Genomic DNA, 115,343 nt, shown 5'->3' with positions numbered 1-115,343 from the left:
GGCCCGGATTTCGTCGCCGGCGGCCCGGCCGGTCGCCCCGGCCTCCTTCCCCGACCGGGCGCGCCCGGAGGCCCCGCGCGGGGACGGCGCCGTCCGGGCCCGGGGCGACCTGACCGAGGGCACCCCCCACGACGGCCCCGACCCCCTGGACGTACCCCGGGAGGACGGCACACCGGCCGCTCACCCGGGCGGGGCGCGCCCGACGCACGCACCGGCACGGCAAACGGCCCGCGATCCCGCGTCCGGACACGACGGCACCACCCGGCCCGACGGGAGCACACCGGCCGGATGACCATCTCCACACCCAGCACCCCCGCACCCAGCACTCCCACCCCCACCGCTCCCGCGGACCTTCGTACCTCAAGGAGTCGATCCCCCATGGCGAGCGATGCGCCGACCGGCCACGTGTCCGACCTCGACTGGCTGATGAGCGGCCTTGTCCAGCGCGTACCCCACACCACGAGCGCGGTCCTGCTCTCCAGCGACGGGCTCGTGAAGTCGGTGCACGGCCTCGACCCGGACAGCGCCGACCACATGGCGGCGCTCGCCTGCGGCCTCTACGCCCTCGGACGCAGCGCGGGCGTGCGCTTCGGGGACGGCGGAGAGGTGCGCCAGGTCGTGGTCGAACTCGACTCGACCCTGCTGTTCGTCTCCACCGCCGGCTCCGGCACCTGTCTCGCCGTGCTCGCGGGCCGGGAGGCCGACGCGGCCGTCCTCGGCTACGAGATGGCGATGCTGGTCAAGAGCGTCCGCCCCTACCTGGTCACCGCGCCCCGGCAGCACGCCGTCGAACCGTCGGCGATGAGGTCTTGAGCGCGGCCGCGGCCGGTGACGGGCCCTGGCTCGACGACGCGGCGGGGCGCCTCGTGCGCCCCTACACCGTCAGCAACGGCCGGACCCGGCCGAGCACCGCGCTCGACCTCCTCTCCCAGGTCATGGCCACCGGAGCCACCCCTCTCGGCCACCTCGGCCCCGAGCACGCCCAGGCGCTCGAACGCTGCCGGGCGCCCGTCTCGGTCGCCGAGGTCGCCGCCCATCTGAAGCTGCCGGCGGCGGTCACCAAAGTGCTGCTGTCGGACCTCGTCGACTGCGGGGCGCTCACCACCAAGCCCCCTCGGTTCCACCACAACCCCACTGACCGGTCCCTTCTGGAGGCAGTGCTCGATGGACTACGACGACAGCTCTGACCTGTTCCCCACCGCGCTGAAGATCCTGGTGGCGGGAGGGTTCGGGGTCGGCAAGACGACGTTCGTCGGAGCGGTGAGCGAGATCGCGCCGCTCAGCACGGAGGAGCTGCTGACCACGGTCAGCGCCTCGACCGACCGGCTCGACGGGATCGAGAACAAGGTCGAGACGACCGTCGCGATGGACTTCGGCCGCATAACCCTGGATCCGGAACACGTGCTCTATCTGTTCGGCACCCCCGGACAGGAGCGGTTCTGGTTCATGTGGGACGAGCTCTCCGACGGCGCGCTCGGCGCGGTCGTCCTCGCCGACACCCGGCGTCTGGAGGACTGCTTCGCCGCCGTCGACTTCTTCGAACAGCGCGGTCTCGCGTTCATCGTCGCGGTCAACGAGTTCGACGGCTCGTACCGCTACGACCCGGCCGAGGTGCGCGCGGCCATCGACCTCGACCCCGCGATCCCCGTCGTGTGCTGCGACGCCCGGATCTCCAGCTCGGGGGTGCAGACCCTGCTCACACTGGTCCGGCACCTCCTCGCCCACGCGCCCGCCCCCGCCCCGAGCCATGGAGCCCGTACATGACGTACGACCCGCCGCGGACGGCCGGTCGTCTGCTGCTGACACCGCAGGACAAGGACGCTCCCGCCCGGGTGCGGAGACTGCGCCGGCTGGGCCTCGGGGAACGCTCCGAGCCCGCCCTCGACGCCTTCGCGGACCGCCTCGCGCAGGTCGCGGCGGCGCCGTACTCGATGGTCAACTTCATCGACGAGCAGCAGCAGTTCTTCGCGGGTCTGCACACCCCGGACGGCGGGGCCCGGGGCGGCAGGCTCCCGGCCACCCTGGACGGCGGCGAGCTCGAACTGGGCCGCTACATGGCCCGGGACCACGGCTTCTGCCCGCATGTCGTCGTGCGCCGCAAGGCACTCGTCCTGGAGGACGTCTGCGACTACCCGCGCTTCGCCGGAAACCCGGTCGTCGACGAGTTCGGCGTGCGCTCCTACCTCGGTGCCCCGCTGCTCGACCGCAGCGGCATCGCCCTCGGCACGATCTGCGTCGTGGACGTCGAGCCGCGGCCCTGGGGGCGGGCGGGCCTGGAGACCATCAAGGCGATGGCGGCCGAGCTGACCGGGCAGCTCGAACGGCGGGAAGAGGTTCACGGGATCTGACGACGCGCCGGGGCGCGGGTCCGGCCCTGTCGGCCGCCCGGGACCCATCCTGTGACGTATGCCGGGACCCACCCCCGATGTCCGTGACGAGCCCCCGTGGAACGGGGGTGCCGCATGCCCACGTAGCCGTGCCTGACGTCACCGTCCCCCACGTCGCCTCCGCGCCTCCGTGCCTCCGTGCCGCTCCGGCGGCCCGCCGACCGGCCCCGGGACGGGCCGGGAGATCGCGGGCGTGAAGGAAAGCTGGGGCCGCGCTTAAGAAATCCTCGATGGACCCGGGGCGCCGACGTACGGCAGATTCCTGGGTGAACACACCCCTCTCCCCGGTACGGGCCGCTTCGTCGTGCCCCTTCCCGGGACCTCACGCACAGGAGCCGTACGAGTGAAGGCGCTGGTCAAGGAGAAGGCGGAGCCCGGACTCTGGCTCACGGACGTCCCGGAGCCGCAGGCCGGCCCCGGGGACGTACTGATCAAGGTTCTCAGGACCGGGATCTGCGGCACCGACCTGCACATCCGCAACTGGGACGGCTGGGCGCAGCAGACCATCACCACGCCCCTCGTGCTCGGCCACGAGTTCGTCGGCGAGGTCGTCGAGACCGGCCGCGACGTCACCGACATCAACATCGGCGACCGCGTCAGCGGCGAGGGCCACCTGGTCTGCGGCAAGTGCCGCAACTGTCTCGCCGGACGCCGCCACCTCTGCCGTGCCACCGTCGGCCTAGGCGTCGGCCGTGACGGCGCGTTCGCCGAGTACGTCGTGCTGCCCGCCACCAACGTGTGGGTGCACCGCGTCCCCGTCGACCTGGACGTCGCCGCGATCTTCGACCCGTTCGGCAACGCCGTGCACACCGCGCTGTCCTTCCCGCTGGTCGGCGAGGACGTCCTGATCACCGGCGCCGGACCGATCGGCCTGATGGCCGCCGCCGTGGCCCGCCACGCCGGCGCCCGCAACGTCGTCATCACCGACGTCAGCGAGGAGCGCCTGGAACTGGCCCGCAAGATCGGCGTCAGCCTCGCCCTCAACGTCTCCGGCTCGACGATCGCCGACGGCCAGCGCACCCTCGGCCTGCGCGAGGGCTTCGACATCGGCCTGGAGATGTCCGGCCGCCCCGAGGCGATGCGCGACATGATCGCCAACATGACCCACGGCGGACGGATCGCCATGCTGGGCCTGCCGTCGGCGGAGTTCCCGGTCGACTGGGCCCGGATCGTCACCTCCATGATCACGATCAAGGGCATCTACGGCCGCGAGATGTTCGAGACCTGGTACGCGATGTCGGTGCTCCTGGAGAGCGGCCTCGACCTCATGCCCGTGATCACCGGCCGCTACGGGTTCCGGGACTTCGAGGCGGCGTTCGACGACGCGGCCGGCGGCCGCGGCGGCAAGGTCATTCTCGACTGGACCCTCTGAGGACTCTAAGGAACTGATGATGTTCGACTCCGTCCGTGACGACCTGCGCACCACCCTCGACGAGATCCGCGCCGCCGGGCTGCACAAGCCCGAGCGGGTCATCGGCACCCCGCAGTCCGCGACCGTGAACGTCACCGCGGGCGGCCGCCCCGGTGAGGTCCTCAACTTCTGCGCGAACAACTACCTCGGTCTCGCCGACCACCCCGAGGTCGTCGCCGCCGCCCACGCGGCGCTCGACCGCTGGGGCTACGGCATGGCCTCCGTGCGCTTCATCTGCGGTACGCAGGAGGTGCACAAGGAGCTGGAGGCGCGGCTGTCCGCGTTCCTCGGCCAGGAGGACACGATCCTCTACTCCTCCTGCTTCGACGCCAACGGAGGTGTCTTCGAGACCCTCCTCGGCGCCGAGGACGCGGTCATCTCCGACGCCCTCAACCACGCCTCGATCATCGACGGCATCCGGCTGTCCAAGGCGCGCCGCTTCCGGTACGCCAACCGCGACATGGCCGACCTGGAGGCGCAGCTCAAGGAGGCCTCCGGCGCGCGCCGCCGTCTGATCGTCACCGACGGCGTCTTCTCGATGGACGGCTACGTCGCCCCGCTCGACGAGATCTGCGACCTCGCCGAGCGTTACGACGCGATGGTCATGGTCGACGACTCGCACGCCGTCGGCTTCGTCGGCCCCGGCGGCCGCGGCACCCCCGAGCTGCACGGGGTCATGGACCGCGTCGACATCATCACCGGCACCCTCGGCAAGGCCCTCGGCGGCGCCTCCGGCGGTTACGTCGCCGCCCGCGCCGAGATCGTCGCCCTGCTGCGCCAGCGGTCCCGCCCGTACCTCTTCTCGAACACGCTCGCCCCGGTGATCGCCGCGGCCTCCCTGAAGGTCCTCGACCTGCTGGAGTCCGCCGACGACCTGCGCGTCCGGCTCGCGGAGAACACCGCGCTGTTCCGCTCCCGGATGACCGAGGAGGGCTTCGACATCCTCCCCGGCGACCACGCGATCGCCCCCGTCATGATCGGTGACGCGTCCGTCGCCGGCCGCATGGCGGAGCTGCTCCTGGAGCGTGGCGTGTACGTGATCGGGTTCTCCTACCCGGTCGTCCCGCAGGGCGCGGCCCGTATCCGGGTCCAGCTCTCGGCGGGTCACTCCACCGAGGACGTGAACCGGGCCGTCGACGCCTTCGTGGCGGCGCGGGCGGAACTCGACGCCTGACGGTGGGCACGCGCCCCCCACGCCGGGGGCGCACACCGGCCGATGGCCGGAAATCACGTGTGACCTGAGAGAATCGGTCGCATGATCGAAGCGCGGCGGCTCCACATCCTCCGTGCGGTGGCCGACCACCGCACGGTCACGGCGGCGGCCGCCGCGCTGTATCTCACGCCCTCGGCGGTCTCGCAGCAGCTCACCGCCCTGGAGCAGGAGACGGGCCACCGGCTCGTCGAGCGCGGCGCCAAGGGGGTACGGCTCACACCCGCCGGCGAGATCCTGCTGAGCCACACCAACGCCGTGCTGGCCCAACTGGAGCGCGCGGAGGCCGAGTTGGCCGCTTACAGCGCAGGCTCGGCCGGTACGGTCACCGTGGCCTCCTTCGCGACCGGCATCGGTCTGGTCGTGGCCCCCGCCCTGGCCCGCCTCGCCGTCACCTCGCCCGGCATCCTCGTCCGCGTCCAGGACGCCGAGGGCGACGCCAGCCTGCCGATGGTGCTGGACCGGCAGGTCGACATCGCGGTGGCCGTCGAGTACCGCGGCGCACCGGACGCGGACGACCCGCGCCTGACGCACGTCCCGCTGTACGCCGAGCCCTTCGACGCGGTCGTCCCCGTCTCCCACCGGCTGGCCGACGTCGAGGAGGTGCCCCTCGCCGAGCTGGCCAAGGACCCCTGGATCGGCCCGTACCCGGGCAACCCCTGCCATGACGTGGTCGTCCTGGCCTGCGAGAACGCCGGATTCCAGCCGCGCCTCGAACACTCCTCGGACGACTTCCGTGCCGTCGTCGCCCTCGCCTCCGCCGACGCGGGCGTCGCCCTGGTGCCGCGCTCGGCGCTGCGGGGCATGGACCTCGCGGGCGTGGTCGTGCGTCCCGTGGACGGCGTGGCCCCCACCCGCCGCGTCTTCGCCGCCGTGCGCCGCGGCGCCGAGGACCATCCGCTGATCCGGCCCGTCCTGGAGGCGCTGACGCAGGCGGCCACGGTCGACTGAGCCCGCCTGGCCCGTAGACTGCTCCCGGATATGGGATAGCATCCCGAATATGGGAAGCGACGATGATGCCGAGGTCGATGTCCGGCTCGGGGCGCGGCTGGCCGAACTGAGGGCCGAACGGGGCTGGACCCTGGGCGAGTTGGCGGAGCGCAGCGGGATCAGCAGATCGACCCTGTCCCGTGCGGAGCGTGCCGAGATCAGCCCCACGGCCTCCCTCCTCAACCGCCTCTGCCACGTGTACGGGCGGACGATGTCGCAGCTGCTCAGCGAGGTCGAACGGGAGTCCGCGCTCCTGGTCCGCGCCGCCGAGCAGACGGTGTGGACGGACCAGGCCTCCGGGTTCGTCCGGCGATCGGTGTCGCCGCCGCACGCGGGACTGCGCGGCGAACTGGTGGAGGGCCGGCTCACGGCCGGCGCGGACATCGCGTACGACCGGCCTCCCGTGCCCGGCCTCGAACAGCACATCTGGGTGCTCGACGGCAGCCTCGACGTGACCGCGCAGGACGCCGAGCACCGTCTCGACGCCGGTGACTGTCTCCGGCTGCGGGTGTGGGGGCCGACGCGCTTTCGCTGTCCCGGCCCCGCGGACGTGCGGTACGCGCTGGCGGTGGTGCTGCCGTGATCACCGTCAAGCGCCTCGGCGCGGCCGAACTCCACGCCGGAGCCGACGAATTGGCGGGCCTGCTCACCGACACCGTGGACGGCGGCGCCTCGATCGGATTCCTCGCCCCGCTCGGCCACGCGGCGGCCCTCGCCTGGTGGCGCGAGCGCGCGGACGAGGTCGCGGCCGGTCGTCACGCGGTCTGGACGGCCCATGTGGACGGCCGGCTGCTCGGCACCGTCGCCCTCGCCTTCCCGGACAAGCCCAACAGCCGACACCGCGCCGAACTCGTCAAGCTGATGGTCCACCGCGACGGCCGCGGACAGGGCGTGGGCCGTACGCTCCTCGCGGCCGCCGAGACGGCGGCGGCCGCCGCCGGGATCACCCTCCTGCATCTGGACACCGAGACCGGCAGTCCCGCCGAGTCGCTGTACCTCTCGGCGGGCTGGACCCGGATCGGAGCCATACCGGACTACGCGGCGGCACCGTCGGGCGAGCTGCGCCCGACGACGATCTTCTACAAGCGGCTCGGAGCGCTCGCCGACGGCTCCTGAGGTCGGGCTTCGCCGCGTCGATGCCCGACGGCTCCTGACGTCGTGCTTCGCCGCGTCGATGTCAGTGGCGTTGGCTACCGTGCGTCTCATGCCGGATGCCGAAGACGTACGCCGTATCGCCCTCTCCCTGCCGGACACGACGGAGAAGATCGCCTGGAGCATGCCCACCTTCCGGGTCGCGGGAAAGATGTTCGCCACCCTGCCCGAGGCGGAGACCTCCATCGCCGTGCGCTGTCCGAAGGAGGAGCGCGACGAACTGGTCCTGGCCGAGCCGGAGAAGTTCTGGATCGCCGACCACGAGGCCGGCTTCGCCTGGGTCCGCGCCCGGCTCTCCGCCCTGGAGGACGACGACGAACTCCGCGCCATCCTCGCCGACTCCTGGCGCCAGGCGGCCCCGCCCCGGCTCGCCGACGCCCACCCCGAGCTCGGCCTGCCGTCCGCCGACTGAAACGGCCCCTGCGCCGGCGGTGCCCCGTGGCATGATCCGCGTCGGGAGTGATCCGGAGCCGTACTCGATCCGGAGCACGGGGACGCGGCGTGGCGCGTACGGCTTCGTGGGGGAGCCGTCGGGGCAGGGGGAGGGGCACGAGAGGCATGTCCAGGACGTCATCCGGCGAGGAGCCGCCGGACGGAGTGCCGTGCGACGACACGGTGACGAGCCACCCGGCGGACGGTGGCCGGGATGGGGAAAGCGACGTCGGCGGGGACGGCGCGGACGCACGCGGTCCTGAGGCTTCCGGGAGGCAGGGCCCGGGCCGGGCCCGGGGCGGTCCGCTCGACGGACGGCGGAGCCGGCCCGTCTGGTCGCGGGACTTCGCCCTGTTCTTCGTCGCGCGGGCCCTCGCCCGGCTCGGCGAGACCATGCTGCCGGTGGCGCTCGCCGCGGGACTGCTGCGGTACGGATACGGAGTCGGAGCCGTCGGCCTCGCCATGGCCGCCTCGGCCGCCCCCTTCGCCGCGCTGGTCGTCTTCGGCGGAGTGATCGCCGACCGCTTCAGCACCCGCAAGCTGATGATCGGCGCAGACCTCGTACGGCTCGTGGCCCAGGCGATCGCCGCGGCCCTCTTCTTCGCCGGTCACGTGGTCCTCTGGCAGGTCTGTGTGATCGGCGCGGTCAACGGCGTGGCCGGTGCCGTCTTCCAGCCCGGCGTCGCCAGCACCGTCCCGCGCCTGGCCGCCGACATCCAGGGCGCCAACGGGGCCATCCGGATCGCCGAGTCCGCCGCCCAGCTCGCCGGTCCCGCCCTCGCGGGCATGCTGGTCGCGTTCGCCTCCGCCGGAGGGGTCTTCGTCGCCCACGCCGGCACCTACGCGCTGAGCGCCCTGTGCCTCGTCCTGCTCCGGCTGCCCCCGGCACCGCCCGGAAGCCGGCCCCACAGCGCCGGCTTCCGGGCCGATCTCGCCGAAGGCTGGCGGGAGTTCAGATCCCGAACGTGGCTGTGGGGCGTCATCGTGATCTGGTGCGTCTACATGATCTCCGTCTGGGGTCCGACCGTCCCCCTGGTGGCGACCGAGGTGGTGCGGGCGCACGGCCCGCGCGCCTACGGCCTGATCAACTCCGCCCTCGGCGCGGGCACCGTCGTCGGCGGGCTCCTCGCCCTGCGGCTGCGTCCGCGCCGCATGCTGCGCGCCGGGTCCTTCGCCCTCCTGGCCTTCGCCTGCTTTCCCGCCTCCGTGGGGGCCGGGTTCGGTGTGGCGGCCGTGTCGGGGTGCGCGGTGATCGCCGGAGCGGGGACCTCGCTCTGGGGCGTGATGTGGGCGACGAGTGTGCAGACGCAGGTCGCCCCCGACGTCCTCAACCGCATCCACGCCTACGACGTCGCGGGCTCCCTGGCGATGCTGCCCGTCGGCCAGGCGCTCGCGGGGCCCGCCGCCGCGGCCCTCGGCGCCGACAACGTCCTGCTCGTGGCCGGCGTCATGTCCCTCGTCGTCTGCCTGGCCCTGCTCTCCGTGCCCGCGATCCGGGACCTGGTGCGGGTCGACGGCCCCGCGTCCCGGTCGCCGGGCACCGCCGCCGTACCGCTCGAACACGCTGTCCGGCCACCCGGCCCGCGCAAAACGGGTGCGCGACCACCGGTGTGAGTGCGGTATTGTTTCCGTGCGCGTCCAGCCAGGGGAAACCCCAGGTCAGACGGGCATCGGGACGTGGCGCAGCTTGGTAGCGCACTTGACTGGGGGTCAAGGGGTCGCAGGTTCAAATCCTGTCGTCCCGACTGGAGTCTTCTCCGTAGTCGCAGGTCCGAGGCCGTCCTCTCATCCACGAGAGGGCGGCCTTCGGCGTCTCCCGGGTGTCCCCGCGACCCGCGCCCGCACGTCCTACGGTGTCCCCGCTCCGACCGGTGCCTGCTCCTGCGGCATCGAGGCCGGAGGAGACGGTACGAGTTCCTGTTCGGCCCAGATCGCCTTGCCCCGGCTCACGCCCCGGACACCCCAGCGGCGGGTGAGCTGCGCGGTGATGAACAGCCCGCGCCCGTTCTCGTCCGTGTCCAGCGCCCGGCGCAGGTGCGGGGCGGTGCTGCTGTCGTCGGCGACCTCGCAGGTGAGGGTGTCACCGAGGATCAGGCGCAGCCGGATCGGGCCCTTGGCGTACCGGACGGCGTTGGTCACCAGCTCGCTGACGATGAGCGCGGTGTTGTCGACGAGGTCGGGGCCGACCTCCCAGTCGGCGAGCTGGGCGCTGATGGTCTTGCGTGCCAGGGAGACGATCGCCGGGTTGTTGGGGAAGGTCCAGACTCTGGTCTGGTCGGGGCCGAGCGCGCGGGTGCGGGCCAGGAGCAGGAAGGCGTCGTGCTCGAGCCGGTCGGCGACCAGGTCGAGGGCGAGGGAGTCGCACAGCCCCTGCAGGGAGGGGCCGGGCGCGGCGTCGGCGATCCTGCTCGGCAGCGACCGCTCCATGGCCGGCGGATCGGCCAGCAGGGCGGTGTTGTAGAGCATCAGGGTGCTGCCCGCGGGCAGGGCCCGTTCGGTCGCGCGGTAGTCGGCGATGCCCTGGCCCAGCGGGGGGCCGGGGGCGACGTCGAGGGTCTCGACCTGTCCGCCCGGGTGGAGCAGGAGGGGCGCCGGGTGTCCCGCGCTCGCCGCCGTGCACAGGCGGGTGGCCGGGTCGTAGACGACGTAGAGACAGCTCGCCGGAGCGCTGTCGGAGGCGGGGAGGCCCGGCATGCCGGCCGGGACCGGCTGGGGGCGGCTGGCGAGGTCGTGCAGGCGTTCCAGGATCTCGTCGGGTGGCAGGTCGAGGTCGGACAGCGCCTCGATCGCGGCCCGCAGTTCGCCCATGGCCGCGGGATCGGCGGCGTCCGCCTCCGCGGACGTGTCCCCGGCGACGAGCGCGATCCTGGCGCCGGACAGGGGGATGACGTCGAACCAGGCGCCGCCCGTCCCGGCGGGCAGGTAGGTGTGGGCGAGGTCGACGGCGGCGGCCCTGGGCGTCTCGGGAGAGGTGAGCCGTCCCGTGAGGATGCGGGCCGTGGAGCGTTCGCGTCCGTACTGGCGGGCGTTGTCCAGGCAGAGAGCGGCGTGGGTGGTGAGCTGTTCCGCGAGGGCCAGGTCCTTGTCGTCGAACGGGGCGGGATTGCGCCACCGGTAGAAGCAGGCGAGTCCGAGCACCAGGCCCCGGGCCCGGATGGGGACGAGCAGCATGGAGTGCACGCCCACGGCCAGGATCCGGGCGTCGCGCCGCCGGTCCGCGTCCAGCCAGGAGGCGTCCGGGTTCAGCCGGCTGATCAGCCGGGGCGCCAGGGTGTCCAGGGCGGCCCGGTAGGGCGTGGCCGGCGGATAGGTGGTGATCTCGCCCATCTTGGGCACGCCCTGGTACTCGGGACCGGCCGCGGAGCGGAACCCGGCGCGCCGCAGCGCCGCCCCCTGGTCGCGGGACTCCGGAGTGGGCGCGTGGCCGCGTACGACGGTGTCGTAGACGTCGACGGTCACGGTGTCGGCCAGACGGGGGACGGCGAGGTCGCTGAACTCCGCGGCGGTGCGGAACACGTCCAGCGTCGTACCGACCCGGGTGGCCGCCTCGTTCAGCAGACGCAGATCCGCCTCGGCCCGGGCGCGGGCGGTGACGTCGGTCAGCGCGGCGGCGACCCCGAGCACGGTTCCGTCGGCGCGCTGGAGCCGGAGAACCGTGGCCGAGACGACCGCGTCGACCGTGGGCTCACGCCGGCTGCGCAGCCGGAACGCCAGGTCGAACACGGGACTGCCGGACTCCAGCACCCGCCGGGCCGTCCGCTCGATGACACCCCGGTCGGAGACGTCGAAGGCCAGGAGTATCTCGGACAGGGAGCACCCGATCATGCGGTCGATCGGGAAGTCGCGCATCATGCGCGCGGCGGTGTTCACCCGTACGAGCCGCAGGTGCCGGTCGTAGATGTGCAGACCGGCCGGAGACCGGGAGAACAGCGCGTCCAGGAGCGCGTCACCCAGCTCCTCGCCCGCCGAGTCGGCTTTCGAACCGTATCCATCCGTCACGACGGAACACCTCGATGAGTCGGCAACGATCGCTCAGACCGATCCAACCCCCGCCGACGGGCTCCTGCCACCGGAGCAAGGCCGCCGGGAGGCGTGAGGAGGCCGCCGCGCGCGGCGCCGCGGGAGGGCCGGCGCCGCGTCGCGATCCCGGCCAGGGCCGCCGGTGGCCGAGAAAAACGCTTGGACCGCGTGGCCGCCGCCGCGGGATTATGCAACCTCTTGCCTTCCCATGTCCGGACATCGACGCCCGGGGAACCGAGGCGGCGCGGGGCCCGGACGGTGCGGCGGGCAGCCGTACGACGACACAGGGTTGTGATGGCATCTCCTGAATCGCGCAAGGCCTTACCGGGCAAGGGCCCGGTCCTCCTCGCACTTCGCTACTACGGAAGGGAGCTGCGCAGGCTCCGCCGGCTGACCGTGCCGGGCATGCTGCTGCCCGCGCTGGGCAACATCGGCATCAGCTACGTCGCACCGCTCGTCGTCGCCAAGCTCGTCGGCCGTATCGCGGCCGACGGCAGCGGCGTCTCCGCCGGTGAGGCCCTGCCGTACGTCCTCGCCTTCGGCGGTGTCCTGCTCCTCGCGGAGGCGTTCTGGCGCCTCGGCCTGCACTGCCTGAACCGTCTGGACGCCCTCGGCATCGAGCGGCTGTACGTGATCGGCATGGACGAGCTGTTCGCCAAGGACGCCTCGTTCTTCCACGACAACTTCGCCGGATCGCTGACCAAGCGGGTGCTGAGCTTCGCCTCCCGCTACGAGGAATTCGTCGACACCATGACGTTCCAGGTCGTGGGCAGCCTCGTACCGCTGATCTTCGGGTCGGTGGTGCTGTGGCGCTACGAACCGCTGCTCGTCGTCGGGCTCCTGGTGATGATCGCCGTGACCGCGGTGTGCGTGGTGCCGCTCATCCGCCGCCGTCAGGCACTGGTCGACGAGCGCGAGGAGGCGATCGCCCGGGTCTCGGGCCATGTCGCCGACAGCCTGATGAACATGGACACCGTGCGGGCCTTCGCCGCCGAGGACCGCGAGGCGGCCGAGCACCGCTCGCGGGTCGCGGTGTCACGCCGGCTCACCCTCCAGTCCTGGGACTACGGCAACCTGCGCATCGACACCTTCGTCGCGCCGATGTCCGTCCTGACCAACGCGCTCGGCCTGCTGCTCGCGATCACGCTCGGCGGCGGCGAGCACGGCGTGGAGGCGGTGGTGGTCGCCTTCACGTACTACGCCAACGCGACCCGGATCATGTTCGAGTTCAACCAGATCTACCGGCGTCTGGAGAGCTCGCTGACGGAGGCCGCCCAGTTCACCGAGCTGTTGATGGCACCGCCGACCGTGCTCGACCCGGCCGCTCCCGAGCCGCTGCGGGCCGGTGGCGCCGACGTCCGCTTCGAGCAGGTGACCTTCACCCACGGCGGGGCCGAGCCGCTCTTCACCGGACTCGAACTGGCCGTGCCGAGCGGATCGAAGGTCGGTCTGGTCGGCCGGTCGGGCGGCGGCAAGACCACCCTCACCCGGCTGCTGCTGCGGATGACCGACATCGAGGGCGGCCGCATCCTGATCGGCGGCCAGGACATCAGCAAGATGCGTCAGGCCGACCTGCGCAGCCTCATCGCGTACGTTCCGCAGGACCCGGCGATGTTCCACCGCTCGCTGCGGGACAACATCGCCTTCGCCCGTCCGGACGCGACCGAGGAGGAGATCCGCCGCGCGGCCGAGGCGGCCCACGTCACCGAGTTCGCCGACGCGCTGCCGGACGGTTTCGCGACCATGGTCGGAGAGCGCGGCATCAAGCTGTCCGGAGGCCAGCGCCAGCGGGTCGCCCTCGCCCGCGCGATCCTGCGCGACGCGCCGATCCTGCTGCTCGACGAGGCGACCAGCGCCCTGGACTCCGAGAGCGAGATCCTCGTCCAGTCCGCGCTGTGGCGGCTCATGGAGAGGCGCACGGCGCTCGTGGTGGCGCACCGGCTGAGCACGGTCGCCACCATGGACCGGCTCGTGGTCCTCGACCACGGAAAGATCGTCGAGCAGGGCACGCACCAGGAACTGCTCGCCTCGGACGGCGCCTACGCGAAGCTGTGGCACCACCAGTCCGGCGGCTTCATCGACGACAGCCCCGCCCCGGCCGACCGGCGCTGAACACGGGCGGCCCGGGACGACGGGGGTCAGGCGGGTTCGTCGTCCCGGTGCAGCGGCACCGTCCACTCCAGGACGGTGCCGCTCGGCTCGTTGGCCGTCAGCGTGAAGGTGCCGCCGAGGTGTTCGGCGCGGGTGCCGATGTTGCCGAGACCGCTGCGCCGCGTCACGTCGGGGCCGATGCCGCGGCCGTTGTCCGCCACCCGCAGCCGCAGCGCGGTGGCGGTGGCCTCCGCGGTCACCTCCACGGCGGTGGCCCCGGCGTGCCGGGCCGCGTTGGACAGTGCCTCACGCAGCACCGCGAGCACGTGTTCCCGCTGCTCGTCGGGCACGTCGGTGTCCAGCAGGCCGCTCATGCGAAGGGAGGGGGCGAAGCCGAGCGTCTCGACCGCGCGGCCGACCTCGGTGACGAGCCGGGTCCGCAGACCGGCGGTGGCGTCGGACCGGTCGCTCTCCCGCAGGGCGTAGATCGTGGAGCGTACGACCTTGATCGTGTCGTCGAGGTCGTCCACCACCCGCTGGACGCGTTCGGCGACGTCGGGCCGGTCGGCCAGCCGGTTGAGCACCGACTGCAGGCTGAGCCCGCCGGCGAAGAGCCGCTGGATGGCCAGGTCGTGCAGGTCGCGCGCGATGCGGTCGCGGTCGTTGAGGACGAGGAGCTGTTCCGCGTCGCGGCGGTGCTCGGCGATCTCCAGGGCCAGCGCGGCGTGGCCGGCGAACCCCTCGATCATGTCGATCGTGGCGTCGGGGAACACGGTGCCGCCCTGCCGGTTCGCGACCTGGAGGACACCCCGCACCCGCTCCTGGGTGCCGAGCGGGATCACGAACGCCGGGCCGAGGTCGAGGACGGACGCGCTGCCCGTCCCGGTGCGCGGGTCCTGGCTGAGCGAGGTGCTGACGATGCGCTCGCCCGAGGCGTACACCTTGGCCGCGAGGCTCGTCCCGTCGGGCAGGGTCAGCCCCCGTACCTGGTCGGCGTCGGGCCCCTCGGCGGACTCGATGACGAGGTCCGTGGTCCCGGTCAGCGGCAGCGCCAGCGTGACCAGGTCCGCGTCGGACAGCTCCCGGACGGTCGCCGTGAACGCGTGCAGCACGTCGACCGGGTCGGCTCCGGACAGCAGGGTGCGGGTCAGCTCGCTGCTCGCGGCCAGCCAGCGCTCGCGGCGCCGTGCGTCGTCGTAGAGCCTCGCGTTGTCGATGGCGACGCCGGCCGCCGCGCCGAGCGTGCGCAGTACCGCCTCGTCCTCGGCGTCGAACTCGGATCCGCCGTGCTTCTCCGTGAGGTACAGGTTGCCGAAGATCTTGTCGCGGACCTGCACGGGAGTGCCGAGGAACGTGGTCATCGGAGGGTGACCGGGCGGGAAGCCCACGGAGTCCGGGTGGTCGCTCAGCACGGGCAGCCGCAGTGCGTGCGGCTCGCGGATGAGCAGGCCGAGGATGCCCTCCCCGCGGGGGTAGTGGCCGATCCGGGCGATGGTCTCGTCGTCGATGCCCACGGTGATGAACTGCTTGATGCCGCCCTCGTCGCCGAGGACGCCGAGCGCGCCGTAGCGGCAGTCGACGAGCTGCACCGCGGATTCCACGATCTGCCGCAGGACCACGTCGAGGTCCAGGTCGCTGCCGATCGCGAGGACCGCTTCGAGGAGGGTGTGCACCCGGTTCTGGGTGCCGCGCACACGCTGTACCTGCTCCTGGAGGTCGTCCAGCAGGGCGTCCAGCCGGAACTGCGGGGCCGAAGGCTCCTCCGGAAGGTGTGCGCTCTGGTCCATTCGAGATCCCCTCACTCCCCGCCCGTCGAAGCCATGATGCCCGACCGCCCGCGCCCGTGTTCGGGCACCTGTGCGGATCGCGGCGACGGCTTCCGGAGCGGAAGGGGGCAACACGCGCGAATGGTTCAGGAGGCGGCGCGGAGGGCCCGCCGCGGCCGGGGGACGGCCGGATCACCCTTGATCCGGACCCTTGATCCGGCCTGATCCGACTCGATCCGGACGGACAGGGACCGACACGCACGGACAGCGGAGGGAGAGGGGGAGCGGAGGGGAAGTGGAGGGAGAGAGGCGGGGCAGGGGGCCGGACGGGGGGCGCGGACCTCGCAGTGCCCGTTGTCAGAGCGCCGACGCCGGCTCGGCGGGGCGGGTGTCGTCGACGCGGAAGCTCAGGCTGTTCATGACACCGACGACACCGTCGACCCGCCACGTCAGCCGGATGGCCTCCGGGATGTCGCCGCGCCGCTCCAGCCGTCCTTCGAGCGTCACCACTCCGTCGCCGACCGAGACGGTCACGGCCTGCGGGGGCAGTGACAGCGCGCGCCCGAACACGTCGTCGGCGACCTCCCGGCGGATCTCCTCGTCCGCCCGCAGGAAGACCCGTAGCAGGTCACGGCGGGTGGCGATCCCGATCAGCCGGTCCTCCTCGTCCACCACCGGAAGCCGTTCGACGCGATGGCGCTCCATGACCCGGGCGGCATCCGCCACACGCTGCTCCGGATGCACGGTGATCGCGGGCGTCGACATCAGCTGTTCCACGGTGGTGGCCCGGACACCCCCGGCCGCGGCGGTCGTCACGCCGCCCGCCGTCCGCTCCGGCCGGCGCGGCCACGGCAGCGCGCGGCGCAGCGACGGCAGCAGCCGGTGCCGGAGGCGTCCGCCACGGGACCGGTTCGCCTGCAGGCGCAGCAGATCGGTCTCCGAGATCACGCCCACGACCTTGTCGTCGTCGTCCACGACGGGCAGCCCGCTGATCCGGTAGCGGTCCAGCAGTCGGGCCACGTCCTTGAAGGACATCTCCCGGTGCGCCTCGACGACCTCGCTGGTCATCACCTGTCCGACGATGAGGGTCATCTCGCCATCTCGCTTCCTGCTCGGACGGCTTTCCAGCGTGCCGCCCGGGCGCCCGCGGGAGCAGGGGCCGACGGTCCTCGGCCGGGGGCCGGACCGCCCCGGCCGGCAGGTCCAAGGACCCGGGCCGCCCGCTCCGGGCCCGGAACCGCCCGGCGCGACAGGCCCTACCGCTTCAGGCCGACCCCGCAGTACAGGGACACCGGCTCGTCGCCGATCGGGGTCTCGCCCTCGGCGAGTCCGGGACGCCAGTCCTTCACCGAGACGACACCGGGCTCGATCAGGTCCAGCCCCTCGAAGAAGCGGCCGACCTCGGCGTGCGAGCGGCCCACCAGGGTGACTCCGCCGCGCGCGTACGCCTCGATGCCCCTGCGGACCTCCTCGGGCTCGAAGTCGGCGGTCATCGCGGACAGCGACAGGAAGCTGCCCGGCGCCAGCGCGTCGACCAGGGTGGCGACCAGTTCGTACGCGCCGCTGTCGTCGGCGACGAAATGCATCAGCGCGATCAGCGACAAGGCGACGGGCCGGTCGAGGTCGAGCACGCGCGCGGCCTCGTCGAGGATCTTCCGGGGCTCGCGCACGTCCGCGTGGATGTACTCCGTGACGCCCTCGTCGGTGCCGCGCAGCAGCGCCTCGGCGTGGGCGAGGACGATCGGGTCGTTGTCGACGTAGACCACCCGCGCGTCCGGAGCGGTGCTCTGCGCGATCTGGTGGAGGTTGGGCTCGGTGGGGATGCCGGTGCCGATGTCCAGGAACTGGCGGATTCCCGCCGTACGGACGAGGTGCCGGGTGGCCCGCTGCATGAACCAGCGGTTGCTGCGCGCGGCCCGTTTGGCCCCGGGATCACGGGCCGTGATCTGCTGTCCGAGCCGTTCGTCGACCGGGTAGTTGTCCTTGCCGCCCAGATACCAGTCGTACACCCGTGCAGGGTGCGGCCTGGTGGTGTCGATCCCGTCCGCGGCGGACTCCGTCCCCGTCATACGACAACTCCCCGTTCCGTCGGCCCTGTTGCCCCGACGGCCTGGGTTCGGCGGGGGCGCGCTAGCAGTCTGCCATCCGGGCCGGGGCCGCAACGGGCGGCCGTCGATCCTCGGCCACCGCCCGGTCGTCACGTCCACGGGACGATCCCGTACGGGGCGGGTTTTCGGGGCGGAGAGGCGTATACCGGCGGTAGGGGGTCATCCCGGCGGCAGGAGGTCATCCCGGTGGCGGGGGCATCCGTCCGACGGCGGGACATCCGCCTCGGCGGCGGGGGCGTCCAGCCCGGCGGCAGGGGGATCTTCCCAAGGGTCCGATGCGGGGCTATAGTCCAAAACTAGCAGTGCTAATTAAGGTATGTGTCCATCAATGTCCGGTGTCCCCTCGCCGGCGTCCCCCAGGAGTCCTGTCGTGCGTCCCGTCCACTTCGCGGCCGCCCGCCGCACGCCCATCGGCAAGCTGCGCGGTGCCCTGTCCTCCGTGCGGCCCGACGACCTCGCCGCGGGCGTCGTCCGCGCCCTGGTCGCCGAGGTGCCCACCCTGGATCCGGCCCGTGTCGACGACGTCTACTGGGGCGCCGCCAACCAGGCCGGCGAGGACAACCGCAATGTCGCCCGCATGGCCGCACTGCTCGCCGGACTGCCCGACAGCGTGCCCGGCGCCACCGTCAACCGGCTCTGCGCCTCCGGCCTCGAAGCCATCACGACGGCCGCCCGTGCCATCGCCTCGGGTGAGGCCGAGATCGTCCTCGCCGGAGGATCCGAGTCGATGAGCCGGGCCCCCTTCGTGCTGCCCCGCCCGGACGAGGCGCTGCCGCACCGCATCGAGACCGTCGACACCCGGCTCGGCTGGCGGCTGGTCAACCCGGCGATGAAGGACCTGCACGGCGTCCTGTCGATGGGGGAGACCGCGGAGGAGGTCGCCGGGCGGTACGGCGTCTCGCGCGAGCGGCAGGACGCGTTCGCCCTCCGCAGTCACCAGCGTGCGGCGGACGCCCGCAAGAACGGGTACTTCGACGCCGAACTGCTGCCCGTCGAGCGCCCCGACGGTGTCGTCGTCGACAGCGACGAGTGCGTGCGCGAGGACACCTCGCTCGACAAGCTGGCCCGCCTCAGGCCGGTGTTCCGCGCCGACGGCACGGTCACCGCGGGCAACGCCTCGCCGATGAACGACGGTGCCGCCGGGGTGCTGCTCGTCAGCGAGGAGGCCCTGAACGATCTGGGGCTGGAATCGCTGGGACGCTACGTCGCCGGGGCCTCGGCCGGCGTCGATCCCGATGTCATGGGCATCGGCCCGGTGCCCGCGACCCGGAAGGCGCTCGCCCGCGTCGGCTGGACCGTCGCCGACGTCCAGGAGGCCGAGTTCAACGAGGCGTTCGCCGCCCAGGCCCTCGCCTGCGTGGACCAGCTCGGCATCGACCCCGACCTCGTCAACCCGACCGGCGGCGCCATCGCGCTCGGTCACCCGCTCGGCGCCTCGGGGGCCCGCATCCTCACCACCCTGCTGCACCGCATGCGCCGCACCGGCGCCGAGCGCGGCCTGGCCACGATGTGCGTCGGCGTGGGCCAGGGCAGCGCGGTCCTGGTGGAGCGCCACTGACACCGAGCCGACCCGAACACCCCCTCCGGCACAGGAGGAGCCCCCCGGCGCACCGGGAACCCCCGCTGAACCGGGGGTTCCCGGCCTGCTGACCACCCCTGGCGCACCGGGGGTTCCCGGCGTACCGGCCGCCCCTGGCGCACCGGATGCTCCCGGCGTCCTGACCGACCCCGGTGCACCGCCCCGCCCCGGCATGCCGGCCGACCCCGGAGCACCGACTGCCCTCGGTGTGCTGGCCGCTCCTGGTGTACTCGTTGCCCCTGTCGTGCCGTCCGACCCCGGTGCACCGAGTGCCTGCCCTCGGTGTACTCGCCCCCCCTGGCGCACCCCTGCCCCTGCCGCACGGCTGCTCTCGGGGTACCGGACGCTCTGGGCGTACTGGCCGCCTCCGGCGCGGCGTTGACCTGGGAAACCCCCGGCGGGACCCTCGTCGCCCGGCCGGGAAGCGTGGGCATAGCATCGACCTCCGCATGAACATGATGACGCTCTGGCACATATCCCCGGGGGAGTTCGCCGCTCTCGCCGCCGCGGCTCTGCTCGTCGGCTTCTCCAAGACCGCCGTCAGCGGCGCCAACACGGTCAGTCTCGCGGTCTTCGCCGCCGTACTGCCCGCCCGCGCCTCGACCGGCGTCCTGCTGCCCCTCCTGATCGTCGGCGACGTACTCGCCGTCGCCACCTACCGGCGGCACGCCCACTGGCCCACGCTGTGGCGGCTGTTCCCGGCGGTCGCCGCCGGCGTCGTCCTCGGCACGCTGTTCCTGGTGTGGGCCGACGACGGAGTCGTACGGGCCTCGATCGGCGCGACCCTGCTGATGATGACCGGCATCACGCTGTGGCGCCGCCGGGCCGCCGCCCGGGACGAGGAACCCGACGCGGTGGTGACCCGCGCGGGCCGGGCCAAGGCACGGTCCTACGGTGTCCTCGGCGGCTTCACCACCATGGTCGCGAACGCGGGCGGCCCGGTCATGTCGATGTATCTCCTCTCGGCGGGCTTCCGCAAGCTCGGCTTCCTCGGCACCTCCGCCTTCTTCTTCCTGATCGTCAACGTCTCCAAGCTGCCGTTCAGCGCGGGCCTCGGCCTGATCGACGGCCGTTCGCTGCTGCTGGACGCGGCCCTGGCCCTGTTCGTCGTGCCGGGCGCGTTCATCGGGAAGTGGGCCGTGAAGCGCATCAACCAGCTTCTCTTCGAACGCCTCGTGATCGTGGCGACGGTGGTGGGCGGCGTACAGCTCCTGCTCCACTGAGCCGGCGCGGTCAGCCCGACGCGGCCGCGGACAGCTCGGGCGGCCGGCCCGGCAGCCCCTCCGTCAGGTCCTCGACCAGCAGACGCTTGGCGATGGTGTCGACGGCGGCACGCAGCTCCGCACCGGACGGACGGCCGATGTCCTGCTCCACACGCCCGGCGAGCCAACGGCCCCAGGCCTCGCTGATCACCCGGGCCTCGCGCTCGCCCGCCGGGGTGTGCGAGAACAGCAGGCCGTGCCGCGTCAGATAGCCCTCCTCGATCATGCGGTCGAAGACCGGGACGAGCACCTCGGGAGGCAGACGGCGCCGGGCCGCGATCAGCGAGAGGTTGGCGTGCCCGACCATGCGGGTGAACAGCTCCACCTGCATGACGGCCCAGGCGCCCGCCACGTCCAGCCGGGTGTCGGACTCGGCGACGATCCGGCGCGCGGTGTCCATCTCCGTGGTGCCGAGGATCTTCGCGACGGAGAACTCCAGCAGCCGCTGCGAGTCCGCGGTGGACGGGGACGCGAATCCCTCGCCCATGTCCGTCGAGCCCAGGCGCGCGCTGTCGCGCAGCTCCACCTGCTTGAGGAAGAGCGCCACGACGAAACCGAGGAGCGCGACCGGGACCGTCCACAGGAACACCGTGTGGATGGTGTCGGCGTAGGCGTCGATGATGGGCGCGGCCGCCCGCGGCGGCAGATCGTGGAGCCCCTCCGGACTCTGCGCGGCCCTGGCGATGACGGCCGGCGGGGCGGCGCCCGTCTCGGCGGCCGCCCTGACCCCGTCGGCCAGGTTGGGCTTGAGCGCGTTGGTGTAGATCGTGCCGAAGACGGCCGTGCCGAACGAACTGCCCAGCGTACGGAAGAAGGTGACCCCGGACGTCGCGGTGCCCAGGTCGGTGTACTCGACGGTGTTCTGCACGGCGATCGTCAGCACCTGCATGCACAGCCCGATCCCGGTGCCGAGCACGAACATGTACAGGGACTCCAGCCAGGCCCCGGTGCCGGGTCCCGCGCGTGACATCAGGTACAGCCCGAGCGCCATCACCAGGGAGCCGACGATGGGGAAGAGGCGGTACTGGCCGGTCTTGCTCACCACGTTGCCGCTGAAGACGGACGCGATGAGCAGCCCGAGGACCAGGGGCAGCGTGCGCACACCCGAGATCGTGGCCGAGTCCCCGTCGACGTACTGCAGATACGTCGGGAGGTAGGTCATCGCCCCGAGCATCGCGAAGCCCACGATGAAGCTCAGGATCGAGCACACGGTGAAGACCGGGTTGCCGAACAGCCGCATCGGCAGCATCGGTTCGGCCGCCCGGGTCTCCACCCAGCAGAACAGCGCGAGCGCGATCAGACCGCCGGCGAACAGGCCGATGATGGTCGCCGAGCCCCAGGCGTACTCGTTGCCGCCCCAACTCGTCGCCAGGATCAGCGCGCTGGCCCCGACCGCGACCAGCGCGATGCCCAGGTAGTCGATGACCGGCCGGGTCGCCGACTTCACCACGGGGATGGTGCGGGCCGCCGCGATCACGACGACGATCGCGAGCGGCACGTTGATGTAGAACGCCCACCGCCACGACAGATGGTCCGTGAACAGGCCGCCGAGCAGCGGCCCGATGACCGTGGCCACACCGAAGACGGCCCCGATCGCGCCCTGGTACTTGCCCCGTTCGCGCAGCGGGATGACGTCCGCGATCAGCGCCATGGAGGTCACCATCAGACCGCCCGCTCCGACGCCCTGCACCGCGCGCCAGGAGATCAGCAGCGTCATGTTGGTGGCGAGCCCGCACAGGAAGGAACCCGTGATGAAGATGACCGCCGACGCCTGGAAGACCAGCTTGCGGCCGAACAGGTCGCCGAACTTGCCGACGAGCACGGTCGCCACGGTCTCCGCCAGCAGATAGGCGGTCACCACCCACGACATGTGCGCCGCGCCGCCGAGGTCCGACACGATCGTCGGCAGCGCGGTGCCCACGATCGTCTGGTCGAGTGCGGCGAGCAGCATGCCCAGCACGATCGTCGCGAAGACGATGTTGCGGCGGCGGTTGTCCAGCACCGGTGGTCCGGGCGCCCCCGCCGGGGCCGGCGCGGTGTCCTCGGCGATCGTCACAATCGCCACCCTCACACCGGTGGGCTCCCCGTGCATGCGGGGCGACCCGCCCGGCGTACGGGCCCGGCCGAACCCTTTTACTCTCCGGGATTCCTGCGCAGCAGATAGGTGTCCATGATCCATCCCTTGCGCTCCCGGGCCTCGGCGCGCAACCGTTCGATGCGGGGGGCCGCCTCGGCGATCGGACCGGAGGCGAGGATCTCGTCGGGCGTGCCGATGTAGGCGCCCCAGTAGATCTCGATGTCCTCGTCCGCGTACCGCCGGAACGTCTGATGGGCGTCGAGCATCACGACCACGTCGTCCACCCCCTCGGGGAAGCCCTCGGCGAGGCGCCGCCCGGTGGTGATCTGCACGGGCCGGGCCACCCGGTTCAGCCCCGTGCGGTGCCGGGCGACGAGCGCCGAGACGCTGCTGATCCCGGGCACCACGTCGTACGAGAACGCCACCGCGCCCCGGTCCAGGATCTCCTCGAGGATGCCGAGCGTGCTGTCGTACAGGGCGGGGTCGCCCCACACCAGGAACGCGCCGCTCTCGTCCTCGCCCAGTTCCTCGGCGATCAGCCGTTCGTAGATGGCCGCGCGGGCGCTGCGCCAGTCCCCGACGGCCGGTGAGTACGCCGAGCCGCCCGCGGTCCGGTCCCGGTCGGGGTCGCGGGCCTCGACCAGGCGGTACGTCCCCTCGGGTATGTGCGCGTCCAGGATGTCGCGGCGCAGTTGGACGAGGTCCGACTTCACCTCGCCCTTGTCCAGGATGAAGAACACGTCGGTGCTCCTCAACGCCTTGACCGCCTGCAGCGTGAGCTGATCGGGGTCGCCCGCTCCGATGCCGATGACATGAATCTTTCGCACACCGAGAGTCTGCCGCACGCCACTGACGGTGGACGCACCGGACTGACGGCGGACGCACCGGCCGGCCCCCGGACCCGCGTGACGCACGCCGCCCGGCCTCCCGGTCCGCGCAGGGAGCGCGCGCCCGCGTCCGCCGCGGCCCGCGCGGGAGGGCGCTCGGGTCAGCCGGCCCGGCCGTGCAGCCGCGGCGATTCCCTCGCCGCGTCCGCCGGTCCGCCGTCACGTTCGACGACGTCCGCCAACTCCCGCGCCCAGCCGGTGATCCCCGCGAGGTCCAGGTCGTAGGGCCGTGGCCGTCCGGTCGCCGCCGTCCACTCCTCGACGGCCCCGGCCCCGCGCCGCAGCAGCCGCGCACCGCCCGTCACGTTCCCCCGGGCCGCGTGGGTGAGCCCCACGGCGAGCTGGGCCAGCCCCCGCCAGAGACCGCGCTCGTCGCCGGGGCCCGACTTCCAGGCGTCCTCGAAGACCTCGTGCGCGTGGAACGGCCGGCCCGCGTCCAGCAGCGCCTGCGCCTCGGCGACCGTCTCCTCGGGACGGCGTACGACGCCCTCCGGCGCCCGCTCCACCCCGGCCGTGCCGTAGGGCAGGGGGCGCCCCAGTCCGTCGCGGGGCCGGGCGTTGCGGGCCCGTCCCTCGGCGTCCCGGTCGCGTCCCGCGGACCGCCGCGTCTCAGATGTCCCGGTCATACGCCGATTGTCGCGCGCCCCGTCCCCCTGCGGAGCAGCCCCCGGCGTGGGGTAAAGTTCTGTTCGCACGATCACGCGGGTCACCGCGGGTGAAGGCACCGGGACGTGGCGCAGCTTGGTAGCGCACTTGACTGGGGGTCAAGGGGTCGCAGGTTCAAATCCTGTCGTCCCGACTTGCTGCAACGCAGGTCGCAGGCCGTTTCCGCCGACGCGGGAGCGGCCTTTTCCGTTGTCCGGATGGTTTCACCGCCGCCGCGGCGATGTGACGCGGGTCACTCTCCCGGCGCTTCGGATCGGGTGTGCGCGATCATGACGCGATGGACGCTCGTTTCCTCGGCATCGCCGAGCTGACCGGAACCCCCTCCGTGGCGGTCGTGGTCGACGTCATGCGGGCCTTCACGGTGGCCGCCTGGGCCTTCGGCCGGGGAGCGGAGAAGATCGTTCTCGCGGAGTCGCTGGACGGGGCCCTGGCGCTCAAGGCCCGTCACCCGGACTGGGTGGCACTCAAGGACGGTCCGCCCGCCCCCGGATTCGACCTCGTCAACTCGCCGGGCCTGATGAGGTCCGCCGACCTCGGCGGACGGACCGTCGTGCAGAAGACCACGGCGGGGACGGTCGGAGCCCTGGCGGTCAGGGACGCGTCGCTCGTGCTGTGCGCCGGCTTCGTGGTCGCGGAGGCGACGGCCCGGCTCCTGCGGTCCCGCCGGTGCGCCGACGTCACGTTCGTGGTCACCGGCGAGGACGGCCGCGCCGAGGAAGACCTGGCGTGCGCCCAGTACATGGCGGGGCGGGCCACCGGGGCTCAGACGGACGCGGCCGGATACCTCCGCCGGGCCGGAGCGTCCCGTGCCGCCACCGAACTGGCGACCGGGGTGCGGCAGGGAGTCCATCCCGATGACGTGGCACTCTGCCTCGAACTCGACCGCTTCCCCTTCGCCATGGTGGCGACCCCTGAGGACGCGCTCATGGTCCTGCGCCCGCACGCCGTCGACGCCGGCCGCGTCGGGACCGCCGGCCCCCCGGATCAGGCGATACGTCCGACGTAGGCCAGCGCCTGGCGCAGCAGAACGCCGTGGCCGCCCGGCATGTCGTCCGTGACCACGGGTGACGCGGCCTCCTCCGGGCTGAACCAGACCAGGTCCAGGGCGTCCTGCCGGGGGCGGCAGTCGCCGGTGACCGGCACGATGTACGCCAGGGAGACGGCGTGCTGGCGCGGGTCGTGGAACGGCGTGACCCCCAGCGTCGGGAAGTACTCCGCGACGGTGAAGGGCTGCAGGGAGGCCGGGATGCGGGGGAGGGCCACCGGGCCGAGGTCCTTCTCCAGGTGGCGCAGCAGGGCGTCCCGGACCCGCTCGTGGTGCAGCACCCGGCCGGAGACGAGGGAGCGGGTGACCGTCCCGTCCGGACCGATGCCGAGCAGGAGCCCGATGTGGGTGACTTCGCCGTTGTCGTCGACGCGCACGGGTACGGCCTCGACGTACAGGATCGGCATGCGGGCGCGGGCCGATTCCAGGTCGTCGCGGGACAGCCAGCCGGGCGTGGTTTCGGTCAAGTCAGACATTGCTTGATCATACTTTCCGTGCGTCCGGTGCGGGCGTGATGTTCCAGGTCAACGATGCCTCACGGAAAGGGTCATTGTGTGTCCTTCGGCGTCGGTGACACTGTTTCGGGCCGGTCGACCGGGCGCGGCGCACGGGTACCCCGGTCCGTGCGCGGTGCGGAGGCCGGGCCGGTCCGGGCGCGGCCGGGTCCGGCGGGACCCGGCGCCGCGCGGAGGTTCGCCGCCGCGGGGCGGTGCGCGCGGTCCGGTCTCGTAGCCTGGGCACGCTCGGCAGGACGACCGGCTGGACCACGGGAGCGGCATGGCCAGGGAATTCACCACGGAGATCACCGACGCCGTCGTCGGCAGCTTCTCGGGCACGGCCGATCCGAGGCTGCGTGAGCTGCTCGGCGCGCTGACCCGTCATCTGCACGCCTTCGTCCGCGAGACCCGGCCGACGACCACGGAGTGGGAGCGCGCCATCGGCTTCCTCACGGCGACCGGACGGATGTGCACGGACACCCGGCAGGAGTTCATCCTCCTGTCGGACGTGCTCGGCGTCTCCATGCTGGTGGAGGTCCTGAACGGCCACGGCGACCCGGGTGCCACGGAGTCGACCGTCCTCGGACCGTTCCATCTGACGCGGTCGCCGGTACGGGAACTCGGCGCGACCATCGACCTGGTGGGCACCGGCGAGCAGTGCGTCGTCAGCGGCCGGGTGCTGTCCCGCGACGGCACTCCGCTGCCGGGCGCCGTCCTCGACGTGTGGCAGGCGGACGACCGGGGCTTCTACGACGTCCAGCAACCGGGCGTCCAGCCGCCCGGCAACGGCCGCGGGCTCTTCACCGCGGACGCCGAGGGCCGCTTCCGGTTCCGTACCTGCGTACCGAGCCCGTACCCGGTCCCCACCGACGGACCCGTCGGCGCCCTGCTGGGGACCACCGGACGCCACCCCTGGCGCCCCGCCCACATCCACTTCATCGCCTCGGCCGAGGGCCACGCCCCCGTCACCACGCACATCTTCGTGGCGGACAGCCCCTATCTGGACTCCGACGTCGTCTTCGCCGTCAAGCAGAGCCTCGTCCAGGACTTCGCCGAGACCGACGACCCCTCGCTGGCAGAGGAGTTCGGCGTCGCGAACCCCTTCCGCCACGCCCGCTTCGACCTCGTCCTGGAGCAGGCATGACCACCCCGCCGGGCGCCCCGCTCGACTTCACCTACGAGACCCGGCCCGCCCGGGTCGTCTTCCGGCCCGGCGCCTCCGTGACTGCGACACCGGGGGAGGCCGCGCGGCTCGGGCTGCACCGGGCCCTCGTGGTGTGCGGCGGCCGGGGCGTGGAAGCCGCGCAGGCGGTGGCGGACGCGCTCGGCGACAGCTGCGTGGGAATCCACTCCGGTGCCCGGATGCATGTCCCCGTGGAGGTCGCCGACCGGGCCGTGGAGGTGGCGCGGGCGGCGGGCGCCGACGGGTGCGTCGCCGTCGGTGGCGGCTCCGCGATCGGCCTCGGCAAGGCGATCGCGCTGCGCACCGGCCTGCCGCTGATCGCCGTGCCCTCCACCTACTCGGGCTCCGAGATGACCTCCGTGTGGGGCCTGACCGAACAGGGGGTCAAGCGCACCGGACGCGACTCCTCCGTACAGCCGCGCTGTGTCGTCTACGACCCCGACCTCACCCTCGGTCTCCCGGTCCCGCTCTCGGTGACCAGCGGTGTCAACGCCCTCGCGCACGCCGTCGAGGCGCTGTACGCCCCCGACGCCTCCCCGCTCGTCTCCCTGATGGCGGAGGAGGGCGTGCGGGCGATGGCCGGCGCCCTTCCCGGCGTGGCCGCGGACCCCGCCGATCCGCAGGCCCGCGCCCGCGCCCTGTACGGCGCCTGGCTCTGCGGTTCCTGCCTCGGCGCGACGACCATGGGCCTGCACCACAAGCTGTGCCACGTCCTCGGCGGCACCTTCGGTCTGCCCCACGCCGAGACCCACACCGTGGTCCTCCCGTACGCCCTCGCGTACAACGCGGCCGCCGCGCCGCGGGCGGTCGCCGTCCTGGCGCGGGCCCTGGACACCGACGACGTCCCCCGTGCCCTCCGGGACCTCGCGGGAGGGCTCGGTGCTCCCCGTACGCTGGCCGAACTCGGCCTGGAAGAGGCCGACTTGGTCCGCGCGGCGACCATGGTGGCCGCCGAGTCCTACCCCAACCCCCGTGAGGTGACGGCGAACGGCGTGCTCGGACTGCTGACGGCCGCGTACGAGGGCTGGGAGCCGCGGAGCGCGGTCCCCTAGCCGCGGCGGGGTGATTCCGTCGATGCGGCGGGGGCGGGCGGCGGGCCGGGCCGGTCGCACCGCCCCCTGCGGCAACTGCTGACGCTGCGTCATGTTCGTTGCGGGGAAGGTTGGTTGAGCCTTCCACGACTTCTCGGGTCGCTCCGGGGAGACGTGGCGCACATCACCTCGGCGTGCGTCGAAACGCGAGGCGGGGCCTCACGGATTCATGACACCCTCACCTCTGGTTACCCGTCGGTAATCCCGAGTCACCCCCCACCCCCCTCAAGGACTGAACTTGCGTATCCGCAAGCGGGCCTCGCGGGCCGCCGTGCCCGCGCTCGCCGTATCCACCCTCCTCCTCGCCGCAGGCTGCTCCGCGAGTCCTGCGGAGCCCTCCTCCCGGGCCGACCGCGCACGTCCCGCCGCGGCCTCGGCCTCCGCCGCCCAGGACGCCGGGCGGCCGCTCGCCGTCGCCGCGGCCCCCGAGGCGGCGGCCACCTCGACCGCCGTCGCCCGTCCGGGCGTGCCGGGCGGCCGGGCGCACCGGGCCGCCCTCAAGGTGGCGTCGTACGACAGCAAGACCCGAAGAGCCGTCATATCCCCTGTGGGCAAGGGCGGTTCGGGCGGAAAGGGGACGCAGTCGCCGTCCCCGTCGGCCGGGAGTTCGGCCGAGCCGCACGGCGTGGCCGTCGGCGACGTCGTCGCCAGCGCCCCGGCGCCGGGCGCCCCGGACGGCCTCCTCGCCAAGGTGACCGACGTGATCGGCGAGAGCGGCGACGGTACCGAGGTGCAGACCCAGCCGACGACCCTGGACGCGCTCCTCGGTGACGACGACGCCAAGGGCTCCGTCCCCGTCGACCCGGCCTCCTTCGACATCGAGAAGCTCCTGCCGGACGTGCGGGTCTCCTGGGCGAAGGCCGGAGACGTCCACGTCGGCCCCGAGGGGGCGAAGGTTCCGCTCGGCAGCCTGCGGATCGATGTCGGTACGAAGGTGGCCACGGCGCCCGGGGCGCAGACGTCGGCGTCGGCGTCCGTGTCCGGGTTCGTGCAGGTCGCGCCGGATGTCGACTTCTCCTACGGCGGTGACGGGGCCGGCTCCGGGCCCGGCTCCGCCTACCTCGGTGTCTCCGGCGACTGGGACGCGCAGTGGACGGTGAAGGGGCGCGCCGCCGCCTCCGCGCAGCCCCGGCGGGTGCCGTTCGCGAAGCTGCACGCCGACCCCGTCCTCCAGGTCGGCCCGATTCCCGTCGTGGTGAACCTCGATCTGACCTGCTACTTCCAGATCGACGCCGACGGAGTCGTCACGCTCGACGTGGAACAGCATCTCAAGGGTGACTTCAAGGCCGGAGGCGCCTTCGGCCCCGCCCGGGGGTGGACGCCGGTCGACGAGTCGCACATGACGAGCAGTCCGGTGCGTACCTCCGTCAGCGCGGCGGGACGGGTGAAGGCGGCCCTCGGCGCGGAGGCCAGTGTCGGCCTCTACGGCGCCGTCGGTGTCACCGCCGACCTGGCCCCGTATCTGCGGGGCGAGGCCTCGGGATCGGCCGTCACCACGACCACGGCGGGATCCGCGGGGAAGACGGACGCCGCCGCCACGGGCGCCTGGTCGCTCTACGGCGGTGTCGACCTGTCCGGCACCCTGCGGATGCACCTGTCCGTCTTCGGCACGCCCGTGTTCCAACGTGCCATTCCGCTGGGTGCGTTGAACCGTGAGTGGAAGCTCGCGGACGGCCACGTGTAGATCCGGCGCCTCTCGTACCCGTCGGCGTCTCGGGGCGGTCACCTCCCTTGCCCTCCCGGCAACTCGGCCGGCGGGCACGGGAGGTGACCCCTGGGGAGGCCGGATTGTCTCAACTTGCCTTTCTTCTCTCGCTGTTGGCGGATCCTTCATCGCTCCGAGACTCGCAACCTCTGGTGTTTTCCGAGCGGTGCCGCAAGGCTGACCCGGGCATGCCAAGACGACCGCCCTGGCCTGCCCGGCCCCCACGCCGCGGTCGACATGGAGGAAGCAGTGACAAGAAGCTCGCGGATCCGCACGGTCTCGCTCGTCCTCGGCAGCGCCGTCGTGCTGGTCGTCGCCTTCCCGGGCAGCGCGCTCGCCGACCCGCCCACGGCCTTGCCCGGGAACGCGGACGCGCTGGAGACGACGTACCAGCCGGCCTTCGACTACGACACCGACGGCTGTTACCCGACCCCCGCCATCGGCCCCGACGGGACCGTCAACCCCGGCCTCAAGCCCTCCGGAGCCCTGAACGGCCACTGCCGCGACTCCTGGGACCTGGACAACACCAACGGGTACTCCCGCGAGAAGTGCAACAACGGCTGGTGCGCCATCATCTACGGCCTCTACATGGAGAAGGACCAGGCCGTAGTCGGCAGCGGCCTCGGCGGGCACCGCAACGACTGGGAGCACGTCGTGGTGTGGGTCCAGGACAACGCGGCCAAGTACGTCTCCACGTCCGCCCACGGCAACTTCAACATCTACAACCGGGACCAGATCCGCTGGGACGGAACGCACCCGAAGATCGTCTACCACAAGGACGGCATCGGCACGCACTGCTTCAGGCCCGCCAACACCAACGACGAGCCGCCGGAGAACCATCACCACACCTGGCAGTTCCCGACCCTGGTCGGCTGGAACGGCTACCCCGCCGGACTGCGCGACAAGCTCACCTCGTACGACTTCGGCAGCGCTCACTTCGGCCTCAGGGACGACAGCTTCAGCGGTCACCTGGCGAAGGCCAAGCCCGCCGGCATCGCGTTCGACCCCAACGCCTGACCCGGCCCCGGGGCGGCGACCCCCAGCCGTCCGCGGACGGCCACCCCCGCTGCGCTGCGACGATGACCGTGTGTGCGCGGCCCTCCACCGGAGTGGGGTAAGGTTCGGGGTGCGCGAACACGTGGGCCACCACGTGCGAGACGCATCGGGACGTGGCGCAGCTTGGTAGCGCACTTGACTGGGGGTCAAGGGGTCGCAGGTTCAAATCCTGTCGTCCCGACCGGAGTTCTCGCTCCGAAGTCGCAGGCCGGAGGCCGTATCGGAATTCCGATACGGCCTCCGGCTGTTCTTGCGTACACCCGGAAAGGTCAGGCCTGGTCCAGGAGCGTGACCAGGGCCTTGCGCAGGGCCGTGCGGGGGTCCTTGGACGGGCCCTCGGAGCGCCAGGCGACGAAGCCGTCGGGGCGGACCAGCACCGCGCCGTCCTCGCCCACTCCGTGCACCTGCGCCCAGTCCGTGTCGCCCGCGGGGACCAGGTCCGCCTCGGGGCCGCCGCCGACCCGGTACGAGTCGAGCGGGACGGACAGCTGCCGGGCCGTGTCCTTCGCCGCCGCGTGCCAGGCCCCGGCGCCGTCCGCCGAGCTCAGCAACACCATGGAGCGCTCGTACAGATCGAGGGTGGAGATCCGGTTGCCGGCGTGGGTCAGCCACATGTGCGGCGCCCGGCTTCCGGGCTCGCCCGTCAGCCGTACGCCCTCGGGCACGACCGGAGCGGCCTGATCCGCGCCGATGACCGCGCCCCGCGGGTAGCGGTAGGCGAGCGCCACGTTGAGGATGCCGCCCTTCTTCCCGCCGGGGCCGCCGGGACCGACCGCCGCGGGCTCGGGGGTGTATCCGGGGTGGCTGTGCTCCACCGAACGCGACGAGGCCCGCGCGCTCGTCGCCTCCGCGACCGGCCGGCGCTCGGCGTCGTAGGACTTCAGCAGCCCCGGACCCGCCCAGCCGCCCAGCACCGCGGACAGCTTCCAGGCGAGGTTGTGGGCGTCCTGGATACCGGTGTTGGAGCCGAACGCCCCGGTCGGGGACATCTCGTGGGCCGAGTCGCCCGCAAGGAACACCCGTCCCTGCCCGTACCGTTCGGCGACCCGCTCGGCGGCGTGCCAGGCCGCCCGGCCGGTGATCTCCACGTCGAGGTCCGGCACGCCGACGGCCCGCCGGATGTGCTCCACGCAGCGCTCGTCGGTGAACTCCTCGATCGTTTCCCCGTGTTCGGGGTGCCAGGGCGCGTGGAAGACCCAGTGCTCCTTGTTGTCGACGGGCAGCAGAGCACCGTCGGCCGCCGGGTCGGTCAGATAGCAGACGATGAACCGGCGGTCGCCGACCACCTCCGCGAGGCCGCGCGAGGTGAACGTGAGGCTCACGTTGTGGAACAGGTCGCCCGGCCCCGTCCGGCCGATGCGGAGCGCGTCGCGCACGGGACTGCGCGGCCCGTCCGCCGCGACGAGATAGTCGGCGCGGATCGTCGTGTGCTCGCCGGTCTCCCGGCTCTTGACCTTCGCCGTCACGCCTTCGGAGTCCTGCTCGAACGACATCAGCTCCGTCGAGTAGCGCAGGTCGCCGCCCAGCTCCCGGGCGCTCTTCAGCAGCACCGGTTCGAGGTCGTTCTGGCTGCACAGGCACCACGCGCCCGGGCTGAAGCGGGCCAGTCCGCCGCCGGGGTCGATCTCCTTGAACAGCCACTCCCCGGCGTCGCCCACCAGGGTCGGCGTCTGCAGGATGCCGTGGTTGTCGGCGAGGACCGAGGCGGCCTCCTCGATGCGCCGCTGCACCCCGGCCACCCGGAAGATCTCCATGGTGCGCACGTTGTTGCCGCGCCCCCGCGGGTGCATCGACGTACCCGCGTGACGCTCCACCAGGATGTGCGGCACCCCGAGGCGCCCCAGGAACAGCGAGGTCGAGAGGCCCACCAGTGAGCCGCCGACGATGAGGACGGGCGTGCGGAGACCGTTCTCGCCGGCCCCTTCGAATCGGTTCATCGATTGCCTCCAGCGTCGCCTGGGACGCGAGTCAGGGATGGGGATGCAGATTCCATGCCCGGTGCGGGCCGGTTCGCGCGCCAGGGGCACCCGGATGGCGCGCGGTTCACTCGCCTGACCCGTGGGGCTCGCGGAGTCCCGGACACGCCGTAACGATCAGCTCATGGCGGCCCCGGCGTTTCGGATACCGCGGTCGTTCCTGACTTCCGTGACGAAAAGGAGAGGTGTGCCGCAATGTCCAACTCGGGACGTATCGCTCAGTCGGCCTTCGACGGCTCCAAGCTTCGGGTGATCCTGCTGCTCGACCTGTACGAAGGCGCTCAGCAGCAGTTCCTCGACGCCTACGAACTCATGCGCAACCAGGTCGCCTCGGTCCCCGGCCACATCAGCGACCAGCTGTGCCAGTCGATCGAGAACCCCTCGCAGTGGCTCATCACCAGTGAGTGGGAGAGTGCCCCGCCCTTCCTCGCCTGGGTGAACAGCGAGGAGCACGTCGAGACCGTCCGGCCCATGCACAGCTGCGTCCGCGACACCCGGTCGATGCGCTACAGCATCCTGCGCGAGACCAGCCCCGCCGAGCCGCTCACCCCGGAGTCGGCCAGGTCGGCCCTGCAGGTCGAGGCCCGCGAGGGCAGCGGGGTCGCGCGCCACGCCCTGACCTTCACCGTCAAGCCCGGGTCCGAGTCGAAGGTCGCCGAGATCCTCGCCGGGTACCAGTCGCCCCAGGCGCAGGTCGACGACAACACCCGGCTGCGCCGCACCTCGCTCTTCATGCACGGCAACCGCGTCGTACGGGCCGTCGAGGTCGAGGGCGACCTGCTCGCGGCACTGCGCCACGTGGCACGCCAGCCCGAGGTGCGCGCGGTCGAGGAGGCCATCAACCCCTACCTGGAGCAGGACCGGGACCTGAGCGACCCGGACTCGGCGCGGGTCTTCTTCACCCGGGCGGCCCTCCCGGCCGTGCACCACGTGGTCTCCGGCCGCAAGGAACCCGCGAAGCTGCGCCGGCACGCGCTGTACTACCCGGCCAGGGCCGGCCACGGGATGGAACTGGCCCGGCTGCTCGCCCACCAGGACGAGGCCGCGGCCGACGACAAGAACAGCCCGGTGTACAGCAGCACCGTCTTCCAGCGCGACGACATCGTGGTGCGGCTGATCGACATCACCGGCGACCTCGACGTCGACCCCGTCGCCTCCCTCGGCCTGAAGGGCGCCAAGAAGGCCGCCGAGCTGGAGCGTCTCCTCGACGGCGCCGCGATCGGCGTCGAGGGCTCCCTGGAGACGGAGCGCAACATCAACCGCCTCCTGTCGCACGCCGACATGCTGCCCATCACCGACCGGAGCTCGGCGGGTTCCTGACGGACCGCCGCCGCCCGCGTCCCCGGACGCCGTATCCGACGTCCTGCCACACCCGGAGGTATCAAGCATGACCAAGCAGCATCCACAGATCGTGAACCTGAGCGAGACGGAGCCGAACCGCAGGCGCGGGGGCGACATCCGGGCCATGCTCACGCCCGCCACGGTCGGCTCCACCAGCGGCTTCATGGGCCTCGCCATCATCCAGCCCGGCGAGCGCATCGGCGAGCACTACCACCCGTACTCCGAGGAGTTCGTGTACGTGGTCGGCGGCGCCCTCGAAGTCGACCTGGACGGAGAGGCTTTGGCGCTCCAGCCCGAGCAGGGTCTGCTGATCCCGATCGGCGTGCGGCACCGCTTCCGCAACGTCGGCCGCAAGGAGGCACGCATGGTCTTCCACCTGGGCCCGCTCGCCCCGCACCCGAGCCTCGGCCACGTCGACACGGAGGAGGCCGCCGACGCCTCCGAACCCGCCCCCGCGTTCATGACCAGCGGAGCCACGCCCGGCCACAACGGACAGCCGTCCGAGCGAAGCGGGGCCATAAAGTGACCCGCCGGGTGGCCGTCACCGGGATCGGTGTGGTCGCTCCGGGAGGCACCGGGACGAAGGCGTTCTGGGACCTCCTCGAAGGCGGCCGCACCGCGACCCGGGGGATCACGCTCTTCGATCCGGTGGGCCTGCGCTCGCGCATAGCCGCCGAATGCGACTTCGACCCGCTCGCGCACGGCCTGGACCCGGAGCTGGTCGAACACGTCGACCGGTACATCCAGTTCGCCGTGGTCGCGGCCGCGGAAGCCGTCCAGGACTCCGGCCTCGACACCGGCCGCGAAGACCCCTGGCGCGTCGGAGTCTCCCTGGGCAGCGCCGTCGGCGGCACCACCCGCCTGGAACACGACTACGTCCAGGTCAGCGAGCGGGGCCGGCGCTGGGACGTGGACCACCGCGCGGCCGACGCCAAACTGCACCTCGCGTTCGCGCCCAGCACGCTCGCCTCGGTCGTCGCCGAACAGTTCGGGGCGCAGGGGCCGGTGCAGACCGTCTCCACCGGATGCACCTCCGGACTCGACGCGGTCGGATACGCCTTCCACACCATCGAGGAAGGCCGCGCCGACGTCTGCATAGCCGGGGCGTCCGACTCGCCGATCTCCCCGATCACGATGGCCTGCTTCGACGCCATCAAGGCGACGTCGCCCGACAACGACGACGCCGAACACGCCTCCCGGCCCTTCGACGCCAACCGCAACGGCTTCGTCATGGGCGAGGGAGCGGCCGTACTCGTCCTGGAGGAGTACGAGCACGCACGGGCCCGCGGGGCGCACATCTACTGCGAGATCGGCGGCTACGCCACCTACGGCAACGCCTACCACATGACCGGCCTGACCAGCGAGGGCCTGGAGATGTCCCGGGCCATCGACAGCACGCTCGACCAGGCCCGGCTCGACCCGACGCGCATCGACTACGTCAACGCGCACGGCTCCGGCACCCGGCAGAACGACCGGCACGAGACCGCCGCCGTCAAACGGTCCCTGGGCGACCACGCCCACCGGACACCGATGAGCTCCATCAAATCCATGGTGGGCCACTCACTGGGCGCGATCGGCGCGATCGAGGTCGTCGCCTGCGTCCTCGCCCTGAAGCACCAGGTGGTGCCGCCCACGGCGAACTACGAAACCCCCGACCCCGAGTGCGACCTGGACTACGTGCCGCGCACCGCCCGCCCCCGGAAGCTCAGCAACGTGCTCTCCGTCGGCAGCGGGTTCGGCGGATTCCAGTCCGCGGTGCTCCTGACCGGGCCGGCTGGGAGGACACGATGAGCACTCAGCGCCCCCGGAACGCGGCCATCACCGGAATCGGTGTCATCGCCCCCAACGGACTGCGCACCGACGCCTACTGGAAGTCGGTCAGGGAAGGCCTCACCGTCCTGGACCGGATCACCCGCGAGGGCTGCGGACATCTGCCGCTGCGCGTCGCGGGAGAGGTCCGGGCCTTCGACGCCGCGGACCTCATCGAGGAACGCTTCCTCGTCCAGACCGACCGCTTCAGCCACTTCGCGATGGCCGCGACCGTCCTCGCCCTCGACGACGCGGGCCTCGGAGCGGTCGGCCCCGAGGACGCGTACGACGTCGGCGTGGTCACCGCGGCCGGATCCGGCGGCGGCGAGTTCGGCCAGCGCGAACTGCAGAAACTGTGGGGCCAGGGCTCCAAGTTCGTCGGCCCCTACCAGTCCATCGCCTGGTTCTACGCCGCCAGCACCGGCCAGATCTCCATCCGCGGCGGCTTCAAGGGGCCCTGCGGAGTCGTCGCGAGCGACGAGGCCGGGGGACTGGACGCCGTCGCGCACGCCGCCCGCGGCGTACGGCGCGGCACCGGCGCGATGCTCGTCGGCGCCGCCGAGGCGCCGCTCGCCCCGTACTCGATGGTCTGCCAGCTCGGCTACCCCGAACTCAGCACCGTCGAGGACCCCGCGCGCGCCTACCGCCCCTTCACCGAGGGAGCCTGCGGCTTCGTGCCCGCGGAAGGCGGCGCCATGCTCGTCGTCGAGGACGAGCGGCGCGCCCGCGAGCGGGGAGCGGAGGTCCGGGCCCTCGTGGCCGGACACGCCGCCACGTTCACCGGGGCCTCGCAGTGGGAGAGGTCCCGCGAAGGGCTCGCCCACGCCATCAGGGGCGCCCTCGCCGAGGCGCGCTGCGCCCCGGAGGAGATCGACGTCGTCTTCGCCGACGCCCTGGGCGTCCCGGCCGCCGACCGCGCCGAGGCCCTGGCCATCGCCGACGCCCTGGGGGCGCACGGCACCCGGGTCCCGGTCACGGCGCCCAAGACGGGCATCGGACGGGCCTACTGCGGGGCACCCCTGCTGGACACCGCGGCCGCCGTCCTCGCGATGGAGCACGGCCAGATCCCTCCCACCCCCAACGTGTTCGACGTCTGCCACGACCTCGACCTGGTGACGTCGAACGCCCGACCCGCCGAACTGCGCACGGCCCTGGTCCTCAGCAGGGGCCTCATGGGGTCGAACGCGGCCCTGGTCGTACGACGCGGCGGGGACCACGCCCGGTAGTCCGGGCCGCACGTGAGGAGAACCACCGCATGATCACCACCGAAGTGACCGTAGACGAACTGGCCGCGCTCATGAAGAAGGCGGCCGGGATCACCGTCGACCCCCACGAACTCGCGCAGACCCTCGACGCGCCGTTCGGCACCCTCGGACTCGACTCGCTCGGTCTGCTCGGCATCGTCGGTGAACTGGAGAACCGGTACAGCCGGCCCCTGCCGACCGACGCGGAGCGCTGCAAGACCCCGCGGGAGTTCCTCGACCTCGTCAACGACAACCTCAAGGCTGGAGCCTGAAGTGGCAGGACACACCGACAACAGCGTCGTCATCGACGCCCCGTTCGACCTCGTCTGGGACATCACGAACGACATCGAGAACTGGCCGCGGCTCTTCAGCGAGTACGCGTCCCTCGAGATCCTGACCCGGGACGGCGACACGACCACCTTCCGCCTCACCATGCACCCGGACGACAACGGCAAGGTGTGGAGCTGGGTCTCGCAGCGCACCGTCGACCGTGCCGGGCGGACCGTCCGGGCGCGCCGCGTGGAGACGGGACCGTTCGCGCACATGAACATCCGGTGGGAGTACGAGGAGACCCCGGCCGGCACGCACATGCGCTGGGTGCAGGACTTCGCGATGAAGCCCGACGCGCCCGTCGACGACGCCTGGATGACGGACAACATCAACCGCAACTCCGTCACGCAGATGGCCCTCATCCGGGACCGGATCGAGCAGGCTGCCCGTGAGCGCCGCAGCCCCGCGGCCATGCCCCGCTGACCGCCGGACCCGGCACAGGAAGGACACCCGATGCACCACGCCCTGATCGTCGCCCGCATGGCGCCCGACTCGGCTCCGGCGATCTCCGACGTGTTCGCCGCCTCCGACCGGGGGGAGCTCCCCCACCTCATCGGGGTCAGCCGGCGCAGCCTCTTCCAGTTCGGTGATGTGTACCTGCACCTCATCGAGTCCGAACGGGACCCGGGCCCCGCCATCGCGAAGGTGGCCGGGCACCCCGAGTTCCGCAGTGTCAGCGAGGAACTGTCGGCGTACGTCAGCGCGTACGACCCGCAGACGTGGCGCAGCCCCAAGGACGCCATGGCGCACTGCTTCTACCGCTGGGAGCGCGACTCCGCCTCCTGAACGGCACCATGACACAACCCGAGGCCGCCGGCTCCGCGATCTAGCGGAACCGGCGGCCTCGGGTTTTCCCTGTTCTTCAGGGGGTTCGGCCGGATCAGCCGGGGACGGTGCACTCGAAGGCGTGCAGATAGGGGTTCACCGGGCGGATCTCGCCGATGACCAGGCCCGCCGCCGTGAGCCGGTCGACCATGCTCTGCCGGGTGTGCTTGGCACCGCCCACGTTCAGGAGCAGCAGCAGGTCCATCGCCGTGGTGAACCTCATCGACGGGGTGTCGTCCACGAGGTTCTCGATGACCACGACACGGGCGCCGGGCCGGGCGGCGGCGCGGACGTTCGCGAGCGCCCTGCGGGTGCTCTCGTCGTCCCACTCCAGGATGTTCTTGATGATGTACACGTCCGCCTGGACGGGAATGCCCTCACGGCAGTCCCCGGCGACGATCCGCACCCGGTCGGCCAGCGCCCCGCCGTCGCGCAGACGCGGATCGGCGTTCTCCACCACACCCGGCAGGTCGAGGAGGGTGCCGTGCAGGCCGGGGTGCTTCTCCAGCAGGCTGGCCACGACGTGACCCTGGCCGCCGCCGATGTCGGCGACCGACTTCACGCCCCGCAGGTCCAGGAGCTTCGCCACGTCCTGGGCCGACTGTGAACTGGACGTCGTCATGGCCCGGTTGAAGACGTGCGCGGATTCCGGGGCGTCCTCGTTGAGGTACGGGAAGAACTCCTTGTCGTACACGTCCTCGAAGACGTTCCGGCCGGAGCGGACCGCCTCGTCGAGCTTGGGCCAGACGTTCCACGTCCACGGCTCGGTGCACCACAGGGCGATGTAGCGCAGGCTGTTCGGGTCGTCCTCGCGCAGCAGCCGGGACATCTCGGTGTGCGCGAACGTGCCGTCGGGCCGCTCCGCGAAGACGCCCTGGCAGGACAGGGCGCGCAGCAGTCGGCGCAGCGTTCCCGGCTGGGTCTTCACCGCGGCGGCCAGGTCCTCGGCGCTCATGGGCGTGTCGTCGAGGGCGTCCGCCACACCGAGCCGGGCGGCGGCGCGCACGGCGGCGGCGCGGGCCGCCCCGAAGACGAGTTCCCGCAACTGCATGGACGGCGGGGGACTCTGATCGACAGTGGTCATTCAATGCCTCGTTTCTGGTGTCGTGCGGTACTCAGCACATGCCGGCGGGCTCGGAGACCTTGCAGGTGTTGCCGCGGAACGTGTTGCCCTTGCCGGTGGTGTCGCGGTTGGCGAGATCGGACGGGCCGTTGCGCAGGACCGTGTTGTCGCGCACCTCGTTGCGCTCGCTGAGGGCGCCCACGAAGCTCTTGAACAGGACGATGCCGCCCGAGAGCGGGGAGGTGCCCACGTTGTCCTCGACCCGGTTGTGCGTCACGCGGGTGTCCTCCGCGCCGGTGAGGACGATGCCCGAGCCCTGGAGGGCGGGCAGCCGGGGGGTCTTGGGGCAGGACTTGTTGTTGGCGTGGATGTAGTTCCTGGTCACGGTCAGGTCGCCGACGCGCGGCTTGTTCTCGTCGCCCACGACGAACACCGCGGTGCAGTTGCCGGTGGCCTCGTTGCGGGCGACGGTCAGGTTCCGCACCCGGCGGACCGTGAGGCCGATCCGGTTGCCGCTCATCAGGTTGTGGGCGACCACCGTTCCCTTGGTGTCGCGGGCGCCCTCCTCGGTGGTGACCGTGTTGGAGACGAAGAGACCGGCGTCGCCGTTGTCCCTCGCGATGTTGCGGACGAACCTGGTCCGCACGGACCGCTCCTCGGCGATGCCCCACTGGCCGTTCTTCTCGGAGGTCACCCGGCGCACCGTCAGCCCGTCGGTCCCCGTCGCCCACAGACCCTGCTTCGCGAAGCCCCTGATGGTCAGTGAGGCGACGGTGACGCCGCGGAGGCGCTTGCTGTCGGTCCCGGTCACGCAGATGCCGTTGCCGGCCTTGGCGCAGGCGTCGGTGGCGGCGGTGTTCGGCGTGATGACGGTGGACCGGGCGCTCGCGCCGCGCAGGGTCACGTCCCGCGTGGTGATGGTGACGCTCTCGCGGTAGGTGCCGGGGGCGACGACGACGGTGTCGCCCGCCCGCGCCGCGTTCACGGCCTTCTGGATGGATTCACCCGGGCGTACCAGGTGCACTGACGGGTGGTCGGCGGGCAGGGCTGCGCCCACTCCCGATGCCACGACCACAGCCGTGCACGCGAGGTAGGCCATCTGTTGTCTGGTCATAGGCCGAAGCTATGAACGGGTGTTGCGGCCCGCCACCGCTGATCGCCCAGGTGGGCCGCAGCCGTCACCGTGACGCGCCGGGAGAGCCCATGACGAAGCCGCCCCGGCCGGAGGATCCGGCCGGGGCGGCGGGTGCGGGCCGTGCCCGCGGGGTGGTGCGTGTGACGCGGTGGATCAGGCGAGGGTCGCCAGCGTCTCGTTCCAGGTGGCGGACGGGCGCATGACCTTCGCGGCCTTGGCCGGGTCGGGCTGGTAGTAGCCGCCGATGTCGGCCGGGTTGCCCTGCACCGCGTTCAGCTCGCCGACGATCGTCGACTCCTGCGCGGTCAGCGTCTCGGCGAGCTGCGCGAACGCCTTGGCGAGGTCGGCGTCGTCGGTCTGCCGCGCCAGCTCCTGCGCCCAGAACAGGGACAGGTAGAAGTGGCTGCCGCGGTTGTCGATGCCGCCGACGCGACGGGTCGGGGACTTGTCCTCGTTGAGGAAGGTCGCCGTCGCGCGGTCCAGGGTGTCGGCGAGCACCTGGGCACGCGCGTTGCCGGTGGTCTTCGCGAACTGCTCCAGCGAGGGCACGAGCGCGAAGAACTCGCCGAGCGAGTCCCAGCGCAGGTAGTTCTCCTTGACGAGCTGCTGGACGTGCTTCGGCGCGGAGCCGCCGGCGCCCGTCTCGAACAGGCCGCCGCCCGCCATCAGCGGGACGACCGACAGCATCTTGGCGCTGGTGCCCAGCTCCAGGATCGGGAACAGGTCGGTCAGGTAGTCGCGCAGCACGTTGCCGGTCACCGAGATGGTGTCCTCGCCGCGGCGGATGCGCTCGACCGAGAGCTTGGTGGCCTCGACGGGGGCGAGGACGCGGATGTCCAGGCCCTCCGTGTCGTGCTCCGGCAGGTACTGGTTGACCTTGGCGATCAGGTTGGCGTCGTGGGCGCGGGTCTCGTCCAGCCAGAACACGGCCGGGTCGCCGGTGGCGCGGGCGCGGGTGACGGCCAGCTTCACCCAGTCCTTGATCGGCGCGTCCTTGGTCTGGCAGGCGCGGAAGATGTCGCCGGCGGAGACCGTCTGCTCCAGCACCGCGTTCCCGGCCTCGTCGACCAGGCGGACCGTGCCGGTGACCGGGACCTCGAAGGTCTTGTCGTGGCTGCCGTACTCCTCGGCCTTCTGCGCCATGAGGCCGACGTTCGGGACGGAGCCCATGGTCGACGGGTCGTAGGCGCCGTTGGCGCGGCAGTCCTCGATCACGGCCTGGTAGACGCCGGAGTAGGAGGAGTCGGGCAGCACCGCGAGGGTGTCGGCCTCCTCGCCGTCCGGGCCCCACATGTGGCCGGAGGTGCGGATCATGGCCGGCATCGAGGCGTCGACGATGACGTCGGACGGCACGTGCAGGTTGGTGATGCCCTTGTCGGAGTCGACCATCGCGAGGGCCGGGCCCTCGGCGAGCTCGGCGTCGAAGGACGCCTTGATCTCGGCACCCTCCGGAAGCGCCTCGAGGCCCTTGAAGATGCCGCCGAGACCGTCGTTCGGGGTCAGACCGGCGGCGGCGAGCGTCTCGCCGTGCGCCGCGAAGGTCTTCGGGAAGAAGGCGCGCACGACGTGACCGAAGACGATCGGGTCGGAGACCTTCATCATCGTGGCCTTGAGGTGCACCGAGAACAGGACGCCCTCGGCCTTGGCGCGGGCGATCTGCTCGGTGAGGAACTCACGCAGCGGCGCGACGTGCATGACGGACGCGTCCACGACCTCGCCGGCCTGCACGGGTACCGACTCGCGCAGCACGGTGGTGGAGCCGTCGTCACCGACGAGCTCGATGCGCAGCTTGCCCGCCTCGGAGATCACGACGGACTTCTCGGTGGAGCGGAAGTCGTCGACGCCCATGGTGGCGACGTTCGTCTTCGACCCGGGCGTCCAGGCACCCATGCGGTGCGGGTGGGTCTTGGCGTAGTTCTTGACCGACGCGGGGGCGCGGCGGTCGGAGTTGCCCTCGCGCAGGACCGGGTTCACGGCGCTGCCCTTGACCTTGTCGTAACGGGCGCGGATGTCGCGCTCCTCGTCCGACTTCGGGTCGTCCGGGTAGTCCGGAAGCGCGTAGCCCTGCGCCTGAAGCTCGGCGACGGCGGCCTTGAGCTGGGGGATCGACGCCGAGATGTTCGGCAGCTTGATGATGTTCGCGCCGGGGGTCTTGGCCAGCTCACCGAGCTCGGACAGGGCGTCCGCGATGCGCTGGTCCTCCTGGAGGAACTCCGGGAAGAGGGCGATGATGCGCCCGGCCAGCGAGATGTCACGGGTCTCCACAGTGACACCCGCCTGAGAGGCGTACGCCTGGACCACCGGCAGGAACGAATACGTCGCCAGGGCCGGGGCCTCGTCAGTGTGCGTGTAAATGATGGTCGAGTCAGTCACCGGGTGCTCCGCTCCACGTCTGCAACATTGCTCGACATCAAGATATCTCGTGAGCGCCCCCGTCTCGACAGGGGTCCGCTCCGCGTCGGACGGGAAGGGGCGGGAAACGGCCGTAGGCGCCCAAGCGGGTCCGTCGGAGCGAAACGCCCTGATCGGACACCTCCGGCAACCGCCCGACCCGCGGAAGTGAACGCGCGGCCCGGAGTGAAAACCGGGGCTGCCCGCCGGAGGCAACCTGGCGGCCCGCTCAGCCGTACATGAAAGTGACCGCGCATCCGATCTTGCGGCGGACCTCCAGGCGCTCCGCCTCCCGAACGAAAGCGAAACATGAGATATCGCACCAGAGTGACGGCCCCCGCGGCCGCGCTGCTCGGCACGGCGGCCGCGCTCGCCGTCGCCCCCACCGCCTCGGCGCGCCCCCTGGCCTTAAGGCCGGACCAGGGCACCCCGGGTGCCGAGACCCTCGGTGACTCCGTCTACCCGTCCCTCGGGAACGACGGCTACCGCGTCGAGGCGTACCACCTCGACTTCGCCTACGACGCCACGACCCGCCTGGTCGACGCCAAGGCGACCCTGCGGATCAAGGCGACCCAGGACCTCTCGCGCTTCTCGCTCGACGCGCTCGGCCTGGACGTGCGCGCGGTGAAGGTGGGCGGTGTGGCCGCCACCTTCGAGCAGGTGGACGAGAAGCTGCGGATCACTCCGGTACGGACCCTGCCCAGGCACTGTGCCGCGCAGGTCTGCGTCGAGTACGGCGCCGACCCGGCCAAGGCGCTGGCGTACACCGCCTGGGTTCCCACGCCCGACGGCTTCGCCATCTGTCCCCAGCCCAACGCGGCGCACACGGTCTTCCCGTGCAACGACCACCCGACGGACAAGGCGGACTTCAGCTTCCGCGTCACCGTGCCGAACACCCTGCGCGGTGTCGCGAACGGCTCGCTGACCGGCACGGAGCGGCTCGACGGCGACCGGACGGCGTACTCGTACCGTTCGGCCGACCCGATAGCCACCGAGCTGGTGCAGATCACCGTCGGCGACTACGTGGTCAAGGAGCGGCAGGGCCCGCACGGGCTGGGGCTGCGGGACGTCGTCCCGACGGCGCGCGCCGCCGCGCTGGAGCCGGCGCTCGCGCTCACCCCGGGCCTCGTGGAATGGCTGGAACAGCGCCTCGGCGCCTACCCGTTCGAGACGTACGGGCTGCTGCCCTGCAACAACGACGCCGCGAACGCCTTCGACTTCACCGGTCTGGAGACCCAGACGCTCACGCTCTACAAGCCGAACTTCCTGCTCCAGGAGGAGAAGAAGATCGGCTCGCACATGATGCACGAGCTGGTGCACTCCTACTTCGGCAACAGCGTCAGCCCCGCCAACTGGGCCGACCTGTGGCTGAACGAGGGCCACGCGGACTTCTACGGGCTGCTCTACCGCTACGAGCGCGGCTGGGCCGACTCGCTCGGTCTGACCACCATGGAAGCCCGGATGAAGGACACCTACGCCAAGGGCGACCAGTGGCGCGCGTCCTCCGGCCCCGTCGCCGCCCCGAACGCCGCCAACCTGTTCGACAGCCAGCGCTACCTGGGCGGAGTCCTCGTCCTCTACGCGCTGCGCGAGCTCGTCGGCGAGGACGTCTTCAACCGCATCGAGCGCACCTTCCTGGAGCGCCACCGCAACTCCGCGGCGACCACCGCGAACTACATCGCGGTCGCCTCCGAGATCTCCGGATCGGACCAGTCGGGCTTCCTGAACGACTGGCTGTACGGGACGAAGACCCCGCGCATGCCGAACCACCCGGACTGGACGGTCACCCCGGTCGTGTCGAGCCTGGTCGCGCCGCGCCACCGCGCGCCCGGCCACTACCCGGACTCGACCGCCACGCTCTGACCGCGCGGGCAAACGGAAAAGGGGGCCGGGCGGAGTGTTCCGCCCGGCCCCCGGCCCGTTCTCAGGGACGCTTGGCGGCCTCGCGCTGATGCGGGATGGCGGTCTCCAGGAGAGCCGTCCCGCCGGACTGGAGCGCGACCGTACGGGCGGGCGACGGAATCCGGATGCCCTCGTCCCGGTAGCGCTTGTGCAGGGCCTTGATGAACTCGTGCTTGATCCGGTACTGGTCGCTGAACTCGCCCACGCCCAGGATCACGGTGAGACCGATGCGCGAGTCGCCGAAGGTGTGGAAACGCACGGCGGGTTCGTGCTCCGGGACGGCACCGTCGATCCCGGTCATCACCTGGGCGACGACCTCGTTCGTGACCCGCTCGACGTGGTCGAGGTCGCTGTCGTAGCCGACACCGACCTGCACCAGGAGCGTCATCTGCTGCTCGGGACGGGTGAAGTTGGTCATGTTGGTGCCCGAGAGCTGGGCGTTGGGGATGATGACCAGGTTGTTGGAGAGCTGACGGACCGTGGTGTTGCGCCAGTTGATGTCGACGACGTAGCCCTCCTCCCCGCTGCTCAGCCTGATGTAGTCACCGGGCTGGATCGTCTTCGAGGCGAGGATGTGCACGCCCGCGAAGAGGTTGGCGAGGGTGTCCTGGAGCGCGAGGGCGACGGCCAGACCGCCGACACCCAGGGCCGTGAGCAGGGGTGCGATCGAGATCCCCAGGGTCTGCAGGACGACCAGGAAGCCGATCGCCAGCACCACGACGCGGGTGATGTTGACGAAGATGGTGGCCGAACCGGCGACGCCCGAGCGGGACTGCGTCACCGACCGGACCAGACCGGTGATCAGCCGGGCCGCGGTGACCGTCGCGACCACGATCAGCAGGACGGTCAGCGACCGGTTGACGGTCTTGCCGACCGGCGCGGTCAGCGGAAGCACCGCGGCCGCAGCGGCGACGCCTCCGGCCACCGCCGACCAGGGCACGACGGTCCGCAGGGCGTCCACCATGACGTCGTCGCCGCTCCACCGGGTGCGCTCGGCGTGCTTGCCGAGCCAGCGCAGCAGCATCCGCAGCAGGAACGCCGCCAGCAGCCCGGCCGCCACGGCTATTCCGGCGATCATCAGGTCGTCCAGGGTGACGGAGCGCTTCATCGGTGACCTCCTCGGAGAGCGGGACCAAGATGGGGGCCCGCGGGCCGAATGTGCTGTGTCGTCACTTGCCACCTGCTCGAAATCCGGGAACGCGATCATGCCCGGACGGGCCGTTCGCCGTCGTCCGGGGAGACGTCTCATCCTGCCGCATCCCCCTGCCCCTCCGTCACCAGCCCTACGGGGGACAGCCCTTGACGCCGCGGATGCAGCCACCCACACCCGAACCCCAACCTCACGCCCCCACACCCGAACCCGCCCCGCACCCAAAACCCGCTGCCGGAACCGGCCCCCGCCCCCCCCAAACCTTCCTTCGCCCCCTCCGCCCCTACCCGTCCTGTACCCGGGGCTCCGCCCCGGACCCCGCTCCTCAATCGCCGGAGGGGCTGAATTGTTGCCCCGTACCCGAGAAGTGGCCCCCTGGGGCTGAAACTCTCGCCAGCCACGCACCACCCGCACCCGGCATCCGGCGTGAGGGGACGTGCCGGTACATCAATGGCCGTCGCCACTAACGGTCACGTCTCTGCCCGGCGGCGACGGGCTGATGCACCGGCACGGCCCCGACCCACCCACCGGACCGAACCCGCGACCCCGCGGAACCGAGACCCCGCCGCACACCCCCGCCGTCGTCACACCTCGCCGAAGGCGCCGTGACGTCCCGCGCCGGAGGCGAAGCGGGCCGCGCCCCGCACGCCCTCCTCCAGGACGTCCATCCCGTACCGGAGTTCGGTCCGCATGGCCTCCTTCTCGACCAGACCCTCCTGGTCGAGGACCGAGGCCCGGTCGCTGCGCAGACAGGCCTGCGGGAACCCGGCGATCTCGGCGGCCAGCCGCTCGGCCTCGGCGCGGGCCCGGCCGGCCGGCACGACACGGTTCGCGAGCCCCATCTCGTACGCTTCCCGGGCACCGACGGGACGGCCGGTGAGGATCATGTCCATCGCCCGGCTCGTACCGATGAGCCGCGGCAGCCGGACCGTGCCCCCGTCGATCAGCGGAACCCCCCAGCGGCGGCAGAACACCCCGAAGACGGCGTCCTCCTCGGCGACCCGCAGATCGCACCAGAGCGCCAGCTCCAGACCGCCGGCCACGGCGTGCCCCGCGACCGCCGCGATCACCGGCTTGGTCAGCCGCAGCCGGGTGGGGCCCATCGGCCCGTCACCCTCCTCGGCGACCTCGTTCCCCCGCTCCGTACCGATGGCCTTGAGGTCCGCGCCCGCGCAGAAGGTGCCGCCCTCGCCCCAGAGCACGGCGACACGCGCCGTCTCGTCCGCCTCGAACTTCTTGAAGGCGTCAGCGAGTTCGGCGGCCGTCGGCCCGTCCACCGCGTTCCGGGCCGCGGGCCGGGAGAGGACGACGGTGGTGACGTGACCCTGACGTTCGATACGGACCGGCATCGCGCTGTCCTTCCGGCGACCGGCGCGCCACACCGCACGCCGTGGTCACCCCTCGGTATCACAGCACGTGCCGCACCGCACGGCCCTGGGACGGACGCGAAGGTGTCCCCGCGCTTCGGACCAGACTGGACGGACCCGCACCCCCTACGCCCCCGACCGGGTCAGATCACCTTCCAGCGGACCAGCGCCCCGAGCGTCAGCGCCCCCGGCAGCAGCGGCACCCACACCGTGATGATCCGGTACGCCAGCACCACCGCGGTCGCCACGGCCACCGGGCCGCCCGCCGCGACCAGGGCCACGATCAGCGCGGCCTCCACCGAACCGATCCCGCCGGGCGTCGGCACCAGCGCGACCGCGATCGTCGCCGCCAGGTAGGCGATCATCATGTGCGTGGGCGACACCGGGAGGCCCAGCGCCCGTCCCACCGAGGCCAGCCCGGCCGCCTGGAGCAGCGGGAAGGCGAGCGAGCCGCCCCACAGGGCGAGGGCACGCGACGGTCGCGTGTGCACCGACCGGGCCTCTCCGAAGGCGGTGCGCAGGAAGGAGAGCAGAGCCGTGCGCAGCCGCCGCAGGAGGGCGAGCGCCGCCAGCGCGGCGCACAGGGCCACGCAGATGCCCAGCAGCAGCGGTCCCACCGCGCCCTCGGGTATCAGACCGTCGACCCGCAGCGCGTCCGGGAACGCGATCAGCAGCCCGACGAGCAGGGCCAGCCGGGCGACCCCCTCGGCCAGCAGGTACAGCGCGAGCGCCGCCGAGGAGCGGGCCAGCGGAACCCCGCACACCGTCATGAACCGCAGGTTCACCGCACCGGCGCCGAGCCCGGTCGGCAGCAGATGGTTCGCGGCGCCCGCGGCGAACTGCGTGGCCAGCAGCCGGACGGCCGGCAGCCGTTCCACGACCGCGCCCTGGCGGGTCACGGCCGCGGCCACCCAGGTCAGACAGGTCGCGGCGGCCGCGGCGACGAGCCAGGGCCACTCGGCCGACCGCAGCTGGCCGAAGCCCTCGGAAAGCACGGACCGGTGGCGTGCGGCAACCACGAGGACCAGCGCCAGCGGCAGCAGGCACAGGACCGGCCGGACGGCGGGCCGCAGGGTGAGGCGGCGGGGGAGCCGGGGCAGCGCCCGGGGCAGTCGTACGGCTGTCACATCCCGAGAGGTTTTCCACGCCGCACCAACGTGAGGTTGCGGGCGCGGGGACGGCGTCTGACACCCCGGGCAAGCCGTGGGAGGCGTGCCCCGCGGGCGCCCGGTGCCGACCCGGGCGTTCACGCCGACGCCGCTTCCGGCACCCCGCCCGGCATCCACCCGGGTCCCGAGCCGGGGGGCACCCCCGCCCCCGGACTCCGGGGAGACCCACCCGCGTGGGTGCTCCCGCCCCGTTCGCTTGACCTCAACAAAGCTTGAGGTCCTACTGTCACTCACATGAGCATGGAGACCACAGCCTGGACACAGTTGCACAGTGTCATGAACGCCCAACAGGAGCGTCGTCCCTTCGACCGCGCGACGCTGCGCCGCATCGCCGCCTTCGCCCGCCCGCACCGCCGCCGTATCGCGCAGTTCGTCCTCCTCAGTGTGGTGACGGCGCTGCTGGCCGTCGCGACGCCGGTGCTCGCGGGGCACGTCGTGGACACCATCGTGGCCCACGGCGATGAGAGCACCGTCGTGCGTCTTTCCGTGCTCATCGCCGTCATCGCGCTCGCCGAGGCGGCGTTCGGGATTCTCGGCCGCTGGCTCTCGTCGACGCTCGGCGAGGGACTGATCCTCGATCTGCGGACGGCTGTCTTCGATCATGTGCAGCGCATGCCGGTCGCGTTCTTCACACGTACACGTACGGGAGCGCTCGTCAGTCGACTCAACAACGACGTGATCGGCGCCCAGCGCGCGTTCAGCAACACCCTGTCCGGCGTCGTCGGCAACGTCGTGACCCTGCTGCTCACGCTGGTCGTGATGCTCACCCTGTCCTGGCAGATCACCCTGCTCGCGCTGGTCCTGCTGCCGGTGTTCGTGCTCCCCGCCCGGCGGATGGGCAGCCGCATGGCCCGCCTCCAGCGGGAGGCCGCCGACCTCAACGCCGCCATGGGCACCCGCATGACCGAGCGCTTCTCCGCTCCCGGCGCGACCCTCGTCAAGCTCTTCGGGCGGCCCGGGGAGGAGTCCGCCGAGTTCGCGGCGCGCGCCCGGCGGGTCCGGGACATCGGTGTCCGTACGGCGATGGCGCAGTCCGCGTTCATCACCGCCCTGACCCTCGTCTCGGCCCTGGCGCTCGCCCTCGTCTACGGGCTCGGCGGCTGGTTCGCCCTGCGGGGCACCCTGGAGCCGGGCGCCGTCGTCTCCCTGGCGCTGCTGCTCACCCGCCTGTACGCGCCGCTCACCTCGCTGGCCGGGGCGCGCGTGGAGGTCATGAGCGCCCTGGTCAGCTTCGAGCGCGTCTTCGAGGTGCTCGACCTGAAGCCGCTCATCGAGGAGAAGCCGGACGCCCGCGCGCTCCCGGACGGTCCCGCCTCGGTCGAGTTCGACGACGTCCGCTTCGCCTACCCCTCCGCCGACAAGGTCTCCCTCGCCTCCCTGGAGGAGGTCGCCGCCCTCGACACCCGCGGCGGCGACGAGGTCCTGCACGGCATCTCCTTCCGCGCCGAGCCCGGCCAGACCGTCGCCCTCGTCGGCTCCTCCGGCGCCGGCAAGTCGACCATCGCGCAACTGCTGCCGCGGCTGTACGACACCGACGCCGGTGCCGTGCGCATCGGCGGCGTCGACGTCCGCGAGCTCAGCGCCGTGTCGATGCGCGCGACCCTCGGCATGGTGACCCAGGACGGGCACCTCTTCCACGACTCGGTCCGCGAGAACCTGCTCCTCGCCCGGCCCGGGGCGAGCGAGGACGAGCTGTGGGACGTCCTGCGCCGGGCCCGCCTCGATGACCTCGTACGGTCCCTGCCCGACGGCCTCGACACCGTGGTCGGCGAGCGCGGATACCGGCTCTCCGGCGGCGAGCGCCAGCGCATGACCATCGCCCGGCTGCTGCTCGCCCGCCAGCGTGTCGTCATCCTGGACGAGGCCACCGCCCATCTCGACAACACCTCGGAGGCGGCCGTCCAGGAGGCGCTCACCGAGGCGTTGGAGGGCCGCACCGCCGTCGTGATCGCGCACCGGCTCTCGACGGTACGGGCCGCCGATCTGATCCTGGTCGTCGAGGCGGGCCGGATCGTCGAGCGGGGCACCCACGAGGAACTGCTCGCGGCGGACGGGCGCTACGCGGAGCTGTACCGCACGCAGTTCAGGACCGGCCGCGAGCACGAGGGGGAGATCCCGGTCACGGCGGACGCGACGCCGTAGCGGCGTCTTGTCCACCGTGACCACCTGGCCGCCTGACCACCTGGCCGCCTGACCACCTGGCCGCCTGACCACCTTGCCCGGCCCGGTCCGTCCTGCCCCTCGGCTCCTCGGCTCCTCGGCTCCTCCGGCGGTTCCCCGGTCAGGTGGTGAACCGGTGACTGCCCGAGCCGACGCGGTACACCGCGCAGCCGTCCTCCGTACGCAGGAGGGCGGCGCCGGTGTGCGCGACCGCGTCCGGGCCTGCCGCCGGGATCCACACCTCGGCCGTGGTGTTGGCGGGCACGGCGCAGCTGAGGTCGAAGCCGTCGGAGCGCTGCCGCCACCGGGTGGAGACCGGGCCGTAGAGGGACGTGAACGTGGCCCGCGCCGAGGTGACACCGCCGCCCGGCCGGGGGCGGACGACGATCTCCCGGTAGCCGGGCCCGCCCGGCGAGATACCGGCGACGGTCGCGTACATCCACTCGCCCACCGAGCCGTACGCGTAGTGGTTGAAGGAGTTCATGTCCGGGGTCTGGAAACCGCCGTCGGGCCGGATGGAGTCCCAGCGTTCCCACATCGTGGTGGAGCCCCTGTCGATCTGGTAGCCCCAGCTCGGGAAGGAGCGCTGCAGGAGCAGCCGGTAGGCGACGTCTGTGTGCCCGGTGTCCGTGAGGACCGGGAGCAGCCGGGGCGTCCCGAGGAAGCCCGTCGACAGATGCCAGTCCCTCGCGCGGATCAGATCGACGAGGCGCCCGGCCGCCGCCGTGCGCAGCGCGTCCGGAACCAGGTCCATCGACAGGGCGAGCACGTACGCCGTCTGCGTGTCGCCCCGTACCTTCCCGTCGGCGCCGACATAGGCGTCGCGGAACGCCTCCCGGACACGGTCGAACAGGCCGGTCCAGGGCGCCGGATCCTCGCCGAGCGCCGTGGCCATCCGGGCCGCGAGGTCGGCACTGTGGGCGAAGTACGCGGTGGCGATGACGTCCTTGGGTGTCTCGTCCGAGACGTTCAGCCAGTCGCCGTAGCCGTCCGCGGGCCGCAGCAGACCCTTGCTGTGGTGCTCCAGATAACCCAGCCACGCCCGGACGGACGGCCAGGCGTCGGCGAGGACCTGCCGGTCCCCGTAGGCCTGGTACAGCGACCAGGGGACGGTGACCCCCGCGTCGCCCCAGCCCGCGACCCCGTTGCCGACCGTTCCGACCATGGGCGCCACGTCCGTGAACGCGCCCTCGGCGGTCTGGCCGTCGCGCAGGTCCACGAGCCACTTGGCGAGGAAGCGCGCCGACTCCATGGTGTACGCGGCCGTCGGGGCGAAGACGTTGATGTCCCCGGTCCAGCCGAGCCGTTCGTCGCGCGCGGGCGTGTCCGTGGGGACGGAGAGGAAGTTGCCCCGCTGACCCCAAGTGATGTTGCTGTGCAGCTGGTTGAGCAGGGGTACGTCGGTCTCGAAGTCGAGGGTGAAGGGCGCCGAGGTGTGCATGACCCGGCCGGTCACGGCCCCCGCGGTGGGGGTCCCGGGGTACCCGGTGACCTCGACGTAGCGGAACCCGTGGAAGGTGAAGCGCGGCTCGTAGGTCTCCTCGCCGCCGCCCTTGAGGACGTACGTGTCGGTCGCCGCCGCCGAGCGCAGGTTGGCGGTGTAGAGGGTGCCGTCAGGGTTGAGGACCTCGGCGTGACGCAGCCGCACCGTCGTCCCGGCCTCGCCCGAGACGCGCAGCCGGACCGAGCCGACCATGTTCTGGCCCAGGTCGAACACGTGGACGCCCGGGGCGGGTTCGGTCACCTTCTCGGCCGGCCGTTCCGCCGCCACGCGCACCGGGCCGTCGGGCTGCGCCACGATCCGGCCGGGCGCCGCGTCCCCCGCGGCGCGGACGGCGAGCCAGGTCCGGTCGTCGAAACCGGGGGAGGTCCACCCGTCGGTCTCCGCGCGCGCGTCGTACGTCTCGCCGTTCAGCAGGTCGGCCGCGACGATCGGACCGGCCGTGGCCCGCCAGTCGGTGCCCGACGTGACGCGCTCACGCGTCCCGTCGGCGTACTCGACCTCCAACTGCGCCAGCAGTGCGGGGCGTTCACCGTACTGGTGGGGGCCGAACATGCCGACGTTGCCGGCGTACCAGCCGGGCGCCACCCAGGCGCCGACGGCGTTGGCCCCGGGCCGCACGAGGGAGGTGACGTCGTACGTCTGGTACTGGACGCGCTCGCGGTAGTCGGTCCAGCCGGGGGCGAGCTGGTCGCGGCCCACCCGGTGGCCGTTGAGGTGGATCTCGTACAGGCCGAGGGCCGTCGCGTACAGGCGCGCGCGGGCCACCGTCCTGCCGGGCAGCGTGAACGCGTGGCGGAGCTGGTTGGCCGCGAACGACGCCGGGACGACCCTGCCCCAGGGGCCCGCACCCCAGGCGGCGGCCACCCTGGCCGCCGGCCAGCCGCTGTCGTCGAAGCCGTCCCCGCGCCAGTCGCCGGCGGGCTTCGCGTCCGTGGCCCGCCAGGACGCGTCGGTGACGACCCGCCGCTCACCGGAGGCGTCGGTCAGCGTGAGGACGCCGACGAGACCGGCGGGCCCCACCGTCGCGTTGGCCGCCTCCACCGCGAGCACGTTCCGTCCGGGGCGCAGCCGTCCGAGGACGTCGACGACGGCCGGACGGCGCCAGTCCTCGTGCTCGGTCGCCAGGTCGGTGCGGGCCACCTCGACGCCGTTGACGGAGAGTGAGAAGACGTTGTCGGCACTGAAGGCGATCTTCGCCGCCGTGACACCCTCGGGAACCTCGACGACCCGCCGGAACCACCGCGTGGCCGCCGGAGCGCTGCTCGCCGGATCACCCTCGGGGAACCAGATCCAGGCGCTGCCCTCCAGGGAGGGCGCGTCCGTGAGGGCGGGGGGAGCCGAGACCCACTCCGCCGACCACGGCGTGTCCATCAGGCCGGTCTCCCACCAGGACGGCGCGCTCCAGGCGGAGGCCGCGCCCTCGGTGTCCCAGACCCGCACGGACCAGAAGTAGCGCGTGCGCGCCGCGAGCCGGGGACCGGCGTACGGGACGAGGACGGACTGGCCGGACGTCACCTTCCCGCTGTCCCACACGTCGGGCCGGGACAGCCCGGACGCGCTGGTGGCGACGCGGATCCGGTACGCGCTCTGCCGCGTCCCCGGCTCGTCCGAGACCATCGGCCAGCTCAGCCGGGGGTGCGGTGCGTCGAGCCCGAGGGGGTGCCGGACGTACTCGACCGTCGGAGCGGTGACGCGCGGAGCCGTGCGCCGTGCGCGCGGGCCGGCCGCCACGGGTGCCGACCCGTGTGCCGCCGTGGCCGGTCCCGCTCCGGCGGCGGTCGCCGCGACGACCCCCGCCGCACCCGCCGCGCCCGCGAGGATGTTCCTCCTGCTGATCAACTGGGGCCCCTCACCTAAGAGTTGTGAATCGTTTCACGGCGGTGAAGGTAGGGGTGGGGGAGGTTCCGGTCAACAAGTGCGGCGGTATTTTCCGGAAATCGGCCATGCTTATCCGTGTCATCAAGTGAATCGGCCGGTTCGCGTGCTCGAACATTGAACGGTTTCAATCACGGGGAGGATGGTTGCGGGCCGCGCGCGGCGGCTGCGGGCGCAGCGACAGCGGTGCTTGGCCGACGGTGACGGTCGGGGCGGGGGCCGCTCTGTCCGTATCTGCCGGTGCCGCCCGCACGGTCACTCGATGTTCCATGTGACGTGCCGCGCCGGGCTGTGGCAGAGTGCGTCGGCGCGGTCCGGGTCAGGGCTGCCCGGCGGCAGACGGTCCGGCCTGGGTGGCGATGGTCACGGACGGCGTCGGAGCCCCGGCTCCGCTGTTATAGTCATTTTCGATCGATCTCGATCGCAGGATTGTTACTCCCTACGGACGCCACCGGCGTACGGCAGAGGGAGGCAAGGCCTGGGCAGCGCTCCACGCGCTTCCCGGGCCTTTTTTGTTGTCCCGGTCCGTGCGTGAGAGATCGCGGACCGGTGCAAGATCGCACGAGTCAGGGATGCAAGGACGCGTCATGAACACATCCACGCCTGAGGCGCTGGCGGAGAAGATCCTCCGCGGCGTCGGCGGACCCGAGAACATCGAGAGCCTCACGCACTGCGCGACGCGGCTGCGTTTCCAGCTCCACGACGGGGAGAAGGCCGACCAGGCCGCCCTCGACGCCCTCGACGGCGTCATGGGCACCGTGCCGCAGTCCGGCGACCGCTTCCAGATCGTGATCGGCGGAGCCGTCGCCGGTGTCTACTCGGACATCATGAACTCGCCGTCGATGAGCGGCGCCGGCACGCCCCGCCCGCAGTCGGACGCCGAGGTCAAGGCCGAGATCCGCGCCAAGGGCCGCGGCCGGTTCGCCTGGCTCGACAACTTCTTCGAGTACCTCTCGGACTCGTTCCGCCCGCTCCTGGGCGTGCTGCTCGGCGCCTCGCTGATCATCGCGATCGCCTCCATGCTCGACGCCTTCGGCCTCGTCGACTTCCGGTCCGCGGACAAGTCCGCCACCTGGGTCTTCGTCGACTCGATGTGGCGCTCGGTGCTGTACTTCCTGCCGATCATGGTCGCCTACAACGCGGCCAAGAAGCTGAAGATCGACCCCTGGGTCGGCGCCACCGTGATGGCCGCGGTGATGACCCCGAACTTCACGGGCATGATCGGGTCCAAGACCCCCGGCGTGACCACCACCACCAACACGACGCTGGGCACCTCGGAGTCCGTGGCGCACGTCTTCGGGCTGCCGATGCAGCTCAACGACTACGGCGGCCAGGTGTTCGTGCCGCTGCTGATGGTCGCCCTGCTCGCCCTGGTCTACAAGGGCCTGAAGCGGATCTTCCCCGAGAACGTGCAGATGGTCTTCGTGCCGTTCTTCAGCATGCTGATCATGATCCCGCTGACCGCGTTCCTCATCGGTCCCATGGGAGTCTGGGCCGGCAACGGCCTCGGCACGGGTCTGTCCTGGCTGAACGGTCACGCCCCGATCGTCTTCGCGATCGTCATCCCGATGCTGTACCCCTTCCTGGTGCCGCTCGGTCTGCACTGGCCGCTGAACGCGCTCATGCTCGTGAACATCAACACCCTCGGGTACGACTTCATCCAGGGCCCCATGGGCACGTGGAACTTCGCCTGCTTCGGCGCGACCGCCGGTGTCCTGCTGCTGTCGATCCGCCACCGTGAGAAGGACATGCGCCAGACCGCCACCGGCGCCCTGGCCGCGGGTCTGCTCGGCGGTATCTCCGAGCCTTCGCTGTACGGCATCCACCTGCGCTTCAAGCGGATCTACCCGCGCATGCTCGTCGGCTGCCTCGTGGGCGGTGTGATCATCGGTCTCCTGGGCGGCGTGAACACCAAGGCCTTCGCCTTCACGTCCCTGCTGACCATCCCGGTCTTCGACCCGATGATCAAGTACATCATCTCGATTTCGGCGGCCTTCTTCACGTCGATGGCGCTCGTCTACTTCGCGGACTACCGCACCAAGGAGGAGCGCGCCCAGGTCAACGCCGAGCGCGACACGGCCGAGGCCGCCGCGGGCGGCAAGGCCGTCGTCCCCGCCCAGGCCGTGGCGGCCGACGACCGCGAGCTCGTCGCCGTCGGTGCCGCAGCCACCGGTGCCGCCGGCTCCGCCGCTGGTACCGCCACCGGTGCGGAGGCTCCCTCTGGCGGGACGCCTGCCACCAGTACTCCCGCCACCGGTACTCCCGCCACCGCCGGGAAGGGCCTTGAGCTGACGGCGCCGGTAGCGGGTCGTGTGGTCGGCCTCGGTGAGGTCGAGGACCCGGTCTTCGCCTCCCGCGCGCTCGGCGAGGGCGTGGGCATCGAGCCGGCCGACGGCCACGTCGTCGCCCCGGTGGACGGTGAGCTGATCACCGTCGCCGACACGGGCCACGCCTTCGGCATCCGCACCGCGAACGGCGTCGAGGTCCTCATCCACGTCGGCATCGACACTGTGAAGATGCAGGGGAAGGGCTTCGACGTGCGCGTCGCGGCCGGGCAGAAGATCTCCGCCGGCGACCTCCTCGCCGAGGTCGACCTCGCCGCCGTACGCGCCGCGGGACACCCGGCCGTCACCCTGATGACCGTCCTCAACACCGCGGACATGACCTCGGTCGAGCCGCACGTGGGACAGGACGTCACCGCCGGTACCCCCGTGGTGACCGTGCGACGGTGATCAGCCGCCCCTGACACATCCGAACACATCCGATCCGGCGCGTGCACGCCTCCCGCGAGGGACGCGTGCACGCGCCGCGTCGGCGTTCGGGAGACCATGGAGATCGACGGAAAGGAGGGCCGGCGGTGAAGGCTGTGCGTGTCCTGAACAACAACGTGGTCCTCGCGAGCGACGAGAAGGACCAGCCGGTCATCCTGACCGGGCGCGGCATCGGCTTCAGCTCCCACCAGGGCAAGCCCGTCGACCCCACGCTGATCGAGCGTGTCTTCGTCCCGGCCGACGGCCGCGACCCCACCGCCGGCTCCGGACCCGACGCGGACCCCGACCGGCTGGCCGAGGCCATGGCGCTCATCAGCGGCGAGATCCTGGAAGCCGTCGTGACCGCCCTCGAGGACGTCGGTATCGAGGGGCGCGAGTCCACCCGCCCCACCCTCGCCATCGCGGTCGCCGACCACGTCGCCGGAGCACTGGACCGGGCCGCGCGGGGCATCGTCATCGAGTACCCGCTGCGCGCCGAGGTGCAGACCCTGTACGCCACCGAGTACGCCCAGGCGCAGCTCCTGCTCCAGGCCATCAACGAGCACGTGACCCCGCAACTGGAGGCCTCCGAGGCGACCCCGCTCGCCCTGCACCTGGTCAACGCGGGCTTCGTCTCGGGTGATCTGTCCTTCACCTACACGATGACCGGGGTCATCCAGCAGATGCTCGCCGTCATCAGGGAGCGGTACGGGCTGGACGTCTCCCACGAGTCCATGAACGTGGCGCGGTTCATCACGCACGTGCGCTATCTCTTCGTACGGATCCAGCAGCGCCGGCAGCTCAAGGGCCACGAGTCCACGATCGGCAAGGGCATCCGCCAGTACTACCCCGAGGCGACCCGCACCGCCCAGCAGCTCGCGACGATCGTCGAACTGCGCCTGGGCAAACAACTCAGCGAGGACGAGGTCTCGTACCTGGCGCTCCATGTGGCCCGCATGACGATGGAGGCAGACGACACGGCGGTGTGAACCCACGTGACGCCCGACTGCGGCTGCTCGCAGGGGTGTTGGGCTCTGGGCATCCGGGCTCGTCAGGTCGTCGGAGCGCCTACGGGCCCAATGTTCCTTCAACGAACCGGAGTTGAAGCTCACGAGTCCGCGAGAACCGACGGCTGGCCGGGGGTCCGCCGATGCACCCTGGCATCCGCGACGCGGGCGGGATTCTCGACGCGCTGGTGCAGCCGCCGCGCGGTAGCCTGGAGTTGTGCAGGGGGGCCGTGAAGGTCGGCTGTGAGTTCCGATGCTGCTACAGCTCCCGCTTTCAAGAGTTTCTCTTGCACCTCTTATGGCCAGGAGCACCGGGTCGGCAGATCTGCGGGTAGGTCTCGTGGACGGTCCGGTCGTGGTGAGCCATCAAGGATTTGACGGCGCAAGGATCGAACGGCTTCGCCCGCACGATGTGGCGGGGCCCGATGCGGACGACGTCGCCGCCGTGCACGCCACGTCCGTCGCGGGTGTCCTGGTCGCGGACCGCGAATCGGGGGCACCGGGCATCAGTTCGGGCGTCACACTCGTCACTCGTTCCATCTTCCCCCGTTCGGGGGTTGGTTCCGCTGGCACAGCCACGTGGAGGGAGTTGTCCGACGCGCTGGTGGAGCTCACGGACGCCGGCGTACGCGTCGTGAACATGAGCCTTTCGCTGCCAACGGGTGCGTCCGAGCAGCACCGTTGGGTTCAGGACGCCCTCGATCACGCGGCTGCCCGAGGCGTGATCGTGGTGGCCGCAGCCGGCAACGACGGCTCGGTCGACGGCACGGTCGTCACCCGTCACCGCGCGGTCGTGCCGGTCGTGTCCTACGACCGGCAAGGGCTGCCGGGACGGACGACCAACATCGGCCGGTCCATCGGCCAGCGGGGCGTCGGTGTCGTGACGGACGGGCTGTTGAGCCTCGGTCCCCACGGAAGCGTCCGACCGTTCGGCGGGACCAGCGCCGCGGCGGCTGTCGTCACCGGTGCCGTGGCCCTCCTCTGGTCCGAGCTTCCGCACACCGCTCCGGAGGAACTGATCTCCGCACTGAAGGGGCATCCATCGCGTCGGACCACGGTCGTGCCACCCCTGATGAACGCTTGGCGCGCATTCGAGTCATTGCATGGGCAACGAAGCCGGCAGCCACCCGGGTTGCGGCACCGTCCAAGGGAAGTGAGGCGCTGAGGCCATGGACGAGTCCACGGAAGCCGCTGTGCAGTCCCCGCGTGCCCTGCCCGGCTCGACGGCCGAGCGCGAGACGCCCGAAGCTCCGGTCGAGGGCTCGGCTTCCGGCGTACGCCTCGCGTCGCCGCCCGTCGCCGGAACCCCTCAGCCGCAGGGCGGGTCGCCCGGTGGATGTGCCGGCTGCGGCTGCGCGGCCGCCGCGGCCGGCGGCGTTGACCGTGCGCCCGAGTCGTACCCGCCGTTCGTCTACGCAGTCGGCCAACTGGAGCCCCGCATGCCCAGCCTCGGCATAGAGAAGGAGTTCGCCCAGGCGACCGGCCGCGCGGAGACCGCCAACCTGACCGACAGACAGGCCCTCCACGCCGTTCTGTCGGATCCCCGGAGCCGCTACCTCGCCAAGCACCTGTGTTACGTGCTGGTGATCCAGGGCATCGACACGTACGTACTGCGTCCACGCGAGCAGGCGGACTACGACCTGCTGGTGGACGCGGTCGGCGCGTCGCCACGGGCGGACGACCGCCATGTGCTGATCGGTCTGCGAGGTCCCGTAGCCCCTCCCGAGCTGTGCAACGGCCTCATGCTTCCTCTGGTGCCGTTCGATCAGGTCTACGCGTTCGACACCGACTCCCTCGTCGCGAGACTGCCCAAACCGGACGACATCGACGAAGAGTCGTTCCGGTCGGCCTCTCGGGAACTCTTCGACCGGGTCATCCAGATCGTCGACAACGCCGGCTCCTCCGACGAGCACCGAGCGGTCAACTACTGCGCGGTGCGGTACGCGCAGATCTACGCTCATACCGCCCGCGCCTTCGCGGCGGGGCTGTCCCTCACCTCGATCGAGACCCGGCCCTCACGGCTCGGCGGCAGCCGGAAGATCGAAGACGTGATCTTCTCCTTCACCGACCGGACGACCGACGTGAGCGAGAAGTACTTCGTCCGCATCGACGTGACGGAAGTCTTCCCCTTCCTGGTGACCAAGCTGTCTCCGTACTACGACCGATGACGGAAGGAGGAGGTCGGTCGACATGCCCGTTCCGACGGCCACGGCGCAGGCCTCTCTGTACCGTACGAGCGGCGTGTACCGGTCGGTCCCCGGCCGGTCGGCATCCGGCCGCGACATCGAGCCGGCCGGCAGTTGCTTTGACGACTGCGTAGCGGACTGCCCCGACGAGCTGACCAGCCGCGAATGCGAACAGGCCTGCGAGCATTTCTGCAGCAGCCCTCCGCCGTGTGTGGGAAATCTCTGCATCTATCCGGGCCCCAACGGAATGCGGCGCTGTTGCCCGTACGGCAGCACCTGCTGCTACGGCTACGAATATCCGTCGGGGCGCGAGGTCATAGGCTGTTGTGCCTCCGGAAAAACCTGCTGCAACGGCCTGTGCCTCCCGGCGGGGGAGGAGTGCTGCGGCAATCAGAGTTGGCCACCGCCCAAACCGTGCGAGTCCGGCCAGCAATGCTGTCAGGGATTCTGTATGACACCGGGGCCGGGGATCTCCTGCCTGGAGGACGGCCCTTGTCCGAACGACAAGATCTGTGTCGGGAAATGCTGCCCGCCGGATCAGGAATGCATCGGCGGCAGGTGCTGCAAGCCGGGTCCCCCGTCCGCCTGCGGACGCTGCTGTGAGGGCGAGCAGTGCACGCCGACCGGTTGCTGCCCCTCGGAGCGGTACACCGCGACCATGGGCTGCTGCCCCCAGGGGCAGGAGGGATGCAAGGTGAAGGTGTGGCCCCCGGCCGGTGTGGAGGGAGACCCCCCGCCCCACATCGAGGAGCAATGCTGCCCGCCCGGCCATATCTGCCTGGAAGAGGCGTGCTGCAGACTCGGCGATTGCTGCAGGCAAAACACCGACTGTCCCCCGGGAAAGCACTGTGATCAGGGTAAATGCTGCGCCCAGGGACAGAGAGCAGAATTCGACGACACCGCAGGAGTGATGCGCTGTGTCTGAACTCCCAAGGAAAGAGAAAGGGAAGAGCGATGGCCACTCTCACGCTCAATAAAATATTCTGCTACAACACCACCTCGGGTCCCGGTGACGACGATGTCTACATCAAGGTGGACGGTGTCAGGGTCTGGGGTGAAGTGGAGATGGGAGACGCCGACGGGGAGGACATAGGCGAGTCGAAGGACTTTCGGAACAAGGTGAAGGTGACCGTGTACGAAGGGGACGACGCGCCGAGCCCTGACGACTTCCTCGGTGGGTTCTGGGCTCACCAGAGCCAGGCGGGAAGCGGAGAGCAGGCCGAAACCCTGAACGGGGACGGATCGCACTACGACATCTTCTACGAGGTCACCTCGTGACCCGTTTCCATCACGGAGATCTCGCATCCGCCACCTCCCCTGGAGGTGGCGGAGATGGCTGATGGCGGAACCGGCCGCCGCGACGCTGCGCTGCCGCTGCGTGTTCGTCTTCCCGGCTTCGTCGACGAGGAGATCGGTATGGGGGACGTGGTGAAGAAGGTCACCTATCGCGCTGGGCTGAGCCCCTGCCGGGGCTGCGAACAGCGCGCCACAGCGATGAACCGCTGGCTGGTGTTCTCCGGACGACGAGCCCGTTGACGGCTTTACGGCCCTCAGGGCACGCGACAACCGCCTGAGAAACACACAGTCACCGAATGCGGCGGGGCCACTACTGGCCCCGCCGCCTCATGTCGCCGGACAGACGGCTGACCTGCCGCCGCGGGCCTGATCGACGGTAAGGATCGGCAACCCCGTAAGAGTCCCGTCAAGGCCGTGAGTGCTGCCGTAAGGGAGGCGTCAACGGGGGCGGAATCCGGTCAGGGAGGGGGTTTCCTCTAACCGTCCGATGCACAACGAACCTCTCCTAGGAGCTCGCGATGGCCGATCTGGCCTTCGTCGTCACCGTGATCGCGCTGTTCGCGCTGGTGGCCCTCGTCGCCAAGGGGGTGACGAAGCTGTGACCGCCGAGAACATCGTCGGCCTGATCGTGGCCGTCGCCCTGCTGGGATATCTCGTCCTGGCCCTCGTCTTCCCGGAGAGGTTCTGAGCACCGATATGAGCCCCGTCCTCGCCGGCGTCCTCCAACTGCTCGCCCTCATGGGCGCGCTGGCGCTCGTCTACATCCCCTTCGGCACCTATATGGCCCGGGTCTACTCCTCCGAGAAGCACCTGCGGGTGGAGAAGTGGGTCTACAAGGGCATCGGCGCCAACCCGGACGCCGAGATGACCTGGCCCGCGTACCTCCGCGCGGTCCTCGCGTTCTCCGCGGTCAGCGTCCTGTTCCTCTACCTGCTCCAGCGGCTCCAGGGCCTCCTGCCGGGTTCGCTGCACTTCGACTCGGTCAACCCGGCCCAGTCGTTCAACACCGCCGTGTCGTTCGTGACGAACACCAACTGGCAGTCGTACTACGGCGAGCAGACCATGGGTCACGTCGTGCAGACCGCCGGTCTCGCCGTGCAGAACTTCGTGTCCGCGGCGGTCGGCATGGCGGTCGCGGTCGCGCTGGTACGGGGCTTCGCCCGGTCGCGCACCGGTGAACTCGGCAACTTCTGGGCGGACCTGGTGCGCGGCACCCTGCGCATCCTGGTGCCGATCGCCGCGGTCGCCGCGGTGATCCTGGTGGCCTGCGGCGCGATCCAGAACTTCTCCGGCATCCACGAGGTCGGCCAGTTCATGGGCGGCTCGCAGCAGTGGAACGGCGGCGCGGTCGCCTCGCAGGAGGCCATCAAGGAACTCGGCACCAACGGCGGCGGCTACTTCAACGCCAACTCCGCCCACCCCTTCGAGAACCCGACCCCGTTCACGAACCTCTTCGAGATCTTCCTGATCCTGGTGATCCCGTTCGCGCTGACCCGCACCTTCGGCGTGATGGTCGGCTCGGTGAAGCAGGGGTACGCGATCCTCGCCACGATGGCCACCATCTGGATCGGCTTCACGGCCCTGATGATGGCGACCGAGTTCCACCACCACGGCGCGGCCTTCGACCTCGCGGGCGGGGCGACGGAAGGCAAGGAGACCCGCTTCGGCGTCGGCGGCTCGTCGATCTTCGCGGTCGCCACGACGCTGACCTCTACGGGCGCGGTGGACTCCTTCCACTCCTCGTTCACCGGACTCGGCGGCGGCATCACCCTGCTGGGCATGCAGCTCGGCGAGATCGCGCCCGGCGGCACCGGCTCCGGCCTCTACGGCATGCTGATCATGGCGGTCATCGCGGTGTTCATCGCCGGCCTGATGGTCGGCCGCACCCCCGAGTACCTCGGCAAGAAGATCGGCGGCCGGGAGATGAAGCTCGCCGCCTGCTACATCCTCATCACCCCGGCGCTCGTCCTGGTCTTCACCGCGGCCTCCATGGCGCTGCCGACACCGCCGGACTCGATGCTCAACTCCGGCGCGCACGGGTTCTCCGAAGTCCTCTACGCCTTCACCTCGGCGGCCAACAACAACGGCTCGGCGTTCGCCGGCCTCAACGCGAACACCGACTGGTACAACACCATGACCGGACTCGCGATGCTGCTCGGCCGCTTCCTGCCGATGGTGTTCGTGCTGGCCCTGGCCGGCTCGCTCGCGGGCCAGAAGCCCGTCCCGGTCACGGCGGGCACCCTGCGCACCGAGAAGCCGCTGTTCACCGGCCTGCTCGTCGGCGCGGTCCTCATCATCACCGGTCTCACGTACTTCCCGGCCCTGGCCCTCGGCCCGCTCGCCGAAGGACTCGCGTGATGACCACCCGTACACAGAAGGCAGAGGACTCGATGTCCACAGCCACACCCACGCCCACCAGGGCGCCGCACAGCGACGTCCCCACCGCCCACAAGCCCGCCGAGGGCCGTGTCGGCGCGGGCCTCTTCGACCCCAGGCAGCTCATCACGTCCGTACCGGAGGCGTTCCGCAAGCTCGACCCCCGGGTGATGGTCAAGTCGCCCGTGATGTTCGTGGTGTGGGTCGGCTCGATCCTGACCACCGCCTTCTCCCTGAAGGATCCGGGCGACTGGTTCGGCTGGACGATCAGCGCCTGGCTGTGGCTCACCGTCCTGTTCGCCAACCTCGCCGAGGCGGTGGCCGAGGGACGCGGCAAGGCGCAGGCCGACACCCTGCGCAAGGCCAAGACCGACACCGTCGCCCGCCGGCTGCTGAAGGACGGCTCCGAGGAGCAGGTGCCCGGCACCGCGCTGACCATCGGCGACCTGGTCGTCTGCGAGGCCGGCGACATCATCCCCGGCGACGGTGACGTCGTCGAGGGGGTCGCGTCCGTCGACGAATCGGCCATCACCGGCGAATCCGCCCCGGTCATCCGGGAGTCCGGCGGCGACCGGTCGGCCGTCACCGGCGGCACCAAGGTCCTCTCCGACCGGATCGTCGTCAAGATCACGGCGAAGCCCGGCGAGACCTTCATCGACCGGATGATCGCCCTGGTCGAGGGCGCGGCCCGGCAGAAGACGCCCAACGAGATCGCGCTGAACATCCTGCTGGCCTCGCTGACGATCGTCTTCCTGCTGGCCTGTGCCACGCTGCCGCCGCTCGCGGACTACGCGGGCACCCACCTGTCGATGGTCGTGCTGGTGGCCCTGCTGGTCTGTCTGATCCCGACCACCATCGGCGCGCTGCTCTCCGCGATCGGCATCGCCGGCATGGACCGGCTCGTGCAGCGCAACGTGCTCGCCATGTCAGGACGCGCGGTCGAGGCCGCCGGCGACGTCTCGACGCTGCTGCTGGACAAGACCGGCACCATCACGCTCGGCAACCGGCAGGCGTCGGAATTCGTCCCGGTGACGGGGACGACCGAGGCCGAGGTCGCCGACGCCGCCCAGCTCTCCTCCCTCGCGGACGAGACCCCCGAGGGCCGCTCCATCGTCGTCCTGGCGAAGGAGAAGTACGGGCTGCGCGAGCGCCACCAGGGCGAGCTCGCCGGCGCCGAGTGGATCGCCTTCACCGCCCAGACGCGCATGTCCGGCGTCGACGTCGACGGACGCAAGATCCGCAAGGGCGCGGCCGGTTCGGTCATCGCCTGGGTCACCGAGCAGGGCGGCACGGTCTCCCCGGACGCCGGCACCCTCGCGGACCGGATCTCCGAGGCGGGCGGCACCCCGCTGCTCGTGGCCGTCGAGGACGTGCACGGCGCACGGGTCCTCGGCGTCATCCACCTCAAGGACGTCGTCAAGGACGGCATGCGCGAACGGTTCGAGGAACTGCGCCGCATGGGCATCAAGACCGTCATGATCACGGGCGACAACCCGCTGACCGCCAGGGCGATCGCCGAGGAGGCGGGCGTCGACGACTTCCTCGCGGAGGCCACTCCCGAGGACAAGATGGCGCTCATCAAGCGGGAGCAGGCCGGCGGCAAGCTCGTCGCGATGACCGGTGACGGCACCAACGACGCCCCCGCGCTCGCCCAGGCCGACGTCGGCGTGGCCATGAACACCGGAACCTCGGCCGCCAAGGAGGCCGGGAACATGGTGGACCTGGACTCCAACCCGACCAAGCTCATCGAGATCGTCGAGATCGGCAAGCAACTGCTGATCACCCGGGGCGCGTTGACGACGTTCTCCATCGCCAACGACGTCGCGAAGTACTTCGCGATCATCCCGGCGCTGTTCGCCGCGGTCTACCCGGGCCTCGGGCAGCTCAACATCATGCACCTGTCCTCGCCCGACTCCGCGATCCTCTCCGCGGTCGTCTTCAACGCGCTGGTCATCATCGCGCTGGTCCCGCTGTCTCTGAAGGGCGTCCGGTACCGGCCCGTCAGCGCCGACAAGCTGCTCCGCCGCAACCTCGGCGTCTACGGACTCGGCGGCCTCGTCGCCCCGTTCGTCGGCATCAAGCTCATCGACCTGCTCGTCTCCCTCATCCCCGGAATCGGCTGAAGGCCATGAACAACTCCTTTGTGAACACCGCCCGGTTGCTGGGCGCGGGTCTGCGGGCCCTGCTCGTCCTGACCCTGGTGACGGGCGTTGTCTACCCCCTCGTCGTCACCGGCGTCGTCCAGGGCCTGTTCAACGGCAAGGCGAACGGCTCCGAGATCAAGGCGGACGGCAAGGTCGTCGGCTCCTCCCTCATCGGCCAGGCCTACAACCTGCCGCTGAAGAAGGGCCAGGAGACCCCGGAACCCGACCTCAAGTGGTTCCAGGGCCGCCCCGCCAACGGACTCGGCTCCAACAGCATCAACACGCGGTACACGCTGATCCTTTCGGGCGCCACGAACCTGGCCGGCGACAGCGGTGCGGTCAAGGGCACGTGCCCCGCCAAGCCCGAGGACGGCACGCTCTGCGCCCAGGTGCTCGCCGCCAAGGACGCCGTCGTCAAGGACAACTCGGTCCCCGGCTACACGGTCGACCCGTCCGACGTCCCCGCCGACGCCGTCACCTCCTCCGGCTCCGGCCTGGACCCGGACATCTCCCCGGCGTACGCCGAACTCCAGGTCCACCGGATCGCCGAGAAGAACGGCCTGTCCGTCGCGCGGGTCGAGAAGCTGGTCGAGGACCACACGCAGGGCCGCACCCTCGGCTTCATCGGTGAGCCCCGGGTGAACGTCCTGGAGCTCAACATCGCGCTCAAGGACCTCGCGGCGCAGCGGTGACGGTCTTACGCGACCCCATGGGGAGCCGGCGGCCCGGGACTGTTCCCGGACCGCCGGCTCCCGCCGCCGTGAAACGGGCTGCCCGCCCCGGCTCTCCGCGCCAACGGCCCGACGTACGACAGGAGATGCACACCCCCATGACCCGGGTGCTCGTGGTGGAGGACGACCCGCAGCTCGTACGGGCCCTCGTCATCACCTTGCAGGCACGTCACTACGGTGTGGACGCCGCCCCCGACGGAGCCACGGCTCTCCGGCTCGCCGCCGCCCGCCGGCCCGACGTGGTGCTGCTCGACCTCGGCCTGCCCGACCTCGACGGCATCGACGTCATCAGGGGCATACGGGGCTGGAGCCGCGTGCCGATCCTGGTGCTGTCCGCCCGGCGGGCGTCCGAGGAGAAGGTCGCCGCCCTCGACGCCGGAGCGGACGACTACATCACCAAGCCCTTCGGCATGGACGAACTCCTCGCCCGGCTGCGGGCCGCCGTCCGCCGTACCGAGGACGTGGCGGCGGCCCCCGGGACGACGCTGATCAAGACGGAGCACTTCACCCTCGACCTGCTCGCCAAGAAGGCCGTACGGGACGGGCGCGACGTGCGGCTGACGCCGACCGAGTGGCATCTGCTGGAGATCCTGGTGACCAACCCGGGCCGGCTGATCACACAGCGGCAACTGCTCCAGGAGGTCTGGGGCGTCCAGCAGAGCAACAAGACCAACTATCTACGGGTCTACATGGCGCAGTTGCGCAGGAAGCTGGAGCCGGACCCCTCCCGGCCCCGCCATCTGATCACCAAGCCGGGGATGGGTTATCGCTTCGACGGATGACCGCGCGGGGTGGGCTTCGCGGTCGGCGCCGGGTGGGTTCCGTGGTCGGCTCCGGGCGGGCTCCGTCGTTTGCGCCGGGCGGGCTCCGGGACCGTCCGTGCCGGAGCCCGCCCAGGGGTCTACCTCGGGTTCCTGCTCTCCCGCTCCAGGTCGCCGGTGTCCAGGCGCAGCCGCAGCGTGTTGCGGCGGTGCGCGGTCGTCAGCGCCGCCTCGAGCGGGGAGGGCGGGACCGCGAGAACGGGGCAGACGGCGTGGGCGAGGCAGTGGCGGCCGACCGACGGCCACAGCGCGCGGCGCAGCGGGCCCCGCCCGCCGGCCCCGATGACCAGAAGGTCGCCTTCCCGGTCGGCCGTGCGGACCAGCGCCGGTCCGGGGGCGCCCCGGACGACGAGCGCCCGCCCGGGCAGCCCGGTGCCGGTGTCGCCGAACGCGTCCCGCAGCGCTTCCACGAGCCGTTCCTCGGCGAGCCGCTCCCACTCGGGGACCAGAGCGCTCGCCGCGGGGAACCTGCGGGCGGCGAACTCACCCTCCGGAGGCTCCCAGGCGGCCACCGGCCAGAGTTCCGCGCCGCGGAGCCGGGCCTCGTCGGCGGCCCGGCCCAGGACGGCGACACAGCCCGGCGCGTCGCCCACTCCGACGACGACGCGAGCGGCTGGGGGCGTGGGGGACTCGGACATCGCCTTCACCTTCTGCATGTGCCGGGCCAGGAGCTCCCGGCGGGCCATCCTTCGTTCGAACCGCGTCCATCTCACCTCCGGGTGCGTGCTTCCGGCAGCCCGTACGCCCGTTCCTGACGCCCTTCTGACAGCCCTCCGGACTCCCTCCCACCAGCGGTGTCAGCGGCTCGTCAAAGTCGTCCGTCTCCCCGTCAGCGTCCCGTCAGGACCGCTCCTGCGGCGGGGAGGTCCGGGCATAACGTCGACGACGAACCCCGGTACGCCTCCCCGCGTCCGGGGTCCCACCGATCCGATCCACGCTCCCTGCCCTTCGGGAGGCACCCCATGTCAGAACTCCTCCACGGTGAGGACCCCGAACCCGCCGATCGATTCCCGGCCGGACCCCTGTACGTACCGGTCCGGCCGGGTCCCTCCGGGTGTGCGGCCCGGCTCTTCCGCACCCCGCTCGGCCGGCGGACGGCCGTCGGTTTCACCTCCGAGCACCGGCTGACCGCCACCCTCGGCTCCGGCCAGGCGTGGATCCGGCTCGCCGAGCCCGCGCTGCGCGCGCTGGCCGAGCCGCTCGGCGTCACCACCGTGACGGTCGATCCGCAGTTCACCGCGCCGGCGCCCGCACGGGCCGTGCCGGGCGTTTCGGTCGCGCGGCCCGCCCCGGCGGCCGCCGTCCCGCCTGCCGCCGTACCGCCGGCCGGGCCGGTCACGCACGAGATGTCCGCGCTGCGGATCGCCTGAGAGGAGCCACGATGACCACGGTTCACGAACCCGCCCCCGCGGTCGCAGCCCCTGCGACCGCAGCCCCTGCGACGGGCGCCGGTGCGGCTGCCGCCACCGAGCCCGGCCCGGCTGCGGCCTCCGTCACGGCGACCTGCACCCCCGCGACCACCGGCACAGCGGTCGGCGTTCCCGGGACCGAGACCGGCCCAACGCGCGCCGCCGCGAACGGAATCGCCGCGGCCGACCTGTCGGTGTGGCCCGCCTCCACCACCGAAGCCCCGCACGGCGACCTCGCCGTGGGCGGCGTACCGCTCGCCGGGATCGCCGACAGCTTCGGCACCCCCGTCTACGTCCTGGACGAGGCAGAGGTCCGCGACCGCTGCCGTACCTACCGGGACGCGTTCCCCGACGCGGAAGTCCTCTACGCGGCCAAGGCGTTCCTGTGCCGCGCGATGGTCCACTGGATGGACGAGGAGGGCTTCGGCCTCGACGTCTGCTCCGCCGGCGAACTCGAACTCGCCGTCACCACCGGCTTCCCGCCCGAGCGGATCGTGCTGCACGGCAACGCCAAGTCCCCCCACGACCTCGACCTCGCCCTGCGGCTGGGCGTCGGCCGCATCGTCATCGACAGCCCCTCCGAGATCGCCCGGCTGGCCGCCGCCGTAGGCCCCGACGGGCACCAGAAGGTGATGGTCCGGGTGGTGCCCGGCATCAGCGCGGGCGGCCACGAGAAGATCCGCACCGGGCACCGGCGACCAGAAGTTCGGCCTGTCGATCGCCGACGGCTACGCGGCCCACGCCATCGCCCGGATCCTCGACCAGCCGCAGCTCGAACTCACCGCCCTGCACTGCCACTTGGGCTCCCAGATCACCAGTGTCACCCCGTACCGGATCGCGGTGCGCCGCCTGGTCGGCCTCATGAGCCGGCTGCACGAGCAGCACGGCCTGATCCTGCCCGAACTCGACCTCGGCGGCGGCCACGGCATCGCCTACCGCCCCGGCGAACCGGCCCTGGACCTCACCACCCTGGCCCGCAAGGTACGCGCCGAACTGGCCGACGCCTGCGCCACGGCCGGCATCCCCGTCCCCCGCCTGGTCATCGAACCGGGACGGGCCGTCGCCGGACCGGCGGGCATCGCCGTCTACCGCGTCCTGTCCGTCAAGCACACCGGCGAGCGCGTGTTCGTGGCCGTGGACGGCGGCATGAGCGACAACCCGCGCCCGGCCCTGTACGACGTCCGCTACGCCCCGCGCCTGATCGGCCGGCACGGCACCGCGGCCCCGGCCAGGGCGACCGTGGTGGGCCGCCACTGCGAAGCCGGCGACATCCTCGCCGCCGACGCGGACCTCGCCGCCGACGTACGTCCCGGCGACCTGCTCGCCGTCCCCGTGGCCGGGGCTTACCACCTGTCGATGGCCTCCGGCTACAACCTGGTCGGCCGCCCGCCCGTGGTCGCCGTACGCGACGGACGGGCCCGCCTCCTCGTCCGCCGGGAATCCCTGGACGACATCCGCCGCCGGGACGTGGGCCTGTAGGCCGGCCGCCGAGCTCCCGGGCGGGCCGGTCACACCTCCCTCGCCGACCGGCCCGCCCGGGCCCGAACCCGCAAGCTCCACAAGGGGTGTTCCCCCTCCCGGTCCGCCGAGGTCAGTCCGCGGTGAGTTCCGAGAGCTGTCCGGCGGCGGTGGTGCTGCCCCGCGCCGCCAGGCGTCGCAGCTCGTCCAGGTCCTCCCGCTCGGTGGCGAGCTGGATCAGTTCGTCGGTGGCCGTGGCGTCGCCGCCGTCGGACAGGCGGCGGAGTTCCTCCATGTCGCCCCGCTCCGAGGCGAGTTGGACCAGCTCGTCGGCCGCGTCGGAGCGGCCCGCCTCCGCGAGGCGCCGGAGCTCGGTCACGTCGCCGAGTTCGGCGGCGAGCTGGACGAGTTCGTCGGCGGCGTCGGTGTCCCCGCCGTCGGCGCGCTTCCGCAGGGCGGACAGGTCGGATTCGGACAAGGTCGCTCATCTCTCCACGAGGTCGGCCCCGGGCCGTGCTTCCCCGGGGCTCGGTGCGGCTGTTCGTCGGGACGGGGCATCTTGAACCGGCGGAGGCTCCGCCGGGTGGTCACGAAAGGCCCGAGGCCTTGAGCACTGCCCGTACGGTCTCCTCGTCGATGCTCTGGCCGAGCCGGTCCATGAGGTCCGCGCCCTGCAGCAGTGTGCCGCGTTCGACGGAGCGGCGGGCGCCGGTGTCGAGTTCGTGCCAGATCAGCGGGTTGGCCGCGAGGACGCGCGGGTCCAGTTCCAGACGGTTCCCGTACGCGTCGCGCAGGACGAGGTGGGCCGAGACGTCGCCGTAGCGCCGTACGGCCGTCAGCGCGTCCGTGCGCACCATCCGCCTGCGCCACGGGCCGCGCACCGCCAGCCAGCCGGCGCCCGCGGTCACCCGGGCCGGGAACAGGACGGTGAAGAGGGCGGCCGTCATGCCGAGCCACAGCAGGGCCCGCAGGGGCGACAGGCTGTCCGCGTCCCAGTCGACCAGCAGGGCCGTGGCGCCGAACAGCGCGGCGCAGCCGGTCGCGAGCCGGACGCCACCACGCCAGTGGCGGTCACCGGTCGGGGCCCACCGGTCGTCGGGACGTCGCATGCCGCCGACGCTAGCTCGCCGTGCGGGCCCCGGCGCCCGTCACTGACGGGGTCCTGACGTCGTGCGGGTGAGTCCTGACGGGGTTCTGACGAGCGTGCCCAGCGGGTGCGGACGCGGGGACGATGTCCGAGGCGCGCCGGCGCGTTCGGCAGCGTCGCGGCCTGCCGGGCCGCACTCCTTTTGACGGGACTCCGATGCCTCGGTCGCCCAGGTGGACCGCGCACCCGTCAAGGTCCCGTCAAAGTCGCCGGATCCGGCGCGAGGAAGCCGCCAAGAGCGGCCGGCCGCGGCCGGAAACGGACACACCCTGAGTGCACCGCGCACATCAGCCCTCGTGCGCGGCCCTGGAAGAAGGAGCACGCAACGATGTCCGTCCTCACCATCGAGCCGGGCGCGAACCCCGCCGACGAAGAACCGCCGGATACCGGCGAGCGGCATCGCCTCACCGCCGTGACGGGGCTCGCGGCCCTGTCGCTGGACGCGATGGCGTCGGTGGCCTACGGGCCCGAGGCGATCGTCCTCGTGCTGGCCGCGGCCGGGGCGCACGGGCTCGGCTTCACCCTGCCCGTGACCCTGGCCATCGCCGGGCTGCTGGCGGTGCTCGTCGCCTCGTACCGGCAGGTGATCGCCGCCTTCCCGGACGGCGGTGGCTCGTACGCCGTCGCCAGGACGCATCTGGGCGCACGCACGAGCCTGGTCGCGGCCGCCTCGCTTGTCCTCGACTACGTCCTCAACGTGGCCGTGGCCGTCACGGCCGGCGTGGCCGCGCTGACCTCCGCCTTCCCGGCCCTCTACGACGACCGGCTGTGGCTGTGCCTGGGCGTGCTCGTGCTGGTCACCGCCGTGAATCTGCGCGGCATCGTCGAGTCGGCCAGGGTCTTCATCGTGCCGACCGTCGTCTTCGTCGGATCGGTCTTCGTGCTCATGGTCTTCGGTCTCCTGCGGTCCGGGCCGGCGAGCACCGCGAGCGCGGACGGCCACGCCTCCGTTCTGGCGGACGACGCCACCACCGTCGGCGCCCTGCTGCTGCTCAAGGCCTTCGCCTCCGGCTGCGCCGCGCTGACCGGCGTCGAGGCCATCGCGAACGCCGTCCCGTCCTTCCGTGTCCCGCGGGCCCGGCGCGCCCAGCGGGCCGAGGTCGCCCTCGGAGCGGTCCTCGGGGTGATGCTGATCGGGCTGTCGGTGCTGATCGGCCGGTTCCATCTCCAGCCGGTCGAGGGCGTCACCGTCCTGGCCCAGCTCGCGGACGCCTCGCTCGGCCACAACTGGGCCTTCTACGTCATCCAGTTCGCGACGATGATCCTGCTGGCCCTGTCCGCGAACACCTCCTTCGGCGGGCTGCCGGTGCTGCTGAAGCTGCTCGCACGGGACAACTATCTGCCCCACGTCTTCGCGCTCAAGGCCGACCGGCAGGTCCACCGGCACGGGGTGCTCGCCCTCGCCCTCGTCTCGGCCGCGCTGCTGGTGTTCTCCGGCGGCGACACCAACACCCTCGTGCCGCTGTTCGCGATCGGGGTCTTCGTCGGGTTCACCGTCGCGCAGGTCGGGATGGTCCGGCACTGGTTCCTGGAGCGGGGCGGGCGCTGGCGGGGCAAGGCGCTGCTGAACGGGTTCGGGGCCGTGCTCACCGGGGCGGCGACGGTGGTCGTCACGCTGGAGAAGTTCCGGGAGGGTGCCTGGCTGGTCGTGATCGCGCTGCCGCTGCTGGTCGCCGCCTTCGGCGCCGTCCACCGGGCCTACGGCCGGATCGGGGAGCGGCTCGGTCTCGGCCGGATCCCCGAACCCCCGCACCGCGAACGGTCCTTGGTGATCGTTCCGGTGTCGTCCCTGTCCCGCCTCACGTCGGAGGCGCTGACCGCGGCAGCCTCCCTGGGGGACGAGGTGCGGGCGGTCACGGTCTGCTACCCGGATCCGGAGGACAGGGCCGCCACGCACGCACTGGAACGGTCCTGGGCCGCTTGGAACCCAGGGGTGGAACTGGTACGACTGCCCTGCGAGCGCCGCTCGTTGGGCCGTCCCATCGCCGCCTACGTCCGGGGGGTCGGCGCGGCGGAGTCCGCGACCCGGGTGACGGTGCTGATCCCGGAGGCGGAGCCGGAGCGGCTGTGGCAGCGGCTGCTGCAGAACCAGCGGGGTGCGGTCGTCGCCCATGCCGTACGACGCGAGACGGACGCCGTCATCTGCCGTCTCCGGTTCCGGTTGCTGTGAGCGTCGTCGGGGCGGGGCCGTAACAGGCGGTCAAAGGCGCGGACTTGGCACGCGGCAAGCCCCGGAAACGTCCGGGCGTGCTCCCCTGCGTCGCCATCCACCGTGCCGTCCCGCTCCACCAGGCCCGGTGGAGCGGGACGGCGTTCGGCCGCGGTCTCCCGAACCCTTCCCGGCCGGGTCAGCGCACGGTGCGTATGGGCAGGATGCTCAGCGCGCCGAGGAGCACCAGGACGATGCCCGAGACGAACAGCGCGCTGTAGCCGCCCAGGGCCGCGATCACCGCCGCGGCGACCGCGGGTGCCAGGGCTTGCGGGAGGGCGTTGGCGATGTTCAGCACGCCCATGTCCTTCGCGGCGTCGTCGGGGCGGGGCAGCACCTGGGTCATCAGGGCGGTGTCGACGGCCATGTACATCCCGAACGCGCAGCCGCAGACGATCGAGTAGGCGAACATCGACGCCTCGCTGCGCAGGAGCAGGGGGAGTGCGAGGGAGACGGCCATGCCGACGCTGGAGCCGACGACGAAGGGTTTGCGGCGGCCGGCGCGGTCGGACCACGGCCCGGAGACCACGATCATCGCGATCATGCCCGGCAGCATGGCCACGCTCAGCAGCGGCACCAGGTCGTTGGCCCGGTCGCGGCCCAGTCCGAGGTAGTCGTCGAGGATGTACAGCTGGTAGGAGGAGACGCAGTAGTAGCCGAGGACCAGCAGGAAGCGGCCGAGGAACGCCCAGGCGAAGTCGGGATGCCGGCGGGGACTGACCCAGAAGCCGGCGAGGAAGGTCTTCCAGCGGAAGGGCTCGGCCTGCGGGGCGGCGGCCGGTTCCCTGTTGAGCAGCAGGAAGATCGCCGTGCCGACGATGACGAGCACACCGAAGACGGCGAACCCGAGGCCGAGCGCGTCGGCGAAGCCCGCGGCGACGGCGGTGCCCGCGACCGCGCCCAGCATCTGGGCCAGCCCGGCCGCGGAGGAGAACACGCCGCGCCGGTCCTCGGGGGTGCGGTCCGGGATGACGGCGGTCAGCGGGGCCTGCAGACCGTTGAGGAAGATCTGCGTCAGGGCCCAGGCGACGCCGATCCACAGCAGGCTGTTGCCCGCGCCGAGCGCGATGAGGGACAGTCCGCCGAGCAGCGCGCCGCCGGCCATCCAGGGTGCGCGGCGCCCGAAGCGGCCATGGGTGCGGTCCGAGAGGGCACCGGCGATGGGGTTCGCGAGCATGGCGCCGAAGGCACCGACGGCACTGATGATGCCCAGGGAGGTGGACTTGGAGTCGGGGTCGACGTCCGCCACGAGGTTGGCGAGGAGGACTGCCGGGACGGCGCCGTAGATCGCGTACAGGGCGATGCTGTTGGACATCAGTCCGGCCAGCAGCCGTCTTTCGCCGGACGGGCGGGCCTTGTCCGGGTGCGGCTCGGCGGCTGTGGTGGTGGTCGGCTCGGGGCCGGTGGGTGCGGTAGTCATGACGACCTCGTTGTCGTGCGAGCGGAGCGGAGGGTCGCGTCGGCCGGCGGAGCGGTTCGGCGTGGCGGCCGGATCGGGCGATGAACGCCCCGTGGGCGCGGTCAACGGCGCTTCAGGGGACGGGACTTGGAGTGCGACGGTCCGAGGAGGCGGGTACCGGTCAGGAGCCTGGGGCACGGGTCGGCGTGGCGGGGCTCGGGGACTGAGGGGCGGCGCGGCGGGGCCGGGTACCACGGGTCGGCGTGGCGGGGCCGGGTAACGCGGGGTGCGGCGGCGTGGCCGGGCCGGGTACCGCGGGGTGCGGCGGCCGGGCCGGGTGCCGAGGGGTGGGGCGGCGGCCACCGCCCCACCTCCGGTGCGCCGACCGCCACCCCGCCTCCGGCGGATGGTCAGGCCTGGGCCGAGTTGAGCTGAGTCAGCAGCTTGTCCAGGTCGGCGGGGGTGACCGCGCCGCCGGCGAAGGCGAGCAGTCGGCCCACCGGGATGGAGGCCATCATCCTGGCCATGTCGACGCCCAGGACGTCGTTGTCGGCCGCGACCTGCGGCATCGGCATCAGCACCCCCAGGGCTTCTGCGGCGCCGGGGGTGGCCATGACCTCGCCGAGGGTCGAATCGAGGGTGAGCGGCAGGACGAGAGCGTCTCCGGTCACCTCGACGGTGCCGGTCGCGCGGATGTCGCGGCTGGAGGCGGCGGCGCGCACCTCGTAGGTGCCGCCTTCCACGACCCAGCGATCTCCGCGGATGTCCCAGTACGCCAGGTCCGCGCGGTCCAGGAGGACGCTCAGGCGCTCGCTCTCGCCCGGGGCGAGGTCCACGCAGGCGTGGCCCTTGAGCTCCTGCGGCGGGCGGACGACGGACGAGTCCGGCTTGGCCACGTAGAACTGGACCACCTCACGGCCGGCCACCCCGCCCGTGTTGGTGACGGTGACCCGCGCGGTGACGCCCTCGGCGTCCGCGGTCAACTCCAGGTCGGCGTAGGCGAACGAGGTGTAGGACAGGCCGTGCCCGAAGGGGAAGGCGACCTCGATGTCGCGGGCGTCGTACCAGCGGTGGCCGACGAACAGCCCCTCGCCGTAGGCGACATGGCCGTGCTCGCCGGGGAAGTCCAGGAAGGCGGGGGTGTCCTGGATGCGGACGGGGACGGTCTCGGTCAGCCGCGCGGACGGGTTGACCCGGCCGTACAGCACGTCCGCGAGCGCCCCGCCTCCCGCCTGGCCGAGGAGCGCCCCGTCGAGGACGGCGGGCGCCGCCTCCGCCACGGGGCCCAGGCGCAGTGCGCCGCCGTGCGAGAGGACGACCACCGTGCGCGGCTGCGCACGGACCACCTCGGCCAGCAACTCCAGCTGTTCGGAGGGCAGTTCGATGTGCTCGCGGTCGAAGCCCTCGGACTCCTGGTGGGCGGCGAGCCCCAGGAAGACCACGGCGGTGTCGGCCGCGGCGGCGGCGCCGACGGCCTCGTCCCGCAGAGCGGCCGCGTCGCCGCTGCCGTCGGTGGTGTAGCCGGCCGCGTAGCCGACGTCGGCGCCGCCGGCCAGGGCGCGGATCTCGTCGAGGGGGATGTCGACACGGGTCGGGTTCACGTGAGAGCTTCCGCCGCCCTGGTAGCGCGGGCTCCGCGCGAACTCGCCGATGACCGCGAGGGACCGGGCGGTGTCGAGCGGGAGCACGGTCCGCCCGTCGACGGGTTCGTTCTTCAGCAGGACGACACAGCGCGCGGCGACCTGGCGGGCCAGCGCGTGATGGGCCTCGGCGTCGAACGCGGGGACCGGAGCGGCCCGGCCGGCCTCGGCCTTCGCCGCGAGCGCGACCACGCGTGCGGCCGCCCGTGCGACGACGTCAGCGTCCAGCCCCTCCGCCTCGACCGCCTCCACGACCTGCCGGTCGGCGGTTCCGCCGTTGCCCGGCATCTCCAGATCGAGGCCGGCCGCGACGGCCTTGACCCGGTCCTGGACCGCGCCCCAGTCGCTGACCACGACACCGTCGAAGCCCCACTCGTCGCGCAGCACCTGTGTGAGCAGCCAGTGGTTCTCCGAGGCGTAGGTGCCGTTGATCCGGTTGTAGGAGCACATCACCGTCCACGGCTGCGCCGTCTGCACCACGTGCTGGAAGGCCCGCAGATAGATCTCGCGCAGCGGGCGCGGGGCGATGTCGGAGCTGGAGCGCATCCGGTCGTGCTCGGTGTTGTTGGCGGCGAAGTGCTTCAGGGACGCGCCCACGCCGGTGCCCTGCAGGCCCCGCACCCAGGATGCGGCGAGCCGGCCGGAGAGGTACGGGTCCTCGGAGTAGTACTCGAAGTTGCGGCCGCAGCGCGGATCCCGCTTGATGTTGATGCCCGGGCCGAGCAGCACGTCGACGCCGAGCGCGCGGCTCTCCACGCCGAGAGCCGCGCCGACCTTCCCGGCCAGCCGCGCGTCCCAGCTCTGGCCCAGTCCGACGGCGGGCGGGAAGCACGTGGCGGCCTCGCTCCCGGCGAGGCCGAGGTGGTCGGTGGCGCCGACCTGCCGGCGCACCCCGTGCGGACCGTCGGTGAGCACGAGCGACGGGACGTCCCCGACCTCCTTCGTGCTCCAGAAGTCGGCACCACTGCCCAGGGCGGCCTGCTGCTCCAGGGACAGCGGAGCGGGGTTGTGCGAGGTCACGGAGGTCTCCTCAGGTTGAGCGACGCCCTGCCGACGTGAGGGGAGGGCGGTACGGCGTTCGCCGTCCGCGACGCGGAACGGCGGGCGCGCGGGTCGGCCGGGCCGTGGGCCACGTGGTGAAGCGCGGCCCACTCCCGTCCTCGGTGCCGGCGAGCCCTCGATCAGGAAGGGCCTGCGCGCGGCCGCGCCACCGCTGGCGGCCCGCGTCGCCGACATAAAAACCGTATGCCGTTCGGGTTTCACCGACAAGGGGTCTCACCAGGAAATTTCCGGTGCCGTAAAGTCCTGCGCATGGCACGACGTGGTTCGTACGCGAAGGGCATCGCCAAGCGCGAGGAGATCCTCAACGCCGCTCTCGACATCGTGGCGCGGGCCGGATACAGCCGTGCGACCGTGCGCGAGCTCGCCCAGGCGGTGGGGCTGAGCCAGACGGGACTGCTGCACTACTTCGGCAGCAAGGAGCAGCTCTTCGTCGAGATCCTGCGCCGTCGTGACGAGGTCGACCAGCACGTGTTCGGTGCCGTGGACGACGAGGGCCGGCCCGCGCTGACCGACCTGCCCGGCGCGGTCACGTCGCTGGTGCGGCACAATGCCGAGGTCCCCGGCCTCGTCCAGCTCTACGCCCGGTTCTCCTCGGAGGCCGCCGAGCCCGGGCATCCCGCGCACGCCTACTTCCGGGATCGCTACGAAACGGCCCGCTCCGCCGCCGCCGCGTCCATCGTGGAGCACCAGGCCGCCGGCACGCTTCCGGCCGGACTGGACCCCGACCGGCTGGCCGTCATCCTGTTCGCCCTGCTCGACGGGTTGCAGACGCAGTGGATGTACAACCCCGAGATCGACATGGCGGAACAACTCGGCTACTTCTGGGAGCTGTTGTCGAGCAAGACTGACGAAGGGGACGACTCGGGACCGGCGTCGTCGTCCGCCGGGTCGGCCGCCGAGGGCTGACGAGCACCTGGATCGCGGGGCCTTTGACCTGCAAGACCGCAGGGTTGGAGTCGAGGTTCGGTGACCGGCCCTGTCCGGGGCCGCCCACCCGCGGTGTCGGATTCGTACGTGGTCAGTCCCGGCGGGCCACCAGACGGTAGGCGTTGGACACGCCGAGCCGGTGCGCCAGGGGGCGGACCGCGAAGCGGTCCAGCAGCGTGCCCAGGATCAGAGCCGGGATTCCCGCGACGAGCAGGGCCGTACGTCCGGCCCGGCGCAGCGGGCCCGGAGGTCCTGGCAGCCAGGGGGCGTCCTCGCGCGGAGCGGCGTGGTCCAGTGCCAGCCAGACGGCGGCCAGCAGGTCCACGGGATCGTGCGGCTCGGCGTGCTGCTGCGCGACCACCGTGAACCCCAGTTCCGCCAGCCGGTGGCGCAGATTGGCGACCGGAACGAAGTGCAGGTGCTGCGGCTGGAGCCAGGGCAGCCACCAGCGGCCGAGGAGCCGGGCGTAGCGGCTCTCGGGGTCCGGGACCTCGATGAGCAGATGGCCGCCGGGCCGCACCGCCTGCCAGGCGGCCCTCAGCTCTCGGTCGGGGTCGGTGCTGTGCTCCAGGTAGTGGAACATGCTCACCACGTCGTAACGCGCGGCCAGTTCCGGTGCCAGGTCGGGGAAGGCGCCGCGGTAGCCGTGCTCCACCCGGCCCTCGCGGGCGGCGAGTTCGACCCCGTCCGTGAAGTCGAGACCGTCGAACACCGTGCCGGGCAGCACCTCTTGGGCGGTCGCGCAGAAGTGGCCGTGCCCCGTTCCGACGTCGAGCCAGGTCTTCGGGGCGGAGTCGTGCGGCAGCATCGACTCGGCGCGGTCGCGGTACATCCCGGTGCGGCCGCCGAAGGTGTCGCCGAGCCGCTTCTCGCCGAGCCCGTCGTAGAAGTCGCGGTAGTAGAACTCCAGCCCGGCCTCGCTCAGCCGGGGGTTCTGGAAGACGTGCCCGCAGGCCTCGCACCGGTCGAGGACGAACCGGCCCGGCTTGTGCTGGAGCAGGTCGGTGGTGCGCAGGCGAGCGGTCAGCCGGCCGGAGCCGCACCAGGGGCAGGTGGTGCGCGGCGGTTCGAAGAAGCGGGCCGTGCCGTTGGCCAGATCGGCCAGGTAGCCGGGTCGCAGGCCGGCCACCTGCTCGGCACGGCTGGGGTTCCCGGGCGGTTCCGCGGCGACCTGCCCGACCGCGTCTCCGGCGGCGTGCCCGGCCAGCCGCTCGGCGCCTTGTCCGGTCGGTTCCTCGGCGGCTTGTTCGTTTGGATGTTCAGCGCGGCCGGGCTGCCCGGCAGGGTCTCCGGGAGCCTGCCCGTCTGGTTCGTCGACGGTCTGCTGTGCCGGGTTTCCGGTGACTTGCCTGGTGGGGGGCTCGGGGTCTTGTCCGGCCGGTTCTCCCGCGGCTTGTTCGTTTGGTCGTTCGGCGCGGCTGGGTTGCCCGCTCGGGTCTCCGGCAGTTTGGCCGTCTGGTTCGGCGACGGCCCGCTCCGCCGGGTTTCCGGTGGCTCGCCTGGTCGGCCGCTCGGCGTCATGTCCGGCTGGTTCGCCGGCATTTTGCCCGACCGGCTCCCCGGCCTCTCGTCCGGACCGTTCCCGGGCAGTTTGGCCGGTCGGCGGCTCGGAGGCCTGCCCGGTCGGCCGCTCGGAGGTGTGTCCTGCCGACTGCTCCGTCCGCTCATTCATCGGTACTCCCTGGCGAGTTGTTCGAGGCTGTCCGCGGCCGCCGGTGCGCCCCCGGCGGCGCGGAACGCCGTCCCGATCCGAACGGCGGCGGCACGGTGCCCGGGTTCGTGCAGTACGGCGTCGAGCGCGGCGCCCAGCTGGTCGGCGGTCACCCGGCCGAACCTGACCCGGACGCCCGCCCCCGCGTCCGTCACCTGACCGGCCACCACCGGCTGGTCGTCGCGGATGGGCGCCACCACGAGCGGAACCCCGTGCCACAACGCCTCGCACACGGTGTTGTGGCCGGCGTGGCAGATCACGGCGTCGACCCTTTCGAGGAGGGCGAGTTGGGGCACGGAGGGCAGGACCAGCAGATCCTTGTCGTGGCCGTGCGGGGGCCGAGTGTCGTACGGGGCACTGTTGCCGTACGCGACCCTGGTGCCGTTCGGGGACGCGACGCCGTGCCGGGACACGATGTCGACCGGGGGCCGGTCGCTGTCCGGGGACGGGATGCCGCCCGGGTGGGGGAAGCTCCCCGGGTGGCGGAAGTCGCCCGGGGACGAGCCGGCGTCCGTGCCCAGCGCGCCCCCAGGGTCGACCACGACCGCCTGTACCCGGTCGGCCCGCGCCCGCAGGGCCTCCCGGCAGACCTCGAGGAAACGCCCGCCGGCATCCGCGTTCGCCGTGCCGAGGGTCACCAGCACCGTGGCCCGGCCGGGATCGAGCCAGTCCCAGGGGAAGCCGGCCGGGGCCGGTCTGGCCGTGACCGACGGGCCGACCCAGCGGACCGGGCCGCCCCGCCCGGCGGCCCGCGCACCGGCGAGCTCCACCGTGCTGAACGCCAGCACCAGATACGGAGAGAACCGCGGATCGGTGTCGCCCGCCGGATCCCCGACGGACGCACGCAGTCCGGTCAAGCGCTCCGTCACCCACTCCGCGACCTTCGGCAGCCCGGCCAGAGGGTCGGCGAACTCGGCCGAGGTGGTCGCCGAGGTGGCCCACGGCAGCCCCGCCCGCTCGGCGACCAGCGCACCCGCGAACGCCTGCTGGTCGGCGACGACCACATCCGGACGGAACGCCTCGACCGCCGCCCGCACTCCCGGCGCCATCGCCTCGGCCAGCGGGAGCAGGTACCACTCCCACAGGAACTTCAACGCCTCGGGCCCCCGCAGGCCCGGCGGCCGCCGTGCCTCGCCCACCCCCGGTACCGGGCCCGCGCACGGGAACACCGGCGCCCGGTCACCCGCGAGGCGCCCCACAAGACCGGGGTCGGCGCAGGCCCACGCCACCCGGTGACCGCGCGCGAGCAGCCGGTCGGCGACCCCGACGGCCGGGTTGATGTGGCCGACCAACGGCGGTACCACGAAGAGGAATCCGCTCACCCTGCCTCGGCCCCCACCCGCCGGTCCGCCGAAGTGCCCTGGATCAGCGCCAGGATGTGGCCGCCCACGGTCCCGGCCGCCTCCACCAGCACCGAGTGCTCGTGACCGGGGATCACCACCGTCCGACAGTCAGGGAGCAACGACTCCAACCGGGGGGCGAGTTCGGCGAGGTCGGAGTCACCGCCGTACACGCCGAGCACCGGATGGGGGATCGCCGTGATCTGATCGTCCGTCAGTACTCGGCTGGCCGGGATGTCCCGGCCGAGGGAGGTGTCCCGGGCGAGCCGCGCCGCGCCCCGGGCCAGCCGCGCCGTGTTGTGGCCCCGGTTGGCGGTGATCCAGGCGAGGGCGTCGGGCTCGTTGTGCGCCAGCTGCGTCACCACCCGGTCGAGGATGCCGCCGAGCTTCGACGCCCAGGCGGCGGTGGCCGGTTCGGACTCGATCAGGGACACACTGGCCACACGCTCCGGGTGGCGTTCCGCGTAGCCGAAGGCGATCGTGCCGCCGTAGGAGTTGCCGACCAGGTGCACGGGTCCGCCCACCGCCAGCCGGTCCAGCAGGGCCCCCAGGTCGTCGATGTTGTGGTCCAGGGTGTAGCCGTCCGGCGGGCGTTCGCTGCGGCCGTGGCCCCGCAGGTCGTACATGACGACATCGAGACCGGCCGCCGCGAAGGCGGGCGCCACGGTGAAGTAGTAGCTGGCCAGGCTGTCGGTGAGCAGACCGTGGACCAGCACGACGGTGCCGGTGGCCGTCCGGCCGTCCCGGGGGCCGATCCGCTGTACATGCAACCGGAGTCCACCGGCGTCGACCATCGCCATGCGTCAGCTCGCCTCCGCCGCCTTCAGGCTGGTCACGACGTACTCGACGAGCCGCCCCACGGTGAGCTCGATGATCTCGTCGAACTCCATCCCGGCCAGGAACTCGGCGAAGTTGACCCGCCCGCCGTACCGCTCCTCCAGGAGCCCCGCCAGGGTCACGAGGTCGATGCTCTCCAGCTCCAGATCGCGGTTGAACGTGGTGTCCATGCCGATCTCGACGTCGTCGAGGCCGTACTCGTCCTCCATGAGCCGCGCGAGCAGTCCGGCGATGTCGGCGAGGACCAGGTCCGGGCCGACGGGGTGCGGGGTGGTGTCGGCGGGGCGGGGGGTGGCGTTCATGGGGCGTACTCCTCCTCGTGGGGGTGTCCCGTCGGTCCGACGGGTCCCGTGGTCCAAGCCACGACATAGGCCCGGTCGGCCAGTCCCGGCGGGTTCGCGGCCGGCGCGCACCGCACCGCGTACGCGCGCTCCAGGCGCCCGGAGACGGTCAGGGTGTCCCCGTCCGGGGACGCCTCGAGCACGGTGAAGTCGCGCGGGCGGCCGCCGAAACCGGTGCCCTCCGCCTTCGCGACCGCCTCCTTGGCGGTCCAGAACCGGGTGAACCACAGTGCCTCGATGTCCCTGCCGCTGCCGCTGCCGCTGTCGTCGCTGTGGCCGCCGTTGTCGCCGTCGGCGGCGCAGAGCCGCCGCAGCAGCCGCAGTTCGTCCGCGCCGAGCACGGTCGCCATCGTCTGCGGGTCGCGGACCGTGACCTCCTCGATGTCGATGCCGGGACCGGGAGCGGGTGTGTGCGGCCGTACGATCGCCACGCCCGCCTCCGCGCGGTGGGCCAGCGAGATGTCCAGCGGGGGCACGTCACGCCCGTGCACCCCGGTGACGTACGGGCGTCCCATGTCGTCGTTGCGCACCCGCAGTTCAGCCGGGAACACCGGACCCTCGCCGTGGTCCCACAGCCACTGCCGTACGGCGTCCTTGGCCGCGATCCGGCCCAGCAGCCACTGCCGACGGCCGCGCGGAGCGTGCCCGGCGTACTCCGAACGCTCCTGCCCGCCGAGCGAGTTGCGCATGATCAGGTCGCGCGACGCGAGGTCAGGCCACCGCTCGTGCACCAGCGACCAGCCACCCGGGCGGGCCTCGGACAGGGTGTTGCGCGCGGGGAAGCGCTCCACCGGCCGGGTGTGCGGGTCGTTGTCGAACCGGCGGTCCTGCCAGCCGCGCAGCTCCGCCCACACCGCGCCCGCCACCGAGAGCTGTACGTCCGCCTCCAGCACGGTGTCGGTGAGCGAGGTGATCCGCACCAGGCACGCCACCTCCGTCCCCGGGGCCGGATGCGGGCCGTGGAAGCGCATCTCCCGCATCCCGACCGGGAACACGACCGTCCGCTCGGAGCGGGTCGACATGATCCAGTAGCCGAGGATCTGGCCGACGTTGTCCAGCAGGGCACCGGGCGCGGCCGGGGCGGTGATGATCCCGCGGATGTGCCGCTCGCCGAGGGCGGTGAGTTCGGTGACCCCCTGGAACGCCGGGCCGTGGAACATCCAGCGCTCGCCGTACAGTTGGGCCGCGGTGTGATCCGGCGCCCGCTCGCCCGCGGGGTCCGTCCGCCATCGGGCGGGCGGCGGGGAGGGGTAGCCGGAGGCGAGTTCCACGGTGGCGCGTGCCCGGGGGCCGAAGGACATCGCGAGGCGGTCCGGTGCCACGGACTCCGCCGTGACCCGCACGTCGACGGCGGGGGTGGCCGTCAGCCACTCCTCGAACCGGGCTCCGTGCACCGCGACCGGAACCCGGCCCGGCGCCGCCTGCCCGGCCGCGTCCATCAGATGCTGCACGATCGTGGTCGCCGGGACGACCGGCCAGCGGTCGGCCACGTCCGGCCAGCCGGCCCGCTGGGGGAAGAAGCAGTGGTCGAGCAGATAGGGCATGGTCTCCGGCGAGACACGGACGAGCGAGGAGCGGACAGCGGTGCCCGTCGGCCGCGTCTCGGCGGCGGGCATGGCGCCGGACGGGGCGTCGGGCATGGCGGCGGCGGCACTGCCGGGCGCGGAGGCGGACGTGGACGCGGGGGCCAGACCGGAGGGAGGGGCTGGCGCGGGGACGGGGGGCGGGGGCGTGATGGGTGGCCGGCCGACGGTTCTCGCGGCGATCAGCGCGGCGGCCGTGTCCGCGGTCTCGCGCAGCAGGGCGTCCAGTTCGGCGGCGGCCGGGAACCGCTCGCCGAGCGCGCCCAGCCCGTACCCGGCGGCGGAGCCTGGAGCGGGGCGGGCTGCCCCCAATTCGCCTCGCAGGCGCGCTAGTTCGGCATCACCGAGCGAGATGAGCGCGCCGTCGAGGTCGAGTCGTACGGAGGTTCGCGACGACGGCGTGCCGTCCCGGTCGCGCGGGACGGACGACTGCGGCAACAGCGCGTCGTCGTCGGAGCCGGTCCCGATCCCGACGTTCGTACCGATCCCGATGTTCGTGCCGATCCCGGCGTTCGTGCCGATCCCGGCGTTCGTGCCGATCCCGACAGCGGCGTCTGTGCCGGTCCCTACCAGGGTGTGCGTACCGGTCTCGGCGGCGCTGTGCGTACGGATCTCGGCGGCGTCGCGCGAACGGGGCCCGGCTGCGGCGTGCGTACAGATCCTGGTCTGCAGGGCGGGAGCCACGGCCGCCCCCGCCGTCCACAGTGCGGCGGCCGTCCGGCGCAACTGCGCGAGTCCTCTGCGGTGCGGGGAGTTGGCGGCCACGGCCAGATGGTCACGGCCGCCGAGGGTGTCGTCCACGAGCGACCCGAGCTGTCCGGGGCCCATCTGGACGAACGTCCGGTGCCCCGCCGCGTACAGGGCCTCCGTCAACTGCCGGAAGCGCACGGGTTCCAGAAGATGCCGGACGAACAATTCCCGTACCTCCGCATCCCGTTCGGGGAACGGCGCCGCGGTCGTCCCCGACCACACCGGGACGGTCCCCGGATGCAGCCGGAACCGCCGCGCGGCCTCCCTGATCGGCCCGAGGTAGGGCGCCAGCATCGGCGTGTGGAAGCCGGACCGGAACGGCAGCACCTGGCCGAGCACACCGCGGGCCCGGAACGAGCGGACGAACTCCTCGACCGCGCCGCCCGGCCCGCATACCATCGACTGGCCCGGCGCGTTGTCGTGGGAGAGCACCAGACCGGAGCCCGTGAACTCCCTATCCAGAGCGTCCAGTACACGGTCGGCGGGCGCGCCGACAGCGCCGAACGCGAGACCTGGCACCGTGACCGAGTCCGGGTCGAAGCCCGCCATGAAGGCGTCGACCTCGTCCCCCGAATACAGTCCGGCCGCCGTCATCGCCGTCCACTCGCCGACGCTGTGCCCGGCGACCGCGTCCGGCACGACACCCATGCGACGCAGTGCGGCGTCGAGAAGGCGCCCGACGGCGACGACGCCGAGTCCGTGCCGGCCCACGTCACCGACACGCTCGCCGTCGGGCACCGCGAGGGGCAGGCCGAAGTGCGTGGCCACGTCGTCGACGCGCGGGGCGAACTCGCCCTCCAGGCCCGGGAAGACGAAGGCGAGCTTGCCCTGGCCGGGACCTAGGAGCGGGCCGGGCCGGAACCAGACGTCGCCCCGGCCGTGCCAGGGGCGGCCCCGGCCGACCGCCCGGCGGGCCAGGGCCAGCCGTTTCGCGGTCGGGTCGACGACGGCGAGCCTGGCCCGGCCCGCGGCCGGATGGGGGAGCGCGGGGTCGAGTCCAGCGGAGCGTACCGAGCCGTCGTCCGCGTCCAGCAGGGCGGCGAGCGGTTGCGGGCCGTCCGCGGCGAGCAGCAGGACCCGCTCGGGTTCGGCGACCCGTATGGCCGAGCGCCCGGCCGTCGGGGCGGGCGCCGCCGCGCCGGTCGCCGGTGCCTCCTCCAGCACCACATGCGCGTTGATCCCGCCGAAGCCGAAGGCGTTCACCGCGGCACGGCGCATCGGTTCGCCGGGCGAGGTCTCCCAGGGGGCGGCCTTGTCGAGCGTCCGGAAGCGGGTCGCGGCCAGCGCGGGGTGCGGGTCGTCGCAGTGCAGGGTCGGCAGCAGCGTGGCGTGGTGCACCGCGAGGGCGGCCTTGACCAGTCCGGCCACCCCGGCGGCGGGCATGGTGTGCCCGATCATCGACTTCACCGAACCGATCACCGCGCGGTCCGTGTCCGATCCCGTACTGGGACCGAACACCGCCGCGAGTGTGGCCAGTTCGGCCGCGTCGCCGACCGGTGTCGCGGTGCCGTGGGCCTCCAGCAGGCCGACCGAGGCGGGCGCGGCCGGGTCGAGTCCGGCGGCGGACCATGCCTGCCGCACGGCGCTCGCCTGACCGCCGGGATCGGGGTTGACGAGGCCGGAGGTCCGGCCGTCGCTCGCCACCCCGGTGCCCCGGATCACCGCGTAGATCCGGTCGTCGTCGCGCCGGGCGTCGGCCAGTCGCTTCAGTACGACGACCCCGGTGCCCTCGCCGACGAGGAGGCCGTCGGCGTCCCGGTGGAAGGGACGGATGCGCTCGCTGGGGGAGAGGGCGCGTAGTTGGGAGAAGACGCTCCACAGGGTGATGTCGTGGCAGTGGTGGACGCCTCCGGCGAGCATCAGGTCGCAGCGTCCCGAGGAGAGTTCGCCCACCGCTTGGTCGACCGCGACCAGCGACGAGGCGCAGGCGGCGTCCACCGTGTACGCGGGGCCGCGCAGGTCGAGTCTGTTTGCCACCCGGGAGGCGGCCAGGTTGGGGACCAGGCCGATCGCCGCGTCGGGACTGTCTGGCCCGAGTCGTTCGGTGAACGCAGCCCGTACGCGCTGGAGTTGAGTGCTCGTCAGGTCGGGCAGCAGTTCGCCGAGGGTCCGCACCAGTTGTCCGGCCGTGCGCACCCGCTGGTCGAGCCGGACCAGGCCGGGGGTGAGATAGCCGCCCCGGCCGAGGACGACGCCGACGCGCCGCCGGTCGGGCAGCCGGTCCGGGCCGCCCGCGTCCGCGAGGGCCGCGGCGGCCACGTGCAGCGCGATGAGCTGGTCGGGCTCGATGCCGGCCACCGAGTTCGGCATGATCCCGAACCGCGTCACGTTCACCTCGGCCACCGCGTCCACGAACCCGCCCCTGCGGCAGTACACCTGGTCGGCGACGGCCGGCGCGGACGCGGTGCCCGGGCGGTAGTACCCGGCGTCCCAACGCCCCCGCGGCACCTCCGTGATCGCGTCCGCCCCGTCCCGCAGGTTGAGCCAGTACGCCTCCAGGTCCCGGGCGCCGGGCATGAGCACCGCCATGCCGACGATGGCGACCGGGTCTTGACGCCGCGTCACCCCGCTCACGGAGGGATCCGTCACCGGATCCCTCACCAGCCCGAGGCGGTGTGGACGACGGCGGTGGCCGACGGGTCGCCCCAGGCGAGTTCACGCAGCAGGGCCGCGGTGCCTTCCTCGGGGTCGATCAGGCCGATGCCCCGTCGGCCGTAGGCGCGGGCCAGTTCCGGTCCGACCATGCCGCCGTGCCGGGCCGCGGGTGCCCACGGTCCCCAGTGCACGGTCAGTGCCCGGTGCCCGGTACGGGCGGCCCAGGCCGCGCCGAAGGTCTGAAGAGCGTCGTTGGCCGCCGCGTAGTCCGCCTGGCCCCGGTTGCCCAGGACGCCGGCGATGCTGCCGAACAGCACGGTGAACGCCGGTCCGTCGGGCAGTTCCTCCAGTGCGCAGAGCAGGGCGTCGGCGCCGCCCGCCTTCGTGCCGTAGACCCGTTGGAAGGATGCGGAGGTCTTCTCGGCGATGATCCGGTCCTCGATCACCCCGGCCGCGTAGACGACGCCGTCGAGGCGGCCGTGCTCGGCGTGGATCTCCTTCACCGCCTGGAGCACCGCCTCCGGCTCCCGGAAGTCGACGCAGCGGTAGCGGACTTGACTGCCCAGCGCCGTGAGTTCCGCCAGTGTCGCGGTGATCTCCCTCTGGGCGAGGAGGAGTTCGGCGGCGCGGTTGATCGCGGCGGGTGTCGTCCCGCCGCGGGCGGCGAGTGCCGCGCGCAGTGCGGCCGGGGTGCGGGCGGCCGCCGTGTCCGGGGCCTCCGGGCCGTCCGGCGCGGGCGTCCTGCCGAGCAGTTCGAGCCGGCACCGGCCGGCGGCGGCGAGGGCCGCGGCGCACTGCGCGGTGATGCCGCGTGCCCCTCCGGCCAGCAGGATCACCGCGTCCCGGTCCAGGCCGAGCGCGGCGGCCTCGGCCGCCCCGGCACCGGCCGGTCCCGCGCCGGTGCCGCCGAGGATTCCCAGCGGTGACTCGACGAGCTCCGGGGCGAACCGGCCCTCGGGTCGGCGCACGACGACCGGGGCGCGGTCGGACGCGCACACCTCGTCGACCAGCGCGTCCGCGAGCAGCAACGCGTCCGCGACGGTCAGTGTGTCCGTGGAGGCGCGGGTGTGGGCGACAGCCGGCGTGTCTGCGGAGCTCCGGGTGTCTGCGGCGGCGCCGGTGCTTGTGACGGTCAATTCGTCTGTGGAGGTCCGGGCGTCCGCGGCGGAGCCGGTGTTCGTGACGGTCAGCTTGTCCGCGGTGGTTCGGGCCTCTGCGGCGGCGCGGGTGTTGGTGACGGTCAGCGGGTCCGGGAAGGTGCGGGTGCTTGCGGTGGTCCGGGTGTCCGCGGCGGCGCGGGTTCGGGTGCCTGCGGCGGCCCGGGATTCCGGGACGGCCGACGCGGTCGCCACCGCCACCTCCACCGTGCGGGCAACCGTCCGCGGGTACTCGCGCGCCACGGTCCGGAAGAAGCCGCGCAGCCCCGCCGCCACCGTGTCCGGTCCGTCCCCGTGGACGACACGCAGGGTCAGCAGCTGTCCCGGCCCCCGGGCCAGGGCGGCCTTCAGGACGGGGAAGGCGTCCGGCAACACCGGCGTGCCACCCGTCACGAGGTACAGGACCCCGTCGACCGGGCCGTCGTCCTGCGTGAGCAGATGCTCCCGGTCGCGTACGACGACGTCGGCGCCGTACGAGGTGAGCCGGGCGCCGATCTCCGGGGCGTCGCCGAGGACGGCCCACCGCGTCCCGGACAGGACGGCCGTCGGATCGGCCGCGGCGCCGTCCTCCTCGAGGGGCACCGACCGGAGCAGGTACCGCTTGGGCGCCTCGCCACGCACCCCCTCACCGCGTAGCTCCTCGGCGTTCTCCGCCTTGCCGTCCACTATCGCGCCGGCCTTCGCCTGCACGGCCTCGACCGGGCCGGACGCCTCCGGTGCCTCGCCTGCCTCAGTGACCACAGAAGCCTCAGTGGACTCAGCGGCCTCGGTGACCTCAGCTGCCTCGTCGGCATGAGCGGCGTCGGCTGACGGGACCGCTTCCGTGCCCTTGCCGGTAGGTGCGGCCGGGTCCGCGGGGCCGGAGAGCCGCGCGGTCAGCCAGTCGGTCACCGCGGCGGCGGTCCGTGCCTTCGCCAGTTCCTCCAACTCGGCGTCGTCGACACCGATGAGGTCCGCGCCGTTCCCGGCGCCGAGGCGCCGGGCCAGTTCGCCGGCGATCTCGGCCCGCTTGATGGAGTCGATGCTGAGGTCGGCCTCCAGGTCGAGATCGGGTTCGATCATGTCGAGGGGATAGCCGGTTCGCTCGCTGATGATCTCCAGCACCATGCGCTGGACGTCGACGCCCCGGCCCGCCGCGGATGCGGTGTCGGGCGCTTGTCCCGTCGGCGCCCCGGTGCCCTGTGCTGGTTCGGACGTCCGTGGAGTCGTCTGCGGCGGCTCCACCGAGTGCGCGACGGCCGTGGTGTCCCGAAGTGCTGGGAGAGCGGGGGATGTTGACGGGGCAAGAGGCGCGGGAGGCGCGGCCGTCCGCTCCCCGGGCACCGCCCCGAGGTAGGTCATCAGCACGTCACGCTGGGCGGCGACCATCTCGCGGCTGGTGCGCAGGAACTCGGCGATCAGCGCGTCCTGGGCGTCGCGGCGGTCCTGGCCGTGCGGGCCGTGGCGATCGTCCCCGGCGGAGGGGACGGCGTGCGGGGAGTTCGTCGGCACAGTCGTCTCCACGACTCGTCGGGCCGGTGCGAGCGCACCGGGAAGGAGGTCTCCTGCGGCGGTGCGTACCAACTGCCCGTCGACCGTCCAGCCGGGCCTCCTCGGCGCCGGCGTGCGCACGGCGTCGACGGCGTCGCGGCCCCGCAGCAGCCAGCCGGTGCGCACCGGCAGCCCGGCGACGGCCAGTCGGGCCAGGGCGTCGAGCAGGCCGCGCACCCCGCTGTCCGGGCGCGGCTCGCAGGCGACCGTCCGGTGCGGCCGCCCACCGAGGATCCTTCCGACCAGCCCGGTCAGCACGGATCCGGGCCCGGCCTCGACGAAGATCCGGGCCCCCGCCTCGTACATCGCCTCGATCTGCTCGACGAACCCGACCGGGGCGCCGATCTGCGCGGCGAGTTCGGCCCGCACCGCGTCCGGATCGGCCGCGTACGGCGCCGCGGTGCGGTTGGCCCACACGGGGAACTCCGGTGCGCGCACCGGACGGGCGGCGAGCGCCTCGGCGAACCGGGCGCCCGCACCGGCGACCAAGGGACTGTGGAAGGCGCAGGCGACGGGGATGAGCCGGGCTTCGTAGCCCGCCTCGCGCAGCAGGCGCACGGTGTCCGTGACGTCGTCGGACGGGCCGGATATCACCGTCTGGCGGGGCGCGTTGCGGTTGGCGACGACCACGCCGGCCGGGGCCTTCGCCTCCCGCAGGGCTCGTACGACCTCCGCGGCGCCGGCGGTGACCGCGGCCATGGTCCCCGGGTCCGCTCCGCGGTCCGCCCCGGCGGCGGCGAGGATGGCCGCCGCCCGTTCGGAGCTGAGCGCGAGAAGCGTCCCGGGGCTCAGGGCGCCGGCCGCGCTCAGGGCGACCAGTTCGCCGTAGCTGTGCCCGGCGGCCATGTCGGGCCGTACCCCGGCCGTGGTGAGAAGGGCGTGGGCGGCGAGCCCGGTGATGCCGAGTGCGGGCTGCGCGGCCCGGGTGTCGGTGAGCGCCGCCCGCTGCCGCTCGCGTGCGCTGTCGGCGAAGGCGGCGGGCGGGTACAGCCGTCCTGCGTGCTCGGCGCCGAGTTCGAGGTAGTGGCGCAGCTCGGGGAAGGCCACGAACAGGTCGGTGAACATTCCGGGGCGCTGGCTGCCCTGACCGGGGAAGAGGAAGGCGACCTTGCCCCCGGCCGGGTCCCCGGCGAGATGGACGCCGTGCGCCGGATCGTGCTCCCCGGCCAGCGCCCGCCGCAGCCGCCCGATCAGCTCGTCCACGTCCGCGGCCACGACCGCAACCCGGGCCGGATCCGGACAGGCATCGGCCCGGCGGGCCGCGCTCAGCGCCAGGTCGCGCAGCCGCCACGGCCGGCCGTCGGCCTCCGCCGCCCCGAGCAGTTCCTCGACGGCCCGGTGCGCCGCCGCCGTGTCCCGGCCCCGGAACACGAACAGTTCGGCCGGCCAGACGTCCAGCGCCTGCGTCGGTGCGCCGTCGTCCGCGTACGCGCCCAGCACCACATGGAAGTTGGTGCCGCCGAAGCCGAACGCACTGACACCGGCGAGCCGTTGTGCGGCCGGAGCCGCCCAGGGCAGGGCCCGGGTGTGGAAGGCGAACGGGCTGTTCTCCTCGTCCCACGCCGCGTTGGGGCGCTCCAGATGCAGGGTGGGCGGCCGGACGCCGGTGTACAGCGCCAGGGTCGTCTTGATCAGCCCGGCCAGCCCGGCGGCACACTTGGTGTGCCCGATCTGCGACTTGACCGAACCGAGCACACAGCCCCCCGGCTCGGCCCCGCCGAACACCTCGCCCAGGACGGTCAGTTCGGTGCGGTCGCCGACGACCGTCCCGGTGCCGTGCGCCTCGACGAGCCCGACCTCGGCCGGTGAGACGCCCGCGTTGCGGTAGGCCCGTTCCAGCGCCGAGCGCTGTCCCTCGGGGCGGGGCGCGGTCAGGCCCAGCGAACGGCCGTCGCTGGAACTGCCGAGGCCCTTGATCACGCCGTAGATCCGGTCGCCGTCCCGTTCCGCGTCCGCCAGCCGTTTCAGGACGACGCAGGCGACACCCTCGCCGAGCGCGATGCCGTCCGCGGAGCCGTCGAAGGAGCGGGAGCGGCCGGTGGGGGAGAGCGCGTGCACCGAGGAGAACAGGACGTAGTCGTTGATGCCGTTGTGCAGGTCGGCGCCGCCGCACAGGACGACATCGCTGGTGCCGCCGGTGAGTTCCTTGCACGCGACGTCCACCGCGGCCAGCGAGGAGGCGCAGGCGGCGTCGACGGTGAAGTTGGCGCCGCCGAGGTCCAGCCGGTTGGCGATACGGCCGGATATGACGTTGGAGAGCATGCCCGGGAAGGAGTCCTCGGTCAGCCGGGGCAGCTGGCCGTCGAGGCCTTCGGGGACGCGCCCGTGGTACGACGGGAGCACGGCCCGCAGGGTGGCCGCGTTGGACAGGTCGCTGCCCGCCTCCGCGCCGAACACCACCGAGGTACGGGACCGGTCGAACTCCCTTCCCCCGTCCCCGTATCCGGCGTCCTCCAGGGCGCGCCGGGCGGCCTCCAGGGACAGCAGCTGGACCGGCTCGATGCTGCCGAGCGACGCCGGCGGGATCCCGTAGCGCAGCGGGTCGAAGGGGATCCGGGGCAGGAAGCCGCCCCACTTGGAGGGGACGGTCCCGCCGGGGGGGTGGCTGCCGCTGGAGGTGTCTGCGCCGGCGGTGTTGTCGTCGCGCTGCGCGTAGTGCACGGCCGGGTCCCAGCGCTCGGGCGGGACCTCACCGACCGCGTCCCGGCCGCCGACGACGTTCGCCCAGAAGGTCGGGAGATCGGGTGCCTCGGGGAACATGCAGGCCATCCCGACGACCGCGATGTCCAGTGGCGCGGGCGCCACCGGCTCCCGGGTCCCGGACCCGCTCCGCCGGCCGCCGGGCCGCTCGCCCAGCCGGTCCCGTAGGCCCGCCGCCCGCTCCGTGAGGAAACCGGCACCCCCGGAGGTCACCGCCCGGTGCAGCGCCGCGACGGTGGTGGTGGCCGAGCGCAGCACGGCCACCTCCCCGGCCATGAACATGCCCTCGCCGAGCTGGCGATCCTCGCCGACGGCACCGAGCGCGCCGCTGTCGTCCCGTTCCAGGCCCTTGCTCGCCAGGCGCAGCCGCCCGATGTTGAGCTGCTCCAGTTCCTCCCAGATCCGCCGGTCGGTGACGCCCGCGGACCGCAGCCGCTCCTCGTGCTCGCGGTATCCGTCGGTGAAGGGGCTCGGCACACAGCGGGTGGCGTGACCGGGCGCCGTCTCCAGAAGGGTGGTCCTCTCGGCGGCCCGCACCTGGCGCTGGAAGAGTGGCTGGATCGCGCGGCACGCGACCGCCTCCTCGGTGAACAGGTACGCGGTCCCCATGAGGACCCCGACGGCGGCCCCGCGCGAGGTCAGCGGTGCCGCGAGCGCGGCGATCATCGCCGCCGAGCGCTCGTCGTGGACACCGCCCGCGAAGAACACCTCAAGCGTCTTTGCGGTCTCCCCGTCTTTCCCATCCCCCTGGCCGCTGTTGCCGTCCGCGTCCAGGAAGTCCTCCAGGACAGCGAGTTGCGCCTCCCAGAGCGGGAAACCGGCACGCGGGCCGACGTGCCCGCCGCACTCGGAACCCTCGAACACGAACCGGCGGACCCCGGCCTCCAGGAACTGCCGCAGCAGACCCGGCGAGGGCACGTGCAGGAAGGTGCGGATCCCGTCCTGCTCCAGCGCCCGCGCCTGGGAGGGGCGCCCGCCGGCGATGACGGCGTGCGTCGGCCGCAGCTCCCGTACCGCCTCCAACTGGGCGGCTCGCACCTCTTCCGGCGCGAAGCCGAGCACGCCGACACCCCAGGGCCGCCCGTCCATGGCGGCCTTGGTCCCGGTCAGCATCGCCCGGGTGCGCGCGCCGTCCGCCAGCGCCAGCGCGAGAAACGGCAGCGCGCCGTCCTCGGCCACCGCCGCGGCGAACTCGGCACGGTCGCTGACCCGGGTCATCGGCCCCTGAGCGACGGGCAGTCGGGTGCCGAGGGCCCGGCTCATCGGGGAGTCCGCGTCCAGCGCCCCGGCGGCACTGTCGTCGTGTACGGCGTCGTGGACGGAGTCCGTCAACGCCCTTAAGGTTGCGCGTACATCACCCCATTGCCGTGCGAACCGAGCCGCCAGGAAGCCGTCCTGACCCACCGGCAGCAATTGCGTACGGGGATCCTGCGCGCCCAGTGCCGCCGCCACCGTCTCCGGGTCGTTCCCGGCGATGCGCGGCGCGTCCGGGCCGCGGCGGAGCAGCACCCGGTGACCTGCCAGCACGGTCGTCTCCGAACCGTCAAGGGAGCGCAGTTGAGCGGCTGCGGCCTCGGGCAGTGACGACTCGGCGAGCAGTGCGAGCTGGCTGTCGAGCACCACTCCGGCGGCCCCGCCGACCATCGCGGCGGCCGCCGTCCGGGGGCCGATTCCGCCGCAGGCCCAGACGGGGAGCGGCACGTCGGTCGCGGAGAGGAGCCGCTGGAGCAGGACGAAGGTGCTCAACTCGCCGATCCGGCCCCCGCATTCACTGCCGCGGGCGATGAGACCGTACGCCCCGGCGCGCACCGCCTCACGCGCCTCGTCGAGATCCGTCACCTCCACCAGCACCCGGTGGCCGGCGGCCAGGTCGCCGACCTGCCACGGCGCGTCCACCGCAAGGACCACGGTGTCCGGCCCGCCGGCGCCACCGGTCTCGCGGGTGAGATCGACGGGGTCCAGCTGGCAGCGTGCGCCGATCCGCACCCCGAACGGGCCCGGCGCGAGGCGGAACAGTCGTTCCAGCGCGTCGCGGGATCTTCGGTCCCCGTCGCCCAGGTCGAGCACTCCGAGCCCGCCGGCCCGGCAGACCGCCGCGGCGAGCCGGGCGTCGGGTTCGCCGAACGGGGTGATGCCGATGATCATGTCCTCGTTACGCACAGCAGACGTCATGATTCTCCGAATCAAGCTGAGACTGCCTGGTGGGGGATGCGGTACGACAACGATGGCGGCGCGTCGGATTCCAGCGGGACCTGCGGCAGCCCGGGAACACCGATGAAGAAAGCCTGCTCGAAACGCGTTGAAAGGTAGACCCATTGTTACTGGCTGGTCAATGTTGAACCAGTGGGGCGACGGACGGGCGTATTGATCCGGTCAATCGCGGACCCGGGAAGGGGTGCCGGAAATCGGAGCAATTCCTCGACGGTGGGGCCCCGTTCACCCCCCTCTCACATCACCGAAACGCCAATAGGTGAATGCGGAACTTCTTTGGCGTGGCGTGTCCGAATCGGGGCGCACTTTCCCTTAGGTCGGGGGCAGAGGAAAACTCTGTGTATCGATCTTGACGTGACCGGGAAGGGTGCGTCCCGGCTCGCACGTGACCCTCCGACGACACGACGGATCGCCCTCCCACCGCAAAGCGGTCTCGGACAGTGGGATATGGGTTGTCCGATCTGCAAGGGACTGGCGAAAATCTGTCCGGTGAGCGAGATCGATCATCAGAAGTTGCCCAGGGCCGCGTCGGCCGCCGCCGTGTCGGCCGGCCTGATCGCGGTGCTGGTGGGGGTCACCAGTTCCGCGGCGATCGTCTTCGCCGCCGCGAGGGCGGCCGGGGCGGGACCGAGAGAGCTCAGCTCATGGATGCTGGCTCTCGGAGTCGGTATGGGGGTCACCTGTATCGGCCTGTCCCTGCGGTACCGGGCTCCTGTCGTCACCGCGTGGTCCACCCCCGGGGCGGCGTTGCTGGTGTCCGGCCTGGACGGGGTGACGATGGCGCAAGCGGTCGGCGCCTTCATCGTGTCCGCCGCGCTGATCGTGCTCAGCGGGCTCACGGGCTGGTTCGAGCGAGTGATGGGAAGGATCCCCGTACCGCTCGCGGCGGGCCTGCTCGCCGGGGTGCTCGTGCAGTTCGGCACCGGACTCTTCGCCGGTATGGACGGTCATTTCGCCGTCGTGTTCTCCATTTTCGCGGTCTATCTGCTCGGGCGGCGATTGCTGCCCCGCTACGCGATCATCCTGGCGCTCGCGGTAGGCGTCGCGGTCGCGGCAGGACAGGGCTCGCTCAGACCGGGGAGGATTCGATTCGCCTTCGCCGAACCGGTGTTCACGGCCCCCGCGTTCTCGTGGCAGGTGATCGTCAGTGTCGCGTTGCCATTGTTCGTCGTCACGATGGCGTCGCAGAATCTACCGGGCGTCGCGGTCTTGCGCGGCGACGGCTACGACCGGGTGCCGGTGTCGCCGCTCATCACCTGGACCGGCTCCGCCAATCTGCTGCTCGCGCCGTTCGGCTGCTTCGGCCTGAACCTCGCCGCCATCACGGCGGCCATCTGCACGGGGCGTGAGGCGCACGAGGACCCGGAACGGCGCTACTTGGCCGGAGTCTGGGCGGGAATCTTCTACCTGTGCGTGGGCATCCTCGGCGGAACGGTGGGCTCGCTGCTGACGGCACTGCCGGCCGCCCTCATCCTCGGCATCGCCGGACTCGGCCTGCTCAACACCATCGGAAACTCGCTGGCCTCCGCCGTCTCGGACGACAACTGGAGGGAAGCGGCGGTCGTCACGTTCCTGGCCACCGCATCCGGGGTGACACTGCTCGGCGTGGGTTCCGCGTTCTGGGGGCTGCTGGCCGGAGCGCTGACGGCGGCGGTGACGCGCGGTCGCCTTCCGCGCCGAGCCGGCACATCACGGAAGCCGACCCGTGCAGCCGCCCTTGCGACGCCGCCCGGCACCCCGTCCACCGACACGTCCGAGCCTCTCGGCGACGCCTGAATCAGTGCTCGGCACACCAGCAGAACGAACCACCGCACGTGTAACAACGCGGACGTCCGACACACCGGCACGACTGCCCGCAGTTCACGGACTCGGTGTGCAGCTTCACCTCGTCCGGGTTGCCCGAGTCGTACGTGACGCGGCAGTTCCGGCAGGCAACCTGTCCGGGCCGCAGGTCTTCATCACCCGACGTCGGGGGCGGCTCCGCAGCCGACGACGGATCAAGGCCCCGCCCCGGGTCCGGGGCCTCGTTCTCGTCCTCGTCCTCGAAGAGTCGAAACGCTGTCAGGTTGATCCATTGGCTGGGCATGGTCGCATCCTTCCCGACGGTCGTCTCCCGGCGCCGCGCTGATTGAGGTCGCTAACGCTCCGTTCACCACGGTGTCTTGGGAGGGAGTTGAACGGCGGTGAACACGCCATGGAGTGAAGGTGACGACGCGTACGACGAACGCAGGGACCAGCACCAGACACTCGTTGAACCTGTTCAGGAACTGGATGACGAATTGGCCCGGATGTGCGTGGGCGGGACCCAGCTCGCCAACCTGGCAGAGGCATACGGCCCGAATCGGTGGTGTTTCGTCCACCATCGCCCACCTATGCGTACGCCAGCTCTCCATATGGGCTGACAGCTGACTCATCCATAAAGAAATGGCTCAAAGCCGTACTCGTGTCCCGCAGAGCCGATCTCGACGCTAGCCACCGCCTGCTCGTGGAGCAGATCCGCTACAGCACGGCTCTTTCGCAGCGATCCTCCCTGCCTGCCTCCAGGATCGCTCGACCTGCCGAGGTCGCTACGGGCTCGGGGGAGGCCGTAGCCGCGTGCGCCTACCGGCTCAGGGAATCTTGCCCAGCACACCGAGCATGTCGTCGCACTCCCTGACGCCGAATCCCGCCCCGATCCTCACGTACAGCTCGCGGGCAGCCTCCACGTGGCGGCGGGCGTCCTGTGGGTGGTTCAGCCGCTGATGGGCGCGGCCAACCTCAAGTAGGATGTGCGCCCGGTTGTGGTCCTCGCCGAACTCGTAGGCGAGTGACAGCACCGACTCCGACTCCTCGACGATCTGCTCGAACTGGCCACGGGCGGAGCGCAGTCGGGCCAGACCGACGTTGAGGAACACGCTGGTTCGGAAGTCTCCGATCTCCCGGCATTCGCGCAGCGTCCGTGCCAGCAAGTGGTTGGCTTCCTCCAGTCGGCCCACATCCACCAGGTGCAGCACGAGCCAGCCCTCGAAACCGAGGATTGCCCAGGCCACACCTCGGTGGCGGGCGAACGCGATGGCCTCGTCAAGGATCTTCGGAGCCTCGGGCGAGCGGCGGGACACGGCGATGACGCTCCTCACGAAGAAGATCATGTCATTCAGCGAGTCGTCGACGTCGTCCAGTGTCAGGAACTGGCGGTACGTCTCGCTCAGTTCCGCCTCTGCCTCGTCGATGGCGCCGGCGTGGAAGAGCAGTGACGTCCGGCGGGCTTTGATGCGCACTCGTTGGTCGGGCATACCGGCAAAAGCCGGCCACTGGAGCAGTGTCGTGGTCAGCGCGAGGAATTCGTTGAAGTGCCCGAAGGTGATGGCGAAGGGATAGAACGCCAGGAGGAGGTCGGCGGCGAGCCCTGCCTTTCCCTTGCTGAGCAGGCGGCCGATGGTGCTCAAGGTGTTAGTGCGGTCCGCGTCCCACCGGGCCAGTGTGTAACCGGTGCGCCAAAGGACTTCTGCCTCGGTGTTGAGGTAGGAGATCAGCGCCCTGGCGTAGGCGTCCTCGACTCGTTCGAGTACGTCCAGGTCCCTCGCCTGGACCGGCGCGGTGTCCTCGAGCAGGAACCGCTTGATGATCGGCAGGACCGAGTAGCGCGCTGTGGGGCCGTCGTACTCGATGAGGTTCAGGATGATCAGGTTCGACAGGGCTCGAGTCGCGGCCGACTCCTCCGTCTCCAACTGCACCAGGGCTGCATCCACGACCTGGCCAGGCAGCGAACCGGGTGGGTGTGCGAGAAGCAGCAGGGTCACGATGCCTCTCTCGTCGGAGACCTGTTCCACACCGTTCTTGAACAGGTAGAGCAGCAGTCTCTCGTCACTGACCCGCCGCCGCTCAGCCGGCAAGTGTGGCGCCCCCAGCATGAGTTGGCCGACCAGCCAGTTGACCGCGAGCGGGATCCCGGCGCACAGATCCGCGACGAGGTTGGCAGTGGCCACGTCATAGGCGAGCTGGCGCCGGGCGAACTCGAAGCGGACCAGCTCCGCAGTGTCGACGGAGCCCAGCGGCTGGAGGCGGATCCGGTGCACCACGTCGATCCTGCGGCGGCTGGTGATGACGACGGAGCAGCTCTCGGGCAGTTCACGCAGGTAAGGCAGGGTTCTCGGGTCGGTGACGCTCTCGAAGTTGTCGAGGACGATGACGCAGCGGAGCCGGGTGAGGACGGTCGCCAGCGCGGTGGCGCGCTGGTCCGCCGGGAGGAGCAACAGGTCGCGACGGCCGAGGGTGATGGCGAGCGTCGCGGTGAGATCGCCCAGGTCCGAGGCGCTCGTGGTCGTCGGTACCTGGCCTTCCGCCTGGAGGGTGGTGGTGCACGCCGAGAGCCAGACGACGGCCTCGTACTCCGCCAGCTTGAGTGCCTGGTGGCAGATGTACAGCGTCAGAGTGGTCTTGCCGGCCCCGGCCAGGCCTTCCACGAGGACGAGCTCGCCCGGCCGCTGTCGTATGAAATGCAGCAGACGGGTGCTCTCGGCATCACGCCCGACGAGCCGGTCGATCGTAAGTCGGGGAAGGTTGCTCGCCGCCGTGCCGGTGCGGCTGGCCTCCGCGGCCAGCGGCGCACCGAAGGAGGGGAACGTGTGCTGCGTTCCGATGGGGGCGGCCCGGGCTGCAGCGCCGCGTAGCAGTTCCTCACTCAGATCGAGATATCCCGGGTCCTTGGCCGATGCGGGACGGATGACCGTCGCATGATTGCCGGGCAGCACACCGTGAGCGCGGAACGATCCGTACGCCGAGGCCCGGTTGACGATCCGGTCGTTCTCGGCCGCGTAGGCCGTGATGGGGATCGGACACATTCCAGCTGTGACCTCGGTGGCTTTGTCGACGCTCTGCACGACATGGCGGTGTGTGTCGGCGATCTCTTCGTCCAGCGGTCGCAGGCGCCGTTCCTGTGCGTGCGGATACAGGATGCCGACCACGCGCCTGGGTGTGAGGAAGATGCCCGAGCCACCGTTGGGGCAGGCGATGAGAACGATCTTCGCAATGCACCGCAGTTCCTCGCCGTCCGAGGTCCCCAGTACGCGGGACAAGAACGTCTGGAGAACCAAACCTCCTTGACTGTGCGTCACGAAAATGAGCCGATCGTATGACGTTCTGTATCGAGCGAATCGGGTCCGTAGTTTATCGGCCGCAGTGCGATAGGTGGGCACGCGAGTGAGCATGCGGTTGCCCACTAGGCGACTGTCGTACTCGAACAGTTCGAAGCTGAAGCCCTCGGTGAATCGATCGTCCGCCGTCATGAGCGCAAGCAGCTCGTTCCATGCCTGCGGGCCGGAAGCGATACCGTGAATGAAGACGATTCCTGTCCGGCCCATCATCGACCCCTGCTCGCTTTGATCGCGTCTGTTCCTTCGCTTGCTGGAAACATGGATCTTCCCTGCGGTCGAGGAGACGTGACGATTATCATAGGCGTCGCAGCCCTGAACTTGGGCACAGTTATGAGGGTTTCACGTCCGCAGCCGCAGCAAGACCGATCTGCGGGGCCGTCGGGGCGGTTGGGCGCCAAGTGTGCTGGGACCAGTCGGTGCGCCACCGGGGCCGAGTGCAGGCGGGAAAGCTGCGCCTGGCCCACGCCTGAGGCTCGGGCAGGACGACCTTCGCGACCGGCCAGTGCCAACAGTTGGCCGACGGTTGCGTCGACGAGCATGTCAGCGCGTTGCTACTGGGCGCGATGATCTCAGTCGCGGTATGGCATCCCGCAGGATTTCAGGGCATGGAGAAGATAGCGTGTAGTTCCCATCAACGCCGAGCGAGGGGCGAAACGTTGAGCGACGGTCGGCTTGGTGTGGTGACGATCCACGGGATCAGGTCCGGGCCCGAGGCGTGGCAAACCCTTGCGCAGCTCATTGCAAACGACGAGGAACTGGGCTTCGTTGAAACGCTGCACTTCGAGTACGCGACTGGAGTGAAGCGACTGCACCCTCTGCGCATCTTTCCGTCGATCGATACCGTCGCCGACAGCCTTAAGGAGTTCCTGGCCACGGAGGCGGGCGACTTCGAGAGGCTGATGCTCGTGACCCATAGTCAGGGCGGCCTGGTGGGTCAACGGTATCTGGCCCGCATGCTGGCGGACGGAGCGGGCCAGGAACTCGTCCGCATCAAGCGTGTGGTGATGCTGGCCTGCCCCAACAATGGTTCAGAACTGTTGCTGTCGCTGCGTCGCAACATTCTGGGCCTGGGCCATCCTCAGGAGAAGGACTTGCGGCCGCTCAACGCCCAGGTGACCGCGACGCTGCGCACGATCTTGCGTGATGTCGTGCACGCCACCGCTGTCACAGCCCGTACGTGCCCAATCGACTTCCGAGTCTTTGCCGGGGAGAGTGATCGTGTCGTTCCGGCCGCGTCCGCGCAGTCAGTATTCCCTGACACCGCCGCCCTGCCAGGCGACCATTCCACGATCCTCAAGGCAGACTCGGCTGGTCACCGCACTTTCACCACCCTGCGCCGTCTCATGCTTACCCTCCCCGAAAGTGAAGATGCCCAGCCACCGTCCACCGCGCAAGCAGTGCCATCGGATCCACGAGGTTCGGTGACCAACATCATCAGCGGCGGTACGGCCTATGGTCCTGTCATTCAGAGTGGCACGGTGGAGGTCTCCTTCCCCCATCCGCCTGACGACGGGAACGGGGCCTGATCTACGATGGGTAGGTCCCGGATCGGAGCATGCTCTATGCAAGACGGTCGAAGTAATAGGGGAGCCATTCTTCGAGGAATGCTGAGAAGGGCACGGCGGCGGGACACACACGCCGGTTGAATCCGGACAGCGCCACGATGTCAGAGGGAAGAGTGTCTACTCTGTTGAAGAGCGCGATCATTATCTCGTATATGTGACGTCGTCTCGCGGCGGTGACACCGGCTCGGATGGAGTCGGAGTCTAGGTCGGCAGCCTGAGCCCCTTTGAGTAGGAGTTCGCCGGCGATGGCAGGTACGACGTTGTTGCACAGGACCGTGATCAGCTTGGGGTTCGGACACAAGTCGATTCGCTTCGATGAGCCGTAACCGAATCCGTCGACGAAGGCTTCGGTGAATGGCAGCAGGACTCGCGGTGTCCCTAGGCTCGCCACGAGGTTGGCCAGCGGCTCCGCAGAGGAGGCGGTGAGGTGCAGTTGAACGGCCAGCAGAGCTGACTGCAGTCGGGGCATGGCCGAAAGTTTTGCGGCCATGCGGTATTCCCGGGCCGTAAACGGGAGTCGGCCGAGCATGTACGACGTTGCCATCCCGCGTGCTTCGGCCTCCGTGAGCAGTACCGGTGGGCCATCGCTTGGCGAGCCGGGTGGTGCGTACCTGTGACCGTTGCTCGACGGGTCTTCTCTCGCGGTGGAGTGGTAGAACTCGCGCAGGACGCGCGACGCGGGCAGTGCGGAGTCTGGTGGTTCCTGACAGGCATGGACAAAGCGTGGCCAGTCCCGCGCCAGTATGCGCATGCTCTTGCGGCAGGCTGCTGCCGGATCGGCGTCGGTCGCTGCTGCGAGCCGATCGATACTACGTAGCAGGTAGTCCGCTGGTGTGGAGCGGGCCACGGTCCGTCGGGCTCGTTCGTGAGCAGCCTCGCCGCTTCGTCCAACGTCGGCTGTGAAGTACTGGTCGAGGAAAGGGTGGCCGGCCGCCCCGAAGTGGATTGCGGCATCTCGAGTTCGTGTGGCCTGAGCCCAGTACCGGCTGCGTACTGTACTGACGCGGACCACTGGCAGTTCTGTAGCAGAGATGGCGGGCGATACGGTAGCCGCCAGTCCTTCGCTCATAAGGGACCGAGCGAATTCGTCGTTTGCGCGGATCTGATGTCGAGGAGGGCTCCGAAACCAAAGCTCTGATGACATTTTCGTCGTTTGGATCTGTTCATTGACCGACTGTAGGTAGACATCGAGCCTGTGGCGATCCGATGTCATGAGTGTGTGTCCACATTGTCGATCGCCAAGGCCGCGTAGCCATGAAGCAGCCGTCTAGTGATGTGGTGGCCTTCGTCTCCCAGGCTGAACCGACTTGTGCTCAGAGCGGAGGCGAGGAGGGCGAACGCCATAGCTGTGGTTAAAGAGTCTTTGTCTCCTTCCTCCAGCCAACTCGCTGTTACGGTGAGGTCCCGGATGAAGGGCGGCAAGGAAAGAACGGAGCATGCGTCTGTCGATCCTCGCATGGCACCGCCTTCGGCTGTCGATGGTGCCTGGGCCAGCAGTCGGTCGAGGTTCAGCAGGAGGCTGCGGAGGGCATTGGCGGAACCGTGGGCGCCTTTCTGTCCCGCTGGGCTGAGGGGCGATGTCATGCACTCTGCTTCGATGACTTCGTGGATGTCCTCAGCTGACATTTCCCGAAGCCAGATCCGCGCGCGCTTGCGCCGCGTCTCCCTCATATCGGCGAAGAAGGGCATATTGAGGGGGCCTTGCAGGTCGAACTGGAGTCTTTCCACGAGTCGGTCGACAAGAGAAGTACGGCCCGTGGAGTGTCGGGACATTTGTCGTGTGCGCAGGTTGTTGAGCGTGACCCCTGCACATTGACGTGAGTGCCACCGAGCGAATGCCGTTCCGGTGAGCGTGTGTCGCCGAGGGTCCACCAGAAGGTCCGGTCTTGCGGAAAGTTGGTCCAAGGCCGCTTCGATGACGGGCTTTTCTTGGTATACGGCGGAAAGAAATTGTTCTTGTGATCCGCCGGCAATGAGGAATTGCTTGAGGGGCGTGTTACCAGGTTCCTTGGAGCCTAGTTGTTCCTCGCTGTCATCGGTGCGGTGGAAGGACGCCATGACAGCACTTCGGGCCGCTCCGGTCGAGGTGCGGTACCGATGGTGGACCAGTCTGCTTGCCGCGAATATCGTATGACACGGTGCGTCCAGATCGGTCAAGTGGACCACGAGTGGGTCAGGCGTTTCACGGAAGTCCGCCTGTGCCATGAGCACTTCATCGACTCGGCCCTCGAACGGAAAGATGCAGGCGTCTTCGTCGCTCCATACGCTCCCGTCCGCTTCCACGAAGCACTGTCTGAAAAGCCGGTTCGTGCGAGGCAGGTAGGTCAGTCCCTGGCCCGAGGGCCCCTGTGCGCTGCCCAGGCCCCAGGTGACAACTACTTTGTACTCGTCCATGAAGGGGCTGTTGTCCAAGTGCAGGGTGTTGTCCCGGGCGACGACGTCGACAGGGAACGTGTCCTTGGCCCGCATGTCGATGATCTTTATCGGGCCGCCCAGTGCATGCGCGATGAGGACGGCGAAAAGCGGGTGCGCGACGGCGTCCCACAAGCCGGCGTTTGTCAGCAACGGTGTCGACGAGGCGATGTTCAGGTAACTATGCAGCGTGCCGCGGCTGCCGCCTGTGCGCATCTCAGCGTCGTAGGTCTTCCGGAAGTCTTCGAACTGGGCTGCCGGGAGCAGTCCGGTCGTACTGACGGCTCCCTCTCGACCGAGCCCTCGGCTCAAGGGACCGAGGGCTTGCGTTCCGATGAGATTGTCCAACATGGCGCGAAAGCGGGCGTCCTCTGTCTGGCGCGAGAGCTGACGGTAGGAGGCCGGGCTGGCCAGTCGTTCGGAAGGGACGAGGGGTGTGTGACGCAGGGCCATGTGGTTGCCTTTCACCTGGGCTCGTCTGCGCCGACGAAGCGGTCGAGATCTGCGAGGACGCGATGGACCTCGGACACCGCGTTGTCGTTCCCGACTTGGGTGTAGGCCTCTTCGAGCTGTCGCAGAATTGCTCGGACGGAACGAGTGTTCCCGAGTGCTTCTTCGGCTCGCCAGGCACGCTCCAACCAAGTGCAGCCCTTCTCGAGGTCTCCGGATTTGACTCCGACTGTCCCCAGGACTCGCAGAGCGAGTGCACGGCCGTACGCGTTCGTCCTCTCCTCGCAGATCGTCAGGCTGCGCAGGCCCAGGTCTTCGGCCCAGGTGTAGCGTCCCAGCTCGATGAGGGCTCGTGCAGCGTCATACAAGCCTCGGGCTTCGCGCACGGCGTTGTTGTTGCGTCGGGACTCTCTGGCGGCGCGCAGCCCCCACCGCAGTGCCTGGTGATAGGAGCCGGAGCGGAGTGAGAGTTCCGCCATGGCGTGTTGGGTGGAGGCTGCCTGGCTGTTGTCTCCGCGGGCACTTTCAATGCTGAGGGCTGCCAGGAGTTGTTCCTTTGCCAAGCCGAGCCGTCCGGCGTCGGCGAGCGCCCTTCCCAGGCCACGCCGACAGTGAGCCTCCATTGGGCGGTCGCCGACCATGGCTGCCTGGAGAGCACGTTCTTGGACCTCGAGCGTTTTGGGAGCGTCTTGTCGCCAGTAGAGGTAGGTGTTGACGCACCAGGCGAAGCGAGTGACGAACTCATAGTCGTGGGCGTCCGATGCTTCGTCCATCAGGCGGACCATGGACGGCGTAATGGTACGGAACCATGTGAGTGCCTCGGGAACGGTGAATCGGGCTTCGCCAGCGATCCGTTCTACGACGTCGCCCAGCGCGACCGGGGACCGGTCGGGGTCGATGGCTTGGTCGGCTGCGAAGCTGAGCGCGAGGTAGGTGATGCGGATCCGACGTGCGATGTTGGTCTGTTGTTCGGTATTCAGTACCTGCGCGCGCGTCTCTGATAGGTATGCACGGATGATGTCGTGCATACGGTAGTGCCCTCGGCTGATCTCGTCGATCAGGGACGCGAGACTCAGCGCGCGCAGGATCCGATCGCATCTGGATTCGTCCTGGTCGAGCACGAGCCGCAACACAGCACTGGAGAGCTCGGTATTGGGCAACATTGATGCCGCGTACAGCGCGTATTTGGTTTCAGGGTCAAGGTCTTCGACGGACCAAGAGACGACCCTTCCGACCTCTATTCCGAGATCAGCATCGTCGAGGAACCCCAGGGGTGTGTCTCCGGACTGGATACCGTCGAGTGCGTCCTGGAGGTCCCAGGTGGTGTGGACGGCCAGTTTGGCGGCGACGATGGCAAGAGCCAGTGGGTGTCCCTCCAGCAGTTCGACGATGCGGGTCGCGCTGTGGTTGTCCTTTCCGACGCGGACGAAGCCCACGCGTTCCGCAAGCAGTTCGATGCCTTCTTCGATGCTGAGCAGAGGCAATTTGAGGACCTGAGCTTGGTGTCGGATGATCATTTCTGGGATGGCGCGTCGACTTGTAACGATCAGGCTGGAGCCGACGCCGGGTACGAGTTCTTTGACATCGTCATAGGTCGACACGTTGTCAATGATTACCAGGCATCTTTTCCCCGCTGTCGCTGCGAGAAACGCGTTGCCCCATCCTGTGTCGTCAGGCAAATCAGAGGGGCTTACGCCGAGCGCGGCCAGGAAAATACGCAGGGCGTCACGGGGTTCCACCTTCGGGGCATTCGAATATGCTTGCATGTCGACGAAGAACTGCCCGTCGGGGTAATCCTGGAGCCGTGATCCCGACCATGCTAGGGCCAGGGTTGTCTTGCCTGCTCCGGCCAGACCCCACAGCACACAGCATCGAGATCCTGAGGACCCCATGGCGTCGTCCATCGCCGTCAAGAGATGCGACCGGCCGATGACCCGGCCCACGCCGCCGGGCAGCATGTGAGGTACTTCCGCGTAGTTCACCGAAGGTGAGCGCTGGACATATATCGGCCCCGACGACCCCACCTGCAGCAGTTGATTCGCCGACAGGCGTTCCGCGATGTTATGCGGGACGCCTTCCTGCCCGGGATTCACTGAGCCTTTCCTCCAATGATTTTCCATCGGTGCAGACCTGGGTGACTCAGGTTTTTCGTATCCCCGGTGCGTCATCGGTCACATCGAGATGTTACCGATGTTCTGGGCCTGAATGAGTTTCTGCACGTTGCTTGATGTCACGGAATTGTTGGCGCCGGCGGACATTGAAAACCTGTGCAGATGTTCCCGGAATTCCGGGTCCGTATTCGCGTGCGTGAATAGCAGAGCTTGAAGTTCACGCCTGTCATCCGCGGAGAGAGTTCCGTGCTCGGCACGGGTCAGGACGTCTGGTTCATGTGAAGGGTCCTGATTTCGGGAAAGGTGACGGCGGATGAGGTCGACGATCGCAGCGCCGGATCCTTCAGAAATCTTGGCGAGAGCAGCAGTCACAATGGCCTCTGTCACGCGTCACTCTCCCTACTTGGTTGGCGGGACCGGACAGGCCGGGATGGGTCGGCGTGCTCGACGGATCCCAGTTGGGGTGTGCAGGCGTAACGGCAGAAGAGGATCTTCGTGTGGCGCTCGAGGTGAGAACGCAGGCACAGGCAACGGTACCCACTGCCGCGACCGTTGGAAGCGCAACTCGTGAGAAGAAACGATTCTCTCGTTGATCGACCGGCGGAGGGATGCGGGGCTTCGGGGTTCAGTCGCTACGGAGGAGAATCGATCCGAACAGGATCGTCTCGGATCCGTCGGGCGCTCGGGGGTTCCCGGGAGGGCGAAGATCATTGGCTCGCTCGAAGTTCGTAGCTCTGAGTGGCGCTCCGTCAGCCGAATGAGGCCCGAAGGGCTTTGCAACGTCGGCACCGTGCACCCGATGTCGCGCATCGCCGCCATTCATCCGCGCGTGACCAAAGCGTGATCCGAAACCCGCTACCGCACGAGAGCCATCGACCGTCTCACACGCCTCGGCATCGACGTCGAAGTCGTCCAACGCGAGCGGGCAACAAAGGCTTCAAAGAGATCGCTCGGCACGGGGTCGTCTAGCGCACCTTGGGCTGGCTCATGCACCACCACCGCCTGGCCGGCGACTACAAAACCCACCCCTACTGCTGCGAAGTCGCAATCCCCGTCTCGATGATCGCTCTCATGGGCCGACGCCTCACCCGTGAATCAACCCCGAACTGGAAGTACTTGTAGCTGCCGGGCGACGCAGGCCGAACGCGAGCACCCCTATCCGATGGGCGAGCGCCGAACCACGCTCACCCGAGTGTCAACGCTCGTCGATGACCATTGCCGCGCTATGCCAGGCGCCACAGGCGCTGCCCTACTCTGGCAGCTACCAATAGTCGGGCGGCGATATTTCAACGACCTGGAATCGGCTCAGGGCCCTGTCGAGATTCCGAAGGCATGCGAGACGCCAGGGGGAAGACCGTCCGAGACGGCCCTCTCCCAGCGCAGTGCCATCGACAGGTGCGGCCTCTCGATCTCGAACCACTCAACGCCGACATGCGTGGAGGCGTAGCGCCAACAGCAGGGCCAGAGCTCCTCGTGCCGCTGAGCCGGCGGCACGGGTCATTGCCGCATCGCCCTTCCACGCACATCGCACTTCGCAAGCGGATCCTGGGATGCTCACGCGCGGGGCCACCAACCTCTCCAGCCTGACGGGATGTACCGAACACCGTGGCCAGGACAAACGCTCCTTAAGGCCCCCACATGCCTGATGGCTCATCAGTCAAATCGGCATCCGATCCGCGGCAGCCCTGGGCAGGTTCCCGTGAGCGCCCAGGATCAGGGACTTCTCAGCAGTTTGAACCGCGCAGAATGCGCAGGTGAGAAGCCTGCTCGCATGGGCGCTCGGTCTTGTGCAAGTTCTTCGAGTCGAAGGAGTGCAGATGTAGAGTGAAGACCGCCCTTGACCCGCAAAAGCAGGCAGGGAGCAGACGAATCGGGAGCTTCTTCGTGCTTCGTACCATGTTCAAGTCCAAGATCCACCGGGCCACGGTCACCCAGGCCGACCTGCACTACGTCGGGTCCGTCACCATCGACGCCGATCTGCTCGACGCGGCCGATCTGCTGCCTGGTGAGCTCGTGCACATCGTCGACATCACCAACGGCGCCCGCCTGGAGACGTACGTCATCGAGGGGGAGCGCGGCTCGGGTGTCGTCGGGATCAACGGAGCGGCCGCCCATCTCGTGCACCCCGGTGACCTGGTGATCATCATCAGTTACGCTCAGGTCGAGGACGCGGAGGCGCGTTCGCTGCGGCCGGCGGTCGTGCACGTGGACCGTGACAACCGGATCGTGTCCCTCGGTGCCGACCCGTCCGAGCCGGTGCCGGGATCGGACCAGGAGCGCAGCCCGCAGGCCGTGCCCGTCACCGTCTGAGCCACGGCGCGGCGGTATCGCAGGACCCCAGGAACCAGGACCCGAGGAGTGCCCGTGAGCGACATCGACATCCGCGACGACCGGCCGGCCGGCCGCCTCGAGGCGTTCGCCGGGGGCCACGTGGTCGGACACATCGAGTACTTCGTCCTGGAGGAGCCCGCGCGGGCCCTCGTCCCGGTGCACACCATCGTGGAACCGGAGCACGAGGGCCAGGGCATCGCCGGCTCCCTCGCCCGCGAGCTGTACGGCATCGCCGCACGCGAGGGTGTCGTCGTGGCCCCGCTCTGCCCGTACGTCGTGAAGTGGGCCGCGCGGCATCCCGAGGAGGCTCCGGCGGCCGACCCGGAGCTGCTGACGGCCGCGATGGAGTGGCTCAAGGCGCATCCCGGACGGTTCTGATGACCCCGGCCGAGCCTTCGGCGCCGACCCGGGCCCAGGCGGGAATCCCGGCCCCGGTCCGGCCTCCGGACCAGTCCCGGTCGCGCTTCGGTCCCCTCGCCCTCCTGCACACCTCGCCCGCCCACATCCCCGTCTTCGACGCCCTGCGCGACGCGGACCACCCGGGGCTGGAGCTGCGGCACCTCGTCGACGAGGAACTCCTCGCGCGGGCCCGTCGCGAAGGGCCCGAGTCGGTGGCCGACGACGTCCGGGCGTACATCGCGGGCGCCGTCGCCGACGGTGCCCGGGTCGTGCTGTGCACCTGCTCGACCGTCGGCGCCATCGCCGAACGGACCGAGGCCGGGGTGCCGGTGCTCCGCGTCGACCGTCCGATGGCCGCCGCCGCGGTGGCCGCGGGCTCCCGGGTCGTCGTCCTCGCGACCGTGGCGAGCACCCTGGAACCGACCGTCGGCCTGGTCGAGGAGGAGGCCCGCCGGGCCGGCCGTCCCGTCGAGGCGCGTACGGCCCTGGTCGACGGCGCGTGGGCGCTGTTCGACGCGGGTGACGTGGACGGCTGCGCCCGCGCGGTGGCCGACGCCGCCGACGCCATCGCCGACGCCGACGCGATCGTTCTCGCCCAGGCCTCCATGACCGCGGCCGAGGGGCTGGTCACGACCTCGGTGCCGGTGCTGTCGAGCCCCCGCCCCGGGCTCGCCGCCGCGGCGGACGCGATCCGCCGACTGTCCTCCGCGTAGCGCACGCCGGTCAGCGCACGCCGGTTGGTACAAGCCGAGTGGTGCAAGCTGGGTAGTGCACCTCCCGGGTTGCGAGGGTCGCGGCCGTGCCGAGCCGACGCTGCCGAAGCGGGGGCGTGACACGTGACCGTCCCTCCGTCCCCCGGTGGTGTGCCCCGGCCTGGGCCGTCCAGGCGCCGTTCCCGGCGCGACGGGGTGAGTGGGGGCTCGGGCGCTGGGTACGCGGGAGACAAGTCCAGAGGGCCGACGTACCGACTGGCTGGAGGACCGCCATGACGCAGCCGTATCCCGACCCCGTGCCGCCGGCACCCACGCCCGGACCGAGCCCCGAACCCCCGGGCCCGTCCCCCTTCCCGGACCCGACACCCGCACCGCCGATGCCCGGCCCGGACCCGGCCGGCCCCGACCCCGCACCGGGACCGGCACCCGGACCCACCCCGGTGCCGAACCCGGGCGGGCCCGATCCCGTACCGGGACCTGAGCCCGTACCGTCACCGTCCCCGATCCCGAAGCCGCCGGGCCCCGACCCAGTGCCGGAACCAGGGCCCCAGCCGGGACCCCCGCTGTCCTGATGCCACCCCGAACAGAGCGACCCACCGACCCACCGACCCGCTGGCTGTCCCTCTGACCGACTCATCGGCCCCGGTCTCCAGGGCCCCGGAGGACGTCAATACACTCCCGCGCGTGAACGACATACGGTGCACGCAGTGCGGTCATGTGGGGCTGGAGCCGGGCTTCGTCGAGGACTCCGGACAAGGTGCCCGCGGGTTCGCGCGGTGGGTCGAGGGCGCGCTTCAGAGAGGCCCGCTCGGCGGTGCCAGGCTGATGGGCAGGCCCCGCTGGCAGATCGACGCCTTCCGCTGCCCCAACTGCGCCCACCTGGAACTCTTCGCCGGCCAGCGCAGCTAGCCGCGGAACACCGTCACGCCGGCATCCCGGCTCTGCGGCATGCGCGCACCGCGCAGGCATTCAGCCGCGGGTGCGCCCAGCCGCCCTGGGGGCGCTGCCGTCCAGCCGCACAGCCTCGTCGGCACCCGGCCGCACCGCAGCCGGCCACATCAAACGGCCGAAGCCGTCACGCGTCCCGTTCCGGGCACGTGACGGGACGCGTGACGGCTTCGCTCGTGCGGCGCTCGTACGGCGTCTCCGGGATTGCCCGGCGACAGCCGTGCGGCAGGTTCAGGGCACCCCGGTGACAGCCCGCGGGGCGACCGCTATGCCTCGACCTCCGACCGGTCGCCGCCCCACAGCGTGTGGAACGACCCCTCGCGGTCCGTCCGGCGGTACGTGTGCGCTCCGAAGAAGTCCCGCTGCCCCTGGGTGAGCGCGGCCGGCAGCCGCTCGGCGCGCAGGGCGTCGTAGTAGGCGAGGGCCGCCGAGAAGCCGGGCGTCGGCACACCCTGGAGGGTCGCGGCGACGACGACCTCGCGCCAGCTGTCCTGCGCCGCCGCGATCTCCTGGGCGAACGTCTCGTCCGACAGCAGGCTCGGCAGGTCCGGCCGGGCGTCGTACGCGGCACGGATACGGTCGAGGAAGGCCGCCCGGATGATGCAGCCGCCGCGCCAGATCGAGGCGACTGAGCCGAGGTCGATGTTCCAGTCGTACTCGTCGCTGCCCGCGGTGATCTCGTGGAATCCCTGCGTGTACGACACGATCTTCGACGCGTACAGCGCCTGCTCGACCCGGTCGGCGAAGGCCGCGGCCTCGGACTCGTCGAGCTTCCGCGCCGTCGGACCGGCGAGGCCGCGCGAGGCGGCGCGCAGGTCCGCGTGTCCCGACAGCGAGCGGGCGAACACCGCCTCGGCGATGCCCGACACCGGCACACCCAGGTCCAGCGCGATCTGCACGGTCCAGCGGCCGGTGCCCTTCTGCTCGGCCCGGTCCTGGACCACGTCCACGAACGGCTTGCCCGTCGCCGCGTCCACGTGCGACAGCACCTCGGCGGTGATCTCGATCAGATACGAGTCGAGCCGGCCGGTGTTCCACGTGCGGAAGATGTCCGCGATCTGCGCGGGGGAGTACCCGGCGACGTCGCGGAGCAGCTGGTAGGCCTCGCCGATGAGCTGCATGTCGGCGTACTCGATGCCGTTGTGGACCATCTTCACGAAGTGCCCGGCGCCGTCGGGACCCACGTGCGTGACGCACGGCGCCCCGTCGGCGGCCTTCGCGGAGATCTTCTCCAGCATCGGGCCGAGCGAGGCGTACGACTCGACCGAGCCGCCCGGCATGATGCTCGGCCCGTTCAGCGCGCCCTCCTCGCCGCCGGACACGCCCGTGCCGACGAAGTGGATGCCCTGCTCGCGCAGCGCGCGCTCACGGCGCCGGGTGTCCGCGAAATGCGCGTTGCCACCGTCGATGATCATGTCGCCGGGCTCCAGGAGCGGGGCGAACTCCTGGATCACCGCGTCCGTCGGCTCGCCCGCCTTCACCATGATGACCAGGCGCCGCGGCCGCTCCAGCGCCGCCACGAACTCCTTCGCCGTCTCGGCCGCCACGAACGTGCCCTCGTGGCCGAACTCCTCCACGAGCGCGTTCGTCTTCGCCGACGTGCGGTTGTGCACGGCGACCGCGTACCCGTTGCGCGCGAAGTTGCGGGCGAGATTGCGCCCCATGACCGCGAGACCCGTGACGCCGATCTGGGCTGAAGTGCTCATTCGGTTGGCTCCTAAGAAGTGCGGTAAGTCCGTCGGCCGATACGGGAAACACGTCGGCGCCGATGCCACCGGCGGTGTCCGTCCGTGCCGCTCGCCAGTATTGCCCCAGCCCATCCTGACGTGTCGGAGGTGTCCACGCAGGGGAACGTCCCGGCGCCGCGAGGGCGGATTTCGGACAGTCCGGGTGGCGCGGGGCGGCTGCGGCCGGTGGGTCCCGAGGCCTGTATGCGGTCCTGGCTCTCGCGCGGCGGGGCCGCAGGAAGGGGCCGGGCGCACGCCGCCGGACACGGGAACCCGACGTCGGCGGGCCGTGGAGCGACGGGCGGCGCACACCGGTGCCCGGTCGTCCCGGTCACTCACCGTGGTGCCGGCGACCGTTCCGGCGTGGGCCCGTCATCCTGTCAACGGCCTTTTCGGAGCGACCGGTTGCCGCCTTGTCCCGGCCTGTTCCCAACGCTTACTTTTGCCGCTCCTGACGCATGTCTATGGGGGGCTCGCTCATGGCCGTACGCGGCCGGCACCGCCGGTATCAGCCGAACAGGATCAACCGCGCCTCACTCACCGTCACGGCGGGCGGCGCCGGGATCGCGCTCCCGCTGGTCGGGACCGGAGTGGCCCACGCGGCGGACGTCGGGATCTGGAACAAGGTGGCCGCCTGCGAGTCCAGCGGCAACTGGAGCATCAACACCGGCAACGGCTACTACGGCGGACTGCAGTTCACCCAGTCCACGTGGGAGGCGTACGGCGGCCAGGCCTACGCGCGGCGCGCGGACCAAGCCACGAAGGACCAGCAGATAGCCGTGGCCGAGAAGGTGCTGAAGGGGCAGGGGCCCGGCGCGTGGCCGGTCTGCTCGGTCCGCGCGGGGCTGACCAGAGGGGGCGCGGCCACCGACATCAGCCCGTCGGGGACCGCGCCGCGGACGGCGAAGCAGCGGTCGGTGCGGGACGTGCAGCCGCAGACCACGCCGCAGTCGCGGGCCGGTACCGCCGAGATGTACACCGTCGTGCGGGGCGACACGCTCTCCGGCATCGCCGACTCCCGGCACGTCCAGGGCGGCTGGCAGGGGCTGTACGCCGCGAACCGCTCGACCGTCGGCTCCGACCCGGACCTGATCCTGCCGGGCCAGCGGCTCGCCCTCGGGGGCAAGGCCCAGGCACCCGCGCACACGCCGGCCAAGAGCCCGTCGAGGACGACCCGGCCGACGCCGGAGAAGGCGCCCGCGAAGACACCCGCGAAGAAGGCGCCGACGACCACGCCGGCCAAGAAGAGCTCCACCGGCAGGACGTCCTCGCACACGACGACGACCGACAGCCCCGGGACGCAGACGCGCGTGGTCCCGGTCCACGCCGCGACCGGCACGGCCTACCACGCCTCCGGCTCCCACTGGTCGAAGGGCTACCACACGGGCGTCGACTTCCCCGTGCCGACCGGCACCTCCGTCGCGGCGGTCGCCGCCGGGCACGTGGTCAGCTCGGGCTGGGGCGGATCGTTCGGCTACCAGGTGGTGATCCGGCACGCCGACGGCCGCTATACGCAGTACGCCCACCTCTCCGCGATCTCCGTGAAGGCGGGGCAGAGCGTGGTGGCCGGGCAGCGCATAGGCCGCTCGGGGTCCACGGGCAACAGCACGGGCCCGCATCTGCACTTCGAGGTGCGGACCGGGCCCGGCTTCGGTTCGGACATCGACCCCTTGGCGTACCTCAGGGCCGGCGGCGTCAGGATTTGACTCGGGTGCGGTGGTGACTGACGAACGGGATCGGCACGTACGGCACACCGAGCATGACGGTCAGGTAGGGCAGCTCGTCTCCGCCCGCCGGCGGGCGGGGGGCGACGACCTCCCTCGCCGGTGCGGCCGGTACGACGGACTCGACCGGGGCGGGCACGAAGGCCGCCGCGATCACGGGCTGCGGCGGAACCGCCGCGGCCCGCGGACCCGGCGGGAACACGCCGTCCCCGCCCGCCCGGGAAGCCTGCGCCCGGCCTCCGGCGGTCCGTGCCGCCAGGCTCTCGATACCGGCCGGTGACGCGGGCGTCCGTGCCGCCAGGCTCTCGATACCCGCCGGTGACGCGGGTACGACGAGTCCGTCGGCGTCCTCGCCGGGCTCGGGCAGCCCGGCCAGCAGTTCCGCCACGGCGGCCTCGGTGGCCGTCAGAGCGCCGGCCCCGGCGTCGGCCGGGACGGGGGGCTCCGCGACGCGCGGCCGCGACACGGCCGGCTCGGCGAGCCGCGGTCCGGAGGGAGCGGCGAAGGCCACCGGAGTGTGGTCGGCGGTGTGCGGGTGCGCCGCGCCCGCCGACCGCCCGGCGTCGGCCTCCGGTGCGGCCGTGGTCTCCGGTGCGGCGGCCGCGGGCCGGTCTCCGCCGGCGATCCGCTCGGTCGTCAGCAGGATCAGACCACCGGC

At 71.3% G+C, this 115,343-nt stretch carries 84 protein-coding genes, 3 tRNA genes and 1 pseudogene (2 of these 88 running past the window's edge); 54 read left to right on the top strand and 34 right to left on the bottom strand.

The window, feature by feature from the left end:
* From ACFYYF_RS04355 to ACFYYF_RS04295, 13 genes are all read left to right on the top strand, one after another.
* Nucleotides 1-292 carry the 3' end of an ATP-binding protein gene (locus ACFYYF_RS04355; protein ID WP_388771263.1) on the top strand. 1,802 nt of this gene lie to the left of the window's left edge, so the window shows 292 of its 2,094 coding nt (coding positions 1,803-2,094); its start codon lies off the left edge, out of view; its stop codon occupies nt 290-292.
* An 86-nt stretch (nt 293-378) separates the two neighbouring features.
* Nucleotides 379-813 (top strand): roadblock/LC7 domain-containing protein, encoded by a 435-nt coding sequence (locus ACFYYF_RS04350; protein ID WP_328445767.1) that lies wholly within the window; start codon nt 379-381, stop codon nt 811-813.
* Nucleotides 810-1,187 carry a DUF742 domain-containing protein gene (locus ACFYYF_RS04345; protein WP_361676122.1) on the top strand — a complete coding sequence of 126 codons (378 nt, stop codon included), beginning with the start codon at nt 810-812 and terminating at the stop codon, nt 1,185-1,187. Before ACFYYF_RS04350 ends, ACFYYF_RS04345 begins: the two co-directional genes overlap by 4 nt.
* A complete protein-coding gene (locus ACFYYF_RS04340; protein ID WP_388771260.1) occupies nt 1,165-1,764 on the top strand; it encodes an ATP/GTP-binding protein in 600 nt (199 codons plus the stop codon). Before ACFYYF_RS04345 ends, ACFYYF_RS04340 begins: the two co-directional genes overlap by 23 nt.
* The gene (locus tag ACFYYF_RS04335; protein WP_388771257.1) at nt 1,761-2,348 is read left to right on the top strand and encodes a GAF domain-containing protein; all 588 of its coding nucleotides are present in this window, start codon (nt 1,761-1,763) and stop codon (nt 2,346-2,348) included. Before ACFYYF_RS04340 ends, ACFYYF_RS04335 begins: the two co-directional genes overlap by 4 nt.
* Before the next feature lie 382 nt (nt 2,349-2,730).
* A complete protein-coding gene (gene tdh, locus ACFYYF_RS04330) occupies nt 2,731-3,759 on the top strand; it encodes an L-threonine 3-dehydrogenase (protein WP_361676113.1) in 1,029 nt (342 codons plus the stop codon).
* A gap of 19 nt (nt 3,760-3,778) precedes the next feature.
* The gene (locus ACFYYF_RS04325; RefSeq protein WP_361676290.1) at nt 3,779-4,972 is read left to right on the top strand and encodes a glycine C-acetyltransferase; all 1,194 of its coding nucleotides are present in this window, start codon (nt 3,779-3,781) and stop codon (nt 4,970-4,972) included.
* 81 nt (nt 4,973-5,053) lie between these two features.
* Nucleotides 5,054-5,959, top strand: coding sequence for a LysR family transcriptional regulator (locus ACFYYF_RS04320; protein ID WP_388771253.1), 906 nt, complete (start codon nt 5,054-5,056; stop codon nt 5,957-5,959).
* 49 nt (nt 5,960-6,008) lie between these two features.
* Nucleotides 6,009-6,581: an XRE family transcriptional regulator gene (locus ACFYYF_RS04315; protein WP_361676107.1), complete on the top strand. Its 573-nt coding sequence runs from the start codon at nt 6,009-6,011 to the stop codon at nt 6,579-6,581.
* A complete protein-coding gene (locus ACFYYF_RS04310) occupies nt 6,581-7,114 on the top strand; it encodes a GNAT family N-acetyltransferase (protein WP_388771567.1) in 534 nt (177 codons plus the stop codon). The genes ACFYYF_RS04315 and ACFYYF_RS04310 overlap by 1 nt, the downstream gene beginning before the upstream one ends.
* An 88-nt stretch (nt 7,115-7,202) precedes the next feature.
* Nucleotides 7,203-7,562, top strand: coding sequence for an MmcQ/YjbR family DNA-binding protein (locus ACFYYF_RS04305; protein ID WP_388771251.1), 360 nt, complete (start codon nt 7,203-7,205; stop codon nt 7,560-7,562).
* A 146-nt stretch (nt 7,563-7,708) separates the two neighbouring features.
* Nucleotides 7,709-9,196, top strand: coding sequence for an MFS transporter (locus ACFYYF_RS04300; RefSeq protein ID WP_388771249.1), 1,488 nt, complete (start codon nt 7,709-7,711; stop codon nt 9,194-9,196).
* A 57-nt stretch (nt 9,197-9,253) separates the two neighbouring features.
* Nucleotides 9,254-9,327, top strand: a tRNA-Pro gene (locus ACFYYF_RS04295).
* Nucleotides 9,328-9,430: 103 nt separating this feature from the next.
* Here ACFYYF_RS04295 and ACFYYF_RS04290 read toward each other — a convergent pair.
* Nucleotides 9,431-11,581: a SpoIIE family protein phosphatase gene (locus ACFYYF_RS04290; RefSeq protein ID WP_388771246.1), complete on the bottom strand. Its 2,151-nt coding sequence runs from the start codon at nt 11,579-11,581 to the stop codon at nt 9,431-9,433.
* Between the two features lie 315 nt (nt 11,582-11,896).
* Between ACFYYF_RS04290 and ACFYYF_RS04285 the strand changes: the two genes are divergently transcribed.
* Entirely contained in the window at nt 11,897-13,714 is a 1,818-nt protein-coding gene (locus tag ACFYYF_RS04285; RefSeq protein WP_388771244.1) for an ABC transporter ATP-binding protein, read from the top strand.
* A gap of 26 nt (nt 13,715-13,740) precedes the next feature.
* On the opposite strand, the gene ACFYYF_RS04280 is transcribed toward ACFYYF_RS04285, so the two are convergent.
* The 3 genes from ACFYYF_RS04280 to ACFYYF_RS04270 form a co-directional block, all read right to left on the bottom strand.
* Complete coding sequence (locus tag ACFYYF_RS04280; protein WP_388771242.1) at nt 13,741-15,480, bottom strand: GAF domain-containing protein; 1,740 nt, start codon at nt 15,478-15,480, stop codon at nt 13,741-13,743.
* A 336-nt stretch (nt 15,481-15,816) separates the two neighbouring features.
* Nucleotides 15,817-16,551 carry a CBS domain-containing protein gene (locus tag ACFYYF_RS04275; protein ID WP_388771239.1) on the bottom strand — a complete coding sequence of 245 codons (735 nt, stop codon included), beginning with the start codon at nt 16,549-16,551 and terminating at the stop codon, nt 15,817-15,819.
* Nucleotides 16,552-16,715: 164 nt separating this feature from the next.
* Nucleotides 16,716-17,528 (bottom strand): SAM-dependent methyltransferase, encoded by an 813-nt coding sequence (locus ACFYYF_RS04270; RefSeq protein WP_388771237.1) that lies wholly within the window; start codon nt 17,526-17,528, stop codon nt 16,716-16,718.
* 409 nt (nt 17,529-17,937) lie between these two features.
* Between ACFYYF_RS04270 and ACFYYF_RS04265 the strand changes: the two genes are divergently transcribed.
* Together ACFYYF_RS04265 and ACFYYF_RS04260 are read left to right on the top strand one after the other, a co-directional pair.
* Nucleotides 17,938-19,125, top strand: a complete 1,188-nt coding sequence (locus tag ACFYYF_RS04265) for a thiolase family protein (protein ID WP_388771234.1) — start codon at nt 17,938-17,940, stop codon at nt 19,123-19,125.
* Between the two features lie 470 nt (nt 19,126-19,595).
* Nucleotides 19,596-20,369 (top strand): sulfite exporter TauE/SafE family protein, encoded by a 774-nt coding sequence (locus ACFYYF_RS04260; RefSeq protein WP_388771232.1) that lies wholly within the window; start codon nt 19,596-19,598, stop codon nt 20,367-20,369.
* Between the two features lie 10 nt (nt 20,370-20,379).
* Here the strand turns inward: ACFYYF_RS04260 and ACFYYF_RS04255 are convergent, their stop codons facing one another.
* From ACFYYF_RS04255 to ACFYYF_RS04245, 3 genes are all read right to left on the bottom strand, one after another.
* On the bottom strand, nt 20,380-22,500 hold the full coding sequence (locus ACFYYF_RS04255) for an MDR family MFS transporter (RefSeq protein WP_388771230.1): 2,121 nt from the start codon (nt 22,498-22,500) through the stop codon (nt 20,380-20,382).
* A 41-nt stretch (nt 22,501-22,541) separates the two neighbouring features.
* Nucleotides 22,542-23,312: a precorrin-6A synthase (deacetylating) gene (cobF, locus tag ACFYYF_RS04250; protein ID WP_365492236.1), complete on the bottom strand. Its 771-nt coding sequence runs from the start codon at nt 23,310-23,312 to the stop codon at nt 22,542-22,544.
* A gap of 161 nt (nt 23,313-23,473) precedes the next feature.
* Complete coding sequence (locus ACFYYF_RS04245; RefSeq protein WP_388771228.1) at nt 23,474-23,998, bottom strand: DUF309 domain-containing protein; 525 nt, start codon at nt 23,996-23,998, stop codon at nt 23,474-23,476.
* A gap of 99 nt (nt 23,999-24,097) precedes the next feature.
* On the opposite strand from ACFYYF_RS04245, the gene ACFYYF_RS04240 reads away from it, so the two are divergent.
* Nucleotides 24,098-24,171, top strand: a tRNA-Pro gene (locus ACFYYF_RS04240).
* Nucleotides 24,172-24,315: 144 nt separating this feature from the next.
* Nucleotides 24,316-25,044, top strand: a complete 729-nt coding sequence (locus ACFYYF_RS04235) for a 2-phosphosulfolactate phosphatase (protein ID WP_388771225.1) — start codon at nt 24,316-24,318, stop codon at nt 25,042-25,044.
* Here the strand turns inward: ACFYYF_RS04235 and ACFYYF_RS04230 are convergent.
* Nucleotides 25,023-25,559, bottom strand: coding sequence for an NUDIX hydrolase family protein (locus ACFYYF_RS04230; protein WP_361675907.1), 537 nt, complete (start codon nt 25,557-25,559; stop codon nt 25,023-25,025). The genes ACFYYF_RS04235 and ACFYYF_RS04230 overlap by 22 nt on opposite strands.
* Nucleotides 25,560-25,860: 301 nt before the next feature.
* Between ACFYYF_RS04230 and ACFYYF_RS04225 the strand changes: the two genes are divergently transcribed.
* From ACFYYF_RS04225 to ACFYYF_RS04205, 5 genes are all read left to right on the top strand, one after another.
* Nucleotides 25,861-26,724, top strand: a complete 864-nt coding sequence (locus tag ACFYYF_RS04225; RefSeq protein ID WP_388771222.1) for a dioxygenase — start codon at nt 25,861-25,863, stop codon at nt 26,722-26,724.
* Nucleotides 26,721-27,815: a maleylacetate reductase gene (locus tag ACFYYF_RS04220; protein ID WP_388771219.1), complete on the top strand. Its 1,095-nt coding sequence runs from the start codon at nt 26,721-26,723 to the stop codon at nt 27,813-27,815. The genes ACFYYF_RS04225 and ACFYYF_RS04220 overlap by 4 nt, the downstream gene beginning before the upstream one ends.
* Before the next feature lie 283 nt (nt 27,816-28,098).
* Nucleotides 28,099-29,538, top strand: coding sequence for a hypothetical protein (locus tag ACFYYF_RS04215; protein WP_388771564.1), 1,440 nt, complete (start codon nt 28,099-28,101; stop codon nt 29,536-29,538).
* A gap of 270 nt (nt 29,539-29,808) precedes the next feature.
* Nucleotides 29,809-30,576: an NPP1 family protein gene (locus ACFYYF_RS04210; RefSeq protein ID WP_388771217.1), complete on the top strand. Its 768-nt coding sequence runs from the start codon at nt 29,809-29,811 to the stop codon at nt 30,574-30,576.
* Between the two features lie 146 nt (nt 30,577-30,722).
* A tRNA-Pro gene (locus ACFYYF_RS04205) sits at nt 30,723-30,796 on the top strand.
* An 88-nt stretch (nt 30,797-30,884) separates the two neighbouring features.
* Here ACFYYF_RS04205 and ACFYYF_RS04200 read toward each other — a convergent pair.
* On the bottom strand, nt 30,885-32,552 hold the full coding sequence (locus ACFYYF_RS04200; protein ID WP_388771214.1) for an FAD-dependent oxidoreductase: 1,668 nt from the start codon (nt 32,550-32,552) through the stop codon (nt 30,885-30,887).
* Between the two features lie 234 nt (nt 32,553-32,786).
* Here ACFYYF_RS04200 and ACFYYF_RS04195 point away from each other — a divergent pair, with 234 nt between their 5' ends.
* The 7 genes from ACFYYF_RS04195 (at nt 32,787) to ACFYYF_RS04165 (ending at nt 38,101) form a co-directional block, all read left to right on the top strand.
* The gene (locus ACFYYF_RS04195) at nt 32,787-33,911 is read left to right on the top strand and encodes a SchA/CurD-like domain-containing protein (RefSeq protein ID WP_361675892.1); all 1,125 of its coding nucleotides are present in this window, start codon (nt 32,787-32,789) and stop codon (nt 33,909-33,911) included.
* Nucleotides 33,912-33,978: 67 nt separating this feature from the next.
* On the top strand, nt 33,979-34,458 hold the full coding sequence (locus ACFYYF_RS04190; RefSeq protein ID WP_361675889.1) for a cupin domain-containing protein: 480 nt from the start codon (nt 33,979-33,981) through the stop codon (nt 34,456-34,458).
* Nucleotides 34,455-35,723, top strand: a complete 1,269-nt coding sequence (locus ACFYYF_RS04185) for a beta-ketoacyl-[acyl-carrier-protein] synthase family protein (protein WP_388771210.1) — start codon at nt 34,455-34,457, stop codon at nt 35,721-35,723. The genes ACFYYF_RS04190 and ACFYYF_RS04185 overlap by 4 nt, the downstream gene beginning before the upstream one ends.
* Complete coding sequence (locus ACFYYF_RS04180) at nt 35,720-36,967, top strand: ketosynthase chain-length factor (protein ID WP_388771208.1); 1,248 nt, start codon at nt 35,720-35,722, stop codon at nt 36,965-36,967. The genes ACFYYF_RS04185 and ACFYYF_RS04180 overlap by 4 nt, the downstream gene beginning before the upstream one ends.
* Before the next feature lie 29 nt (nt 36,968-36,996).
* Nucleotides 36,997-37,257 (top strand): phosphopantetheine-binding protein, encoded by a 261-nt coding sequence (locus tag ACFYYF_RS04175; RefSeq protein ID WP_361675880.1) that lies wholly within the window; start codon nt 36,997-36,999, stop codon nt 37,255-37,257.
* Nucleotide 37,258: 1 nt separating this feature from the next.
* Entirely contained in the window at nt 37,259-37,738 is a 480-nt protein-coding gene (locus ACFYYF_RS04170) for an SRPBCC family protein (protein ID WP_388771205.1), read from the top strand.
* A gap of 30 nt (nt 37,739-37,768) precedes the next feature.
* Nucleotides 37,769-38,101 carry a TcmI family type II polyketide cyclase gene (locus ACFYYF_RS04165; protein ID WP_388771202.1) on the top strand — a complete coding sequence of 111 codons (333 nt, stop codon included), beginning with the start codon at nt 37,769-37,771 and terminating at the stop codon, nt 38,099-38,101.
* Nucleotides 38,102-38,195: 94 nt separating this feature from the next.
* On the opposite strand, the gene ACFYYF_RS04160 is transcribed toward ACFYYF_RS04165, so the two are convergent.
* The 3 genes from ACFYYF_RS04160 to ACFYYF_RS04150 form a co-directional block, all read right to left on the bottom strand.
* Complete coding sequence (locus ACFYYF_RS04160) at nt 38,196-39,224, bottom strand: methyltransferase (RefSeq protein ID WP_388771200.1); 1,029 nt, start codon at nt 39,222-39,224, stop codon at nt 38,196-38,198.
* 31 nt (nt 39,225-39,255) lie between these two features.
* Complete coding sequence (locus ACFYYF_RS04155; RefSeq protein ID WP_388771197.1) at nt 39,256-40,317, bottom strand: nitrous oxide reductase family maturation protein NosD; 1,062 nt, start codon at nt 40,315-40,317, stop codon at nt 39,256-39,258.
* Between the two features lie 174 nt (nt 40,318-40,491).
* Nucleotides 40,492-42,711 (bottom strand): NADP-dependent isocitrate dehydrogenase, encoded by a 2,220-nt coding sequence (locus ACFYYF_RS04150; protein WP_388771194.1) that lies wholly within the window; start codon nt 42,709-42,711, stop codon nt 40,492-40,494.
* A gap of 327 nt (nt 42,712-43,038) precedes the next feature.
* On the opposite strand from ACFYYF_RS04150, the gene ACFYYF_RS04145 reads away from it, so the two are divergent.
* A complete protein-coding gene (locus tag ACFYYF_RS04145) occupies nt 43,039-44,592 on the top strand; it encodes a M1 family metallopeptidase (protein ID WP_388771192.1) in 1,554 nt (517 codons plus the stop codon).
* Between the two features lie 61 nt (nt 44,593-44,653).
* On the opposite strand, the gene ACFYYF_RS04140 is transcribed toward ACFYYF_RS04145, so the two are convergent.
* From ACFYYF_RS04140 to ACFYYF_RS04130, 3 genes are all read right to left on the bottom strand, one after another.
* Nucleotides 44,654-45,739 carry a mechanosensitive ion channel family protein gene (locus ACFYYF_RS04140; RefSeq protein WP_388771189.1) on the bottom strand — a complete coding sequence of 362 codons (1,086 nt, stop codon included), beginning with the start codon at nt 45,737-45,739 and terminating at the stop codon, nt 44,654-44,656.
* 626 nt (nt 45,740-46,365) lie between these two features.
* On the bottom strand, nt 46,366-47,130 hold the full coding sequence (locus tag ACFYYF_RS04135) for a crotonase/enoyl-CoA hydratase family protein (RefSeq protein ID WP_388771188.1): 765 nt from the start codon (nt 47,128-47,130) through the stop codon (nt 46,366-46,368).
* A 161-nt stretch (nt 47,131-47,291) separates the two neighbouring features.
* Nucleotides 47,292-48,275: a lysylphosphatidylglycerol synthase transmembrane domain-containing protein gene (locus tag ACFYYF_RS04130; RefSeq protein WP_365492185.1), complete on the bottom strand. Its 984-nt coding sequence runs from the start codon at nt 48,273-48,275 to the stop codon at nt 47,292-47,294.
* 282 nt (nt 48,276-48,557) lie between these two features.
* Here ACFYYF_RS04130 and ACFYYF_RS04125 point away from each other — a divergent pair, with 282 nt between their 5' ends.
* On the top strand, nt 48,558-50,459 hold the full coding sequence (locus ACFYYF_RS04125; RefSeq protein WP_388771561.1) for an ABC transporter ATP-binding protein: 1,902 nt from the start codon (nt 48,558-48,560) through the stop codon (nt 50,457-50,459).
* A gap of 139 nt (nt 50,460-50,598) precedes the next feature.
* Here ACFYYF_RS04125 and ACFYYF_RS04120 read toward each other — a convergent pair whose 3' ends face one another.
* Nucleotides 50,599-53,820 carry an alpha-L-rhamnosidase gene (locus ACFYYF_RS04120; protein ID WP_388771187.1) on the bottom strand — a complete coding sequence of 1,074 codons (3,222 nt, stop codon included), beginning with the start codon at nt 53,818-53,820 and terminating at the stop codon, nt 50,599-50,601.
* A 623-nt stretch (nt 53,821-54,443) separates the two neighbouring features.
* Between ACFYYF_RS04120 and ACFYYF_RS04115 the strand changes: the two genes are divergently transcribed.
* The 11 genes from ACFYYF_RS04115 to ACFYYF_RS04065 all read left to right on the top strand — a co-directional run bounded on the left by ACFYYF_RS04115 (nt 54,444) and on the right by ACFYYF_RS04065 (nt 67,128).
* Entirely contained in the window at nt 54,444-56,588 is a 2,145-nt protein-coding gene (locus ACFYYF_RS04115; protein WP_388771186.1) for a glucose PTS transporter subunit IIA, read from the top strand.
* Nucleotides 56,589-56,713: 125 nt separating this feature from the next.
* Nucleotides 56,714-57,595 carry a PRD domain-containing protein gene (locus ACFYYF_RS04110; RefSeq protein WP_388771184.1) on the top strand — a complete coding sequence of 294 codons (882 nt, stop codon included), beginning with the start codon at nt 56,714-56,716 and terminating at the stop codon, nt 57,593-57,595.
* Nucleotides 57,596-57,866: 271 nt separating this feature from the next.
* Complete coding sequence (locus tag ACFYYF_RS04105; protein ID WP_388771181.1) at nt 57,867-58,778, top strand: S8 family serine peptidase; 912 nt, start codon at nt 57,867-57,869, stop codon at nt 58,776-58,778.
* Nucleotides 58,779-58,782: 4 nt separating this feature from the next.
* Nucleotides 58,783-59,781, top strand: coding sequence for a hypothetical protein (locus ACFYYF_RS04100; RefSeq protein WP_388771180.1), 999 nt, complete (start codon nt 58,783-58,785; stop codon nt 59,779-59,781).
* A 972-nt stretch (nt 59,782-60,753) separates the two neighbouring features.
* Nucleotides 60,754-61,077: a hypothetical protein gene (locus ACFYYF_RS04095; RefSeq protein WP_388771177.1), complete on the top strand. Its 324-nt coding sequence runs from the start codon at nt 60,754-60,756 to the stop codon at nt 61,075-61,077.
* Between the two features lie 54 nt (nt 61,078-61,131).
* A complete protein-coding gene (locus ACFYYF_RS04090; protein WP_388771175.1) occupies nt 61,132-61,335 on the top strand; it encodes a hypothetical protein in 204 nt (67 codons plus the stop codon).
* A 358-nt stretch (nt 61,336-61,693) separates the two neighbouring features.
* Nucleotides 61,694-61,783: a K(+)-transporting ATPase subunit F gene (gene kdpF, locus ACFYYF_RS04085; RefSeq protein ID WP_055544543.1), complete on the top strand. Its 90-nt coding sequence runs from the start codon at nt 61,694-61,696 to the stop codon at nt 61,781-61,783.
* A gap of 8 nt (nt 61,784-61,791) precedes the next feature.
* Complete coding sequence (gene kdpA / locus ACFYYF_RS04080; protein WP_388771172.1) at nt 61,792-63,453, top strand: potassium-transporting ATPase subunit KdpA; 1,662 nt, start codon at nt 61,792-61,794, stop codon at nt 63,451-63,453.
* On the top strand, nt 63,453-65,594 hold the full coding sequence (gene kdpB, locus ACFYYF_RS04075) for a potassium-transporting ATPase subunit KdpB (RefSeq protein ID WP_388771169.1): 2,142 nt from the start codon (nt 63,453-63,455) through the stop codon (nt 65,592-65,594). The genes kdpA and kdpB overlap by 1 nt, the downstream gene beginning before the upstream one ends.
* Nucleotides 65,595-65,599: 5 nt before the next feature.
* On the top strand, nt 65,600-66,307 hold the full coding sequence (locus ACFYYF_RS04070; RefSeq protein ID WP_388771166.1) for a potassium-transporting ATPase subunit C: 708 nt from the start codon (nt 65,600-65,602) through the stop codon (nt 66,305-66,307).
* Nucleotides 66,308-66,444: 137 nt separating this feature from the next.
* Nucleotides 66,445-67,128: a response regulator gene (locus tag ACFYYF_RS04065; protein ID WP_388771558.1), complete on the top strand. Its 684-nt coding sequence runs from the start codon at nt 66,445-66,447 to the stop codon at nt 67,126-67,128.
* 119 nt (nt 67,129-67,247) lie between these two features.
* On the opposite strand, the gene ACFYYF_RS04060 is transcribed toward ACFYYF_RS04065, so the two are convergent.
* On the bottom strand, nt 67,248-67,805 hold the full coding sequence (locus ACFYYF_RS04060; RefSeq protein WP_388771163.1) for a universal stress protein: 558 nt from the start codon (nt 67,803-67,805) through the stop codon (nt 67,248-67,250).
* A 324-nt stretch (nt 67,806-68,129) separates the two neighbouring features.
* On the opposite strand from ACFYYF_RS04060, the gene ACFYYF_RS04055 reads away from it, so the two are divergent.
* Both ACFYYF_RS04055 and lysA read left to right on the top strand, forming a co-directional pair.
* Nucleotides 68,130-68,537 (top strand): SAV_915 family protein, encoded by a 408-nt coding sequence (locus ACFYYF_RS04055; protein ID WP_388771161.1) that lies wholly within the window; start codon nt 68,130-68,132, stop codon nt 68,535-68,537.
* Between the two features lie 11 nt (nt 68,538-68,548).
* Nucleotides 68,549-70,055 (top strand): annotated as a pseudogene (gene lysA / locus ACFYYF_RS04050) (diaminopimelate decarboxylase).
* Nucleotides 70,056-70,167: 112 nt separating this feature from the next.
* Here the strand turns inward: lysA and ACFYYF_RS04045 are convergent.
* A complete protein-coding gene (locus tag ACFYYF_RS04045; RefSeq protein WP_388771158.1) occupies nt 70,168-70,512 on the bottom strand; it encodes a hypothetical protein in 345 nt (114 codons plus the stop codon).
* A 109-nt stretch (nt 70,513-70,621) separates the two neighbouring features.
* The gene (locus ACFYYF_RS04040) at nt 70,622-71,143 is read right to left on the bottom strand and encodes a hypothetical protein (RefSeq protein ID WP_388771157.1); all 522 of its coding nucleotides are present in this window, start codon (nt 71,141-71,143) and stop codon (nt 70,622-70,624) included.
* A gap of 366 nt (nt 71,144-71,509) precedes the next feature.
* Here ACFYYF_RS04040 and ACFYYF_RS04035 point away from each other — a divergent pair, with 366 nt between their 5' ends.
* Complete coding sequence (locus ACFYYF_RS04035) at nt 71,510-73,351, top strand: APC family permease (protein WP_388771154.1); 1,842 nt, start codon at nt 71,510-71,512, stop codon at nt 73,349-73,351.
* Nucleotides 73,352-73,529: 178 nt separating this feature from the next.
* On the opposite strand, the gene ACFYYF_RS04030 is transcribed toward ACFYYF_RS04035, so the two are convergent.
* Together ACFYYF_RS04030 and ACFYYF_RS04025 are read right to left on the bottom strand one after the other, a co-directional pair.
* The gene (locus tag ACFYYF_RS04030) at nt 73,530-74,810 is read right to left on the bottom strand and encodes an MFS transporter (RefSeq protein WP_388771152.1); all 1,281 of its coding nucleotides are present in this window, start codon (nt 74,808-74,810) and stop codon (nt 73,530-73,532) included.
* Nucleotides 74,811-75,199: 389 nt separating this feature from the next.
* On the bottom strand, nt 75,200-77,449 hold the full coding sequence (locus ACFYYF_RS04025) for a glycoside hydrolase family 3 C-terminal domain-containing protein (RefSeq protein WP_388771151.1): 2,250 nt from the start codon (nt 77,447-77,449) through the stop codon (nt 75,200-75,202).
* A gap of 291 nt (nt 77,450-77,740) precedes the next feature.
* Between ACFYYF_RS04025 and ACFYYF_RS04020 the strand changes: the two genes are divergently transcribed.
* Nucleotides 77,741-78,397: a TetR/AcrR family transcriptional regulator gene (locus ACFYYF_RS04020; protein ID WP_388771149.1), complete on the top strand. Its 657-nt coding sequence runs from the start codon at nt 77,741-77,743 to the stop codon at nt 78,395-78,397.
* A gap of 112 nt (nt 78,398-78,509) precedes the next feature.
* Here the strand turns inward: ACFYYF_RS04020 and ACFYYF_RS04015 are convergent, their stop codons facing one another.
* The 6 genes from ACFYYF_RS04015 to ACFYYF_RS03990 form a co-directional block, all read right to left on the bottom strand.
* Nucleotides 78,510-79,547 (bottom strand): class I SAM-dependent methyltransferase, encoded by a 1,038-nt coding sequence (locus tag ACFYYF_RS04015; protein ID WP_388771147.1) that lies wholly within the window; start codon nt 79,545-79,547, stop codon nt 78,510-78,512.
* Between the two features lie 539 nt (nt 79,548-80,086).
* A complete protein-coding gene (locus tag ACFYYF_RS04010) occupies nt 80,087-81,451 on the bottom strand; it encodes a glycosyltransferase (protein ID WP_388771144.1) in 1,365 nt (454 codons plus the stop codon).
* Complete coding sequence (locus ACFYYF_RS04005) at nt 81,448-82,269, bottom strand: alpha/beta fold hydrolase (protein ID WP_388771142.1); 822 nt, start codon at nt 82,267-82,269, stop codon at nt 81,448-81,450. The genes ACFYYF_RS04010 and ACFYYF_RS04005 overlap by 4 nt, the downstream gene beginning before the upstream one ends.
* Before the next feature lie 3 nt (nt 82,270-82,272).
* Nucleotides 82,273-82,608 (bottom strand): acyl carrier protein, encoded by a 336-nt coding sequence (locus tag ACFYYF_RS04000; RefSeq protein ID WP_361675804.1) that lies wholly within the window; start codon nt 82,606-82,608, stop codon nt 82,273-82,275.
* Nucleotides 82,605-87,545 (bottom strand): beta-ketoacyl synthase N-terminal-like domain-containing protein, encoded by a 4,941-nt coding sequence (locus ACFYYF_RS03995; protein WP_388771556.1) that lies wholly within the window; start codon nt 87,543-87,545, stop codon nt 82,605-82,607. Before ACFYYF_RS03995 ends, ACFYYF_RS04000 begins: the two co-directional genes overlap by 4 nt.
* Before the next feature lie 32 nt (nt 87,546-87,577).
* Nucleotides 87,578-95,134 (bottom strand): SDR family NAD(P)-dependent oxidoreductase, encoded by a 7,557-nt coding sequence (locus tag ACFYYF_RS03990; protein WP_388771138.1) that lies wholly within the window; start codon nt 95,132-95,134, stop codon nt 87,578-87,580.
* A gap of 528 nt (nt 95,135-95,662) precedes the next feature.
* On the opposite strand from ACFYYF_RS03990, the gene ACFYYF_RS03985 reads away from it, so the two are divergent.
* Nucleotides 95,663-96,949 (top strand): benzoate/H(+) symporter BenE family transporter, encoded by a 1,287-nt coding sequence (locus ACFYYF_RS03985; RefSeq protein ID WP_388771136.1) that lies wholly within the window; start codon nt 95,663-95,665, stop codon nt 96,947-96,949.
* A gap of 833 nt (nt 96,950-97,782) precedes the next feature.
* Here the strand turns inward: ACFYYF_RS03985 and ACFYYF_RS03980 are convergent.
* Entirely contained in the window at nt 97,783-100,515 is a 2,733-nt protein-coding gene (locus ACFYYF_RS03980; RefSeq protein WP_388771134.1) for an NB-ARC domain-containing protein, read from the bottom strand.
* Nucleotides 100,516-100,961: 446 nt separating this feature from the next.
* Here ACFYYF_RS03980 and ACFYYF_RS03975 point away from each other — a divergent pair, with 446 nt between their 5' ends.
* Nucleotides 100,962-101,831 carry an esterase/lipase family protein gene (locus ACFYYF_RS03975; RefSeq protein WP_388771131.1) on the top strand — a complete coding sequence of 290 codons (870 nt, stop codon included), beginning with the start codon at nt 100,962-100,964 and terminating at the stop codon, nt 101,829-101,831.
* Between the two features lie 34 nt (nt 101,832-101,865).
* Here ACFYYF_RS03975 and ACFYYF_RS03970 read toward each other — a convergent pair whose 3' ends face one another.
* The 4 genes from ACFYYF_RS03970 to ACFYYF_RS03955 form a co-directional block, all read right to left on the bottom strand.
* A complete protein-coding gene (locus tag ACFYYF_RS03970; RefSeq protein WP_388771129.1) occupies nt 101,866-102,339 on the bottom strand; it encodes a hypothetical protein in 474 nt (157 codons plus the stop codon).
* Between the two features lie 740 nt (nt 102,340-103,079).
* Nucleotides 103,080-104,750 carry a hypothetical protein gene (locus ACFYYF_RS03965; RefSeq protein ID WP_388771126.1) on the bottom strand — a complete coding sequence of 557 codons (1,671 nt, stop codon included), beginning with the start codon at nt 104,748-104,750 and terminating at the stop codon, nt 103,080-103,082.
* Nucleotides 104,747-106,825: an NB-ARC domain-containing protein gene (locus tag ACFYYF_RS03960; protein WP_388771123.1), complete on the bottom strand. Its 2,079-nt coding sequence runs from the start codon at nt 106,823-106,825 to the stop codon at nt 104,747-104,749. The genes ACFYYF_RS03965 and ACFYYF_RS03960 overlap by 4 nt, the downstream gene beginning before the upstream one ends.
* Nucleotides 106,826-106,903: 78 nt before the next feature.
* Entirely contained in the window at nt 106,904-107,230 is a 327-nt protein-coding gene (locus ACFYYF_RS03955) for a hypothetical protein (protein WP_388771120.1), read from the bottom strand.
* Nucleotides 107,231-108,727: 1,497 nt separating this feature from the next.
* Between ACFYYF_RS03955 and panD the strand changes: the two genes are divergently transcribed.
* From panD to ACFYYF_RS03935, 4 genes are all read left to right on the top strand, one after another.
* A complete protein-coding gene (panD, locus tag ACFYYF_RS03950) occupies nt 108,728-109,153 on the top strand; it encodes an aspartate 1-decarboxylase (RefSeq protein ID WP_361675795.1) in 426 nt (141 codons plus the stop codon).
* A 54-nt stretch (nt 109,154-109,207) separates the two neighbouring features.
* Complete coding sequence (locus ACFYYF_RS03945) at nt 109,208-109,552, top strand: GNAT family N-acetyltransferase (protein WP_361675793.1); 345 nt, start codon at nt 109,208-109,210, stop codon at nt 109,550-109,552.
* Nucleotides 109,552-110,286, top strand: coding sequence for an aspartate/glutamate racemase family protein (locus ACFYYF_RS03940; RefSeq protein ID WP_388771116.1), 735 nt, complete (start codon nt 109,552-109,554; stop codon nt 110,284-110,286). The genes ACFYYF_RS03945 and ACFYYF_RS03940 overlap by 1 nt, the downstream gene beginning before the upstream one ends.
* A 684-nt stretch (nt 110,287-110,970) precedes the next feature.
* Entirely contained in the window at nt 110,971-111,195 is a 225-nt protein-coding gene (locus ACFYYF_RS03935) for a hypothetical protein (RefSeq protein ID WP_382779137.1), read from the top strand.
* A 305-nt stretch (nt 111,196-111,500) separates the two neighbouring features.
* On the opposite strand, the gene gndA is transcribed toward ACFYYF_RS03935, so the two are convergent.
* Nucleotides 111,501-112,940, bottom strand: coding sequence for an NADP-dependent phosphogluconate dehydrogenase (gndA, locus tag ACFYYF_RS03930; protein WP_361675767.1), 1,440 nt, complete (start codon nt 112,938-112,940; stop codon nt 111,501-111,503).
* Between the two features lie 500 nt (nt 112,941-113,440).
* On the opposite strand from gndA, the gene ACFYYF_RS03925 reads away from it, so the two are divergent.
* Nucleotides 113,441-114,667 (top strand): transglycosylase family protein, encoded by a 1,227-nt coding sequence (locus tag ACFYYF_RS03925; protein ID WP_388771113.1) that lies wholly within the window; start codon nt 113,441-113,443, stop codon nt 114,665-114,667.
* Here the strand turns inward: ACFYYF_RS03925 and ACFYYF_RS03920 are convergent.
* On the bottom strand, nt 114,657-115,343 hold the 3' end of the coding sequence (locus ACFYYF_RS03920) for a DMT family transporter (protein WP_388771110.1). 786 nt of this gene lie beyond the right edge of the window; 687 of the gene's 1,473 nt are visible here — the last part of the coding sequence; the start codon falls outside the window, past its right edge; it ends in the stop codon at nt 114,657-114,659. The two genes, ACFYYF_RS03925 and ACFYYF_RS03920, sit on opposite strands and share 11 nt — an antisense overlap.

The sequence above is a fragment of the Streptomyces sp. NPDC001914 genome (assembly GCF_042891215.1).
Lineage (GTDB): Bacteria > Actinomycetota > Actinomycetes > Streptomycetales > Streptomycetaceae > Streptomyces.
Note: the sequence above shows the minus strand (reverse complement) of the source record. Positions and strands in the feature narration are given on the sequence as shown.

Coding starts and splice junctions, on each gene's coding strand:
- ACFYYF_RS04095 (WP_388771177.1), top strand. CDS start 60,754: ATGGCCACTCTCACGCTCAATAAAATATTCTGCTACAACACCACCTCG.
- ACFYYF_RS04315 (WP_361676107.1), top strand. CDS start 6,009: ATGGGAAGCGACGATGATGCCGAGGTCGATGTCCGGCTCGGGGCGCGG.
- ACFYYF_RS04055 (WP_388771161.1), top strand. CDS start 68,130: ATGTCAGAACTCCTCCACGGTGAGGACCCCGAACCCGCCGATCGATTC.
- ACFYYF_RS04125 (WP_388771561.1), top strand. CDS start 48,558: ATGGAGACCACAGCCTGGACACAGTTGCACAGTGTCATGAACGCCCAA.
- ACFYYF_RS04175 (WP_361675880.1), top strand. CDS start 36,997: ATGATCACCACCGAAGTGACCGTAGACGAACTGGCCGCGCTCATGAAG.
- ACFYYF_RS04340 (WP_388771260.1), top strand. CDS start 1,165: ATGGACTACGACGACAGCTCTGACCTGTTCCCCACCGCGCTGAAGATC.
- ACFYYF_RS04165 (WP_388771202.1), top strand. CDS start 37,769: ATGCACCACGCCCTGATCGTCGCCCGCATGGCGCCCGACTCGGCTCCG.
- ACFYYF_RS04320 (WP_388771253.1), top strand. CDS start 5,054: ATGATCGAAGCGCGGCGGCTCCACATCCTCCGTGCGGTGGCCGACCAC.
- ACFYYF_RS04230 (WP_361675907.1), bottom strand. CDS start 25,559: ATGTCTGACTTGACCGAAACCACGCCCGGCTGGCTGTCCCGCGACGAC.
- ACFYYF_RS04155 (WP_388771197.1), bottom strand. CDS start 40,317: ATGACCAGACAACAGATGGCCTACCTCGCGTGCACGGCTGTGGTCGTG.
- ACFYYF_RS04020 (WP_388771149.1), top strand. CDS start 77,741: ATGGCACGACGTGGTTCGTACGCGAAGGGCATCGCCAAGCGCGAGGAG.
- ACFYYF_RS04035 (WP_388771154.1), top strand. CDS start 71,510: ATGTCCGTCCTCACCATCGAGCCGGGCGCGAACCCCGCCGACGAAGAA.
- ACFYYF_RS04300 (WP_388771249.1), top strand. CDS start 7,709: ATGTCCAGGACGTCATCCGGCGAGGAGCCGCCGGACGGAGTGCCGTGC.
- ACFYYF_RS03990 (WP_388771138.1), bottom strand. CDS start 95,134: ATGACGTCTGCTGTGCGTAACGAGGACATGATCATCGGCATCACCCCG.
- ACFYYF_RS04000 (WP_361675804.1), bottom strand. CDS start 82,608: ATGAACGCCACCCCCCGCCCCGCCGACACCACCCCGCACCCCGTCGGC.
- ACFYYF_RS04220 (WP_388771219.1), top strand. CDS start 26,721: ATGACCACCCCGCCGGGCGCCCCGCTCGACTTCACCTACGAGACCCGG.
- ACFYYF_RS04115 (WP_388771186.1), top strand. CDS start 54,444: ATGAACACATCCACGCCTGAGGCGCTGGCGGAGAAGATCCTCCGCGGC.
- ACFYYF_RS04285 (WP_388771244.1), top strand. CDS start 11,897: ATGGCATCTCCTGAATCGCGCAAGGCCTTACCGGGCAAGGGCCCGGTC.
- ACFYYF_RS04305 (WP_388771251.1), top strand. CDS start 7,203: ATGCCGGATGCCGAAGACGTACGCCGTATCGCCCTCTCCCTGCCGGAC.
- gndA (WP_361675767.1), bottom strand. CDS start 112,940: ATGAGCACTTCAGCCCAGATCGGCGTCACGGGTCTCGCGGTCATGGGG.
- ACFYYF_RS04275 (WP_388771239.1), bottom strand. CDS start 16,551: ATGACCCTCATCGTCGGACAGGTGATGACCAGCGAGGTCGTCGAGGCG.
- ACFYYF_RS04260 (WP_388771232.1), top strand. CDS start 19,596: ATGAACATGATGACGCTCTGGCACATATCCCCGGGGGAGTTCGCCGCT.
- ACFYYF_RS04350 (WP_328445767.1), top strand. CDS start 379: ATGGCGAGCGATGCGCCGACCGGCCACGTGTCCGACCTCGACTGGCTG.
- ACFYYF_RS04140 (WP_388771189.1), bottom strand. CDS start 45,739: ATGAAGCGCTCCGTCACCCTGGACGACCTGATGATCGCCGGAATAGCC.
- ACFYYF_RS04180 (WP_388771208.1), top strand. CDS start 35,720: ATGAGCACTCAGCGCCCCCGGAACGCGGCCATCACCGGAATCGGTGTC.
- ACFYYF_RS04145 (WP_388771192.1), top strand. CDS start 43,039: ATGAGATATCGCACCAGAGTGACGGCCCCCGCGGCCGCGCTGCTCGGC.
- ACFYYF_RS04040 (WP_388771157.1), bottom strand. CDS start 71,143: ATGCGACGTCCCGACGACCGGTGGGCCCCGACCGGTGACCGCCACTGG.
- ACFYYF_RS04070 (WP_388771166.1), top strand. CDS start 65,600: ATGAACAACTCCTTTGTGAACACCGCCCGGTTGCTGGGCGCGGGTCTG.
- ACFYYF_RS04200 (WP_388771214.1), bottom strand. CDS start 32,552: ATGAACCGATTCGAAGGGGCCGGCGAGAACGGTCTCCGCACGCCCGTC.
- ACFYYF_RS04060 (WP_388771163.1), bottom strand. CDS start 67,805: ATGTCCGAGTCCCCCACGCCCCCAGCCGCTCGCGTCGTCGTCGGAGTG.
- ACFYYF_RS04005 (WP_388771142.1), bottom strand. CDS start 82,269: ATGGCGATGGTCGACGCCGGTGGACTCCGGTTGCATGTACAGCGGATC.
- ACFYYF_RS03925 (WP_388771113.1), top strand. CDS start 113,441: ATGGCCGTACGCGGCCGGCACCGCCGGTATCAGCCGAACAGGATCAAC.
- ACFYYF_RS04270 (WP_388771237.1), bottom strand. CDS start 17,528: ATGACGGGGACGGAGTCCGCCGCGGACGGGATCGACACCACCAGGCCG.
- ACFYYF_RS04255 (WP_388771230.1), bottom strand. CDS start 22,500: ATGCACGGGGAGCCCACCGGTGTGAGGGTGGCGATTGTGACGATCGCC.
- ACFYYF_RS04030 (WP_388771152.1), bottom strand. CDS start 74,810: ATGACTACCGCACCCACCGGCCCCGAGCCGACCACCACCACAGCCGCC.
- ACFYYF_RS04190 (WP_361675889.1), top strand. CDS start 33,979: ATGACCAAGCAGCATCCACAGATCGTGAACCTGAGCGAGACGGAGCCG.
- ACFYYF_RS03970 (WP_388771129.1), bottom strand. CDS start 102,339: ATGCCCCGACTGCAGTCAGCTCTGCTGGCCGTTCAACTGCACCTCACC.
- ACFYYF_RS04065 (WP_388771558.1), top strand. CDS start 66,445: ATGACCCGGGTGCTCGTGGTGGAGGACGACCCGCAGCTCGTACGGGCC.
- ACFYYF_RS04325 (WP_361676290.1), top strand. CDS start 3,779: ATGTTCGACTCCGTCCGTGACGACCTGCGCACCACCCTCGACGAGATC.
- kdpA (WP_388771172.1), top strand. CDS start 61,792: ATGAGCCCCGTCCTCGCCGGCGTCCTCCAACTGCTCGCCCTCATGGGC.
- ACFYYF_RS04280 (WP_388771242.1), bottom strand. CDS start 15,480: ATGGACCAGAGCGCACACCTTCCGGAGGAGCCTTCGGCCCCGCAGTTC.
- ACFYYF_RS04105 (WP_388771181.1), top strand. CDS start 57,867: ATGCTGCTACAGCTCCCGCTTTCAAGAGTTTCTCTTGCACCTCTTATG.
- ACFYYF_RS04135 (WP_388771188.1), bottom strand. CDS start 47,130: ATGCCGGTCCGTATCGAACGTCAGGGTCACGTCACCACCGTCGTCCTC.
- ACFYYF_RS04335 (WP_388771257.1), top strand. CDS start 1,761: ATGACGTACGACCCGCCGCGGACGGCCGGTCGTCTGCTGCTGACACCG.
- ACFYYF_RS04160 (WP_388771200.1), bottom strand. CDS start 39,224: ATGACCACTGTCGATCAGAGTCCCCCGCCGTCCATGCAGTTGCGGGAA.
- ACFYYF_RS04090 (WP_388771175.1), top strand. CDS start 61,132: ATGGCTGATGGCGGAACCGGCCGCCGCGACGCTGCGCTGCCGCTGCGT.
- ACFYYF_RS04195 (WP_361675892.1), top strand. CDS start 32,787: ATGTCCAACTCGGGACGTATCGCTCAGTCGGCCTTCGACGGCTCCAAG.
- ACFYYF_RS04225 (WP_388771222.1), top strand. CDS start 25,861: ATGGCCAGGGAATTCACCACGGAGATCACCGACGCCGTCGTCGGCAGC.
- ACFYYF_RS04245 (WP_388771228.1), bottom strand. CDS start 23,998: ATGACCGGGACATCTGAGACGCGGCGGTCCGCGGGACGCGACCGGGAC.
- ACFYYF_RS04235 (WP_388771225.1), top strand. CDS start 24,316: ATGGACGCTCGTTTCCTCGGCATCGCCGAGCTGACCGGAACCCCCTCC.
- ACFYYF_RS04100 (WP_388771180.1), top strand. CDS start 58,783: ATGGACGAGTCCACGGAAGCCGCTGTGCAGTCCCCGCGTGCCCTGCCC.
- ACFYYF_RS03980 (WP_388771134.1), bottom strand. CDS start 100,515: ATGATGGGCCGGACAGGAATCGTCTTCATTCACGGTATCGCTTCCGGC.
- kdpB (WP_388771169.1), top strand. CDS start 63,453: ATGACCACCCGTACACAGAAGGCAGAGGACTCGATGTCCACAGCCACA.
- ACFYYF_RS03940 (WP_388771116.1), top strand. CDS start 109,552: ATGACCCCGGCCGAGCCTTCGGCGCCGACCCGGGCCCAGGCGGGAATC.